This window comes from Pseudomonas marginalis (genome assembly GCF_024169655.1).
GTDB lineage: Bacteria > Pseudomonadota > Gammaproteobacteria > Pseudomonadales > Pseudomonadaceae > Aquipseudomonas > Aquipseudomonas paraveronii.
Window position 1 is genome coordinate 2,731,291 of sequence record NZ_JALJWV010000001.1, and the last position, 114,035, is coordinate 2,845,325.

Below are 114,035 nucleotides of genomic sequence, written 5' to 3' on the forward strand. Positions count from 1 at the left end.
TTTCCGAGTAGGGCGGAATCGAGACGGCCGCTTCGGAGAAGCTGATTTTCATCACCAGGAAGAACGGCAGCATGAAAAACAGGAACAGCCAGAGGAAGGGAATGCCGATCACCAGCTTGCGACCGCTGGGCAGCACACGGATCAACGCTTGATTGAAAGTGCTCATGGTCGATGTGCTCATGCCCGCAGTACCACGCCGCTGTCGTCTTCCCACCACACATACACGGTGTCACCCCAGGACGGCCGGGAGCCACGGCGTTCGGCGTTGGCCATGAACGACTGGACGATCTTGCCGTTCGGCAGCTCCACGTAGAACACCGAGTGCCCGCCGAGGTAGGCGATGTCGTGGACCTTGCCGCTCGACCAGTTGTGCTCGCCGGTCGGCATTACGGTGGTGACCAGCAGTTTTTCCGGGCGGATCGCGTAGGTCACCGACTTGTCTTCCACCGAGGTGGCGATGCCGTAGCCGACATAGATGTCGCGGTCCAGGTCCGGGCACTGGAGCACCGCGTGACCTTCGGCGTCGTCGACCACCTGGGTCTCGAAGATATTGACGTTGCCGATGAACTCGCAGACCAGGCGGCTCACCGGGGTTTCGTAAATGTCCACCGGGCTACCGATCTGGGCGATCCAGCCCAAGTGCATGATCGCGATGCGCTGGGCCATGGTCATGGCCTCTTCCTGGTCATGGGTCACCATCACGCAGGTCACGCCCACGCGCTCGATGATCTCTACCAGCTCCAGTTGCATCTGCGAGCGCAGTTTTTTATCCAGGGCGCCCATGGGCTCATCGAGCAGCAGCAGTTTCGGGCGCTTGGCCAGGGAGCGGGCGAGGGCGACGCGCTGGCGCTGGCCGCCGGAGAGCTGGTGGGGTTTGCGCCGCGCGTACTGGGTCATGTGCACCAGCTTGAGCATTTCCTCGACCCGCGCCTCGATCTCGCTGGCCGGCAGGCGGTCCTGCTTGAGGCCGAAGGCGATGTTCTGCGCCACGGTCATGTGCGGGAACAGGGCATAGGACTGGAACATCATGTTGATCGGCCGCTCATAGGGCGGCATATCGGTAATGTCCACGCCGTCCAGCAGGATGCGGCCTTCGGTGGGCCGTTCGAAACCGGCGAGCATGCGCAGCAGGGTGGATTTGCCGGAACCGGAACCCCCCAGTAGGGCGAAGATCTCGCCCTGGTGGATTTCCAGGGACACATCGTCCACGGCCACGGTTTCATCGAACTTCTTGGTCACGCGGTCGATCTTCACCAGCACCTTTTGCGGTTGCTGATGACCTTCCAGAGCCTTGCGATAAATGCTGGAGGCGTTTGCCATGTGAAACTCCCAACAGGTCGTCGGGCCAATGCGGCCTGACTTAATAAGGTTGATTGCAAACCTGCGTCATCAATGCGGTGCAGGTTTATTCGGCGCCGCCATCCTGGCTGCCTGGGCTTGCTTGTTGTTGTTCGGGTGTTGCCGTTCACGCCGCACGGCGGGCGCACACAGGTGCGCGCGCCGCGTGGGCAGGGCGTGTCAATCGGTGAATCGAGTACTGGCGGCCCAGTGCGAGCCGCCTTGTGTTAACGGTGCTGACGCTGCGCGGCGCGTTGCCGGCAGGCATCGCCAAAGGCCTGGAAAATACTCAGGTAAGCCGGGTTCGACAGGACCTGCCATTCCGGGTGCCACTGCACGCCAAAGGCAAACGCCTGGCTGTGCTCCACGGAAACGGCTTCGATCAGGCCATCCGGGGCCACGGCTTCGATCCGCAGACCGTCACCCAGGCGGTCGATGCCCTGGCTGTGGATCGAGTTGACCTGGATCTCGCCGGCCAGGCCCATGGCCTCGAACACGCCGCCGGGCTGGATCGCCACCGGGTGCGCCGGGGCGTACTGGACGTCGAGGCGTGGGTCGTCGGCTTCGCGGTGGTCCATAAAGCCCGGCAGTTCATGCACCTTCTGGTGCAGGCTGCCGCCAAAGGCCACGTTCATTTCCTGGAAGCCGCGGCAGATACCGAGGACCGGCACTCCGGCCGCCACCGCTGCCCGCAACAGGGGCAGGGTGGTGGCGTCGCGCTGCGGGTCATGGGCGGTGCCCGGCGCGCTGGGAGCGCCTTGATAGTGGAAGGGTTCGACATTGGACGGCGAGCCGGTAAACAGCAGGCCGTCGACGTAGTGCAGCAGATCCTTGATCTCGCAGAGGTCCGCCAGGGAAGGGATGACCACCGGCAGCCCCAGGGCCGCGACGCTGACAGCACGCAAATACTTGTCGCCGCTGACATGGTAGGGGTGCAAGCCAATCTCTTTGACGCATGCAGTAACACCGATCAATGGCTTGAGTGCCATTTTTATCACCTCGAAATTCACGCTGGAACGAGTTTTTCCAGAGCTTATCCATGTTGATTTTAATTAACAACCTTCATGTAAAAAATTATAGACGCCACGCGGTGCTGATCCGCATGTTTGCTTGGTGTTCGTCCTGTGTTTGCCTCGCTGGTATCAATATAATTAACGAATAGCCCGCGCTTTTCGCTATTGACTTCACTTTATCTTTCGGATTGACTGCTGCTACGAAACAGCTTTGAACATAATAATTAACACATAGGTGCATCATGTCGGTCCCACTGCGTACCGTTCAGCTCAACGAAGCCAACGCCTTTCTGAAGAAACACCCTGAGGTCCTGTACGTCGATCTGCTGATTGCAGACATGAATGGCGTGGTGCGCGGCAAGCGCATCGAACGCACGGCGCTGCACAAGGTGTATGAAAAAGGCATCAACCTCCCGGCGTCGTTGTTCGCCCTGGACATCAATGGCTCGACCGTGGAAAGCACTGGCCTGGGCCTGGATATCGGCGACTCCGACCGCATCTGCTACCCGATCCCCGACACCCTGTGCATCGAGCCCTGGCAGAAGCGCCCCACCGCGCAACTGTTGATGACCATGCATGAACTCGAAGGCCAGCCGTTCTTCGCCGACCCTCGGGAAGTGCTGCGCCAGGTGGTGAGCAAGTTCGACGAACTGGGCCTGACCATTTGCGCCGCGTTCGAGCTGGAGTTCTACCTGATCGACCAGGACAACGTGAACGGCCGCCCGCAAGCACCGCGCTCGCCAATCTCGGGCAAGCGCCCGCATTCGACCCAGGTCTACCTGATCGATGACCTCGACGAATACGTCGATTGCCTGCAAGACATCCTTGAAGGCGCGAAAGAGCAGGGCATCCCCGCCGACGCCATCGTCAAGGAAAGTGCCCCGGCGCAGTTCGAGGTCAACCTGCACCACGTCAGCGACCCGATCAAAGCCTGCGACTACGCGGTGCTGCTCAAGCGCCTGGTGAAAAACATCGCCTACGACCACGAGATGGACACCACCTTTATGGCCAAGCCCTATCCGGGCCAGGCCGGTAATGGCTTGCACGTGCACATCTCGATCCTCGACAAAACGGGCACTAACATCTTCGCCAGCGACGACCCCGAGACCAACGACGCCCTGCGTCACGCCATCGGCGGCGTGCTCGAAACCCTGCCGGCGCAGATGGCGTTCCTCTGCCCGAACGTCAACTCCTACCGCCGCTTCGGCGCGCAGTTCTATGTGCCGAACTCGCCGAGCTGGGGCATCGACAACCGCACCGTCGCCGTGCGCGTGCCGACCGGTTCGGCGGATGCTGTGCGTATCGAGCACCGCGTGGCTGGCGCCGACGCCAACCCTTATCTGCTGATGGCCTCGGTACTGGCCGGTATCCACCACGGTCTGACCAACAAGATCGAGCCGGGGGCGCCGGTCGAGGGCAACTCCTACGAGCAGAACGAACAGAGCCTGCCCAACAACCTGCGCGACGCCCTGCGTGAGCTGGACGACAGCGACGTCATGGCCCGGTACATCGACCCGCTGTACATCGACGTGTTTGTGGCGTGCAAGGAAAGCGAGCTGGCCGAGTTCGAGAATTCGATCTCCGACCTTGAGTACAACTGGTACCTGCACACGGTCTGACGGCCTTCCCACTTTTTGCGTTGAGCACACCCTATGACCAAGCATCGCAATGACTGGGAGCAGTACTTCCAGTCCCTGAACCTTGAAGGCCGGGCCTTTATCGACGGCGCGTACCGTTGGGCCGCCAGCGGCGAGACCTTTGACAGCATCAGCCCGGTGGACGGGCGTTTTCTGGCCAAGGTCGCCAGCACCGATGAGGCCGACGCCGACGCGGCGGTGCTCGCCGCGCGCCGGGCGTTCGAGTCCGGGACCTGGCGACTGCAAGCCCCGGCGGTGCGCAAGCGCGTGCTGATCCGCTTCGCCGATCTGATCCTCGAGCACCAGGAAGAGCTGGCACTTCTGGAAACCCTGGACATGGGCAAGCCGATCGGCGACTCCATGGCCATCGACGTGCCTGCCACGGCCAACGCGATCCGCTGGAGCGCCGAGGCCATCGACAAGCTCTACGACGAAGTGGCGCCCACGCCCCACGACCAGTTGGGCCTGATCACCCGCGAACCCTGCGGCGTGGTCGCGGCCATCGTGCCGTGGAACTTCCCGATGATCATGGCCAGTTGGAAGTTCGCGCCGGCCCTGGCGGCGGGTAACTCGTTCATCCTCAAACCTTCGGAAAAGTCGCCGCTGACCGCCATTCGCCTGGCCCAGTTGGCACTCGAAGCCGGCATTCCTGCAGGCGTGTTCAACGTGCTGCCGGGCTACGGCCACACCGTCGGCAAGGCGCTGGCGCTGCACATGGATGTGGACGTGCTGGCCTTTACCGGTTCCACCGGGGTGGCCAAGCAACTGCTGGTGTATTCCGGCCAGAGCAATATGAAACGGGTGTGGCTGGAGGCGGGTGGCAAGAGCCCCAACGTGGTATTCGCCGATGCCCCGGACCTGCGCGCTGCGGCCGTAGCGGCAGCGGCCGGGATTGCCTTCAACCAGGGCGAAGTCTGCGTGGCCGGTTCGCGGCTGCTGGTGCAGCGTTCGATCCGCGAGCCCTTCATTGCGCTGCTGCTGGAGGCGCTCCAGGCCTGGAAACCGGGGCACCCCCTGGACCCGGCGACCAAGGTCGGCGCGGTGGTCGATCAGCGGCAACTGGACAATGTGCTGCGCTACATCGAGATCGGCAAGGAGCAGGGCGCCCAACTCTTGGTTGGCGGCCAGCGCGCCCTGCAAGACACGGGTGGCCAGTACGTGGAGCCGACGATTTTCGACGGCGTGACCAATGCCATGACCATCGCCCGCGAAGAAATCTTCGGCCCGGTGTTGTCGCTGATCAGCTTCGACACCGAAGAAGAAGCGCTGGCGATCGCCAATGACAGCATCTTCGGCCTGGCGGCTGCGGTGTGGACCGCCAACCTCAGCCGCGCCCACCGCTTTGCCCGGGGCCTGCGCGCCGGCAGCGTGTGGGTCAACCAGTACGACGGTGGCGACATGACCGCGCCGTTCGGCGGGTTTAAACAGTCGGGCAATGGTCGCGACAAGTCGCTGCACGCCTTTGACAAGTACACCGAGCTCAAAGCCACCTGGATCAAGCTCTAAGCCCAAATAACAACGGCGATTGCCGGCCCGCGCCGGCCAATCGCCAGGGAGTCCTAACCATGCAACCCCATGTAAACAGCTACTACGCCGCAACCCGCAACCACACCGGCGACTTCCCTGTGCTTGAAGAGTTGGTCGAGTGCGATGTCTGTGTCATAGGCGCCGGCTACACCGGCCTGTCGTCGGCGCTGTTCCTGGCTGAAGCCGGCTACAGCGTCACCGTGCTCGAAGCGGCCAAGGTCGGCTTTGGTGCCAGCGGGCGCAACGGCGGGCAACTGGTCAACTCCTACAGCCGTGACGTGGATGTCATCGAGCAGCGCTACGGCGAAAAGAGCGCTGAAATCCTCGGCAGCATGATGTTCGAAGGCGCCGAGATCATTCGCCAGCGCATCCAGCACTATGACATCCAATGCGACTACCGCCCGGGCGGGATCTTCGCCGCGCTGAACAAAAAGCAACTTAAAGGCCTGGTCGAACAGAAAAGCAGTTGGGAGCGCTACGGCAACCGCAATCTGCAACTGCTCGACGCCAAGGACATGGCCAGCGAAGTGGGCTGTGAAAATTACATCGGCGGCCTGCTGGACAAGCAGGGTGGTCACGTCCATCCGCTGAACCTGGCCCTGGGCGAAGCCAGCGCGATTATTGGCCTGGGCGGCAAGATCTTCGAACAATCGGCGGCCGAGGAAATCACCTACGGCGAACCCAATGTGGTGCGCACGGCCAAGGGTGTGGTTCGCGCCAAGTACCTGCTGATCGCCGGCAACGCCTACCTGCAGCAAGATCTCGACCCCAGGGTGACCCGCAAAAGCATGCCCTGCGGCTCGCAGATCGTGGTCACTGAGCCGCTGTCGGAGAAACTCGCGCGCAGCCTGATTACCCACAATTACTGCGTCGAAGACTGCAACTACCTGCTCGACTATTACCGCCTGACCGCTGACAACCGCCTGCTATACGGCGGTGGCGTGGTCTATGGCGCCCGCGAGCCGGATGACATCGAACAACTGATCCGACCGAAGATCCTCAAGACCTTCCCGCAGTTGAAAGACGTCAAGATCGACTACCGCTGGACCGGCAACTTCCTACTGACCATGTCGCGTATGCCGCAATTTGGCCGTATCGAAAAGAACGCTTACTACATGCAGGGTTATAGCGGCCACGGCGTCACCTGTTCGCATTTGGCGGGCAAGCTGATCAGCGAAGTGATCCGCGGTGACGCCGAACGCTTCGACGCCTTTGCCTCCCTGCCACACATGCCGATGTTCGGCGGCCGCACCTTCCAGGCCCCGCTGACCGCGATGGGCGCCGCCTACTACGCCCTGCGCGACCGATTCGGTATTTGACCGGTCAGGTACTTAAGCGCCGCGAGCCCCAGTCCACGCCGTCTTAGGCAGTGGCTGCGGGCTTGCTTTTTTTCTTGCGCGCGGGCGTATTCAGCGCGGCTACAGCTCTACCCACAAACGTGATTTAATAGCCGCCTTTCAGGTATCCGGGCCAGGCAGTCGGCGAACTTCGCAACATTGCCTGCCCGCACCCGCCTCGGCTCCTGCAGAGCTATCGCAACCGATAAACGCCGCTTCAGTCACCCTTACATAAGGCAGCTATGGACACGGGCACCCGACTCAAACTCGTTCGCGAAAGCTACAAACTCTCCCAGCGCGAGCTGGCCCGGCGTAGCGGCGTGACCAACGCCACCATTTCCCTGATCGAACAGAATCGCGTCAGTCCCTCCGTCAGCTCCCTGAAAAAGCTGCTGGAAAGCATCCCTATGTCCCTGGCGGACTTCTTCACCTTTGACCAGCCGCCACGGGAACACCAATACGTCTTCCGCGCCAACGAACAGCCCGATCTAGGCCGCGACGGCCTGCGCCTGCTGCTGGTTGGCGCACCGATCCCCAGCCGGCAGATGCGCTTTCTGCGCGAGCAATACGCCCCCGGCGCCAGCTCGGGCGAAGAGCCGATCGTGCATGTCGAAGGGGAGGAGTGCGGCCTCGTCACCCGTGGCACCGTCGAACTCACTGTCGACGGCCAGGTCAGCATCTTGAACCCAGGGGATGGGTATTACTTCCCCACCACCTTGCCCCACAGGTTTCGCAATATCGGGCAGGATGAGGCCGAAATCATCAGCGCGAATACGCCAGCGAACTTTTAGGCCGCTGCCTGGACGCCTGAGCCGCGCGCAAATAGCGCGAACAATCCGGAAACCGAAATCCCCTGGCCGAGGCGATTTCGAAGGGTTGATCAAAACCTTGGGATAGGCCGCTCCACGACGCTCCAGTATGACGATGTGTCGATAAGGCTCAGGACGCGACCCTGTTCGTTGTCTTGGCTGAGGCTGCCTCGGATCAAGTCACCCGCAAGCCAACTCGGTGTGTTAGCCGCCAGCACTCGACCTTCGGCGTTGAGTAACAACGCCTCGTTGCTCACCCGCATAAGGCTGCGCACGAGCAAGGGTTCCAAGGAATGCAGAGAAATATCGGCAGCCGCTACACCAATGAAACGATCTGCGAAAAAAATAGGCACCGAGAAGGCAACGATGTACTGCTCTGTGCCGTACAAATCCACAAACGGGCCGTCTATGGAAGGCTGTCGGGTTTGCCGGGGGCGGGTGTACCAAGGCATGTGCGGGTAATCGTAAAAGCGGTCACTGCGGCTATTAAAATTCAGTCTCAGAGGCTGGATTTCTTCTTTTTGGGTGCGGCACCACCACTCCAGATGCATCTCGCGATCTTCCAGCTCACCAGGCGCGAAGACAACACCGGCACCATGAAGCTTGAGGCTCTCCGAATGCAGGATTTGCCGGACTATCGGCAGCAATGGCTCGAGGTCGCCTTGGCTGGGGCGCTTCGTTTCGCAGCACAGACGTTCCCAAATGCTCAATACTTGGGCGCTCATATCGTTGAGCCCCTTGAATACGTTACGAACGGAAGCGTTGATCAACGTGGCGCATTGGGACAACTCGTTTGCTGACATTTCGTTAGCCATGGCTCTACCTCATGACTCAGAGAAGACAATACGGTGCTTGCAGTCGACGGGGTGTAGGCCTTGAACTGCATCGCAAGCGAGTAGTTCAGCAAGTTTCGTTCCATTCATGCGCCGTCTTCTGCCATTTGTTGCAGGCGTAGGCTGCTTAGGCGGCGAAGCCCTCGTGTTACATGTGCTTCTGCCAGTGCGCCGGCCAGATTGGCGTCGTTCGCGATGATGGCTTCCAGGATGGCTCGATGCTCCCGTTCGATGGTCTGTGGATCCGGTTGACCGGCAAACGGCAGCCATAACAGCTCTCCAAGTTCAGCCTGCAAGCGCGCTTCGCTGTGAGTCAGACGCACAGACTGCGCTGCCACGGCTATTTCGATATGGAACCTGGCGTCGGCTCGTCGGCGCTCTCGTCGCTCTTGAGCGTTGGTCAGCGCGTCGATAAAGCTGCTCAGTCTTGCATGTTGCTCAGGCCCGGCGCGCTGAGCGGCCAGTCGGGCGGCCGCGCCTGAAATGGCCGCGTGTTCGTCGGCGAGGTCGCGCAGTTCAAGCGTGCTGATTTCACCAAGCTGATCGAACAGGGACTGATCTGAGGTTTGCGGCGCAGCGCAGATGAAGCTCCCGCCGCTGCGTCCGCGCCGGGTTTCGATAACCCCGCGTGTTCGCAAGACCGCCAGCGCGTCCCGCAGTGTGACCGTGGCAACGCCGAGCTGTGTGGCCAGGACGCTTTCATTGGGGAGCTGTTCGCCTTCTGTGAACAAGCCCAGATCGATCATTTCGATCAGGCGACGGGTAACAGACTCCGTTTTACCTTCCTGGTTGAGGCGTATGAGGCTTGCAGTAGGGCTCATGGCTGATTCATTCATGGGCGGCGCCGTTTTACGCCTGTGGCAATAGTCCGAGGTGGCATCAAGCGCACCCGGAGGTGTGTTTCTTTAAAAATTCTATTTCATATTTAATATGTTTTTGTGCGCGTTTATGGCGTGAATCATAGAATTGAAACGCATAAAAAGTCAAAAAAATCCCGTTAAATTGGCTTTTCCGGGGTTCTCACGGATTAAAAGATATGGTTCCATATGTTTAAGCGAGTTGAGATCGCATCCATCCGAACCCAGGAGCACTTTTAACCATGAGTCAGTTGACCCGATCAGAGTGGGACGCCAGAGCCAGGGCGCTGAGCATCGAAGGGCGAGCCTTTATCAATGGCGAATATGTGTCAGCCCATTCAGGTGCGACCTTCGAGTGCATAAGCCCTATCGACGGGCGTGTGCTTGCCCTGGTGGCGAGTTGCGATGCGGTGGATGCCGATTTGGCGGTAGCCAGCGCCCGGTTGGCGTTTGAGTCCGGCGTCTGGTCACGCCAGGCGCCGGCCATGCGCAAGGCCGTGATGGTGCGTTTTTCCGAATTGCTGCAGGCCCATGCCGAAGAGCTGGCGCTGTTGGAAACGTTGGACATGGGCAAGCCGATTTCCGATGCGCTGTCCGTTGACCTGCCGGGGACGATTGACAGTATTCGCTGGTGTGGTGAGGCAATCGACAAGATCTACGATGAGGTGGCAGCGACCTCGGTCGATCAGCTCGGGCTGGTTACCCGCGAGCCGGTTGGAGTGGTCGTTACGATCGTGCCGTGGAATTTTCCCCTGATGATGGCGTCCTGGAAGTTGGGGCCGGCGCTGGCGAGCGGTAACTCGGTGATCCTCAAACCCTCGGAGCGTTCTCCGTTGACGGCTATCCGCATCGCACAGCTAGCGCTGGAGGCGGGTTTGCCGGCGGGTGTGCTCAATGTTCTGCCGGGCTATGGCAACACCGTGGGCAAGGCGTTGGCCTTGCACGGTGACGTTGATACCTTGGCGTTTACCGGGTCTACCCAAGTGGCCAAGCAATTACTGGTTTACGCGGGTGAGTCAAACATGAAGCGGGTCTGGCTCGAGGCTGGCGGCAAGAGTCCCAACATTGTATTTGCCGATGCCCCCGATCTGCAGGTGGCGGCCGAAGCTGCAGCGGCCGCCATCGCCTTCAACCAGGGCGAGGTGTGCACCGCCGGTTCACGTTTGCTGGTGCAGGCGTCAATCAAGGAGCGTTTTGTGCCAATGGTGGTCGAGGCCATGAAGGGCTGGAAGCCAGGACACCCACTCGACCCTGATACCAACGTTGGTGCGCTGGTGGACGGCCGTCATCTGGACGGGGTGTTGCGGTACATCCACGAGGGTCAGGTAGAGGGGGCGCGGCTACTGCTGGGAGGGCGCGCGGCAAGGGTAGAAAGCGGCGGCAGTTATGTCGAGCCAACCGTGTTCGACAACGTCAGCAACTCGATGAAAATCGCCCGCGAAGAGATCTTCGGTCCCGTACTGTCCGTCATCGAATTCGACGACGCCGAGGATGCGATACGCATCGCCAACGACACCCCTTACGGGCTGGCAGCAGCCGTCTGGACGGCTGACCTGTCTCGAGCCCACAACATGGCCCGCGCACTTCGTGCCGGGAGTGTTTGGGTCAATCTCTACGATGGCGGCGACATGATGGCGCCGTTCGGCGGCTATAAACAGTCCGGTAATGGCCGTGACAAATCCCTGCATGCCTTTGATAAGTACACCGAGATCAAGGCCACCTGGATACAACTCTGAAGCAACGCTCGTTAACTGCGCTGCGGGCGGGATTGCGCCGTCCGCTAAGCGCCGACTAAAACAAATTCCTTTTTGAAGGATGCTGGAATGAACAGCTCAATCAGTCCTAATGTGGCTGTGGACCAGGATGCGGAGCAACTCCGTGCGCTTGGGTACACCTCGAATTTCGAACGTAGTATGAGTCTGTGGCAGAACTTTGCCCTTGGGTTCACCTATCTGTCCCCGGTGGTCGGGGTCTACACCTTGTTCGGCTTGTGCTTGGCCGCCGGCGGGCCACCGATGTTTTGGTCCTACCTGCTGGTGGGGTTCGGCCAGATGCTGGTGTGTCTGATTTTTTGCGAAGTGGTCTCTCAATACCCGATTTCCGGTGGCGTCTATCCTTGGGCCCGTCGCCTGGTCGGCAAGAAGTGGGCGTGGATGGTCGGGTGGATCTATGCCATCTCTCTTTGCGTCACCATTGCCGCGGTCGCGCTGGGTGCTGGCCCCTACATCGCCAATCTCCTGGGTTTTGAGTCATCGCCGGTGACTAACACGTTGGTCGCGCTATTTCTGACGGCCACGGCGACGGTCCTGAATCTCAGTGGCACCAAGCTGTTGGCTCGGGTGGCGATGTTTGGTTTTCTTTGCGAATTGGTCGGGGCTTTGTTGATCGGTGGATACCTACTGATCTTCGAGCGCCATCAGCCCTTGAGCGTATTGTTCGACACGTTTGACATTTCCATCGATGGGGCCTATTGGCCAGCCTTCCTTGCAGCCTCGTTGGCGGGGATGTTCCTCTACTACGGCTTTGAAGCCTGCGGCGATGTCGCCGAGGAAACCCCAAATCCTAGCCGCCAGGTTCCAAAAGCCATGCGGATGACTATCTGGATCGGCGGCGCTGCCTCGATCTTTGCGGCGTTGGCATTGATCCTGGCGGTGCCTGACATGGCCGCAGTTATTTCCGGACAAGACAAGGACCCTATGTCGACGATATTCGGCGCGGCGTTCGGTCCTGTTGGCTCTCGGGTAGTCATGGCGGTGATTACGGTCTCGTTCGTTTCCTGCGTGCTGAGTTTGCAGGCATCCGCCAGCCGTCTGCTCTATGCCTATGCTCGGGACGAAATGCTGATGGGCAGTCATGTGTTGAAAAAGCTCTCGCCTACGACGCACGTCCCGACCGCAGCCCTGATTGTCTGTGGCGTGCTGCCGGCGATCATTGTCTGTGTCGGCTTCTACCTTCAGAACGCGATTGCGCTGGTGGTGAGCTTTGCCGCCATCGGTATCTACCTGGCGTTCCAGATGATAGTCGGCGGTGCGCTGTACGCTCGTATCCGTGGCTGGAGGCCCCAGGGCCAGTTCACCATGGGGCATTGGGGTTGGGTCGTTAACATCGCGGCCCTCTGCTACGGCATGTTCGCGATCGTTAATATGTCCTGGCCACGTACCCCGGATGCGCCTTGGTACGTGAACTACGGCATCGTACTGGTCGGTGCCATCGTCATCCTCGTCGGTGCCCTCTACATGACCCTGTTTCGTCCCTATGAAAAGGGCAGGGCCCCAGCTTCTGATGCCTGGAAAAAGCGCTGATTGACAGCAAGGCCTGCCGTTGCCGCTTGCTGAATCTCATCATTCTGCCGCGTCAGGCCGCGTGAGCTTTCCTCCGTGACAGCGTTCAGCTCTTCAGATGCAGAGGCCAATTGGTCAGCAGCACTGCCAATCTCTGTTACCGTGGTCCGCAGGTTTTGCTGCATTTTATCCAGCGCACTCAGCAGCACACTGCCCGCCGTCGCCAATGCGATTACTTTATTTGACACCTGCAGGTAGGCTGGCCAGTCTTTTTCGAACTGATCACCCGCCACGCGCTCGTCATTGGCAAGAGGCGTTTGGCGATATTCCTTGAAGAGTCGCTCAACTTCCTTCTGGCTCTCGGACATGGATTGCACTGCAGCTTCAAATTTAGCCGAATCTGCGTTAGCGTACTTATATAGCAGGGCAGCATGCAGGCTTCTGGAATACGCCAACGCATTCGCGCGGGTATTAGCCGTGTTGTAAATAGAGACAATGTTGTTGCTAACAATTCCGTAACGTCGTCCCGACGGTACTCGCGTAGTCCGTGAACGCGTGGATGCATCTATTTGATCCAGTGACGCCCCTCTAGCCACGGCGCCCAAAAAAGCTCCCGCAGCGGCCTCCCAAATAGGAAAAGCCTCGTGGCTTTTTGGCACCGTGCTACCATCGACGCCCTGACTCACTGCAACAAAATGTTGCAGTGAACACCAATAATCTGCCTTTCGCTGACTCAATGACCTCCCCATTCGACTCGCAATCCGACTTGCCCATGATCCTGGTAGTGGACGATGAGCTGCGTTCGCGCGAATCGTTGCGCCGGGTACTCGATCAGGAATTCCAGGTGCTGCTGGCCGAGTCGGCCGCGCAAGCACGTGAACTTCTTGAACAGCATGTGGTGGCGGTGATCCTCTGCGACCAGCGCATGCCCCATGTCAGCGGTATCGAATTTCTCAAGGAGGTGCGCGAGCGCTGGCCGGGGGTGGTGCGCATCGTGCTGTCGGGCTACACCGACTCGGAAGACATCATCGCGGGCGTCAATCAGGCCGGTATCTATCAGTACCTGCTCAAGCCCTGGCTGCCTGAAAACCTGCTCAACACCGTGCGCAATGCGGTCGAGAGCCAATCGTTGCAAAACCATATGCAGCGACTGGACCTGGAACTGCGCGCCGGCACGCCAGCGCTGCGCCGCCGCAGCCGGGAAACGCTGGAGCGGGTGCGCGACACCTTCGATTTCTCGCGCATCGTGCGCAGCCCCGGTGGTCCGCTGGATGCCGTCTGTGAGTTGGCCGCACGGGTCGCTCGCTATGATTTGTCGGTGCTGCTGTTGGGCGAATCGGGCACGGGCAAAGAGTTGCTGGCCCGCGCCATCCATTACGCCAGCCCGCGCGCGAGCAATGCCTTTGTCATGGAGAACTGCGCGGCGCTGCCGGATACCTTGCTGGAGTCCGAGCTGTTCGGGCACAAGCGCGGTGCCTTCACCGGCGCGCATCAGGATCACATCGGGCTGTTCCAGCGTGCCAATGGCGGCACTTTGCTGCTCGACGAAATCGGCGACACCTCGCCGGCCTTTCAGGTCAAGTTGTTGCGCGTCTTGCAAGAAGGCGAGCTGCGCCCGGTCGGCGCCTCCAGCACGGTACGGGTCGATGTGCGGGTGATCGCGGCGACTCATCGCGATCTGGAACAGGATGTCGCCACCGGACGTTTTCGCAGCGACCTGTATTACCGGCTGTCCACGGTCAGCCTGGGCTTGCCGCCGTTGCGCGAGCGCACCGCCGACCTGATGCCCATCGCCAAAAAGCTGCTCGACGATGCCCGCCTGGAGCTGGACCTGCCAGACCTGCACTTTGCCGACGACGCCTTGGCGAGCCTGATCGGTTACCCGTGGCCCGGTAATATTCGCGAGTTGCGCAACGAAATCTACCGCGCCGCCGCGTTGTCGGAAGGCGCGCAAATCGGTGCGCATTCGTTTTCCTGGCGCGTCATGCAAGGCCAGGGCCAGGGGCGCAACACCAACGACATACGTCTCTCGCCACCCACGGGCACGTTGCAAGAACAACTGGACGCTATCGAAGCGACCATACTCAAGGAATCGCTGCTGCGTCACCGCTGGAACAAAACCCACGCTGCCCGTGAACTGGGCTTGTCGCGCGTGGGCCTGCGCCAGAAATTGCGCCGTCTTGGCCTGGAGGAGGCCCGATGAATACCCCATTCAGAGTGCTGTGGTTGCAATCGGGCGGTTGCGGCGGCTGCAACATGTCCTTGCTGTGCGCCGACACCCAGGACTTTTCCGCGATGTGGCGCAGTGCGGGGATCGAGTTGCTCTGGCATCCATCGCTGTCCCTTGAAAGCGGTGATCAGGTGCTGGATATCCTGAATGACTGCCTGCAAGGTCGCACCCGGCTCGATGCCTTGTGCATAGAAGGCTCATTGCTGCGCGGCCCGAACGGCACCGGGCGCTTTCACATGCTGGCCGGGACCGATGCGCCGATGATCGACTGGGTGCGCAAACTCGCGGCGGTGGCCCAATACACCTTGGGTATCGGCACCTGTGCTGCCTACGGCGGCATCACCGCTGCGGGCAGCAACCCGACCGATGCCTGCGGCCTGCAATTTGACGGTGAGCATCGCGGCGGTCTGCTGGGCGCCGACTATCGTTCGTTGCGCGGCTTGCCGGTGATCAACGTGGCCGGTTGCCCCACGCACCCTGGCTGGGTGACCGACACCTTGATGGCGCTGGCCGCCGGGTTGTTCGAGGAGGCCGATCTGGACATCCTCGGGCGTCCGCGTTTCTATGCCGATCAACTGGTGCATCAGGGCTGCACGCGCAATGAGTTCTACGAATACAAAGCCAGTGCGGAAAAACCCTCGGACCTGGGCTGCATGATGGAAAACCTCGGCTGCAAAGGCACCCAGGCTCACGGCGACTGCAATACCCGCCTATGGAATGGCGAAGGCTCTTGCACCCGTGGTGGATTTGCCTGCATCAACTGCACCGCCCCGGGCTTCGAAGAACCGGGTCACGCCTTTCAGCGCACGCCGAAACTGGCGGGCATTCCCATCGGGCTGCCCATCGACATGCCCAAGGCATGGTTCGTCGCCCTGTCGGCGCTGTCCAAATCAGCCACCCCCAAGCGCGTCAAGCAGAATGCGACTTCCGATCACCCGCTGATCGCGCCGTCGGTACGCACCCCACGCCGTTAGGAGTTTGCATGTCACGTTTGGTGGTCGGCCCGTTCAATCGGGTTGAAGGCGATCTGGAAGTACAACTGGAAGTGGAAGAGGGCCGCGTGCGTTCGGCGCGGGTCAACGCCACCATGTACCGTGGCTTCGAGCAAATTCTGCTGCAACACGCACCGCTCGATGCCCTGACCTACGCGCCACGCATCTGCGGCATCTGCTCGGTGTCGCAATCGATCGCCGCCGCCCGCGCCTTGGCCGGGCTGGCCGGCGTACAGCCGCCGGACAACGGTCTGTTGGCACTCAACCTGATGGCCGCCACCGAAAACCTCGCCGATCACTTGAGCCATTTCTACTTGTTTTTCATGCCGGATTTCGTGCGCCCGGTGTACGCCGACCGACCTTGGTATCCAGACGCGGTGGCGCGCTTTACCCCGCTGCAGGGCAGCCAGCAGCGCCTGGCGATTTCCGCGCGCAAACGCTGGCTGGATTTGATCGGCACACTGGGCGGCAAGTGGCCGCACACCGGCTCGATCCAACCGGGTGGCTCGACTCGCGCCATTGATGCCGCCGAGCGCCTGCGCCTGCTGACCCGCGTTCGCGAGTTTCGGCAGTTTCTTGAAACCGAGCTGTTCGCCGCGCCGCTGGAGCGCATCAATGGTTTCACCAGCGAAAACCAGCTCTGGGCCTGGCACGCCGAAGCGCCGGGGCAGGGCGATTTCCGCCAATTTCTGCACATCGCCCTGGATACCGGGCTTGAGCATCTGGGGCCGGGACCAGGGCTGTATCTGTCCTACGGGGCGTATCCGCGGGCCGATGGCTCGAGCGTGTTCCCGCGCGGCCTGTGGAATGGTGTCACCCAGTGTGCGCAGCCGCTGAACCTGGACGATATCCGCGAAGACAGCGCGCATGCCTGGCTCGATGACGCTGGCGGCCCGCGCCACCCGGCCGATGGGCAAACCCAGCCGCTGATGGAAAAAGCCGACGCGTATACCTGGAACAAAGCCCCGCGCCTGGCCGGCGCGGTGCTGGAAACCGGCGCCATTGCGCGTCAGTTGATCGCCGGCCAACCGCTGCTGCGCGATGCCGTGGCACGTTGCTCGGCAACGGTTTATACGCGCCTGCTCGCGCGTTTGCTGGAACTGGCGCAAGTGGTGCCGCTGATGGAAAGCTGGTTGATCGCCCTGCGCCCCGGCGAGCCGTATTACCGTGCCGCCGCATTGCCCGACAAAGGCCGTGCAGTCGGCCTGACCGAGGCGGCCCGTGGGGCGCTGGGGCATTGGCTGGAGGTGGAACACGGGAAAATCTCGCGCTACCAGATCATCGCCCCGACCACCTGGAACTTCTCGCCACGCGATACCCAAGGCCAACCCGGTGCATTGGAACAAGCCTTGCAGGGTGCTCCCGTGTTGCCCGGCGAAAAAAGCCCGGTAGCGGTGCAACATATTGTTCGCTCTTTTGACCCGTGCATGGTTTGCACGGTGCATTGAAAAGGAAATCCCATGGAACGCCTGACCATTTCCCTGGACCGTGGCCTCGCTGAGGAGCTGGACGCACTGATTCGCGACCAGGGTTACCACAACCGTTCCGAGGCCATGCGCGACATTTTGCGGCGGCATATCGAACAGGCGCGCCTGGAACAAGGCCAGGCGCCGCATTGCGTGGCCAACCTGAGCTTCGTTTACGATCACCATTCACGCACCCTGACCGAACGGGTGATGGACCTGCAGCACGCGCATCATCACCTGACCATTGCCAGTCAGCATGTGCATCTGGATCACGACAACTGCCTGGAAAGCCTGATGCTCAAGGGCTCGTCCGATGAAGTGCGCGAGTTCGCCCATCGCGTGTGCGCCGAACGCGGCGTGCGCCATGGCTCGCTGAACCTGATCCCGGTGGAGCCGCATGCGACCCACGAGCAGGCCCACAGTCACCTGCATCTGCACCCTAAAAGCTGACGACCATGGCCCGTAAACCGCCACCCGGCAGCCTCGACGAAGACGCCTGGATCGAAGTCATCGCGAGGATGGACGAGGTCTATTCCAAGCTGGTGCAAGACGAAATCGCCCTGGAAGAGAAGAACGTCGAGCTGGAGCAGTCGCAACAGTTCATCGCCGGGCTGCTGTCGTCGATGTCCGACGTGTTGCTGGCCTGCGACCCCGAAGGGCGCATTGAAGAGAGCAACAGCGCGCTGCGCACGCTGGTTGGCTGTGATGAGCAGTCATTGTCCGGCAGCCCGGCCTATGCATTGTTGGCCGACTCGCAGAGTGAAACCCAATTGCGCCAGGCCCTCGCCAGCCTGCGCCATCCCAACGCCAGCGCCTCGCTGGAGGTCAACTTCAGGGACGCCAGCGGCGCGCCGGTGCCCGTGGATGTCAGTTGCACCGTGCGCAGCGCTGGCAACGGGCGCTTTATCGGGCATGTGCTGGTGGGGCGACCGTTGGGCGAACTCAAGCACGCGTATCGCCAATTGCACGAGGCCCACGAAGCGCTCAAGCGCACCCAACAACAACTGTTGCACGCGGAAAAAATGGCCTCGCTGGGGCGCCTGGTGGCCGGTGTCGCCCACGAACTGAACAACCCGATCAGCTTTGTGCTGGCCAACGCGCATGTGCTCGACAGCTATGGCAAGCGCCTGCAGCAGTACCTGCAAGCGGTCCACGACGGCGAGTCGCAAGCCAGCCTTCAAGCCTTGCGCCGACAGCTGCGCATCGATCCTCTGCTGAGCGATTTGCCGTCGTTGATCGAGGGCAGTATGGAAGGCGCGCAACGCACCGCCGACATCGTCAGCGCCCTGAAGCGCTTCTCGGCCGTGGACCGTGAAGCGCTGGGCGAGGTCGACCTCAATGACGTCATTGAGCGCGCCATCCACTGGGTTTGTCGCGGCGTCGCGCCTGATCTGCAGGTGCATTGGCAGGCCGTTGATACACCGCCGGTGCGCGGTAATGCCGGGCAACTGCTGCAAGTGCTGATGAACCTGATGCAGAACGCCTACGATGCCGCGCAAGCGGCCAACCAGGCCTTGCCGACAGTCTGGATCGATGTGACCCAGGAGCCGGGGTGGGTAACGCTGCGTTTACGCGACAATGGGGCGGGCATCGCAGAAAAGCACCTGAGCCAGGTGTTCGATCCGTTCTTCAGCACCAAGCCCGTGGGTAAGGGCACGGGCCTGGGGCTATCGATCAGCTACGGCATCATCGAGCGCTGCGGCGGTCGGATGTCGGCTGCCAATCACCCCGAGGGCGGTGCGCAGTTCACCGTGACGCTGCCCGAAGCCGGGCTTGCCTGAGCCGATAAGCCAGCACCGGTGCTGGAAGTTCATTGTCCACTTATCGGCTCGGCTGGACAGTCACTGTCCAGCCGCCATGTTCTGCGAGCACCAGACCGTCGCCCGACCACGCCTGAATGGCACTCGGCACGTAAACTGGCACAGGGTTTGTATGAAGTTTTTAAGTTTCTTCATACTTGAACCCATCTTTCTGGAGTTCGCATGCCCTTGCATCCTGTTTCACCGGCTCTTGCGCCTATGACGTTCAAGCGTCGCGTCCTGGCGATTTTCGCCGGCCTGATCGCTGCCAACCTGCTGGCCTGGGCCTGGGCTTTCACGGCCTTCCATGACTATCCGCTGCTGCTGGGCACCGCTTTTCTGGCCTACAGCTTCGGCCTGCGTCATGCCGTGGATGCCGATCACATCGCCGCCATCGACAACGCCACCCGCAAGCTGATCCAGGAAGGCCGACAAACCGCGAGTGTCGGCCTGTTCTTCTCGCTTGGGCACAGCACCGTGGTGATCCTTGCCTCGCTTGGCATCGCCCTCACGGCCACGGCGTTCAAAAGCGAAATCGAAGCCTTTCACGGCATCGGCGGGCTGATTGGCACCTCGGTGTCTGCCGCGTTCCTGTTGCTGGTGGCACTGATCAACCTGCTCATTCTGCGCTCGGTGTACCAGGCGTTTAACCGAGTACGGCGCGGCGAACGGATCGGCGAACAAGAAATGAGCGCGATACTCACCGGCGGCGGCCCGATTGCCCGACTGTTGCGCCCGCTGTTCCGGCTGATCAGCCGTCCCTGGCACCTGTATCCGCTGGGCCTGCTGTTCGGCCTGGGTTTTGACACCGCCACGGAAATCGGCCTGCTGGGGATTGCGGCGGTGCAAGCCTCGCAGAGCCTGCCGATCTGGTCGATTCTGGTGTTCCCGGCGCTCTTCACGGCCGGCATGGCGCTGGTCGATACCGCCGACAGCGTGATGATGACCGGGGCTTATCACTGGGCACTGGTCAACCCGGCACGCAAGCTCTATTACAACCTGACCATCACCTCCATGTCGGTGTTGGTGGCCTTGCTGGTGGGCGGGGTGGAAGTGCTCGGGCTGATTGCTGCGCGTTGGGATCTGCACGGCGGCGTGTGGGATTTCATCACCGAGATGACCGACAACTTCGGCATGATCGGCTACCTGATCGTCGGGATATTCATCCTGACCTGGGCCGTTTCCGTGTTGTTCTACCGCTTCAAAGGCTACGACCGCCTGGACGTGACGCCTGCCTGAGCCTTCTCTTCCTTTCAGTGGCTGGCGAGGTTCTCTCGCCAGCCACTTGCCAAGCCGGACACATGGTTTCCAGGCTGCATAAATAGTGGAAACAAATATTCCATCTCGGGTTTGTTGCAAGGTGTATCAGTGTGCTCGGTGAAAAAGTAAAAATCCTTTAAAAACATATAGATAAGTTAATTATTGAACAATTAACCCATGCCGCGGCGAAATGGCACAGGTCTTGTACTTACCAGATGACTGAACGTCATGGGTTATCCGCATGTTTCCAGCCGCCGTCGCAATCATGACCAAGGCTGCAGCCTCAACACCCCATAGAACTGATGGCCTTTGTAGCCGACGGCATGGCGCCTGACTCACCTGGTCAGGCACAGATTTCCAACACACCGAGTGCAGCCCCCGTTGAAGAACATTCGCGGGGAGGAGAAATAAAGTAATGGAAACGTTTTACGAGGTGATGCGCAGACAAGGCATCTCGCGCCGCAGCTTTCTCAAATTTTGTTCCTTGACCGCAACCTCGCTGGGCCTGGGCCCGGCATTCATGCCCAAAATCGCCTGGGCCATGGAGAACAAGCCGCGCACCCCCGTCCTCTGGCTGCACGGCCTGGAATGCACCTGCTGCTCGGAGTCATTCATCCGCTCCGCGCATCCGCTGGCCAAGGACGTGGTGCTGTCGATGATCTCCCTGGATTACGACGACACCTTGATGGCCGCCGCCGGGCATCAGGCCGAGGCGATCCTTGACGAGGTCATGACCAAGTACAAGGGCAACTACATCCTCGCTGTCGAAGGCAACCCGCCCCTGAACCAGGACGGCATGAGTTGCATCATTGGTGGCAAGCCCTTCGTCGAGCAGTTGAAGCGTGTTTCACGCGATGCCAAGGCGATCATTTCCTGGGGCTCCTGCGCCAGTTGGGGCTGCGTACAGGCCGCCAAGCCCAACCCGACCCAGGCCGTGCCGATTCACAAGGTCATCACCGACAAGCCGATCATCAAAGTGCCGGGCTGCCCGCCCATCGCCGAAGTCATGACCGGGGTGATCACCTACATGCTGACCTTCGACCGCATTCCCGAGCTGGACCGTCAGGGCCGGCCGAAAATGTTCTACAGCCAGCGCATTCACGACAAGTGCTACCGCCGTCCGAACTTCGACGCCGGTCAGTTCGTCGAGTCCTGGGACGACGACGCCGCACGCAAGGGCTATTGCCTTTACAAAGTCGGCTGCAAAGGCCCGACCACCTACAACGCCTGCTCGACCGTGCGTTGGAACGGCGGCACCAGCTTCCCGATCCAGTCCGGCCATGGCTGCATCGGTTGCTCGGAGGAGGGGTTCTGGGACAAGGGCTCGTTCTATCAGCACCTGACCGGTATCAACCAGTTTGGCGTTGAAGCGAACGCCGATGAAATCGGCCTGGCTGCTGGCGTCACCGTAGGCGCAGCGATCACTGCCCACGCCGCCGTCACCGCCCTCAAACGCGCCAGTAACGGCAAGGCGCCCACCACCTCGCCCGACGCCCCAGCGACAAAACAGGAATAAGCACCAATGAGCACCTATTCGACTCAGGGTTTCGACCTCAACAACACAGGCCGACGTATCGTTGTCGACCCTGTGACCCGTATCGAAGGCCACATGCGCGTCGAGGTTAACCTCGATGCCAACAATGTCATCCGCAACGCCGTTTCCACCGGCACCATGTGGCGCGGCCTCGAAGTCATCCTCAAGGGCCGCGACCCACGTGACGCCTGGGCATTCGTGGAGCGTATCTGCGGTGTCTGCACCGGTTGCCACGCGCTGGCCTCGGTGCGCTCGGTAGAGGATGCGCTGGGCATTCGCATCCCGCCGAACGCGCACTTGATTCGCGAGATGATGGCCAAGACGCTGCAAGTCCATGACCACGCCGTGCATTTCTATCACTTGCATGCACTGGACTGGGTGGACGTGGTGTCGGCGCTCAAGGCTGACCCCAAGCGCACCTCGGAACTGCAGCAGACCGTTTCGCCGGCTCACCCCTTGTCGTCGCCTGGCTACTTTCGCGACGTACAAAACCGCCTGAAGAAGTTCGTCGAAAGCGGGCAGCTCGGGCCGTTCATGAATGGCTATTGGGGCAACCCGGCGTACCAACTGCCGCCTGAAGCCAACCTGATGGCCGTGACCCATTACCTTGAAGCCCTCGACTTGCAGAAAGAGTGGGTGAAAATCCACACCATCTTCGGTGGCAAGAACCCGCACCCTAACTACCTGGTCGGCGGCGTGCCCTGCGCGATCAATATCGATGGCGACCTGGCCGCCGGTGCGCCGTTGAATATGGAACGCCTGAACTTCGTGCGGGCGCGCATCGATGAAGCGCTGACCTTTTGCCGCAACGTGTATGTGCCGGACGTGCTGGCCATCGGCACTATCTACAAGCAAAAAGGCTGGCTGCACGGCGGCGGGTTGTCGGCGACCAACGTGATGGACTACGGCACCTACGCCAAGGTCAATTACGACGACAGCACCAACCAATTGCCGGGCGGCGCAATCCTCAATGGCAACTGGGACGAAATCCTCCCCGTGGACCCTCGCGACCCCGAGCAAGTGCAAGAGTTCGTGACCCACTCCTGGTACAACTACCCGGACAACGACAAGGGCCTGCACCCGTGGGACGGCATCACCGAGCCGAACTACGAGCTGGGCGCGAAAACCAAGGGCACCCGCACCAACATCGAAGAAGTCGACGAAAGCGCCAAGTATTCGTGGGTCAAATCGCCGCGCTGGCGCGGCCATGCCATGGAAGTCGGGCCTTTGGCGCGTTACATCCTGGGCTATGCCCATGCCCTTAAAGGCAACCCGCATTGCCAACGCGTCAAGGAGCAACTGGAAGGTTCGCTGCGAGCCGTCAACCACGACTTGCCAAAAGCCCTGGGCCTGGCGGAAACCAACCTGAGTGCCAAGCAACTGTTGCCAAGCACGATTGGCCGAACCCTGACCCGCGCCCTGGAAGCCGAGTACTGCGCAGAAATGATGGTCGACGACTGGAACGAGTTGATGACCAACATCCGCAACGGCGACCGCGCCACCGCCAACGTTGAAAAGTGGGACCCGTCCACCTGGCCGGCTGAAGCCAAAGGGGTCGGCATCGTTGCCGCGCCACGCGGCGCATTGGGCCACTGGATCCGGATCAAGGACGGCAAGATCGAGAACTACCAGTGCGTCGTGCCCAGCACCTGGAATGGCAGCCCGCGTGACGCCAAAGGCCAGATCGGGGCTTTCGAAGCCGCGCTGATGAACACACCGGTGGCGATCCCCGATCAGCCTGTGGAAATCCTGCGCACGTTGCACTCCTTCGACCCGTGCATGGCCTGCGCCACCCACGTGATGAGCGAGGACGGCGCGGAGTTGAGCACAGTCAAGGTCAGTTGATCGATTGTTCAACGCTGCAATTGGCAGGCGCTACGGCGCCTGCCCATCCAAAGGTGACGCTATGACCCAACCTACTCAAAGCCCCATCGACCAGTCGGAATACGTGTACGAGGCGCCCGTGCGCCTGTGGCACTGGATCAATGCCGCCTGCATTGTGGTGCTGGCCATCACCGGCTACCTGATTGGCGCGCCGCTGGCGACCCAGCCGGGCGAAGCCAGCGAGCATTTCGTGATGGGCTACATCCGCTTTGCGCATTTCAGCGCGGCCTACATTTTCACCATCGCCATGATCGGGCGCGCCTATTGGGCGCTGGTGGGCAATCACCACGCCCGCGAACTGTTCTCGGTGCCGCTGACCAGCAAGGCGTACTGGGCCGACATGAGCGCTTGGATGCGCTACTACCTGTTCATCGGGCCTACTCCAACACCGATGTTCGGCCACAACCCGCTGTCGCGTTTCGCGATGTTTTTCATCTTCCTGCTGACCTCACTGTTCATGATCCTGACCGGCTTTGCACTGTATGGCGAAGGCGCGCAAATGGGCTCGTGGCAGGAACGCACCTTCGGTTGGGTGCTGCCGCTGCTGGGGCAATCCAACAATGTGCATGTCCTGCATCACTTGGGCATGTGGGTGATTGTGCTATTCGTCATGTCCCACATCTATGCCGCCGTGCGCGAAGAAATCAACGGGCGCCTGAGCTTGGTCGGGTCAATGATTTCCGGCTACAAGACCTTCAAAAAATGACCACATTGGTAGAAACCGCCATGAGTCCTCTCCAACCGACACTGCCGCAGATCACTGTGCTGGGCATCGGCAATCTTTTGTGGGCCGACGAAGGCTTCGGCGTGCGTTGCGTCGAAGCCTTGCAACAGCGTTATGAGTTCGCCGACAACGTGGCGCTGATCGATGGCGGCACGCAAGGCCTGTACTTGATCCAACATGTTCAGCAAGCCGATTACCTGCTGATTTTCGACGCCGTGGACTACAACCTCACGCCTGGCGAGCTGAAGTTCATCGCCGACGACGATGTCCCCAAATTCCTCGGCATCAAAAAGCTCAGCCTGCACCAGACCGGCTTTCAGGAAGTGCTGATGCTCGCGCAATTGACCGGTCACTACCCAACACGGGTGTTGCTGATCGGTTGCCAGCCGGAAAACATGATGGACTACGGCGGCAGCCTGCGCGCCAGCGTCAGGGCCGCCATGGAAGGCGCGCTGGATGAGGCGCTGCGCGTGCTCGACAGTTGGGGCGCGGCGCCGCAAAAACGCGCTACGCCGCTCACCGGTGAGGAGGCCGTGACACTGCCGCACCTTGAGCTGCAACGCTACGAAAACGAACGTCCGTCCGAACAGCAAGCCTGCCGGATCGGCGACGAACGCATCCTCGCCAGGCGCGCCTGATATGTGCATCGGACTGCCCATGCAAGTGATCGAGGCCGAGTTGGGCTTTGCCCGCTGCCGCGACCGCAACGGCGAAGAACGGCGCATCGACCTCTCACTCGTCGGCCCGTGTGCGGTCGGCGACTGGCTGTTGATCTTTCTCGACGCCGCCCGTGAACGCCTCGACGCCCAACGCGCCGGTGAAATCGACGCAACCCTGCGCCTGCTCGAAGCGGCTTTGTTCGGCACGGCCCCGCAGCCAGACAGCGCGCCGGGTTTCAGCTTGCCCTCGGCAATGAGCGCCGGGCAACTGGCCGCCTTGCTCGGCCACGCATCGCCAACCCTTGAGCCTGCTGCGCTCACCCCACCTCAACCGTCAGTCAAGGACCCCACATGAGCGACTCCGCTGTTTTTATGGCGCCCATTCCCGCGACGCCCGCCATCCCGGCCTTGATCAGCCGGCTGGTGGAGCAATTCGACGCGACCTGGATCGACGCCGATAACCTCGACGCCTGGCTTGCCGAAGGCGGCGACTGCCTGTTGCTGCTGTGCGGTGACCCGGTACGCCATCCCGAATGCCTGGACGTGGCCGTGGTGTTGCCGGAACTGCGCATGGAAATTGCGCGCCGCCACCACGTGACCCTGCGCCTGGGCGTGGTCAGTCGCGCCGATGAAGACGCCGTCGCCGCGCGCTTTGCCGTGCGCCGCTGGCCGTCGCTGGTTTGGCTGCGCGATGCAGGTTACGTCACCACCTTCAGCGGCATGCTTGACTGGGACGAATACCTGCGCCTGGCGGACAGTGCCGTGAGCCAAAGCAATGCGCGCATTCCATTGCTTGCCGGTGCCCCGGTCAGCGCCCCCGGAGGTTGCCAATGAACCACGATTTGAATGACCGCGATGCGCAAAGCCACGCCGTGGAGTTCGATCCGCTGAACTACATCCCTGTGGTGGATATCGGCCCCGGCTCGCAACCTGACGACGAGGACGTGCTCGAATACATCAGCATGCCTCAGGGCATGTATACCCATAGCATTCCGGTGCTGCCCGAACCTGAAGAGCTGGAGGCGCTGCCCGGCGCCCGGCAAGCATTGCAACAGTTGCTGCAATGCCTGCGCGACTGCAATAACGGCCTGCCCACGCAAAGCGTCGACCTCAGCGGCCTGGAAATCGGCGACCGCAAGCTGCTCGACCAATTGCTGGGCGAGGGTGAAGTCAGCGCGATCATTGCCGCGCAGCCGTCGTTGCGTATCCAGGAATCGATCTTCGCCGGCGTATGGCGCATCTACGGCCAGGGCTACGATCACGTCGAAGTGGGCGCCGCGCCCTCGCAACTGCGCGGCAATGCTCGCGCTGCGGCTCGGCCCGCGGATTTCGACTTGTCGTCCCCGTTGCCGCTCGGCGTCATGAACGCCCCGGCGATCCTGACCGAGGTACAAGACCGCAGCCAACACTGGCAACCCGGCGATCAGGTGCATGTCATCAACCTGACCTTACTGCCGTTGTCCGAACAAGACATCGCCTTCCTCGACACCTATTTGCCCGCCGGCCCTGTGCGCGCATTGGCCCGTGGCTATGGCAATTGCCTGATCAGCGCCACCCGGATCCAGAACTGCTGGCGCATCACGTACTTCAACTCGCAGGATGCGCAAATCCTCGACACCATCGAGATCACCGACCTGCCGGAAGTGATCTGCGCCGCCCCCGAAGACCTGGCCGACTCACTGGAGCGCTTCGAAGACGTTATCCAGTGGTTCGAAGGGCAGTGAGGTCACGATGAACGAAAAAACCGGCTTCGAAGGCAGCTACGGCGGCGACAACGCCCGGATCAGCGACGCCACCCGCCTGGAATGCAAAATCTGTTGGTGGGTATATGACCCGCGCGAAGGTGACCCGGTCTGGCAGATCGAGCCCGGCACGCCGTTCTCGGCATTGCCGGAGCATTGGCGTTGCCCGAACTGCGATGGCGATGCGGAGCAGTTCATGGTGATCGATGAACCTGTCTGAGTGGCAAGACTGCCCGGCGCAACAGGCACAAACGCTGTGCGCGCATTTCCAGGGCATCGCTGACACACGCATGCGCGGGTTGCCGTTTCTCAATCAGCAACTGGTGGTCGAGGCGGTGGGCTTTAGCGCGCAAATCGCCGGGGAAAACGCGGCCACCGGAGTGCTCGGCATTCTGATCACGCCTTGGTTCATGAACCTGATCTGGCTGCCGGAGAACACCGGCACAATCCTGGCCCAGGGTGCATCAGGGGAGCATCAATTTGGCGGCCAGTGCCTGAGCTTTATTGGCGCAGAGGGCGAGGGCATCGGTGGTTACGAGAGCTGCTCGCTGTTTTCACCGATGTTTGAATTCGCCGATCAGGACGCGGCCCGGCAAACCGCCGAACAGGTGTTGGCGTTGTTGCGCGACGCGCCCGAACGCCCACCCGAACGCCCGGCCATCAGCCGCCGTGGCTTGTTGTTCGGACGCGCGTCCGGGGGCGGGCAATGACCTCCACGGCAACCCTGGCGCGGCTCAGCGGCTCGTTGCGGGTGCGTCCCGGTCAGCAGCCCGCCATTGTCGGCAGCCGCCCGGCGTTGGCCGCCACTTTGTTGCGCGGCCAGCCGCCACAGACCGCCGCGCACCACTTGCCGTTGCTCTATAGCCTGTGCGGGCAAGCGCATCGCTTGACCGCCGAGTTGGCCGTCAACACCGCACTGCACGGCGAAACACCCATCGACCCAAACGCCCAGCGCATGCTGGAGACCGAAACCCGCCGCGAGCATCTGCGGCGTATGCTGCTCGAATGGCCGCAGTCGCTGGGTAACCCGCCGGTGCGCCCCGATCTGAGCCAACTGCATGCCTGGGAACACGCCCCGCAACAGGCGATGCAGGCCTGGCTGGGCGAATCGGCGGCGCAATGGCTTGAACAATGGGACGCCGAGCCGTTCAGCGCGCTCGATGACTGGAGCCAACGCAGCGCTCATTGGCTGGCGCAAGCCCTGGCCGATTGCCGCGACGAGGCCCACGCCTTGCAACTGCCGGTGCATGCCCTGTCACTGGCCGGCAACACCCAAGCGCTGCGCGCGGTGGCCGAACAACTGCGGCAGGCGAGCGATTTCGCGTTGCATCCGGTGGTCTTAGGGCTACCCTGTGAGACGGGCAGTTGGACCCGCGAGCGCGAGGTGGAGCCACAACGCTACGCCAGCGTCTGGTTGCGCCTGGGGGCGCGCTTGGCCGAACTGGCGCGGCTCTCGCTGCCACAGCCCAGTGGCTTGGCATTCGGCGCATTGGCGCTGGGGCCAAACGAGGCGTTGGCCTGGAGCGAAACCTCGCGTGGTCTGCTGCTGCACCGGGTCTGTCTGGAGCGAATGAATGCCGGTGTGTTGATCAGCGACTATCAGGTCATCGCGCCGACCGAATGGAACCTTCATCCTCAAGGCGCGCTGGCCCAGGGGGTGGCGAAGCTGTCCGCCAGCGATCCGCGCACCCGACGTCGCGCTGAACTGTTGATCGCGGCTTTCGACCCGTGCATCGGCTTCACCCTCGAGCTTGAAGCCGCACCGAGCGAGGAGATTATTCATGCATGAAGTGAGTCTGGCGGGCGGCATTCTCAGCGCCGTCGAGGCGGCGGCCAGGCGCGATCCGTTCGTGCGGGTCAGCCGCTTGCGCCTGGAAGCCGGCAAGCTGGCTGGCGTTGAAATCGAGGCGCTGCGTTTTGCCCTTGAAGCACTGGCGCCAGGCACCTTGCTGGCCGGTGCGCAAATCGATATTGAACAACCCCCGGGCCAGGCCTGGTGCCTGGATTGCGCCATCAGCGTGCCGCTGACCGAGCGCGGCGCTGGCTGCCCGCAGTGCGGCGGCTTCTGGCTGCAACCTACCGGCGGTACTGAACTGCGCATCCTCGACCTGCAGGTCGAGGATCATTAATCGTTTGATTTTGGAGGTACACCATGTGCGTCGTCTGCGGTTGCGGAACCGGACATTCACACGACAAGACCGAAGCGCCAGCCACCGATAGCGATGTGCGGGTCGACGCTACCGGCGACCTGCATTATGGCGCGGGCGAGGCGCGGGTTTCAGTGCCCGGCATGAGCCAGGCCCGCACCATCCGCCTGGAGCAAGACATACTCGGCGAAAACGACCGGCACGCCGCACGCAACCGGGAAAACTTCACCGCCCACGGCGTACTGGCCCTCAATTTGGTGTCCAGCCCTGGTTCCGGCAAGACCACGCTGTTGTGCAGCACCCTCATGGCCCTGCGCCAGCGCCGCGCCGACTTGCCGCTGGCGGTGATCGAGGGCGATCAGCAAACCCGTCACGACGCCGAGCGCATCCGCGAAACCGGCGTACCTGCGATCCAGATCAACACCGGCAAAGGCTGCCACCTCGACGCCCGGATGATCACCGAAGCCTACAGCCGCCTGCCGCTGCATGACGCGCTGCACGCCGCCGGTCACACGCATCAGTCGCCTGTGCATAGCCACGTTGATCCGCAGCCGCACGCCCACGTTCATACTCAACAGCATCAACACAGCCACCGCGCCCATGACGCCAGCGAGCCGGCCGGCATGCTGTTCATCGAGAACGTCGGCAATCTGGTCTGCCCCGCGCTCTGGGATCTGGGCGAGGCGGGCAAAGTGGCGATCCTGTCGGTGACCGAGGGCGAAGACAAACCCCTCAAGTACCCGGACATGTTCGCCGCCGCGCGCCTGATGATCCTCAACAAGATCGACCTGTTGCCGCACCTGGATTTCGACGTGCAGCGCTGCCTGGACTACGCGCGACAGGTCAACCCGCAGATCCAGATCATCCAGCTCAGCGCCCGCGACGGCACCGGGCTGGATGCCTGGCTCGACTGGTTGCTGGCCGGCGCCCCCGAGGGTGACCGACGCGCCGCGCGCATCGCCGAACTGGAAGCTGAACTGGCCCGCCTCAAAGGTCAGACGGAGGCCCCGCATGCGTAGCGAAAAACTGCCCGGCGCGCAGGTCTGGCCGCCGGTGCTGGCCTGTGGCGCGTGGCTGAAGAACACCGCCTGCCTGGTGCAAGGCGATCAAGTGCTGTGGTCGCCGCTGCACGGTGACTTGGGCGACCCGCAAAGCTGCCTGGACCTGGCGGCGTCGCTGGACGCGCTGTTGGCGTGCGCTGACGTCACGCCGCAGGCCATCGCCCACGACCTGCACCCGGATTTCTATAGCTCGCAACTGGCGGTGACGCTGGCGGAACAACTCAACGTGCCCGCCGTAGCCGTGCAGCATCACCACGCGCACATTGCCGCGTTGATGGCCGAACATGGCCTCGACGGCCCGGTACTCGGCCTGGCGCTGGACGGCGTCGGCCTTGGCAGCGATGGCGCGGCCTGGGGCGGCGAGTTGCTCTGGGTGGCCAGCGATGCCTGGCGCCGACTCGGCTATCTATTGCCACTGCCGCTGCCCGGTGGCGATGTGGCCGCCCGCGAACCCTGGCGCTTGGCCGCTGCGGCGTTGCATCTGCTGGGGCGCGACGCTGAAATCCTCAGGCGGCTCGGGCCGCTGGTCGGTCAACAAAGCGCCAACACTGTTGCGCAGATGCTCGCGCGCGCTCTCAACTGCCCGCCGAGCAGCGGCGCTGGACGCTGGTTCGATGCCGCTGCCGGGATTCTCGGCATCAGCGTGCGTCAACAATTCGAAGCCGAAGCGGCCATTGCCCTGGAGCGTCTGGCCGCGGAATACCTGGCAGCCCACGCCGAGCCCGCCATCGACGGCCTGTGGCAGATCCGCGCTGACGGCGTGCTCGATCTGCTACCGCTGCTGACCCGTCTGTTCGAGCTCGCCGACGGCGCACGCAGCGCGGAGGGCGCGGCGCTGTTTCACCTGACGCTGGCCGCCGCGCTCGCCGACTGGATCGAGCGCCAATCCACCACGCTGCCGGTGCTGCTCGGGGGCGGTTGCTTTGCCAATCGCCTGCTCAGTGCCCGGCTCACGCAACGATTGACCGCCAAGGGCTTAGCGGTTTTCAGCGCGCAGGCCGTGTCTTGCGGCGATGCCGGGCTGGCCCTGGGTCAAGCCTGGGTTGCCGCGCACTGGCGCGACCCGCAGCGCCAACCCGCTCTGCCATTGAAGGAATCCCAAGCATGTGCCTAGCCATTCCCGCCCGCGTGATTGAACTGCGCGACGGCGATAACGCGCTCGTCGACTTGGGCGGTATCCGCAAGGAAATCTCCCTGGCGCTGGTGCCGCAAGCCCAGGTCGACGACTACGTGATCGTCCACGTCGGTTACGCCCTCGGCCTGATCGACCCCGAAGAAGCCCAGCGGACCCTGGCCATGTTCGAAGAGCTGGACCGCCTGCAACCGGAAGCCCTATGAAGTACATCGATGAATACCGCGACGGCGAACTGGCGCAACGCATTGCCGAGCGCATCCGCAACGAAGTCGAGCCTGAACGCCAATACCGCTTTATGGAGTTCTGTGGCGGCCACACCCATGCGATATCGCGTTACGGCGTGAGCGATTTGCTGCCCGCCAATGTGCGCATGATCCACGGCCCCGGCTGCCCGGTGTGCGTCTTGCCGATTGGGCGTATCGACCTGGCGGTGAAGCTGGCGCTGGAGGACGGAGCGATCCTCTGCAGCTATGGCGATACCCTGCGCGTGCCGGCGTCCGGTGGCCTCTCGCTGCTGCGCGCCAAGGCCCAAGGCGCGGATATCCGCATGATCTACTCGCCCAGCGATGCGCTGAAAATCGCCGAGGCCAACCCCGAGCGTGAGGTGGTGTTCCTGGCCATCGGTTTCGAAACCACCACGCCGCCGACCGCTTTGGTGATCCGCGACGCCGCCGCTCGCGGCCTGAAAAACTTCAGCGTCTTGTGCTGCCATGTCCTGACCCCGGCGGCCATCGAGCATATCCTTGCCGCCCCCGGGCAAGATGCGGCGGCGGTGGAACTGGACGGCTTTGTCGGCCCGGCGCATGTGAGCATCATCATTGGCTCGGAACCCTACGCCGAGTTTGCCCGCCAATACCGCAAGCCGGTGGTGATTGCCGGTTTCGAGCCGCTGGACGTCATACAGGCGATTTTGATGTTGGTGCGTCAGGTCAACGACGGGCGCGCCGAGGTCGAAAACGAATTCGTCCGCGCCGTGGGCCGCAATGGCAACAGCGCCGCGCTGACATTGATGGACGAAATCTTCGAACTGCGTGAGAGCTTCGAATGGCGCGGGCTTGGTGAGGTGCCGTTCAGCGCCTTGCGCATTCGTGCGGAATTCGCCGCCTTCGATGCAGAAAAACGCTTCGATCTGCATTACCGCGCCGTGGCCGATAACAAAGCCTGCGAATGCGGGCCGATCCTGCGCGGCCAGAAAAAGCCCACCGACTGCCGCCTGTTCGGCAGCGTATGCACCCCGGAAAACCCCATGGGTTCGTGCATGGTCTCCAACGAAGGCGCCTGCGCCGCTCACTATGCCTACGGGCGCTATAAAGACATCGAGGTTGTTGCAGTATGACCGGCCGCTCTCCCGTAAAACGCGGTTATGTACGCCCCCTCAATTTTCGCGACGGCGTGGTCGATATGGGCCACGGTGCTGGCGGTCGTGCTTCGGCGCAACTGATTGAAGAGCTGTTCGTTGCTGCGTTCGACAACCCGTGGTTGCGCCAGGGCAACGACGGCGCCGCCTTCAGCGTCGAACTCAAACCCGGCGAACGCATGGTCATGGCCACCGACGCACACGTGGTGTCGCCGCTGTTTTTCCCCGGTGGCGACATTGGCAGCTTGTCTGTGCATGGCACCCTCAACGACGTCGCCATGGGCGGCGCACGGCCGCTTTATCTCTCAGCCAGCTTCATCATCGAGGAAGGCTTTGCCCTGGCCGAGCTCAAGCGCATCGTCGAATCGATGGGCCGCGCCTCCCGTGACGCCGGGGTGCCGATCATTACAGGCGACACCAAAGTCGTGGAACGCGGCAGTGGCGACGGCGTGTTCATCAGCACCACCGGCATCGGCATTATCGCCAACGGGGTCGACACCGGCGGGCATCGTGCACGTCCCGGCGATGCGATCCTGGTGTCCGGCAGCATCGGCGAACACGGCGTGGCGATCATGTCCAAGCGAGAAGGGCTGGCGTTCGAAACCGAAATTCTCTCCGACAGTGCGGCACTGCATGGTTTGGTGGCGCAGATGCTTGCGGTCGCTCCCGGCCTGCGCGTACTGCGCGACCCGACCCGAGGCGGTTTGGCGACCACGCTGAACGAAATCGCGGGCCAATCCGGCGTCGGCATGCTGTTGGACGAAGCGGCGATTCTTGTGCAGCCGCAGGTCGAAGCCGCCTGCGAACTGTTGGGCCTGGACCCGCTCTACATCGCCAACGAGGGCAAGCTGATCGCAATCTGCGCCGAAGAAGACGCCCAGCCGCTGCTCGACTGCATGCGCCGCAACCCTTTGGGCGAACATGCGGTGCGTATCGGCACGGTGCTTGAAGACGCGCACGGTTTTGTGCAGATGCAGACCCGATTCGGCGGGCGCAGGGTGGTGGACTGGTTGTCGGGTGAACAATTGCCGAGAATCTGCTGAGCCCTTGAGACCTTGAATCAGCAACGCATGGCGGCAACTGGAGGATGCTGCCATGCGTTGCAAGGTGTCCTGGCTAAAGAACCTCGGGTTGACCTCGAGGACGATGCCTACGACTCTCTTGCGAGAGAAGGCGAGGAGTGGGTGTCTCGTGTTGCCAGCCGCCACCCAGGGCTTTGAATGTAGCCACTGCTGCTCGAGCCGATTCCGTTTGTGCCTGTGCTCTACCATCGGACGCGGCTAACACATTCTCATCGGCATTGAGTACTTCGATCAGGCTCACCACGCCTTTTTCATAAGCGGTGAGCGATCTGTCTCGAGCTTTTGTAAACGCAGCCTCGCCCTGTGCAAGATGTTTAAACTGCTGTTCGCGGTTGATCAGTACGGAAAACGCGGTTTCTACATCTTCAGACGCCCGCAGTACCGATTGGCGATAGGCAGCTAGTGCTTCAGCTTCTTGCCCCTTGGCCAAGTCAATCTGAGCGTTAATGCGGCCAAAGTCGAACAGCCTCCAACGTAACCCCAATACCGCCGATGCCTGGCTGGCATCGTTGGAGAACAGATTTGTGCTCGAGACCGACGTGGCGCTGCCTAACAGAGCCCCTACGGAAAACTTGGGGTAGTACTCGGAAATGGCTTCGCCAATACGAGCGCTCGATGCCGCAAGTCGGCGCTCTGCGACGATCAAGTCTGGACGCCGGCGCAGTAGATCGGCTGGAGAGCCCAGGCTGGCGAGGTGTGGTACATCCGGGATGGGTGTCGATTGCGCCAACTGCGCAGTGTAAGTCCCTGGCGGTTTACCCAACATGACATCCAGAGCGTTCATTGCCGAGTCAAGACCAGCCTGCAGTACCGGCACCGTTGCTTGCGCCTGGTTCAATGAACCTTGAGTCTGATTCAACTGCAGTTCAGCAGCCAGTCCCTTGGCGTAGAGATATTCGATGGTAGAGAGCAGCTGTTGTCGTGTCTCTACCTGCTTTCGGGCAATCTCCAGGCGTGCTTGCAGTCCGCGGATGCTGATGTAAAGGTCAGCGGTTTGCGCGACCACTGCTAGTCGTGTGGCAACTGCCGCAGCTTGGGCCGCCTGATAATCGGCGACGGCTGCTTCTTTGCCTCGGCGTAACCCTCCAAATACATCAAGTTCCCAGCCAGCATTGAGATTAGCCTCATAAGCACTCCCGTAGCGGTTATAGGATGGATCTGAATTCAGCGCTTGGCCCAACGGTGTTTCCAAGGATTGTCGTGCTCTAGCCGCTTGGCCACTGACGGTGGCCGACGGCAAAAGCGCGGCGTTAGCGGCTCCCAAGCCGGCGTGAGCTTGTTCGATCCTGGCTGTTGCCTGGGCTAAATCGAGATTTTGTTCAAGAGCTCGATTGATTAACTGGCTGAGAACGGGGTCATTGAACGTCTTCCACCAGACGGTGAGATCACTGGGGGTTGCGTCAACCGTTGGTGTTGCAGGTGCAATCGCTGAAAAGCGCTCGGGCAGCTCTACTTTGGGCTCGGAATAGTCAGGACCCACCGAGCACCCAGCGACCACACCGAAACTCAGCAATACGGCAAAACGGAGAGGGTGCATGTGACACCTTGGGAATGATCGATTAGTGACCATATTACGATTTGGTCATGAGTTGTCAACCGTCCTGCGGGTGCGTAAGCTGATCGCATGAACCCATTACCCATTTCCTCGTCCAGCACCCGTGGTCCCGCCGAACATGACATCCGCGACCAGATCGTCGCGGCGGCCAACGACCATTTCAGTCAATACGGTTACAGCAAGACAACAGTCTCCGACCTCGCGAAAGCGATCGGTTTTTCCAAGGCTTATATCTACAAGTTCTTCGACTCCAAGCAGGCGATTGGTGAGGCCATTTGCAGCAATTGCCTGTCGCAAATCATTGCGGCGGTGGAGCACGCGATCAATGCCGAGGGTATCTCACCGACGGAGCGCTTTCGAAGACTGGTCAAAACCCTGATAACCAAAGGGGTTGACCTGTTTTTCAATGATCGGAAATTGTATGACATCGCGGCCTTCTCGGCGTTGGAGCGCTGGTCCAGCTCGCAGGTATATGACGCGCGAATCAAACATTTCGTACAGCAAATTGTACGAGAAGGGCGTGAGCTCGGAGAGTTTGAGCGCAAGACACCCTTGGATGATACGGTGGAGTCGATTCATCTCGCGCTACGTCCCTACATCAATCCTTTGTTGTTGCAGTACAACCTCGACGTCGTTGAAGAGGCCCCTGGGCTCATCTCCAACCTCATTCTGCGCAGCCTGATGCCTTAAAAAGGCCCTGGCTGGCAGGTCTGGCGTACCTCTACGTTTATCTTTTCACCCGTAACTCAAGGCCGACCCTGCTGATCTGACATTGGTCATCAGGCGGCTTTAATTTGTTTGTAGTGTGACCATTGACATAAATGGTCACTTGAATAAGCATGGCGTATCTGTTTCCAAGAGGTCTTTATGATCCCGCGCCGCTCGACTTCATTTATCTTCATCGGTTTATTGCCGTTGGCCTTGGCTGCATGCAGCGAAGCGCCGCCTCCTGATCCTCGTCTTCAGGCGGCCCTGGTGCGCGTCAGTCTGGTTCAGCCTTCTGCACCTGAAACTCGCGTATACACCGGCGTCGTTGCGGCACGGGTTCAGAGCGACCTTGGTTTTCGGGTGGCCGGAAAGGTGACGGAGCGCCTCGTGGACACCGGCCAGAGCGTCAAGCGTGGACAGCCACTGATGCACATTGATGCGAACGATCTGACGTTGACAGCACGAGCGCAGCAGGAAGCGGTGCTCGCAGCAATGGCTCGATCGCGGCAGGCCACTGATGACGAGCTGCGCTACCGAGATTTGGTGTCGGTCGGTGCTGTTTCTGCCTCTGCTTATGCAGGGATCAAGGCCGCTGCTGACTCGGCCAACGCTCAATTGAATGCAGCCAAAGCCCAGGCGGATATCGCGAAAAACTCCACCGGTTATTCAACCTTGTTGGCCGATTCCGACGGGGTTGTTGTGGAGACCTTGGCAGAACCGGGGCAGGTCGTCGGTGCGGGCCAGGTGGTGGTGCGTGTTGCCCATTCCGGGCAACGCGAGGCGGTCATTCAATTACCCGAAACGCTACGTCCGGCTCTGGGATCGTCGGCGACAGTTCAGCTTTATGGGGTGGACCAGCACGCAGGGCAGGCGCATCTGCGCCAGCTGTCCGATTCGGCTGACAGGTTGACCCGCACATTTGAGGCGCGTTACGTGCTGGAAAGCGCACTTGCCAATGCCACGCTGGGGTCGACCATTTCGGTCGCCATCGGCAGCACGCGAACGGCCATCGATGGTGAAGTCCAGGTGCCTGTCGCCTCTCTCTATGACGCCGGTAAAGGTCCGGGTGTATGGGTCGTGAGTCGGGAACCTGAGCAGGTGACCTGGCGCCCTGTAACGCTCCTCGGTTTGAATGATGCGGAAACTGCACGTGTGACAGGTGACCTCAATATCCACGATCGTATTGTCGCGCTGGGCGCTCACCTTCTGAGCGAGGGCGAGCAGGTCAGGCCCCAGATGGCGGGCAACGCAGAGGTGCGCCGATGACCGGATTCAACCTGTCCGCGCTGGCGGTGCGTGAGCGTTCGATCACGCTGTTTTTGATCCTGCTGATATCCATCGGTGGGCTGTACGCCTTCTTCAAGTTAGGGCGCGCGGAAGATCCTGCCTTCACCATCAAACAAATGACCGTGGTAACGGTATGGCCTGGAGCGACGGCTCAGGAGATGCAGGACCAAGTGGTTGAAAAGCTCGAAAAACGCATGCAGGAACTGCGTTGGTATGACCGGACTGAGACCTTCACGCGTCCGGGAGTGGCACTCACCACCGTTTATTTGCTCGATAGCACGCCACCTAATGCTGTTCCCGAGGAGTTTTACCAGGCGCGCAAGAAGCTCCGTGATGAAGAGGCGGGTTTGCCGCCTGGTGTCATCGGCCCGATCGTCAACGACGAATATGCCGATGTCACCTTTGCCCTTTATGCGCTCAAGGCAAAGGGCGAGCCGCAACGATTACTGGTTCGCGAGGCTGAGTCGTTGCGTCAACGCCTGCTGCACGTGGCGGGCGTGAAGAAGGTCAATATCATTGGCGAGCAGTCCGAGCGCATTTATGTCGAGCTGTCATATGAGCGTCTGGCGACGCTGGGTATTTCCGCTCGAGACATATTTAGCGCGTTGAATGCGCAAAACATGATGACGCCGGCCGGTTCAGTTGAGGCGAAGGGCCCCCAGGTGTTCATTCGACTTGATGGCGCGTTTGATGACCTGCGCAAGATTCGCGATACGCCACTGGTCGTGCAGGGTAGAACCCTCAAATTATCCGATGTGGCCGAGGTCAAGCGCGGTTACGAGGACCCCTCCACGTTCATGGTGCGCAACAATGGCGAGCCCGCGTTGCTGCTCGGTATCGTGATGCGCGACGGCTGGAACGGTCTTGATTTAGGTAAGGCGCTTGAAGCCGAGACGACGTCGATCAATGAGCAATTGCCGTTAGGCATGACCTTGAGCAAGGTCACCGACCAGGCGGTGAACATTGATGCATCCGTCACCGAATTCATGATCAAGTTCTTCGCGGCGCTGGGCGTGGTTCTGCTGGTGTGTTTTCTCAGCATGGGTTGGCGTGTCGGTATCGTCGTCGCTGCGGCGGTGCCGCTGACCCTGGCGGCAGTTTTCATTGTCATGGCCGCGACAGGCAAGGACTTTGACCGCATAACGCTTGGGTCGCTGATTCTGGCGCTGGGGCTACTGGTGGACGATGCGATCATTGCCATTGAAATGATGGTGGTGAAGATGGAGGAGGGTTATGACCGCATCAAAGCCTCTGCTTATGCTTGGAGTCACACCGCCGCGCCTATGTTGTCAGGCACGTTGGTCACTGCAATCGGCTTTATGCCCAACGGCTTCGCCAAATCAACGGCAGGAGAGTACACCGCCAACATGTTCTGGATCGTCGGCATTGCGCTGATCACATCCTGGGTGGTGGCAGTGGTGTTCACGCCTTACCTCGGGGCGAAACTGCTGCCGCAGGCCAAGGTGCCAGAAGGCGGGCATACCGCGATTTACGGGACGCCCAATTACGTGCGTTTCAGGCGCGTGCTGGGTGTGGTGATTCGCCGTAAAGGGCTTGTAGCGATCGCAGTCGTCGGCTTGTTCATTGTCGCAATTCTCGGCATGGGCGTGGTGAAGAAGCAATTTTTCCCAACGTCGGACCGTCCGGAGGTGCTCGTTGAGGTGCAGATGCCTTATGGCACGTCCATCGAGCAAACCGATGCCGCGGCGTCCGAAGTCGAGGCGTGGCTTGCAAAACAACCGCAAGCACGGACAGTCACCGCCTACATCGGTCAGGGTGCTCCACGGTTCTATTTGGCGATGGCGCCAGAGTTGCCCGATCCTTCTTTTGCAAAAATCGTTGTGCTAACGGCTAACCAGGAAGAGCGTGAGGCGCTCAAGATCCGGCTGAGGCAAGCCGTTGCTGATGGTCTGGCCCCTCAAGCACGTGTACGTGCGACCCAGTTGGTATTCGGTCCTTACTCGCCTTACCCGGTGGCCTTTCGCGTCATGGGGCCGGACCTGACAGTGCTACGCAATATCGCCGGGCAAGTGCGTGAGGTCATGAAAGCCAGCCCCCTGATGAGGACCGTCAATACGGACATGGGCGAGCGTGCTCCGGCACTTCACCTGGCACTGAATCAGGATCGTCTGCAGGCCTTCGGTCTGACCTCCGCAGAGGTTGCCCAGCAGCTTCAGTTTCTGCTGACGGGAGCGCCAGTGACTCAGGTGCGCGAGGACATTCGCTCCGTCCAGGTGATTGCCCGCTCTGCCGGTGATACTCGTTTGGACCCCTCTAAAATCAATGCCTTTACATTGACCGGAGCGCAGGGCCAACGGGTGTCGCTGTCTCAGATCGGAACTGTGGAAATTCGAATGGAAGAGCCCATTCTGCGGCGTCGTGACCGAACGCCGACCATTACCGTTCGGGGTGATGTGGCTGAAGGGCTTCAGCCGCCCGATGTTTCCAGCGCCGTGATGAAGCAACTGCAACCGCTGATTGAACAGTTGCCCAAAGGCTATCGAATTGAGCTGGCAGGGGCGATCGAGGAGTCGGGGAAAGCGAACAAAGCGTTACTGCCGCTGTTCCCCATCATGATCGCGCTGACGTTACTCACCATCATCATCCAGGTGCGCTCGATGTCGGCAATGATGATGGTGTTTGCCACAGCACCTCTGGGCCTGATTGGCGTGGTGCCGATCCTTCTGCTGTTCCAGCAACCCTTCGGGATCAACGCGTTGGTGGGATTGATTGCGCTGTCGGGGATTCTGATGCGTAACACGCTGATCCTCATTGGCCAGATTCACGCCAATGAGCAGGCTGGCCTGCGCCCTTATGACGCCGTGGTCGAAGCCACTGTGCAGCGTGCCAGGCCAGTCATTCTCACGGCACTGGCGGCGATGCTGGCGTTCATCCCGCTGACCCACTCGGTGTTCTGGGGGACGCTGGCCTACACTCTGATCGGAGGTACGTTTGCTGGCACTGTGCTGACATTGGTGTTCCTGCCGGCGATGTATGCCCTCTGGTTCAAGATCAAACCTGACACTTCACAGGAGCCCCTGGCGCCCGCACATCCAGCCTGATTGGGCAACAAACGCTCGTTCAGGCGAGCGTTACGTCTTCTCGGCGCAGGCCGAAAACAAAGCGAAATGATGGCCCTGATCCATCTGGCCAGGACGAAGAGAGCATGAGGTGAGTCAATGTCATTGGAAAGCAAACGTATCGTAGTCACGGGCATGGGGATCGTTTCCCCATTGGGCTGTGGTGTGGAGGACGTCTGGCGCCGTTTGTTGGACGGACAGTCCGGTATCAGGGCTTTGTCAGAAGAATTTAGCAACGGTGTGGGATGCGCGGTTGGAGGCCAGGTGCCTTCACTGGAGCAGGATCCGGTCGCTGGTTTCGATCCTGAGTTGGCCGTCTCGGCAAAGGATCGAAAAAAGATGGATCGGTTTATCGAGTTTGCTCTTTTAGCTGCACGTGAGGCGCTGACACAAGCCCGCTGGACACCTGAACAGAGCACTGAGCAGGAACGTACCGCGACGATAATTGGCACAGGTATTGGTGGCTTCACAGCGATAGCCAATGCCGTTCGCACTACCGATGAGCGAGGCCCTGGTCGCCTTTCGCCGTTCACCATACCGTCATTTCTCGCCAACCTTGCGGCGGGTCATGTGTCGATTAAATATAATTTCAAGGGGCCGCTGGGGGCACCGGTCACTGCGTGTGCCGCAGGAGTGCAGGCCATTGGCGACGCCGCCAGGTTAATCCGTTCGGGTGAAGCCGACATCGCGTTGTGCGGCGGCGCCGAGGCTGCAATTCATCGTGTCAGTCTGGCCGGGTTCGCCGCCGCTCGAGCCCTGTCCACGGGTTTTAACGATTGCCCAGAGAAAGCCTCGCGCCCCTTTGATCGGGACCGAGATGGTTTCGTCATGGGAGAGGGCGCCGGGATGCTGGTCATTGAATCACTTGAACATGCGCTGGCGCGGGGAGCGAAACCGATCGCAGAGCTGATCGGATATGGCACCAGTGCGGATGCTCACCACCTGACCGCAGGTCCCGAAGACGGCAACGGTGCGCGCCGTGCGATGCAGCAGGCGTTGGATCAGGCCAGGCTAAAACCTGAAGAGATTCAGCATATCAACGCCCATGCCACTTCAACGCCAGTCGGGGACAAAGGTGAACTGGCGGCAATTCGCGGGTTGTTCGGCGCTTCCTCACGGGTCGCGGTCACATCGACCAAATCCGCCACCGGCCATTTGCTGGGTGCGGCCGGCGGCCTCGAAGCCGTTTTCACCGTTCTGGCGCTACGAGACCAAATCGTCCCGCCGACGCTCAACTTGCTCAACCCGGATGAGGCTGCTGCAGGTTTGAATCTGGTCGCCCTTCAATCCAAGCCAATGGCAATCGAGCACGCCTTGTCCAATGGCTTCGGCTTTGGCGGGGTGAATGCCAGTGTCCTGTTTCGCCGATGGCTTGAGAATTAAGTAGAGGGCTGCATATCCGGTTTCTAAAGCAATATTGCACGCTTACAGCGCTCATTGGTTAAGTCGCCGTTTAGTCAAAGGGAGGGGCAGAGCCTGACGCAGATGGTATTCAGGCTCTGTGGTAATTACGTTCTGCCCTACAACCTTATGTCGATAAAAGGCTTTTTTGGGGCTTGGTGGTTTTTTTTTACCGACTATCCAGGCCCCCGAAAAACATTAGGAGGGGCGGCTGATCGAGGTTCTCGTGGACTGGCAGCCTGCGTCCGTGCCGGTCACTTTGCTTTATCCGCATCAACGTTTTCTCTCGCCAGCCGTGCGCGCATTTGCTGACTGGGTAGCCGAGCTTGTCCACGACGGTAATTCAAGTACGCCGAGGCTCGCCCGCGGCAATTTCGCGCATCAGACTCAGGTAACGACGCGCTCCCAGCCCCAGAGGTCGGTTCTTTACCCAGATGATGTCGACCCATAACCGCATCTGACTTGGCATGTTGTCAAACACCACCTCCGTCAATGCGCCCGAAGTGATTAGCGGTTGTACCAGCGGCTGTGGAAGATAAGCCCAGCCCAATCCTTGCTGCACCAGATCCAGCGTTGCCAGATAACTGTCGCTGAGCCAAATCCGCCGCGACAGCACAACGCGTGGGTCAGAGTCTGTAGGTCCTCCAGTCGCAACTATGATCTGCCGAACGTCCACCAGTTGCTCTTCACCTAAAGGGCTTTTCTTGCCGGCGGCCGCAGGATGATCTGGAGAGGCAACTGCGACTAACAACTGGCTCCCCGCTTCAAGAAACGTCTCCCGCTCGTCAAGCCCTGGTCGTTCAAATCCAAGTGCCAATTGCACACGTCCTTCATGGAGCATGCGCATCGCCTCCGGATGGGAAGCGGAGCGAATCTCGATTTCAAGCGTGGGAAACTCTTTGGCGATAATGGACAGCGGACGATTCCACACGCCTGTTTGCAGCTCCGGCGCCATCGCAAGGACCAAGCGCCCCTCCAACCCCTGATGAAGCTGGAGGGCATGCGCGTCCAGCAGGTTTAACTGGCTCGCGACCTGTCTTGCCTGGGGCTCAAGTGCTTTGGCGGCTGCGGTAGGAATGGCTTTGCGGGTCGATCGATCAAAAAGCAACAGATCCAGCTCTGCTTCAAGCTGTGACACCGCCATGTTGATCGCGGAGGGAACCCGGCCTAATTTTCGTGCTGCGGCTGAAAAGGAGCCGCTGTCCACGACCGAAAGGAAAATTTTAAGTGACTCGCTGGTAAATGCCATCGTGGTTGTCAATTTTCCTGATGATGATTGTCTTTATTTATCAGATTTATTAGCCTAATTTCCACTCCTAATACAAATTAAGTACGTGGAGAACACCATGTTAAATGCCGATTTGAGGGGGCATGTGGCACTGGTCAGTGGTGCTGGAAGTGAAGCTGGCATTGGTATGGCGATCGCTCGCAGGCTAGGTGCATCTGGGGCGAAGTTGATCGTTACCGCCAGCAGCAACCGCATCGCGGATCGGGTTAAAGAGCTACGCCTTGAAGGGTTTGAAGTTGAAGGCCGGCCAGCTGACCTCACCGATGAAAGCCAGGTACGTGAACTCGGCCTATGGGCAGAGTCCGTCTGGGGGCGGGTCGATATCCTGGTGAATAACGCTGGTATGGCCATGCAAGGAAGCCCGGAGGTTTTCTCGGAATTGGCAACTATGGAACTGCACGAATGGAATCTTTCACTGGCAAGAAACTTAACCACTGCGTTTCTTTTAACTCGGGCTATTTTGCCCGGTATGCGCGCGCGAAGTTACGGGCGCATTGTCAATATTAGTTCCACCACGGGCACCCGGGGGAGCAATCCGGGCGAAGCCGCTTATAGCGCCGCTAAGGCCGCGATGATTGGTATGAACATGGGACTTGCACTTGAAGTCGCCAAGCAGGGGGTTACTGTAAACAGCGTGGCTCCCGGATGGATCACCACCGGCTCAACCACGCCCGTTGAAGCAGAGGCGGGGCGCTTCACCCCAATAGGGCGGGCGGGCAGCCCCCGCGAAGTGGCGGCGGCGGTTGCATTTCTGGCGTCGCCTGACGCCAGTTACATCACGGGTGAAGTCCTTGTGGTGGATGGCGGGAACTGTCTGGTCGAGAACAAAGCACCTCCAGCCTGATCTCAAATCACTTCGGTTTATCCGCTAAATATGAGGTTGTTCCGCGGGATAAATTAATAATCCAAAGTAAGGTTTTCTGCGTTAACTGCAATATACCCAGGTATGAGTTAATCCGCGCTACAAATATTGATGGCGAACGCCCGAGCTGTACGTTGTGGGGGCGCGGTTTCTGGCTATTCGCGAATCGATAGGGGAATGAATGTGGCGATGGGTTGTTTTCTATCTGGCTGGCGACGTTGTTTAATCAATGTAATAGTTAATATAGGGTTTTGATCATGTCGAGAAGTGGAATTTCTGAATCAGCAGTTGCTGCTTTTACTGCCTCCGAGCGTGCCCGTTTTATAGAAAACAACCCAACGTCAATGGCGCTGGCCAAACGTGCCAAGGCAAATCTGTTCAACGGTGTTCCCATGCACTGGATGAGCGACTGGTCGATGCCGTCGCCGCTCTTCGTCAAGCGTGCCAAGGGGGCACGCTTCACCGATGTTGACGATCATGAGTACATTGACTTTTGCCTGGGCGATACCGGCACGATGTTTGGCCATTCACCCGAGCCTATCGCCCGTGCCATAGCCGAGCAGGCGAATAATGGCTTGACCACCATGCTGCCTGGCGAAGACGCGGTGGTTTGCGGCGAGTTGCTGGCTCAGCGATTTGGGCTGCCTTATTGGCAGGTCACCGCCAATGCGACTGACGCCAATCGTTATGTTCTGCGCTGGGCGCGAGCTATCACCAAACGCAATGTGTTGCTGGTATTCGACGGCTGTTATCACGGCACGGTGGATGACGTGATGGTGCGGTACCGCGACGGCAAGACAGTGCATCGTTCAGGTCTCGTGGGCCAAGCCTACGACTTGACCCAATACAGTCGATCTATCCCCTTCAACGATGTCGCCGCACTGGAAGCTGCATTAGCCCAGGGCGATGTGTGCGCGCTGATGTGTGAGCCGGCGATGACGAACATAGGCATGGTCCTGCCCGATCCGGGATTCATGCAAAAGTGCCGAGAGTTGACCCATAAATATGGCAGCCTGCTGATCATTGATGAGACCCACACTATTTCTACCGGCATCGGTGGATGCACTCGCCAATGGGATTTGAAACCCGACTTTTTCGTGGTGGGTAAACCCATCGCAGGTGGCGTGCCTTGCGCTGTGTTTGGCGTGACCGAGCACGTTGCCTTGGCCATGCGCGACGTGCAGAAGAGCGCAGAGGGCGGCGGCCATGGCCACAGCGGTATGGGAACGACGCTGTCCGCCAACGCACTGGCGATGCATTGCATGCGCGTCAGTCTTGAAGAGGTCATGACCGAGTCTGCCTACCAGCACATGTTGCCCCTGGCCTCAAGACTGGCACAGGGATTTCGAGCGTTGTTCAAGCGGCACCGACTGAACTGGTCTGTCACAGAGTTGGGGGCTCGTTGTGAGTTTCAATTCTGTGCCACCTCGCCCAGAACCGGCGCGCAAGCCGAGGCGGCTTTTCATGACAGCCTTCAAATGGCGCTGCACCTGTATCTAATCAATCGCGGCATCCTGATCACGCCTTTTCACAACATGACCCTGTGCTGTCCACAGACAAGTGATGCCGATATCGACAGGCTGATCGGTGAGTTGGATAGCGCGCTGACCACACTGCTTGCCATCCCTGGCGCGCGGGTTATCCCTTCATGACCGGATGTTTGACGCTCCCGTTTTTCTCGAATACTGCCAAGTCGCTTGAATGAGCGCTAAGAGGTTTGACATGCAATTTGCTGATAAAAAAGAGGCCGAAGATTATCTGGCCGCCCACCCTGAAGTACTGAGCATCGAGTTGTTCCTTATCGACGCAAATGGTGTTCCACGGGGCAAACTGTTGCATCGCGACGAGCTGCTGGCGATCTACGAAAATGGTCGGCCGCTGCCGAGTTCCATTCTCGCCTTGACCGTGCAGGGTGAAGACGTCGACGAGACAGGCTTGGTCTGGGATGTCGCTGACGCCGACTGCTGGACCTACCCTTTACCGGGAAGCCTGACCTTGCAACCTTGGCGCACCCATCCCACCGGCCAAGTGCAGGTGAGCATGCACCCGACCCAAGGTATTCCTGCCGCACCGGCCGACCCGCGACATGTACTGGTGAACACCATCGAGCGGCTGAAAGCCGATGGATTCCATCCGGTAATGGCCGTTGAGTTGGAGTTTTACCTGCTGGACCAACAGCGCGACGTCAACGGTCGGCCGCAGCCTGCATTGCAGACCAATGGTGTACGCCCTCATGCACCGCAGGTGTATGGCGTATACGAACTGGAGCAGCTTCAACCTTTTCTTGATGACCTCTACGCAGCTTGCGCGCTGCAAGGGCTGCCAGTGCGTACTGCGATCTCCGAGTACGCTCCGGGCCAGGTCGAGTTGACGCTGGAGCATCGTTTCGACGCACTCCAAGCCATCGATGAAGGCGTCCGTTACAAACGCTTGGTCAAAGGCGTGGCCAACAAACATGGGCTGCAAGCGTGCTTCATGGCCAAGCCCTTCAGCGATCAGGCCGGTAGCGGTCTGCATTTGCACGTCAGCCTGGCCGACGAGCAGGGTCACAACCTGTATGCGAGCGAAGACCCACAGGGCACGCCGCTGTTGCGTCACTCCATTGGCGGGATGATGGCGACCTTGTTTGACGCGCTGGCGATATTTTGCCCCCATGCCAATTCATATCGCAGGTTCCAGACCGGTAGTTACGCGCCGCTGGCCAAAAGCTGGGGCGTCAACAATCGTACTGTGTCGTTTCGCGTACCCGGCGGCCCTGCGATAAGCCGGCATATCGAACACCGCATTTGCGGTGCCGATGCCAACCCCTATCTCGCCGCTGCCGCATTACTTGCGGGCATTCACCACGGCATCACTCATCAAAGCGATCCTGGCGCAGCGATTGTGGGCAATGGCTATGAACAGGCGACCGATTTTCTACCCACCGACTGGCTGACAGCGTTGCAGGCACTGGAACGTTCCACCTGGGCACGCGAAGCGCTGGGCGCTGAATTCCTGAAGGTGTTCCTGGCGATCAAATGGCGCGAGTTCCGTCAATTCAATGCTGAAGTCGGAGAGCAGGACTGGCGCTGGTACCTCACCCACGCATGAGTGTTTGCCTGGTATTTGAACGCTGTCGAGCTGCTGGTCCACCGTTATTTGATGGGAGTGGCTCACCTGCTGGGCGAGCAGCCTTTTCCTGGAATTGATGATGATTAAGTCCAGCAAGCTGTGGCTAAACCCAGAAAAATAGCGATAAGACACAAAATCAGGGATTTACGCAGCTTGATAGGGCCTAGCGTTAATTCTATAATTTTGGGAATTAACTGGCGCAAAAATGGGCTGGGTACACATTATGTTGGATTTAAGCTTCAGTAAGCCGAGCGAGGTCGTCAAGCGCCTCTGCGATCGCTTGCGCACAGAGCGCTTGGCGATGGACATGACACAAGCCGAATTGGCCGGGCGTGCCGGCATCGGCACCAACACCGTGTCCAACCTTGAAGCTGGGCGCAATGTCGGGTTCGAGAACGTGGTCCGGGTGGCGATGGCCCTTGGCCGAACCAAGGAACTCGAAGGTCTGTTCCTGCCAAAGCTGGAAAGCATCGAGGATATTCGGCGCTACGAAAACAGCGCCAATCGTCTCCGTACAAAGAGGAAGTCCGGCAATGCTTGAGCAGGTGAACGTCTTCTATGAGGGCTGGGGTGAGCGATGGCAATGGGGCACGCTGGTCTCCACGACCGCCCTGACCGGTCGCCCGCTGATCGTGTTCGAGTACAGCAATGAAGCCAGGCAAAGAGGCTTGGAACTGTCCTCCTACACGTTGCCGTTGGCGGGGGCTCAGTTGCGCCGAGATTTTCCAGACCACCAACTGTACTTGCCAGGGCCAGTTTACGACTCGTTGCCGGATGGGTGGGGCATGTTGCTGATGGACCGTATGTTCAGGCGCCGCGGGCTCACCACGGCGCGCATTGGCTCACTGGAACGGCTGGCCTACATCGGTAGCAATGCGATGGGGGCCATGACGTTTGAGCCCGTGGCACCCGAAGGGCAGGAGTCCGAGGTCCACATTCCGCTGGAACAGCTTGCCGCCGAAGTGCAACAAGTGCTCCATGGCGACGGTGGCGAGTTCCTGCAGACGTTGCTGCTCGTGGGCGGCTCGCCTCAAGGTGCAAGGCCTAAGGCCCTCGTCTATCGCGATCCCAAAACTGGCGGGTTTACCACTGCCGTCACGCCGGGCTTTGAAGCATGGTTGATTAAGTTCCCGGCCAAAGACGAACATGCCGAGGTGTGCGCTATCGAAATGGTCTACGCCGAGTGCCTGCGCAGGTGCGGTATCGAGACCCCTGACACGCAGCACTTCAGTCTGCCTAATGGGTTGGCAGCGTTTGCCAGTAAGCGATTTGACCGCCGGGATGGTCTGCGCATCCCCATGCAAAGCCTCGCGGCCTTTACGGGGGCAAATTACCGGTCTCCGGGGGTGTTGGACTACGTCAACTTCTTGCGGGCAACACAGATGTGTACCAACGACGTGCGAGAGATGGCGGTGGCCTTCGAACGTGCCGTCTTCAACGTTGCGTTCAACAACAGGGACGATCATCCCAAGAACTTTGCCTACATCATGTCGCAGGACGGTCAGTGGAGACTCTCGCCGGCTTACGACGTGACGTTCTGCGAGGGGCCAGGTGGATACCACCAGATGGATGTGATGGGGGAGGCCCTGTCGATTTCCCGCACGCAAATGCTTCGGCTTGCGGAGGAAGCCGAGGTGCCCCTGGACGCTGCAGGCAGAGTGATTGACGGCATTTGTGATGTAGCGAGCCGGTTTGCAACCATCGCCGAGAACCTATGCCCACAGGTTATTACCCGAGACACCTTGCGCACGATCCAAGACCGTATTGATCAGAACGTAGCTCGGCTACAACAAGGTCATGCGGGTAGCGGTCGCCAAAAAACATTTTGACCGGGCTCTAGGACAACATGTTCAGGCAGAAAAATTTCAAATATGCCCCCAATGTTGCCCCCCAGGTCGCTCGTGATACACGAGCGAACGAAAAATGGCGCCTACCTCAGGAATGCTCTATCACCATCCTGATCATTATCGGCGTGGTCCATACCGGGCTCATGTCGACCCTGCTGTACAGTGCCATCCAGAAAATCCCCACGGCGTTGGTCGGCGCACTGTCTAACAGTCAGCCGATGGAAGTAGCTATGTAACGAAGTGAAAGAGTGTATTTCGGATAAGTTAATAATTTGCCGCAGTGCGTGTGTACGCTATCGCTGACTACAATTTAATATTGTAAAGCCAGACTTAATGATAAAGTGCGCTGAACACGGGGCGCCGGTTATTGGGCTTTATTGTTGCAGGATTTGAAATTACTATTTGCGTCGGGTGAAATAATGCGTCGCTATACCACAGTTTTAAGCAGCTTTATGTTGGCATTGATTATTCCGCAATTGACCCAGGCCGCCGTTTTCGGTTGGCAGGAAAAAGCGTTGATTCAACCTGAGCAAGGAAGTGTGGAGGTCGAACTTAATCCCACTTCGCCGAAGTCTTCCATTGAAGTTCATGACCTCGTCCTATTCCAGAAAAATGGCGAGAATTGGGCGCGTTTCAGTGTACCGGTGATGCACGCATTAACCGGTACGAGCGATTTGACGCTGGAGAGGAAAGTACTGCGCACCGAAAAATCCAAAACCGCCTTTGGCAGCAGTCAGCATCAGTTGGTGCGGATGTCGCTGTGCCTGGGTGACAAGGTATACGCCGAGGACCTTACGCTGAAAACCCGCGGCAAAGGTGGTTCGCCGGTCAAGCTGGGGCGTGATGTGCTTACACACGTGGGCTTGGTTGATGCGTCGCGATTCGACACCCTCAAGCCTGATTGCAAGCCGTGATACCGCGCCAATCAGGCGTCGGGGGAGCCCCGGAGCCTGATTGGCGATGATTTACTGGTTGAGGATCCCGCGATCCCAGTTCTGCTGATTCCTGCGCGCGTCCTGTATGAACGGTGACCACTGGATCAACTTGAGCACCACCCGGTTCAGCAACCGGCCTGGTAATGTCAGGGGCCGCTGCACATCCAGGAACAGCACCACGCGTCGCTCGTCAGTGTCGTTCCAGACCTGATGCTTGTAAGTGTCGTCGAATACCAGGCAACTGTCCTGCTGCCAATGGCGGACCTCATCGCCCACCTCTATACGACACTGTTCGGCCTGTTGCGGGATGATCAGCCCCAGGTGCACCCGCAGCAATCCGTTGTAAGGCCCACGGTGGGGGGGAATGTGCTTGCCGGGGCTGAGAATCGAAAAAAACGCGGTGTACATGCCCGGGATGGACTCGATGACCTGGGTCGTTTGTGGGCACTGCGCGCAATTGCCGTCGATCTTGTAGCCATAGCCGTAGAGGAAAAACGTCTTCCAGCGGTCGTCCTGGGTCAGTCTGGCCTGGTCCTTGGATATCTGCTGAAAGCTGGGAATGGCGTCGCTGTTGCGTAGCACGGCATCGAGCTCGGCGCGAATCACCGCCGACCTGGCTTCCAGGTCCCGGGCCCAGGCGAAGATGGCGGGATCAAAGAACGGCGTGTTACCCACCGTAGAGCTGCGCCGTATCAGATTCTCAAGGCGTTTGATGATCCACAGGCCGATGGCGACGCTGGGGCGATGTTTGCGTTTTTTCTTGGGGGTCAAAGCCGTCTTCCTAGCGGTCATGGAAAATATCCTGTTGGTTTCATGTACGTGGTCGTTGTTTCAATAGCTTCCACAGCAGCGGCCAGCAGAACACCAGCGGATAGCGGCGCAACCGCTCCGGTTGTTTGATCGGCTCGCCCCAATGGCGCTCAAGTTTCCAGATGGCGTAGTCCACTGCGCCCTTGACGGTAAACAGCGATTTGATCAGGCGCACCAGGTTCAATGCGCGGCCTTGCACGCGCCGGGTCCGCCAGTGCCGCGCCTGGCGTCGCTGCTGTTCCGCGGTGCTGTGGTTGATATACAGCTCATCGGTCGTCGACCCGACAAAGCCGGCGCCATCGACCTGGGCGGCCGCGGCCAGGAGGGCAGCGAGGTAGTCTTGATTCTGCTGGGTGATCAGTGCCGGGCGATCGCTGCTTTCGGGCCGCAGTTCGGTGCCGTAGGTAAAGCTCAAGGCACGGGTCCAGAACGTGTCGCTGTTGAAGAAGGGGGCTTGCAGGGGGGCCGTTTCGCTGATCATGCGCAAGGCCGCGCGGCACACTGCTCGCTCCACGCGCAGCTGGATGGAGGGCGTGCGGCTGAACACCAGGCGGCTAGGCTGGGCAAAACGCGCCCACAGGTAGCTTTGAAACCAGCTATGGGTGCCTTGTTCGAAATCGCTCACTGAGAGAATGGCGCACTTGGCGCGCAGGGTTTTGCCGGCGGTATCAGTGGCCGTGAACAGAAACACCGTGGGCGGCAGCAGGGCGTTGGCCCATTGACTGAGCCGGGAGGCGTGGATGTCCTGGTAGTGATCCACCAGGACGTACAGGTCGATCAACCCCTCATCGGTGGTGCGTGTGCGCAGGCAAGAGCCGTAGAACAGGATCGCCGAGATGCCTGCGCCGAACCGCGCCATCAGTGCCTCGGTCAGTGCGTGCAGGTCTTGGCCTACCGGCCGTGCCAGTTCACGGGTCACCAGCTCGAACAGGGGGCGTGTCGCCGGGTCGCGTTCAATCTCGATCATGGAGTGTCCTTACAAGGTGATGAAGCGCACGGGCGGGCTGGTCTTGATTTCAAGTGTTCCGGTTACCGGGAATATCTCGCCGTCCAGCAGGTATTCGCGCAGGTGGTCAATGCTGGCGTTTTGGGCGTTGTGACTCAGGTAGCCCGGGTCCCGGCGCATGGCAGCGCTGGGTCGCCCGCGCAGTACAGCGGGCAAGGCCCGGCACAGGCGGGCAGGGGCCTGGGCAATGGCGGTCAGGCGCATGGGCTGGCGTTCGGTGCCCCAAAATGGCGTGCTGCCCAGCAGCAATTTGTCCAGGGTGGTGGCCAATACCAGCAGCCATGGCGCCTCGCGCGTCGCGCCGTTCACCGTGATAGGGGCGTTAACGGTCGCAAGCAGATGGCTGGCCGTGCGGGAAAACAACGCCAGCAGCATGCGCACGAAGGCAGTCAATGGCCCCGCCAGCCCCTTGAGGCCGGTGGGGCGAACCCGCTCATGAAAATAGCGAACGCCGGTGACGATTGAACCGGCGCCAAAGAACAGGCCGCATTGTGTTCGCCGGTTGTGTGAGTCCGACACTTGCAGCACGGCCGTGGGCCTCTCGAGCGCGGTGTGGTTGTCATGGGTCAGCCAGCGCGTCAGTGCCTTGATTGCCTTGAGTGGGTTGCCACGCAACCCGATGGCATTGGCACTCATGTTGGTGGTGCCCGCGGGGACGATGAACACCTTGGGAACTTGCGCCCCAGGGGTTTGCAGCAGGCTGGTCAGCGCCGCCTGCAGCGTGCCGTCCCCGCCCACTACCACCAACAAGTCGTTTTCCATCAGCGCCCAGTTGGCGATGGCAGTCTCGATCTCGGCAGGGGTGCGCACCTGCGCGAACTGGGCGCGAGGCAATCTATAGATCAGGCGGCACAGGCGTACCAGTTGGCGACGAACGCGTCCGCTGAGGGGGTTGATCAAAACGCCGATGCGCCGCGGCTGAGCAATTGAAGGTGGGTTGATGTTCATGACGTTGCCTAGGCGTTTCGGTCGAAGCGATAGACCAGCATCAATGCCGCGCCCAGGATAAACAGCGGTGGCAACAAGGTGGTCAACAGCGGATTCAGGGCAAACAGCAGCCCCAGGTTGACGATGATCTGATTACCCACATAGGTCAGCAGACCGACGACAGCGCCCACCGCCAGGCGGCTGCCCATCCCGGGGTCGCGCTGTTGCACGAAGGTGAAGGGTACCGCCAGCAGGATCATCGCCAGCGTCAGGATCGGCCGGCCGAACTTCTGCCACAGGGCGATGCTGTACTGATCGACGGGTTGATCGGTGGCCTTGAGAAAGTGGATGTAGCGGCTCAGCTGCTTGATGGAAAAACTGTCGCTGGGCAGGGTCAGCTCCTTGAGATGAATACTGGAAAAGATCGACGTCCATTGCAGGCTATCCAACTCGCGGACCGTTTCTTCGCCCTCGCTCCATTGCTTGAAGTTGACTTGGTTGAGCGTCCAGCTGCCGTCCTGGGAGACGCTGGCATTGTCGGCGTGAATGTAACTGGCCAGGGTGTTGTCCGGGTTGTAGCGGAATATCTCGATGCCCATGGGCCGGTTGTGCGTGGCCACGCTGTCGATCCTGGCGACTTCATTGCCGCGCCTGGCCCACAGCGTCCCCTTGGCATTGACTGCCTCATCGGAACTGGTGATGGCGGCGTTGCGCATCTGCAGGCCGCGCTGCTGCAGCGGTGAGGCCACCCATTCATCCAGTGCTGCCAGGCTGGCGGTCAGCAACACGCCTGCGGTGACGGCCGCCAGGGCAATACGCACGATGGACACGCCGGCGGCGCGCAGGGCCGTGAGCTCCTGGCTGACCGCCAATTGGCCCAGGCCGACGATGCCGCCCAACAGGGCGATGAAGGGCCCCAGGTCGATCAGGCGACGGGGCAGCGTCATCAGCACCACCGCCACCGCCTGGGTCCAGCGGTAGCCGCCAGCGCTGACATTGTCGAGTTCGCTGATCAGATCAAAAGTTGTGAACAACGGAATCAGCAGCGCAGCGGCAGCACCGAAACCCACGAACACGTTCCTGACCAGGTAGCGACCCCAAAGGCTCATCGCGAAAACCTCGGCAGCAGCCGCAGGTCACGGGCCATCAAGGCCCCCAGGCCAACCAGCATCAGCAGGGGGACCAGCCACAGGCCCGGGATAAGGGGCAGGGCGGTATTGGCTACCAGGGTGCGGCACAGGTTGCCGGCATAGAAGATCACCGTAAACAGGATCGCGATCGGCAGCAGGGTCGAGAACCGGCCTTTGCGCGGTGCGGTCCGGCTCAGCGGCACGGCCAGCAGGGCCATGAGAATGGCATTCAGGCCGCGGCTTTCACGCCATTGCAGTTCGGCTTTGTCCTGGGGCATGGCCGACATGGCCAGCATCGCGCTGGGGGTGGATTTGCGCTTTGACTCTTCGGTCGGTCCCACCGGCTTGAGGTGTAGCAGCAACTCTTTGTAATTCAGTGTGCTGTCCTTGCTGCCGCGATGCACCAGCGTATAACTGGTGCCCTGTTGCAGGGTCAGCGCCGGCGCCGTGGGATCGGGATCGGTGATGGTCGCCACGTTGGCGCGCAGCACGCGGCTTTTGCCTTCGGTCGGGTCGTAGATCAGCGCGTCGGTGAGCTGGTTGGTGTCCGGGTCGATGTGCTGGGCCAGGATCATCCGGCCGTTGTCATCGTTGAGGTTGAAGCGTTGGGCCTGCAGGTGGCTGACGTCGAGGTCGGAGCGCGATTGCTGTTCCAATTGATAGGTTTGCGTATAGGCCCAGGGCCGGCCGTAGAACGACAGCGCAGCCACCGCCAGGGCCAGGGGCGTGGCGATGATCAGAATGGCCCGGTAGATACGCAACGGGCTGGCACCGGAAGCCATGATGGCGGTGATTTCCGAGTCGTTGTATAGCCGACCCAGCGCGATGGCCACCGAGGCATACAGCCCGACGGGCAGCAGCATCTCCAGCGCGATCAGCACTTTGTAGAAAACGATGTCGAAGACCACCCCCAGCGCCAGGGTGCCGTTGGCGGCCTCGGTCAGGTAGCGTTCGGCCGAGTAACTGGCGAAAACAAAGGTCAGGAAGCCGACCATCATCGTCACAGGACGGCGTACTTCGGAAATGATGTAGCGCTCGATCGTAAGCATGTACCGCAAGCCTTCAACGCGGCATCAGCCGTGCACAGTAAAAAGGGGAATGAAGCGGGTGAGTCGGTCAGGCCGCAGGGCGCCCGTGGTCCTTGGTCATCTCGCGCAGGGTGCGTTCCACCAGCGCGAAGTCGTTGGTTGAGTCCACATCCACCGCCGCTTCCGGGAAGGGCATGACCACAGCGCCCACGCGTGCGCCCAGCAACCGGGAAAGCTGGTTCAGCGCATGCTGGAGGGACAGTTCGCCCAGCAGGTAGCGCACGGTGGCCAGCGGGCCCAGCGCACGGGCCACCACTTGTCGGGGACGCTTGCGCGCTTCTTCCATGCCACGCCAGTACTGCGCCACCTTGGCGCCCTGTGGCGTGAGGAAGGCGAACAGGTTGCTGCCGCAATACGGGCCACCCTTGAGCCGGATCGCTGTTCTGGCCGTGCCGGGGAATCGTTGCAGGACGGTCGCCAGGGGCGTCACGGCAACCGCCACATCACAATCCAGGGCGGCTGCCTGGGTGAGGAAGTAATCGACCATGTCGCCGCGCAGCAAGGCATGGTCGGCGGTCGTCACCAGCAGTGGCCAGTGTTGTCGCATGGCCAGGCCATGGACGACGCTTGCAGCCGGGGTTGCCTGGGGTTGCAGAAAACTCACCTGCTCGCCGAGGATCAGCGACCGCATATGGGCGTCCCGCTCCAGCAGTGCCAACGAAGGCCCGATCAACGTGACCCGGTCAACCTGGGCGCTGTCGTGCAAAGCGCCCAGCACACGGTGCAGCATCGGCACCCCGGCGATTGGCGTCAGCGCCTTGCAGCCTGCCGAGCCCAGCGCAGCCACCGGGTCATGGCCATGGCGATCCGCGCCAAGCACCAGTGCGTCGAAACGCGGCCGTTCAGATTGCTTTTTCATACAGACGGTACCGTTTGTAGGGGGCGGCACCGATGCGATCCAGAATAGCCCGCATGCCGGTGTTGGTTTCTAGGATCCAGGACATTTCCAGTGCTTCGATGTCACGTTTTTCGAACGGCGCCTTCAAGGCTTCGATCAGCAGCAGTGCGATGATCGGCCCCAGTCGGCTGAACTGGTACTGCTGTCGCACGCCCATCAGCGGTACCCGCGCGGTGCGCACGCCACTGACTTTCAGGCGCCACAATAATTTGGCCCAGCCCAATGGCAGCAGGCGCCCATCCAGGTCGGCGATGGCTTCGTTGATGTTGGGCAGGGCAACGATGAAGGCGCAGGGCTCACCGTCGACCTCGGCGATGTAGATCATGTCTTCGGGCACCAGGAATTTCAGTTGCGCGCCCATCTCATCGAACTCACGTTCGGTGAACGGTACAAACCCCCAGTTTTTCTGCCAGGCATCGTTGAACACGGCGCGTAGTACCTGCATTTCCTGTGCGAAACGCTTGCGATCAAGCTGCCGGATCTTGATTCTGTTGCGCATGGAGCCCATCAGTGATGTCAGCGCCGGGGTGAAGGACAGGTCGGTGCGGCGCATCCAGTAAGCCAGCAGGTCCATGCCCTTGGCGTAGCCTTGCTGCTCCAGGCGTGCGGCGTAGTAGGGCTTGCCATGTTCCATCAGCGCCGACGGCGGTGTATCGAACCCGTCGACCAGCAGGCCGCTTTCCTGATTGATGTTCAAGCCAAACGGGCCGGTGATCCGGTGGGCGCCCTGTTTGCGCAGCCAGGTTTCCGCCGTATGAGTCAGCAGGCTGAACACGGCCTCGTCATCGATGGCGTCGAGCATGCCGAAATGGCCAGTGTCCATGCCGTGCAGATCACGATGCAGCGAATCAACCTGAGCGGTAATACGGCCCACCACTTCATTGCCACGTCGCGCAATCCAGGCCTGCCAGTGAATGTGGTCCGATGCCGGGTTCTTCGCCGACAGATGCTCGATACGTTCCACATGCAGGGGGGGGACCCAGTGGGGATCGTCTGCGTACAAGTGGGAGGGCAGGGAGATGAAGGCTTTCAAACCAGCCTTGTCGCTGACCTGTTCTATGGAAATCATGGCTGATCTAAATCCAACTAACTTCGAGGGGGCATTAACTCAATTAACGCAATGCACGGCTGATCACCGCTACGGCGGCGTAAATGAAACCGTTATTAACTAAGTTTGTATATAAAATCTTCATCGCTGTTTCAGATGGCGGGTATCTGATAAATGAATAGTCGTTCAGAAATCAACTCCTGTTAACCTTCGCGCCGAATTAAATTCAATCAGAACATGAACACTGCGCAGGCAACTATCGCTTGCTGGCTGCGGCGCAAATGCGCTGTTTCCTATCTTATTTTCGCCTGATAAATGCATCGTCCAAATGAAACATTGCGGGTGGATTTGCCGTCATGCGATCAGGCCGAAGGTTCACATCTAATGGCTGTGTTGTATATGTCAGAAACAAGCTCAAATCATTCCATACCCATGCGTCACGCAAACTTTGAAAGTTTGGTAGAAGCATTGGATTATGCTGCCACCGGTCAGACTGGCATGAACTTCTATGACCGACGCAGTCAGTTGGTCAGTTCATTCGAGTACCGCATGCTGAAACGGCGCGCCCTGATGGGCGCACGTCGTCTGCTCGGCCTGGGGCTGGTGCGGGGCGACCGGGTGGCGCTGATCGCCGACACCAATGCAACGTTCGTCGAAGTGTTCTTCGCCTGCCAATACGCAGGGCTGATCCCCGTGCCGTTGCCCATTCCCATGGGGGTTGGTCAGCATTCATCCTACGTGGACAAGCTGCGTGGGTTGCTGAGCAGTTGCAGCCCGGCTGCGGTGTGCGGTGGCGAGGAATGGCTCCCCCTGGTGCGGGAGGCCGCCGCCGATCTGCCGCCGATGCCCTTGCTCAGTGGCGTCGACATCGACGCGCTGCCAGAGGCCGAGGTCGAACTGCAGGCGCCTGGCGCGGACGATGTCGCGTACCTTCAGTACACCTCGGGCAGCACCCGCTTTCCTCGTGGCGTGGTGATTACCCAGCGCGCGGTCATGGCCAACTTGCAGGTGATCAGTCGTGACGGCATCAAGCTGCGCGAAGGCGACCGCTGCGTTTCATGGCTGCCTTTCTATCACGACATGGGGCTGGTGGGGTTCGTCCTCACGCCCGTTGCCACTCAACTGTCGGTCGACTACCTGCGCACGCAGGACTTCGCCATGCGCCCCTTGCAATGGTTGAAGCTGATCAGCCGCAATCGTGGCACGGTGTCCGTGGCGCCACCGTTCGGTTACAACCTGTGCCTGCGGCGTTGCAGTGACAAGGACCTGGCCGAGCTTGACCTGAGCAGTTGGCGGGTTGCTGGCGTGGGCGCCGAGCCGGTACCGTTCGAGGCCCTGACGCAATTTGCCGAACGTTTCGCGGCAACCGGTTTCGCGAAAGGGACGTTGATGCCGTGCTTCGGTCTGGCGGAAAGCACCCTGGCGGTCAGCTTTGCCGACACCACCAAAGGCCTGCGGGCCGATGTGATCGATCGCGATGTACTGGAGCACAGCGCCAAGGCCGTACCGCCCACGCCACGCACACGTGCCGTCAGCACGTTCGTGAACTGCGGGGCGGCCCTGCCCGGGCACCGCCTGGAAATTCGCAACGCTCAGGGTGAGGTCCTCGGCGAGCGCGAGGTGGGGCAGATCTTCATTGCCGGCCCCAGCCTGATGAGTGGCTATTTCCGCGACGCTGACTCGCAACTGCAGGCCTCCCAATGGCTGGGTACCGGCGACCTGGGTTACTTGTTCGAGGGCGATCTGCATGTCACCGGCCGCAAGAAAGACCTCATCATCATTCGCGGGCGCAACATCTGGCCTCAGGATATCGAGCACGTGGCCGAGGGCGAGCCCGGCGTGCGCCCGGGCGATGCAATCGCCTTCGTGACGGCGCGCGGTGACGAGCCAGTGGTGGTGATGCAGATCCAGTGCCGGGTGGCCTCGCCCGCATCGCGCGAGCACATGGTCCGCTCGCTGTCGGGGCGCATCCAGAGTGAGTTCGGCGTCAGCGTCGACATTCAGCTGGTGCCGCCGCAAAGCATCCCGCGTACCTCGTCCGGCAAACCGGCACGTGCCGAGGCCAAACGTCGCTACCTGAGCATGCTCGACGGTCTCGCGTTGCCTGCCGCGGCCATCGCCTGATGAGCCAGACCGTGGCAATTACGGGCGCCACCGGCTTTATCGGCCGGCGCATTCTGCACGCCCTGTTGGCGCGCGGTATCGCCGTGCGTGCGTTGACCCGCCGAGCGGTGGCGAGCCTGGACGCCGTGACATGGGTGCGCGGGTCGCTGGAAGATGAGGCATCGCTGGCCAGGCTGGTCAGCGGCGCCAGTGCAGTCATCCATTGCGCTGGCCAGGTGCGTGGTCGCAGCCGCGTAGTGTTTCAGCGCTGTAACGTCGAGGGCACCCGGCGCCTGGTGCAGGCAGCCAAGGCCGCCGGTTGCGAGCGTTTCCTGTTGTTTTCTTCGCTGGCTGCCAGGTACCCGCACCTGTCGTGGTACGCCGAGTCCAAGTTCGATGCCGAAGTCGCCGCCCTCCAGGCGGCCGCCGACATGCCCATCAGCGTTTTCCGGCCTACGGCCGTCTATGGCCCAGGCGACAGCGAATTGCAGCCGGTGCTGTCGGCACTGCTGCGTGGCTGGCTGCCCCGACTTGGCCATGCCAATGCACGGTTGTCGTTTCTGCATGTGGAAGACCTGGTCCAGGCCACCCTGCACTGGCTGGACGCGGAGGCCATTCATGCCGTGCGCTACGAAATCAATGACGGTGCCAAAGATGGCTACGGTTGGAAGCAACTGGCAGCCATGGGGGCGCTGATACGCGGCGGGCCGGTGCGTCTGATCGGTGTTCCCACCGCCTTACTCTTGCAGCTGTCACGCCTGAACCTGGCCTGGCATCGCCTGGCAGGTGGCGAGCCCATGCTGACGCCGAGCAAGGTCAACGAGCTTATCCATCCCGACTGGTCATCCAGCAACCGCCTTATCTCGAAGGACCTGGACTGGTACCCGGCCATCGAGCTTGAACACGCGTTGCGTGAACGGTTGTTTTGATCCCACTTTCATACAGATATCAGACTCTTTTTATGTTGAAGCGCGAAGTCGTCACCGACTACATCCTGGAATGCCTGAGCGGCTTGACCGCCGACAAGCAACGGCCAGTAGGCCTGCACAGCAACCTGATCGAAGACCTGGGCCTTGAGTCCATCAAGATCATGGACTTGCTGATGATGCTGGAAGACCAGTTCGACCTGTCTATCCCAATCAATATCCTGATCGATGTCAGCACGCCCGCCGACCTCACCGATGCACTGATGATCTACCTGGAGGAGCATCATGGGGTTGTATGACGGTTTCTCCCGCCTGGCACAGGAGCGCGAAGCGTTCCAGGACGGCGGCCTCAACCCTTTTGGCACCTGCATCGATGAGGTCCATTCCGCCACCCAGGGGAGCATCGGCAATCGTCGCGTCATTTTGGCCGGTACCAACAACTACCTGGGCTTGACGTTTGACCCTCAGGCCATTGCCGCCGCCCAGGCTGCCCTGGTCGAGCAGGGCACTGGCACCACCGGTTCGCGCATGGCCAACGGCAGTTACGGCGGGCACGTGGCGCTGGAGCAAGAGTTGGCGGCGTTCTTCGAGCGGCCATCCGCCATTGTCTTCTCCACCGGTTACGTCGCTAACCTGGGCGTCATCAGCGCCCTGGCGACTCCCAAGGCGGTGGTGCTGCTCGATGCCGATTGCCACGCCAGTATCTACGATGCGTGCGCCCTGGGCGGGGCGCAGATCATCCGCTTTCGTCACAACGACGCTGCGGACCTTGAGCGACGCATGATGCGCCTCGGCGAACAGGCCAAGGATGCGCTGATCATCGTCGAAGGCATCTACAGCATGCTCGGTGACGTGGCGCCGCTGCAGGACATCGTCGAGATCAAGCGCCGCCTGGGTGGCTACCTGCTGGTGGACGAGGCGCACTCCTTCGGCGTGATGGGGCAGACTGGCCGTGGCCTGGCCCAGGCGGTGGGCGTCGAGCAGGACGTCGATATCATCCTCGGGACGTTCAGCAAGAGCCTCGCGGCCATCGGCGGCTTCGCGGTGGGCAATGACCGCGGCATGGAAGTGCTGCGCTATGCCAGTCGCCCTTATATCTTCACCGCCTCGCCATCGCCATCGGCCATTGCCTCCGTGCGTTCGGCGCTGCAGACCATTGCGCAAGCCCCTGAGCTGCGCGACAAGCTGTGGCAAAACGCCCATCGTCTGTACAACGGCCTGGCAGCGTTGGGTTATCAGGTAGGCCCGCATGCCAGTCCGGTGGTGCCGGTGATGATCGGCACCAAGGAGCAGGGCATGCGCTTCTGGCGAGCGTTGATCGAGCACGGGGTCTACGTGAACCTGGTGCTGCCGCCGGCCGCGCCTGCGGGCATCACGCTGGTGCGGTGCAGTGTCAGCGCGGCCCATTCGGAACAGGAAATCGACGCCATGGTGGAGGCCTTCGCCGCCCTGCGCGACAGCGATATCCTGGAGTCGGTGGCATGAGAATCATCCTGGCGTTCGGTAAATCCTACCCCCTTCGCACAATTTTGATGCTGCTCAGCCTGGTGGTTGCCGGTGTGGTGGAGGGCGTGAGCCTGACTACCATGCTGCCTCTGGTGTCGGTCGTGCTGGGTGACAGCGGCCACTCAAGCATAGTGGCCAGCCATGTTGCCAGTGTGCTGAACAGCGTGGGACTGGAGCCCACCATCACCGTCCTGCTGATTATTATCGTGGCCGGTATGTCCTTGACCAGCCTGTTGATTCTGCTGGCCAACCGTCAGGTGGGCTACACCGTGGCACGCGTCGCCACGGACCTGCGTGTCGACCTGATCAATGCCACGCTGGGCAGCCGATGGGAGCATTACCTGCGTCAGCCGGGCGGTGCCCTGGCCAACGCCGTGGCCACCGAGGCGTACCGTGCCGCGACGGCCTACGAGCACGCCGCCAATATGATGGCCCTGACGATTCAGGCCATTGCCTACGCCATCATTGCCTTAGTGGTGTCCTGGCAGGCCGCCTTGGTGTGCATTGCCCTGGGCCTGGTCATTTTGCTGGCCTTGCGGGGCCTGGTGAAAACCTCGCGCAAGGCCGGCAAAAGCCAGACCGGGCTGATGCGCGAACTGCTGATCAACCTGAGCGACACCCTGGGTTCGGTCAAGCCGCTGAAGGCCATGGCCCGCGAGGACATCGCCGATTCGCTGCTGCGCAGCCAGGCGACTGAGCTCAACACCGCCATGGAAAAGGAAGTCAACAGCCGCGAGACCCTGCGCGCCCTGCAGGAGCCGCTGCTGGCGCTGCTGGCCGCAGGCGGTCTGTACGCCGGCCTGGTGATCTGGAAGCTGCCGATGTCCTCGGTGATGGTGCTGATCTTCATGGTCGTGCGCGTGCTTGGGCTGATGCACAAGGCCCAGCAGCGCTACCACCGCATGGTCGGGCAGGAGAGCGCATTCTGGGCCTTGCGCGAGGCGGTGGAAGAAGCCGAGGCCCAGCGTGAACCCGCCGGCGGCAGCCTCCAGCCAACGTTGGCGCGGAACATTGCGTTCGATCGGGTTTCGTTTACCTACGGCGGTCGACGCATCCTTGATGAGGCCAGCGTGAGTTTCGAGGTGGGGACGATGACAACCCTGGTCGGCCCGTCGGGCACCGGCAAAACCACGGTTCTTGACCTGCTGTGCGCTTTGCTGGTGGCTCAGGACGGCCGCATCAGCGTGGATGGTCAGGCGCTGGCCGATCTGCAACGGCGCAGCTGGCGCCGGATGATCGGCTACGTGACCCAGGAAACCCTGCTGCTGCACGACAGTGTGCTGGCCAACGTCACCCTGGGTGAACCGTCACTGACCGAGGCCGATGCCGAGCATGCGTTGCGTCAGGCCGGCGCCTGGGAATTCGTGCTGGGCCTGGATCGAGGTCTGTACACGCGGGTAGGGGAGCGGGGCGGCCAACTGTCCGGTGGTCAGCGCCAGCGGATCATTATCGCCCGCGCGCTGGCGCACCGGCCCAGCCTGCTGATTCTGGACGAGGCCACCAGTGCACTGGACGCCGAATCCGAAGCCGACATCTGCGCCACGCTCAAGGCGTTGACGCCAAGCATCACCATTATTGCCGTGTCGCACCGGCCGCGCCTGATCGAGGTGGCGGACAAGGTTGTCGAGCTGGTCGAGGGTAAATTCAAAGTTGTGACAGGTGGGCATGCGCAAGTGCCGCGTCCTGTTCTGAGCCACGGCAGGGGAGGTCGCTGAAATGTCGATGAACCATGAGAACGAATTGGCACCAGTTATCGCCTTTGTCGGTTGCGACGGAGCGGGCAAGACCACCGTTTCCGACGCTATCCTGGCGTGGATGCGCGAGTCCGGACAGGTTGAAAGCTGCCATCTGGGCATTCAATCCAAGGCTCTGGGCGAGAAGCTGGTGGGTTTGCCGATGGTGGGGGGCGTACTCAAGCGTCTGATTGCCAAAAACTCGCCGAAAACAGTGTCGCCAGGCGAAGCGTCGCCAAGCTCGATCGAGGCGCCGAGTACCCTGGCGGCGGCCGCGATTTTTCTGCTGTCCGTGCGGCGTTGGCGGCGCTATCAGAAGATGATGTCGCTGCGACGCCAGGGTGTTGCGGTGATCGCCGATCGCTTTCCACAAATTGCCGTGGCCAAAATGAAGATTGATGGCCCGGGCCTCAGTGGCCTACCGCATCGCAATGCGCTGGTGCGCTGCCTGGCACGTTGCGAACGCTTGTTGTACTGCTACATGGTGAGCTATCGCCCTGACGTGGTGATTCGGCTCAATGTCGATCTGGAAACGGCCTATAAACGCAAACCGGACCACCGCTACGCGTCGTTGGCCGCCAAGATCGCGTTGGTGCCGCAGCTGGAATACCAGGGCAGTCCGATCATTGATCTGGACAGTACCCAGCCCCTGGACACCGTCATCGACCAGGCCAAGCATGCCATCAGCGCATGCCTGTCCCGCCAGCGCGCCGTGTAATGGCTAGCCTTAGCGCCTTCCGGCGCCTGGCGCCCTTGGTCGCCATCATCGGCCCGGACGGTGCTGGCAAGACCACCACGGCGCACTACCTGTGCTCGGTTATTGCCAATAGCCAATATGCCTATCTGGGGCTGGGCTCCGGGGCGCTGGGGCTGAAGATCCGGCAGTTGCCATGGATAGGCGCGATGCTGGAGCGGCATCTGTCCGCCAAGGCCCGTCGGGCTCGAACGCCCGGCGAGCGTATTCCCGGGCCTGTCACGGCCGCGGTCATCTACCTGTTCGGCCGGCTGCGCTGGCGGCGTTTCCTGCGCATGCTGCGGGTGCGCGAGAGCGGGCGGTTGGTGATCTGTGACCGCTACCCCCAGGCGCAGATCGCCGGGCTCAACGATGGCCCAGGTTTGTCGGCCGCCCACGCCACGGGCTGGTTCAGCGCGTGGCTGGCTCGGCGTGAGCGCGACCTCTACATCGAGATGGCCCAGATACCGCCCACGCTGGTCATCCGGCTCAATGTGGACGCCCACACGGCCTGGGTGCGCAAGCCCGACCATGACCTGGCCCTGATCGAGCGCAAGGTGGCCGCCACTGCGGCCTTGACGTTCCCCGGGGCGCGAGTGGTCGAGGTGGATGCGCGCTTGCCGCAGGCCCAGGTGCACGCCATTTGCCGTCAGGTCATCGAAATACTGCTCAGTGAGACCCCGGACTTTTCCTCAATTCTTGAACCGCAGGTTACACGCGTTGAATAAGCCTATGCCCCATCTCGGCGCCCAGCCCCTTGCGAATGCCTCTGGCACACCGCTCCTGCGCCGTTCCAGTGCCAGCTCTCTGGCCGTCATGTACCTGTTTTTCTGGTATTTCTCCGGCCCCCTGCAATGGTTGATCTACCATGCCGGTGTCGCCGGCCTTGGCGGCTTCTGGCAAGCCAGCGCGGCAAGCCTGCTGTGGCTGATCCCGCCGTTGCTGTTTCCGCGCTGGACACGGCCCATCGTCGGGTTGACAGGGCTGGTGTTGTGGATGTGCTCGCTGACCGCGCTGGCCTACTTCCTGATCTATGGCCAGGAGTTTTCGCAAAGCGCGATCTTCATCATGTTCGAATCCAACTTGAGTGAGTCCAGGGAGTATATTTCCCAGTATTTTTCCTGGTCTAAATTGGCCGCGCTGCTTGCCTACACCGTCATCGCGCTGGGGTTATGGCTCAAGGTTCGCCCCGTTGCGTTCTCGGGGCGTGCCAAGGTGGTGGTGTGCCTGCTGATTGCCTTTGCATCGGTGGGCTACTCAGCCCTCCATGAGTACCGCAAGCGTGGCGACCTGGACATGCGCATCGGTAAGTTTCAGCAGAATCTGCAGTCGGCGTCGCCTTGGCAGATGGTCATTGGCTACACGCAGTACCGTCAGCAATTGGCCGATATGGCAAGTATGTTCGAGGACTGGAAAGCCATTGCGCCCTTGCAGCATCTGAGGGATGCCCATGCCGGGCAGCCAGCGACAATGGTGTTGGTTATCGGCGAGTCGACTGACCGCCAGCGCATGAGTCTGTACGGCTACACTCGCCAGACCACGCCACAACTGGATGCCTTGCTGCCCGAGCTCGACGTGTTTGATCAGGTAGTAGCGCCGCGACCGTATACCATCGAAGTGCTGCAGCAGGTGTTGACCTTTGCCGACCAGGAGCATCCGGACCTGTACCTGACGACGCCTTCGTTGATCAGCGTGATGAAGCAGGCCGGTTACAAAACGTTCTGGATCACCAATCAGCAGACCATGACCCAGCGCAACACCATGCTCACCACCTTCTCCAAGCAGGCGGACGAGCAGGTCTATCTGAATAACAACCGGGATCAGAACTCCACCAGCCAATACGACGAAGACGTGCTGGAGCCGTTTAGCCAGATCCTCAAGGACGAGGCACCGCGCAAGCTGATTGTCGTGCACCTGCTGGGCACCCACATGAACTACCGCTACCGGTTCCCCAAGAACTACGCGCGCTTCCAGGACCGCGCCGAGGTGCCGCGCTATATCACGGACAAGACGCTGCACAAATACAACGACTACGACAATGCCGTGTTCTATAACGATCACGTAGTCAGTTCGTTGATTGATCGCTTCAAGCGCACCAACCCCCATGGCTTTCTGGTGTATTTGTCAGATCATGGTGAGTCGGTGTACGACCCGGTGGCCCCGCATATGCTGGGGCGCAATGAAGAGGCGCCGACGTGGCCAATGTACACCGTACCTTTCCTGGTATGGCGCTCGCCGAGCTGGAAGGAGGACAGCCCCCTCGATCTGCACGATGCGCTGCACCGCGAGTGGACCACGTCGCACTTCATTCACACCTGGGCGGATCTGGCAGGGCTGCGCTTCGACACGTTCGAACCGTGGAAAAGTATCGTCAACCCGGCCTATCGCCGAGGCCGGCTGCTGATTGGTGACCCCCACCAGCCGGCCAAGCTGCGTGACTTCAACACGCTGGGCAGCGCGCCTTGAATTGCCGGCTAAGGGGCAGCAGTGGTCGCCAGGTTACCCATGTGCTGCTCCAGCCGGGTGCGCAACCAGCGCTCGGCCGGGTCGTTGTCCGTCAGGCTCAGCCAGACCATGGACAACTCCAGCGGCGGCACCTCGAACGGGCAGGGGTCGTCGCGCAAGTTGCCCCACCCCAGCAACGCCTTCGCCGCATAGTCGGGGCAGCTCGCCAGCAGATCGGTACCGTTGAGGGCCGCCGGCAGCGAGCTGAACTGCGGGATCGACAGTACCACCTTGCGGTCGCGGCCGATTTTAGCCAGGCATTCATCGACGATGCCGTGGACATTGGCCGTGTAGGAGACTTGAACATGGGGGAGGGTACAGAACTCGTCCAGGGTCAGAGGCGTGTCAGTGTTATTGGCGCGCAGGATGCGTGGTTCGATGCGTCGGAGCAATTTGCGCTTGGCGTTGGCGGGAAGTTCGCGGGTCTCGGTAATGCCGACGGTGATGTCGCCAGACGCCAACAGGTCGGGAATGCGCCAATAGTCGGCATGCTGGATGATCACGACCACGTTGGGGGCTTCATCGCGCAGCGCCGCCAGAAAGGGCGGCAGCAGGGCGAATTCGACGTCGTCGGAAAGGCCGATCTTGAAAGTCAGACGGCTTTCCAGCGGATCGAACTGGTGTGCGAGGCTGAGCGCTGTGGCCATGGCATCAAGGGCGGGCGATAGATGCCGGATGATTTCTTCGGCGCGGCGAGTGGGTTCCATGCGGTGACCTACTCGAACAAACAGGGGGTCATTGAACAGCGTTCGCAGCCGCCCCAGTGCTGTGCTGACGGTTGGTTGGCCCAAATACATTTTTTCGGCGACGCGGGTGACGTTTTGTTCCTGCATGAGCGCTTCGAAAATGACCATCAGGTTGATGTCGGATTTTCGCAGTTCATTTCGATTCATGGGCGCCTTTCAACTGCCGTGCAAGTCAGCGCATGGCAGTGCCTGGGAAGTTGAGCGAAGGAGTGTCTGATGGTTGAGCTAGACGCACTCAGGCCATTGAAAGTATTTCAAATTGTTACAGGGCGCGAAACTTAGCATGTGCTTTTGAGTGGCACCATGCTGCTTTCTGGAATGCCTAGTTACCGTTTTCGCAACAATAGTGAGCGATCGTTATTAGGGGGCAAAGACGTAACGGTGTTTTCCGTCTGGCGCAATAAAAGCAGTTGGCAGGCGCCGTAGAGCGTCCGTGCTTAACAGGGTGTGTCGTTGATTGAAAGTGTCTTGCTGTAGCACGCTGCCGTTGAACCGGTCTGTCAACTTTTGCTGCTCAAGCGTCGAGGATATAAACATGTTGCTGGTGGAGCGTATGTTCAGGATCCCGCTGGAACAGCTTGCCGCCGAAGTGCAGCAAGTGCTCCATGGAGACGCTGGCGAGTTGACGGCATTTGTGATGTAGCGAGCCGATTTGCAACCATCGCCGTATGCCCACAGGTGATTACCCGAGACACCTTGCGCACGATCCAAGACCGTATTGATCAGAACGTAGCTCGGCTACAACACGGTCATGCGGGCAGCGGTTGCCGTTGAAGATCGGGAGGAGAGGGCGTTATTCAGTAATCCTCCAGTCGATTACCTGGTAGTGAGTACTGCGCACACTGGTAAAAGGAGAGCGCGGTGGGGTAACGGCGAATACAGCACGCCCTCAAATATGCCCCCGCGTGTGACAATCCACTGGAAGTGAATGGGTCTCCATGGCGCGTGAAAACGCAGAAATGATCAGATGAACTCCTCATCGGATCTGGCGGGAGGGGGCAGGGCTCATCAAGGACCAACTAATCCGCTCTCGGTCGAGAACAGCAACTTCGATCGGCTGTGTTCGACCTAATATTTGCATCCGCGTGATTGATTTGCTGGGCTTGGAGGTGTCTACGAAACCAAGAGCGATTCACAATGCCTATTCGGGACTGGAAAGCGGCCTTGAATCGCTTCAGTATCCAGTTCGAAGATCGGCTGCTGTCGGTTTAACAGAAATCCCGTTTACACAAAATCTGGGACACCCTCATCCGCAGTTTTGTAAATGATCAAAAACTAGCGAAGCGGCGCTTGCCTGGCAGCATGCTGCCATCAGGATGTGAGCGGATTACTGGACTGTGTGTACGTTCAGTATCGGCGCTGAAAGCTCAGCGGCTTACTGTACGCTGCCTCCAAATCTGCCGCTCACGTTCTGCGATTTTCCAGGTGATTAACTTGTGCCTGCGGATGAAGACTAGTAATGGACGGCCCATGCACCGTACACACCTCCAGCCTATGCTTGACCTTTTTTATTTTTCTTGCTGCTTTTTGGCAAAAAGTACTGCGTGTGAAATATCGAGCGATATGGATGCGAAAGATTTTATAAGCAGCGTCTCTGGCAGCGCCCAATCCCATTTTTCGCGCAACATGTTCTCCACATCTGAGAGTATCGAGTTCAGATCACTTGGATCCAGACTTCCCACCTCCGTGAGTGCATTTTTTGTCTGATCAATGCTCGCGTCGATCTCTATAGCTAAGCCCGAATTATCACAAGACAAACCTACATGATTGAGCAGCAGGCGTAGTGCATCATTAGCGTAATCCCCCAACCAACTGATCAAATAACATTTCCCACCCGACTCGATAAGGTACCGCTCGCCAAGCCCCAATAAGGCAAAAGTTTTCCGGGCCTCGTCGAGTAAAGCTTTGGCACCATGATCGATAAAAGGGCAGGGGCTGGAGTCCGCCAAGACTGCTCGCATCTCCGCACGTACGGCGTCATGTACCATTGCGCCCAAGCCATCGAACTGTGGAGGAGCACCGCCGCGTGCCGCTGAGACGACGATGACCTTGGCCTGCAGGTCAACATCACGCACCTGCCATCGACGGCCACCGAAGATAATACGTTGGTCTTTGGTCAGCGGACGGCTAACGGGGACCGAGCCCAAGGCTTTACCGTCGCATACCAGGCGGAATTCTTCATCGCTGGTGAATGCGCTGTAGAACTCATAGTGATTGATCATGCGCTCGCCAACTGTTCCAGGCAGCAACAATCCTGAGCTGTCCTGGACAATCAATTCGTGCTCACCCAGAGATTTGAGTAGTTTCACAAAGTCCGGCTTTTCAATACCTTGAAATGCGCCGTCAGCAATCAAGTTTTTCCATAGGTCGGCAGCCGAAGCGCCGCCGCATTGAGCAATGATGGAAAGGCATTGCTGAACCAAGGTGGAGGCATGAATGCCCTGCGCTCTGGGAGGTTCAAACCAACCTCTGGTCAGCAGTCGAACCATGGCAATGGTTTGTACCAACCCTTGGCGTAATTGATCAGATAAGCCAGATTTATCCGTGAGCGGTGATTCTTTACAGTAAACGCGTAACGTTGCTTTCTCTCCTGGGCGTCTGCCGGAACGCCCTAAACGTTGACGCAGACTTGCCACGGAAGGTGGAGCACCAATTTGCACCACCGTTTTGATACTGCCGATGTCTATTCCGAGTTCAAGTGTTGTAGTGCAAATCGCAGATGCTGGCCGGTCGCCCGCTTTCAGTGCATGTTCAGCCTGCTCCCGCAGGTCTTTCGAGAGACTGCCGTGATGAGGCCAGAACTCGTTGGGCACGCCGTCTTTCTCGCATCGTCGGCGCAGTTGGTCTGCGTACCATTCAACCTGGGACCGACTATTCGGGAATATCAAGTTATTGCTGCCGCGTAGTACCAAGTAGAGATGCTCAGCAATCGCGAAGTCAGGGCTTGCCTCATTTTCCGTTTCGTCTTCATTCCCCTCCTGCTCATTGGGTTGACCAGGTTTCTTTTTAAGCTCGCTCATTGGCGGCTGAATGTAGCCGCGAACTTGCACCTGAAGTGTCTGGTTAGCGTTTTTCGATTCAATAACGGTAACGTTATCGGCATTGGCTGGGCGCAAAAACGCTGACGCCATCTTCATATCGCCGAGGGTGGCTGAAAGCCCAACCCTGGGGAGGCGCCTTCCCGCAGCAAGTTCAACCCTGTGCATCAATGACTGAAGTTGTTTGCCTCGCTCACTGCCGATGAAAGCGTGTAGCTCGTCCACGACAATATAGCGCAGGTGTTGGAATACGCCGCCGAGACTTGAGCCACGGTTGACGAACAATGCTTCAAGAGATTCGGGAGTGATTAGCAGCACGCCCTCAGATGATTTGAGAAAACGATGTTTTTTGCTGGATGAAACATCTCCGTGCCAAGCGACAACAGGGATCTCAAGCTGCTCACAGAGTCGGCTTAACCTGTCCCATTGATCGTTAATCAAGGCCTTGAGCGGACTGATATACAGCACTGCACCAGGCGGATCATCGTTATTGAGCAGATTCGTCAGGATGGGCAAGAAGGCGGCTTCGGTTTTGCCGGCGGCTGTGGCTGCGGCGATGATGACGTCCTGATCGGCGTGCACCAGAACAGGCACGGCCCACTCCTGGGCGTCGCGAAGGGAGGTCCAACCTTCAGCCCAAATCCAGCGCTGGATTCGGGGCTCTAGCTGTTCGAAGCCTGATGAATCAGAGTGTGAAGGTGGCAAGTTCATCGTCCGCATCGACCTTCATATCATCTACACCGCCGGAATCCTTGGCGACCTCGACTGCCCCTAACAGTGTTCGCCAGTCGGCCCCTGGGTTTTGCTCCAGGATGGCCATTAGATTGATGAACGCTGTGATCGTGGTACGCGGTGTGCGGAAGTAGGCTTCGCCTAGGCGTTGGTTGCAGTGAGCCATAAACAGAGGAAGCGCCTCGTCAGGCAGCAAGTACTTTTCAGCATCGCCGCCGGCATATACGTGGCGGAGTTTTTGAAGCAGTACGTAGAAGTCTTCAGGGGTAAGACTGGTAAGGCGAATGACCGGCCCCGAGAGATCCACCAGTCCGGTTTTGGCAAACGAGTTCTCAGCCAATCGCGACTGCAGGGCAGGGTAGCTGAATAACCCTCGACGAGTGTCCATCAAAAACTCGGGCGTGCCGCCCAGTACGAAACCCAACCCTTCGGATGACCCTTGCAATGAGTCGTTGAGGATGCGGAGGATCTGTTCGTAGTTGGCATTACGAGCCTGCGTATTCGCCAGCTTGTAGAGGTTAACCAGTTCGTCAAGGCAGATCATCAGGCCACCGAACCCTGCGAGCCTGACGAATCTGGAAAGCAACTTGAGCTGGTCGTAGACGGAGGCGTCATCAATGATAGTCCGCACGCCCAAGGCTGCGCGGGCATCGGTTTTGGTGGTGAATTCTCCGCGCAGCCAACGAATGGCGTCGGCCTTCAGTTGCTCATTGCCTTCCTCAAAACCGCGGCAATAGGCAGCGATCACCTCGGCAAAGTCGTACCCATTGACCATCTCGGTCAACTCGGCCAAGTGCTTACGAATAACTGTCTCGCTGTCGGTACCCGCTGCCTTAGCTTCTGTTTTGGCCTGGGAGATAAATTTCTCCACGATGCCTTGCATGGCACCACCGTCAGGCTTTGTGCGCGTTGACATGTTCTTGGCTAGTTCGGAGTAAAGCGAGCGAGCTTGCCCCCCAGTGGCGTGCAACCGGCGGTCAGGATTCAAGTCGGCATGCATGGTCACGAGTTTTCGTTCCATGGCGATAGCACGAACCAGGTTCAGAAAGAACGTTTTACCTGCGCCGTACTCGCCTATCACCACCCGAAACGCTGATCCGCTCTCCACCAGACGGTCGACATCCTTGATCAGAGCATCAAGCTCACCTACACGGCCAACCTGAATCAGGTGCTGACCAACACGTGGCACTACGCCCGCGCGTAACGATTGAATGACCGCATCGCGATCCTTGGCTCTGATAGTGCTCATAGGGCTAATTCTTCCAGGATGTCTGTGTTTATCTCGACCGGGTCGTCGCCTTCTGTGACGGGCATGTCGAATCGTTCAAAAGCCATCTCGTTGATTTGTTCCAGAGCGCCATCGAGCATCAGCTCCATGTCGCTGGCAGCGATTTCCAGTTCTGCGCGGCTCCATTCCGGGCGAGAGATCAACAGGCGGAGGAAGGCCGAGTGTTCCAGGTCAAGCCCAGGCACGTCCGCGCTCGACTCCGAATTCGGTTCAGCGTTTTCAGTCGGCCGCTCCGGCTCCTCAACCTGATCCTCAGTGAACACCTTGGCGAGGAGGGCGGAGACCTCCGCTGTCTCCCGCTGAAGCTGTGCAATCCGATCATGATCAAGGACGAAACCTTGTTTCGAAGATGAGGCAGGCTGCGCGCCGGGTTCGGCGGATGGGTAAGTGGTGGCAGGCGTCACGGCAATACCCACACCGGCTGCCGCCCCATGGAGGTCGCTGTAAAGCAACTGGCTATCCAATTGCAGTGCCTTATACACACGCTCCAGCAACTTCACTTCCGCAGGGCTGACGATGCCATCGGCCTGCGCCAGATGAGCGAGGAAGCCGGCAATGGTGCGTTTTGCATCGGCGGGCAAGGGATCGAGCTTTTTCTTAAGGCTAGCAAGCGTGGGTGGTTGCTGGAGTTGGATTTGCAGATGTGCTTTGAGGCGTTTGTGATGGGCACCGCTTAAGTGACTCCATGAATCGATATGCTGAGCAAGCAGTGTGATTTCTTCGTTGGAGGTATCACCGTCGGCCGAAGCCACCGCACTGGCCAAATCAAGGGTTACCGATGCAGCGTTGTATGCAGCAGACGCACGGAGTGATCCATCTTCAGGCTGGGTTACAAACAACGCGATCCGGTCCTGGGCTTTTGGCGTCTTGCTACCACCCAGTACGTCGGGTTCCATTCCAATATGCAGCGACTCCAATGCGCGGGCCAGCGCGAGTACTTTGTCTCGAGACAATGCGCCCGCGCTTTTAAAGCGCCCTGCGAGCTCTCCAAAACTCATGACGACCAGGTCGTTACCAATCCTAGACTGCAACTCATCCAATTCATCGTGGGCTGCCTTCGGCCAGAGCGCGACAGGAAGCTGCAGGAGCCCCTCAAGTGCCTCTGCGCTTTCAGGGTTTCTTCCCAAATAACGGCTGTAGGGCTCAACTTCGCTGGTGCATTGCTCGACCAGCAGTTGCAAAATTTTACGTGTGCCCGAGGTTGCCATGACGTCAGGTAGATCCCCCAGGGTAAGCGTGGGGGCCTTTATTACCGCAGAGGCAGGGCGATAGCTGGCCTTGAGCTTGGTTTTGTTCTGCGCCAATGTCAGGCCCGCAGGATAAGTGTTTTCGTACTTGAGCTTGAACAAGCGTGAAAACACGTCTTTGCAGCGTATGACTGGCGTGCGTTTACTGATGTTGGGGTCGGCCAACGCCCATGCCAGTGCCCAATCGGCATTCAGCGGATACTTATTGGCCGCGTGCTGACCTAAACCAATGCGCAGCGGCAGAGGCATTTCGTAGCTGTGATCGGCCACATTGGGTGGCAGGCCAAGGTAGAGATTCGCGTCAACAGCGCGGTTGCCTAGGTAGTCAAGGAAGCCTTCTGCATAGCCTCGGAATGACCCATTTCCTCTATAAATACTCAGTAGACGCCGGACCTCGTCGACTATTAGAGGAACCTCATTAATGACCTTTGAATCGTAAATGGGATCAATGAGGGCTCGACGTTCCAAACCGTAGAAAAACAAAAATACATAGCCGGTATCCGCCAACGGATCACTACGCCCACCTGCGAGCCATTGCAAGTATCCGCGTCGCGCTTGCGGTGTAATGGAGTGAAAGCTCGGCCAATAAGACATCAGGCGCTCATTGAGGTCGACGTAGTTCTTGGCGATCCGAAGCTTTGGGTTGATCAGTGAAGGCTCTTGAGCATCATGTCTGCTAACGAGTGTGTTCCCGATATAAAACATGCCGCCAGGCAGGGAGAAGCCGGCAACTTCGATGATTTCGCCAGCAGGCACCCAGCGGGCGTCGGCCTTCTGTGAGCTGATACTTGGAATTTTGAAGGTATTGGCAGGGGGAGAGCCGAGTTGCACCGTATAAAACTCGGGGCTTTCCTCATTGTCTCTATTGCTCGTCGAGACTTCACGCATGGAAAACGTTACGCCCAAGCTTTGTGGCTTTTGCGGGCGTACATTCTTTGCAGCCGATGCTTGAAGCTGATTGAGCCGGCGTTTTCCGCGTTCGGCCAGCAGCCACATAATGGTGCCGATACCCGCTATGACACCGATCGCTATCCAGGCATTTTTTGGGATAGCAGCGAGAGCACTGAATGCCAGAGCAAAAATAATAAGTATGCCGGTGCCACCGGAGTTTTTTGCTTTCTTCCTTGCCATGTGTCATTTCAACCTTGAAAGATGGGTGCTGGCGCAATGGCAGTATCCAATATTTCTAACGCTTGAGCCAATGGCTTGGCTGAGCAGATGATCGGAAAGTTGAACGATCTTGGATGTAGATGTCGTTTCAGCTCAAGATTTGATGCTTAGCGCATTTCATTTGAACGTCGCGACATTTACGTGAGCCATCCTCAGTAACTTCAAGCATTAGTAATGAGACCTGACTGACAACGACCTGAGCCTTCCGCCCCCATTAATAGATACGGCTGACATACCCAGGGGGATATTTCTGTGGGACTTTCGGTTAATCGCTGGTTCAACACGCCGTTAGAGCATCCGTGTTTGCCGGCAGTGGCGGACTATTTCCAGCGCTTGAGCGAGTGTGCCGGATCCCCCCTGCATCGGCGCTACGGGGTGGCGTAGGCAGTGTCCTGCCGTCCCTCGGCGTCGTTGTACACGATCACCTGCCGCCGCTTTGGCACGCGGGCTTTGTGAGGTGCAAGCGCAAGCTAACGGACACATCCATTGATAGTGCGCCACCATGATTGGCGATCACACGACTATCCCCACTTGTTTTCGTACGGAGGTTCAGCCATTAATTGAGGTCATCGACTAGCGCTCAACGGCGGTTGGGAACAGCGCAGGGGAGACTTTTCGAGAATGGAACTGTTGGGCCTCAGGCTTGGGGCATCCTTTTCAAACCATCCAAAGCACGCCCTCAAATATGCCCCCGCGTGTGACAATCCACTGGAAGTGAATGGGTCTCCATGGAGCGTGAAAACGCAGAAATGATCAGATGAACAGCCAGCCCGACGACGCCTAAAGACTCTCAGGATCGCCAAAAAACATTTTGACCGGGCTCTAGGACAACATTTTCAGGCAGAAAAATATTCAAATATGCCCCCAATGTTGCCCCCAGGTCGCTCGTGATACACGAGCGAACGAAAAATGGCGCCTACCTCAGGAATGCTCTATCACCATCACTGCAGTAGTGTCCGCCTCAAGTGCTTCGAACACGTGAGGCACATTCGCCAGGTAGCTGATGTAGTCGCCGGCATTCAGCAATACAGGCCCAGTCGCCGGGCCAATATGGGCGCTGCCGCTGCACAGCACTACGTGCTCTACGGTTCCCGGTGGGTGAGGCTGAGACAGCCGAACTTCGCCGGGCTGCACCTTGAGCCGGTAGATGTCGCGCTGTACTCCCGCCGGGCAATCGGCAAGCAGTGTCGCTGCGTAATCGGCAGTCTCGGCATAGGCGGTCATGCCCTCGTTGGCGCGAATCACCCGCAACGGCTGTTGGGGTTGCTCGAAGAACCGGGTGACTTGCAAACCCATTGCCATCGCCAGCGACCACAAGGTTTCGATGCTGGGGTTACCGATTCCCGACTCCAATTGAGACAAGGTCGACTTCGCCACCCCGGCGCGCTTCGCCAGCTCGGTCAAGGAAAGTCCTGCGGCCAAGCGTTCGCGTTTGATTGAAAGCGCCAGCAGATCGATTCGGCTCGGATTACTTCTCAGCAGGGTGTTCGTTATGTCGGTCATTTGTTTTATAGATCATCCTTAAGTGGGTTGACGCTCTGGGGTGCATTGTTCATTATAATGCTCATAAGTTCATTATAAAGTGCATTTTGCCGAACCAATCCCTGCCAACGGCGGCTTAGGTTACGGCAATGTCGACGGCAAGGAAGCAGTGAGTGATGAAGTCGCAAACCCGTGGGACGCTCGAAATGATTTCGGCCATGGTCATCTCCGGCACGGTGGGCTGGTTCGTCATCATGTCGGGGCAGAGCCCGGAGGCCGTGGTGTTCTGGCGTTGCTTGTTCGGCGCCGTGGCGATGCTGGTCACATGCCTGGTGCTTGGGGTGCTGCGCTGCTCCCTGATCACCGCCCGGCAGTTCATGCTGGTGTGCCTGGGCGGGGTGGCGCTGATCCTTAACTGGGTGCTGCTGTTCAGTGCCTACAAACATTCCTCTATCGCCATTGCCACGGTGGTCTACCACGTTCAGCCGTTCATGCTGGTCGGTCTGGGTGTGCTGTTTTTCGCTGAACGCCTCAGCGCCGCCAAGGTTGGCTGGCTGCTGTTGGCCTTCGCCGGGCTGATGCTGATCGTGTCCGCCAAGGGCAGTGGGCAGGCCACCGGCGTCGACTACGTGCTCGGCGTCTGCCTGGCCCTGGCTTCGGCCTTTTTCTACGCTGTGGCAGCGGCGATCACTAAGCGCCTCAAGGACTTGCCCGCACACTTGATCGTGCTGATCCAGATGGTGGTCGGCGTGCTGGTCCTGGCCCCGTTCGTGGATTTCAGCAGGGTCGATACGGTCGAGGGCGCCTGGACCTACCTGATCATTATCGGCGTGGTCCATACCGGGCTCATGTCGACCCTGCTGTACAGCGCCATCCAGAAAATCCCCACGGCGCTGGTCGGCGCACTGTCGTTCATCTATCCGATCGTCGCCATCCTGGTCGACTGGGTTGCCTTCGCCCATCCGCTCAGCGCCCTGCAAGTGCTTGGCGCGAGCGCGATCCTGTTGGCGGCGGCAGGCATGAATTTTGGTTGGTCGCTGGGCCGTGCCCCGCGTCAGGAAGTGAACTAGGGCCGGGGGCGACACCACACATCATCTGAACCATCGTTAAATCAAGGGCGTTGATCGTGACTGTGATCTTGTGTGGCCTGGGAGGAACGCTGGCCAGGGTTCCTCCTTGGGGCGGATCACATCTTGCTTAGTTGTCTCTGCGAAACGCTCGAACAGTGTCCAAGAATGACTTGAGTAGCGGCGAGGGGTCATCGAATCGATAGATACAGTTCAGGTCGACGCCCGCGTTTTCCGGGAGGTCAGTCAATGGGCGATACACGACCCCGGACAGCGCCAGCACGGTGGCGGATTCCGGCACCAGGCAGACGCCGAAATCACTCGCTACCAGTGCCACCCCCGTTACCGTGTCGCCCACCTCTTGGGCGACGTTTGGCGTGAAGCCCGCCTGCTGGCACAGGCTCATGACGTTGTCGACAAAACTGGGACGCGGCCCGGACGGAAAGACGATCAGCGGATAGTCAGCCAATACCCGAAGCGGGATCGATGCCTGGCGTGCGAGCGGCGATGTTTCGTTGACCGCCAGCAGCAGCCGTTCGGTCGTCACCACCTCATTGGCGATGTCGTTCAACGGTGAGATGAACCGGTTAAAGCCGGCGTCAATGCGCTTTTGCCGCAAGGCTTGAATCTGGGCCTCTTTGTTCATGTTGTGAAGCACCACCTTCACGTCCGGAAACGCGCGGCTGAAGGTCAGCAACAGCTTGGGAATCGCATCGAGAATGCCCGAGCCGAACACCGCAATGTCCAGCCGCCCGAGCTTGCCCTGGCCCGCCCGCTGGGTGCGTTCGGTGGCCTGTTCGACCACCGAACGAATGTTGCGCGCCTCTTCGAGCAGCAGCTCGCCCGCGGGGGTCAACTCCATCCCGCGTGGCGTGCGGTTGAACAGTTGCACCCCCAGGTCTTCTTCCAGTTGCTGAATCTGGCGGGTCAGCGGTGGCTGGGAAATGTGCAGGCGAACGGCGGCGCGGCCGATATTTTTTTCCTCGGCGACGGCGACGAAATAGCGAAGGTGACGAAGGTCCATCGGGCAGGCCTTTTCTGGGGGAATCGGGCGCGCTGCAAGCAATCGCGCGAGCCGTTTCGAGCAGACTACGCGAACCAGCCAGCGCCGTGAACGGCCGTCTTGGTCTATCTATCTAGATACCTAAAAGGTATCGAGCCGTTGGTTTTATGGTATTGGACGGTAATCCTCGGCGGTAATAATTTGTGCTGTGAGAGCACAGACCAGCAGGCGCGCCACGCGTCTTCTAGGTGTGTGACCCCCCACATAAAAATAACAAGTCGAGGATCTCAACATGCTGCATGGAGCCCGTCTGCCCAAATTCCCCCTCAAGACGACCGTTCTCGCCCTTGCCAGCGCCTGTGCCACGGGACCGGCCCTTGCTTTCCAGATAGATGCTGGCAACCCTGACCTGCGTATGTCGTTGGACAACACCGTTAAATACAGTGCGGCCTGGCGCGTCGAAGGCGCCAAGGGCAGCGTGGCGAACAATTCAGTTGGCGTGCAGGCCAACACCAACGATGGTGACCAGAACTTTGGCAAGGGGCTGATCTCCAACCGCTTCGACCTGCTCTCCGAGTTCGACCTGCGCTACAAGCGTAACTATGGGCTGCGCTTGAGTGGCGCAGCCTGGTACGACGATGTCTATAACAAGTCGAACGACAACCCCGGCGCGCTGGACGGCGCGCTGGTCAATTCCAAGTCGGTCAATTACAACCAATTCACCGACGCCACCCAGAAACTGCACGGTCGCAAGGCCGAGTTTCTGGATGCGTTTCTCTATGGCAGTTTTGCCCCCGGCGACATGGGCCTCAATCTCAAAGCAGGGCGTTTTACCCAGTTGTATGGGGAAAGCCTGTTCTTTGGCAGCAACGGAATCGCAGCGGCGCAGACTTCCCTGGATCTGATCAAGGCCCTGTCGGTGCCCAACTCCCAATTCAAGGAAATCCTGCGTCCGGTGGGGCAGCTTTCCGGCCAGTTGCAGATCACGCCCGATGTGTCGATCGGCGCCTACTACCAGCTTGAATGGCGCAAGAGCCGGCTGCCTGGCGCGGGCAGTTATTTCAGCTTTGCCGACTTTGTCGATGAGGGCGGCGAGACGCTGATTCTCGGGCCGGGCGTCAGCGCGCGGCGCGGTGATGACATCGATGCCAAAAACTCGGGGCAGGGCGGCCTGCAGTTGAAGGTCAAGTCGGGTGACTTCGAATACGGCCTTTACGCCGCGCAGTTCCACGACAAGATGCCGCAGTTCTATCTGCACCCGGATACCGGTGTGTACGAGCAGGTCTACGGCGAGGACATTCGCACCGTCGGCTTCAGCGTGAGCACACTGGTGGGCGAAACCAACGTGGCGGCGGAGATGTCCTTTCGCGACAACATGCCGCTGGTTGCGTCCGGCAACACCGTCATCGTGCCCGAGAGCGCGGGGGCTGATGGCTACAGGCACGCCGCGTTTCCGGTGGGTCGCACTCTGCATATGAACCTCTCGGCCGTTTCCGTGTTGAGCGAAAGTCCGATGTGGGACGCCGCCTCCTTTCTCGGTGAGATCGCCTTCAACCGGCGCCTCAGCATCACGGACAACAAAGACCAACTCGACCCGCTAGCCACCCGTGACGCCACGGCCCTGCAATTCATCTTTTCGCCGGAGTACTTCCAGGTGCTCCCGGGCCTCGACGTGCAACTCCCTGTTGGCGTGAGTTACGGGCTGTCCGGGCGTTCGTCGGTCAACGGGGTGCTGTTTCCTTCCGAGCATGGCGGCAATGTCAGCTTCGGCATCAAAGGCGAGTACCAGAAGACCGTCCAGGCCAGCCTGAACTTCACTCACTACTACGGTCCGGCTGGCTCGATCATCCGCTACGACACCCCCGCGCCCGAGCTCTCCTACAAGAACTTCCACGGTGACCGCGATTTCGTTTCGCTGTCGATTCAACGCACGTTTTGAGTTGGGCCTTCCCAGGTTTAAGGATAATAACAATGCCTAAGACAACAGCGATTTATCTGGCCCTCGCGGCCCTGATCTGCACTGCCAACGGTGCGCAGGCGGCGGTCAGCGCCCAAGAGGCTGCGACCTTGAAAACCACCCTGACGCCCATGGGGGCCGAGCGTGCCGGCAACAAGGACGGCAGCATCCCGGCGTGGAGCCCGACCCCGACGATAGCGGCGGCCAGCGCCAAGGTCGGCGATATTCCCACCCAGGTGTTCGGCAACGAAAAAGTGCTGCTGCAAATCAATGCGCAGAACATGGCGCAATACGCCGACAAGCTCTCGGAAGGCACCCAGGCGCTGCTGAAGAAGTATGCGCAGAGCTTTCGTCTTGACGTGTACCCGACCCACCGTACCGGCCTCGCCCCGCAGTTCGTGTACGACAACACCGCGAAAAACGCCACCCAGTGCCAGATCAAGGATGGCGGCAAGTCGATGCAGGGCTGTTACGGCGGCGTGCCGTTTCCGACTCCCAAGGAAGGCGTAGAAGTCATCTGGAACCACTTGCTGCGCGTGGAGAACGAAGCCACTGACGTCGCCAGTTTCAAGAACGTCATTCTGACCGCCGACGGCTCGCGCACCATCGCCACGGAAAACGACCAGTCCAACCAATACCCGTATTACTACAAAGACGGTTCGCCGGAAAAATGGAACGGCGAGTACTTCCTCCAGCGCTTCAGCACCATCGCGCCGCCCTTCAAGTCGGGTGAATCCCTGGTGTTTCGCGACAGCATCGACGTCAAGCAGTCGCGCCAGGCCTGGCAGTATCTGGTCGGGCAGCGTCGGGTCCGTCGCGCGCCGACCGTGGCCTATGACACACCGGACTTCGTCGCTTCCGGCGCCAACTACTTTGACGAGGTGCTGGGCTTCCTCGGCCATGTGGATCGTTTCGACTGGAAACTGATCGGCAAGCGCGAGATGTATGTGCCGTACAACGACAACGCACTGGTCACCGCTTCGGTGGATGAAGCCTACGGCTCCCATCACCTGAACCCGGACAAGCTGCGTTGGGAACTGCATCGGGTCTGGGAAGTGGAAGCCACGGTGGCCAGCGGCAAGCGCCACGCGGTGCCCAAGCGCAAGTTCTACATCGACGAAGACTCGTGGATGGTGCTGCTGGTCGATGGCTACGACAGCGAAGGCAAGCTCTGGCGCACCAGCCAGGTGACGCCGTTCGTATTGCCGCAAGTGCCGATGCTGGCGATGAAACCGGCGAATATTTTCAACTTGCAGGCCAACACCATGAGCTCGACGCAGTCGCTCAATGGCGCGACCTACACGCTTGTCCCGCGCCATCCCGAGGCCCATTTCACCGGGGACGCGGTCGCCGCCGAAGGCGTGCGCTAAGGCCGTTATTACCTGCGGTTCCGGCATCCTGCGCGTGTCCGGTTGCCGGTTCCATTGCCATGACTCGCCCCGCCGGCGCCGCGCACAGCGGTGACGTCGCGGGGACGTTTTGAAGTCGAGTACGTACCATGCTTACCCAGAATCCGCTTTTGCGGCGCTCGCTGTCCGCTGCCGTTGCCCTTTTCATCGCCGCCGTGTCGAGCGTTGCCCAGTCTGCCAACACCCCATCCGTTCCCGATCTGCTGGAGCTTCCCGCGTTGGAAAGCCAGCGCGCCCAACAGGCACTGCACCTGGCCGTCACCGCTGCCGGTGAGCGCCTGGTGGCGGTGGGCGAGCGCGGTATCGTGCGGCTTTCCGACGATCGCGGGCGCACCTGGCGCCAGGCCAGGCATGTGCCAGTGAGTGTGGCGCTGACCGCGGTGGCGTTTGTCTCTGCCAGCGAAGGCTGGGCGGTGGGCCACAGCGGCGTGGTGCTGCACAGCACGGACGGCGGCGAGAGCTGGACGCGCCAGCTGGAAGGCAATCAGGTCGCGCAGATCGTTGTGCAGGACGCCCGTGAGCGCGCTGCGGCAGGCGAGGCGGGGGCGGATCAGCGGCTGCGCAGCGCTGAAGCGTTGGTCGAGGATGGCCCGGATAAACCCTTTCTCGATGTGGCGTTCGTGAGCGCCACCCAGGGCTATGTGGTGGGCGCCTATGGGTTGGCCCTGCAAACGCACGACGGCGGCGCCACTTGGCAGTCGCTGATGGGGCAGGTGCCGAATCCGCGTGGCCGGCACTTGTATCAGGTGCGGTTGCGCGACCAACAAGTGCTCCTGTGTGGCGAGCAGGGCGCGCTGTTCCGTTCCACCGATGGCGGGCGCGGCTTTGCCGAAATCCGTAGCCCCTACAGCGGAACGTTCTTCGGTGCGCTGATACTCGACGACCACGCTGTGCTCGCCTATGGCCTGCGCGGCAACGCCTGGCGCAGCCTGGACGATGGCCTGACGTGGCAGCAGGCACAGATCGGTCAGCCGGTGACGCTGAGCGCCGGCCTGCGCCTGCGCGACGGTTCGCTGTTGCTGGCGGACGAGAGCGGTCGCCTGCTGCGCAGCACCGACTACGCCGCCCATTTTGCAACGTTGCCCCTGCACCCAGGCACCGGGATCACCGGTCTGGTGCAAGCGCGCGATGGTGCGTTGATCCTCTCCAGTTCGCGGGGAATGTCGCGAATCGAGTCCGAGGCGATTGAAGCCGGAGCCAAGCCATGAGCCATATGCCGTCCCTACCTGCCGATGCAGTGATTGCCGATTTGAACAAGTTCGATCAGCGCTCGGGCACCTTCGCCGAACGGCTGCTGTTCAACAACCGCCTGGCGATTACGCTGATCTGCCTGCTGATCACCCTGGTGCTGGGGTACCAGGCCCTGGGGCTTTCGCTGAATGCCGCCTACGAAAAGATGATCCCCTCCGGCCATCCGTACATCGCCAATTTCCTCGAAAACCGTAAACAACTGGCGGGGATGGGCAACACCTTGCGCATTGCCGTGGAGGCCAAGAAGGGCACGATTTTCGACGCCGACTACCTGAACACCGTGCGCCAGCTCAGCGATGAGGTGTTCCTGATTCCCGGCGTCGATCGGCCTTACATGAAATCGCTGTGGGCCCCGGCGGTGCGCTGGACCGGCGTGACCGAAGACGGCCTGGACGGCGGCCCGGTGATTCCCGACGACTTCGACGGCTCGCCCCAAAGCCTCGAACAGGTACGTATCAACGTCGAGCGCTCCGGGGAAATCGGGCAGTTGGTGGCGGCCAACTACAAGTCGAGCATCATCCTGGTGCCGCTGCAGGAGAAGATCGCCGAAACCGGCGAACGCATCGATTATCACCGGTTGTCCCAGTCTATCGAGCAACTGCGCGCCAAGTATGAGTCGGACAAAATCGCTATCCACGTCACTGGCTTTGCCAAGGTCGTGGGGGATCTGATCGACGGTCTGAAGCAGGTGCTGGTGTTTTTTGCCGCCGCCATCGCGATCTGCACTGCGGTGCTGTTCTGGTACACCCGCTGCCTGCGCAGCACCTTGCTGGTGGTGTTGTGTTCGATGGTGGCGGTGGTGTGGCTGCTGGGGCTGTTGCCGACGCTGGGTTATGAATTGGACCCGTACTCGGTATTGGTGCCGTTTCTGGTATTCGCCATCGGCATGAGCCACGGTGCGCAGAAAATGAACGGCATCATGCAGGACATCGGACGTGGCACCCACCGGCTGGTGGCGGCACGCTATACGTTTCGCCGCTTGTTCCTCGCCGGCATGACCGCGTTGCTGGCCGATGCGGTGGGCTTTGCGGTGCTGATGGTGATCGACATCCAGGTCATCCAGGACCTGGCCATCACCGCGAGCATGGGGGTGGCGGTGCTGATTTTCACCAATCTGGTGTTGCTGCCGATCCTGCTGTCGTACACCGGCGTCAGCCCGGCGGCGGCCCAACGCAGCCTGCGAGACGAGCTGCAGGAATGTGACGACAGGGCGCACAAAAAGCACCCGTTCTGGGCGTTCCTCGACCTGTTTACCCGCCGCCCCTGGGCCACGGTTGCCGTGACGCTCGGGCTGGTCCTGGGCGGTGTGGGTCTGGCCGTGAGCACGCAGCTGAAAATCGGCGACACCGACCCGGGTGCGCCGGAGTTACGGCCGGACTCGCGCTACAACCGCGACAATGCCTTCATTGTTGCCAACTACGCCGCCAGCAGCGACGTGTACATCGTGATGGTCAAGACCCCGCAATATGCCTGCGCCCACTACAGCACCCTGCACACGCTGGATGCGCTGGAGCGCGAGTTGCAGCAACTGCCAGGGGTCGAGACCACCAGTTCCCTCGCCGGGTTGGCCAAGACCGCCAATGCGGGCATGAACGAGGGCAGCCTCAAATGGTTCGAGATGCCGCGCTCCCAGGACATGCTCAATTCGATCATCACCCGAGCGCCCCGGGAAATGTTCAACCAGAACTGCGACCTGCTGACCCTCTACGCCTACCTCAAGGACCACAAGGCCGACACGCTCACCAGCGTGGTCAATACCGTGGAAGCCTTCGCGGCGAAGTACGGCACCGACGACATCCGTATCCTCAATGCCGCCGGGAATGCCGGGGTCGAGGCCGCGACCAACATTGTGGTGAAGAAAGCCAACACGCAGATGTTGTTCCTGGTCTACGCCGCCGTGATCGTGCTCGCCTTCATCACGTTCCGCTCATGGCGTGCGGTGGTGTGCGCGGTGGTGCCGCTGATGGTCACCTCCGTGCTGTGCGAGGCGTTGATGGTGGGGCTGAACATCGGCGTCAAAGTCGCCACGCTGCCGGTGATCGCACTGGGCGTGGGCATCGGCGTGGACTACGCGTTGTATGTGATGACGGTGACCCTGACGCACTTGAAAGCCGGCATGACGCTGTCGCAGGCGTATTACAAGGCACTGATTTTCACCGGCAAGGTGGTGGTGCTCACCGGTATCACCCTGGGCATTGCGGTGGCCACCTGGGCGTGGTCGCCGATCAAGTTCCAGGCCGATATGGGCATCCTGCTGGCCTTCATGTTCGTCTGGAACATGCTCGGCGCGCTGATTCTGCTGCCGGCCCTGGCGCACTTTTTGTTGCGCCCCAAGGCCGGGGTTGCGCACGTCTGAGGCGAATGCTCGCCAACGCCGGCGCGGTGCCGCTGCGCAGCGCCCGGTGAACGTCACGTCGGTGAAAAGGACGGAGTTACGATGCTGAGTAAATTGAGCCTGCATCCACGGGATCTGCTCGCGCTGCTGTCGCTCGCGGCTGCCGCGTTCGTCAGCGGAGTCGATGCCCTCGGCTGGCAGGCCGGCTGGCTGCTGATGATGATGGTGGTGTCGGGGCTGTGCCTGCTGCACGGGATTGGCCAGCGCGAGCAACGGGTGGTGGCGGCGCTGGCGCATACCCGCGCGCTGCTCGACGACCGGCAACCGCTGGCGGGTGACGCCCTGGCATCGATCGAGCGCCTGCAGGCGGTGCTGCACGACAAGGTGACCGCGGTCAAACGCATGCGCACGTTGGCCTGCGATCTCACCGTGGCGACCGGCACGCTGGTGTCGGGATTCACCGAAGCGGTGGCCACGGCGGACCGTCAGTCCGCGATGGCCCGCGACGCCATGGTGGACGTTGAAACCATGGCCGAGCAGGCCCGCGTGACCGCGACGGAAGCGACGGTCCTGGCAGAGGCGAGCAGCGGCGCGCGCGACCAGGTCAGCGCCGGCGGCGAACAGGTGCAACGGGTCGCCGGCGATATGCTGGATCTGTCCAACGTCGTGGCCTCGGTGGCCGAAGAGTTCGACTGCGTGCGCGAGCAGGTGGCGCGTGTCGGTGAAATCGTTGCAATCATCCAGAGCATTGCCGGGCAAACCAATCTGTTGGCGCTCAATGCCGCCATCGAGGCGGCGCGTGCCGGCGAGCAGGGGCGCGGTTTCAGTGTGGTCGCCGACGAAGTGCGCAAGCTCGCCGAAAGCACCGGCAGCGCGACCCTCAGCGTGGGCGAGATCATTTCCCTGATTGGCCAGAGCATCGACCGCCTAGACCAGCGCCTGGCCCAGACCCGCCAAGGGGCCGCGCAAGGCGTGACGCGTGCCAGCCAGGCCACGGCGGTGTTGAACGGTATTGCCGCCACCTCCCACAGCATGCAGCGGGCGGTGCATGGCATTGCCGAACGCGCCGGCAGCGAGATGCAAAAGGCGCACAAGGTGCTGGCCGACTCCAGCGGCGTGGCGCGCCTGGCCGTCGAACTCGATAACCACGTCAACGGCTGCAACGCCGGCCTGCGCGGGCTGATGCTGGGCCTGGTCGACCTCAAAAGCCTGGCGGGTGAAATTGATGTCAGCCGCGATGCGCATGCCGCCATGCTGGAAGCTATCGAAGAAATCCGCGCCCATAACATCATGGTGCTGAATGCCCGCGAACCAGCGCAGATGGTCGCGCATATCCAGCGTATTCACGCGCTGGACCGGGAGATAGATGCCTGGCTTGCGCAGGCGATAAGCGCTTGTGAACCGGTCGATGCACGGCGCAGTGACAGTCTGTCGGGCGTGCGCAAAGCGCTGGACGCCTACCGCCACGTGCGTAACGAGTTGCTGGAGGCCGCGCAAAGTGGGAGGCTTGAGCACGCGCTTGAGCGCGGTACGCCCTTGGTTCGACAGGCCTACCGCGTGGTAAAGGAGGCATGCGCTGCCTTAGCGGCTTAGACTCGGGCCCACGGCGAAGGCACTGGATCGCTTGTAGAACAATAAACGCCAGCGGCGTGGCAAGGGCTCGAGCCCGCCAGTCGACTGGTCCGCGATGGGCTGGGCTTTAGGTGCTTACATGGCAGAGCAACCCCTGATTGAGCGCTTCAATCTTCGTTCACGACTGCGCTTCAATGTCGAAACCGGGCAAATCTGGCTCGACGAGAACCGCATGCTGTTGATGCATGCCAAGGCGTTCGGCGCCTTCCGCCAGGAACTGATGGAATCCCTCGGGCCCAGTCGCGCCAAGGGGCTGTTGTTTCGCATGGGCTTCGCCGCCGGCCAGCACGATGCCGATCTCGCCCAGAAACTGTTCGGCGAAGGCGACAACTACGACGTGTTCAAGATCGGCCCCGAGTTGCACGCGTTCGAGGGCTTGGTGCGCTCGACCATTATCGAGGCCAAGATCGACTGGGAAGACGGCAGCTTTTTTGGCACGGTCAATTGCGATAACTCCTGGGAAGCCGAGTCCCATTTGCAGTTGTTCGGGGTCAGTCCCGAGCCGAGCTGCTGGAACCTGGCCGGCTACGCGTCGGGCTATGTCACCCGCTTCTTCAAGCGTGTGGTGATCTTCCGCGAAACCCAGTGTGTCTGTTGTGGCGCCTCCAGCTGCATGTTGGAGGGACGGCCAATCGAGGCCTGGGGGGATGCGGACTTCTTGCGACACTGTCTGCCCACCGAAGATGCGCAAACCACCTTCGAGCAGTTGCAAGAGGAGCTCTGGCAACTGCGCGGCTGGCAGCATGAACAGCGCCCACCGGGCAAGTTGGTGGGCAGCTCGCCGGCCTTTACCGCCGCCTTCAGCCTGCTGAGCCAAGCCGCCAACAGCCCCATCACCGTGTTGCTGCTCGGCGAAACCGGGGTGGGCAAGGAAGTGTTCGCGCGCTGGCTGCATGAAAACAGCGGGCGCGGTGAAAAGCCCTTTGTGGCGGTCAACTGCGCCGCCATTCCCAATGATTTGATCGAGTCCGAGCTGTTCGGCGTGCAGAAGGGCGCCTACACGGGCGCCCAGGCTTCGCGCCCCGGTAAGTTCGAACGCGCTGATGGCGGCACACTGTTTCTCGATGAGTTGGGCGAGCTGTCGCCGGCGGCTCAGGTCAAGTTGCTGCGCGTCCTCCAGACCGGCGAGGTCGAGCGCCTGGGCGATGACAAAGTGCGCAAGGTCAACGTGCGCCTGGTGGCGGCGACCAACGTCAATTTGCAGCAGGCGATTGCCGACGGTCGTTTTCGCGCCGACCTCTACTACCGCCTGGCCACGTACCCCCTGGAGATTCCACCGCTGCGCAAGCGCAAGTCGGATATTCCCGTGCTGGTTGCCGTGCTGCTGGAAAAATATGCGCCGCTGTACCACAAGACCATTCAAGGCGTCAGCGACCTGGCCATGCAGGGCTTGATGGCCTACGACTGGCCGGGAAACGTGCGTGAGCTGGAAAACCTGGTGGAGCGTGCGGTATTGCTGGTGCCGTCCGGCGGGCACATTGAATTGCAGCATCTCTTCCCAGGCGTGGCACCGGTGACCGCACACGGCGCGGTGATCGACCGCGAAGGCAAAGTCGGCAACGCCGACGAGGCCAGGACCGACCAGTTGTATGAAACCTTGCTGGTCGACGGTTTCGACCTGCAGGCCCATGAAGCGCGTTTGCTGCAGCTTGCCGTCACACGGGCGCATGGCAACCTGACCCATGCGGCGCGCCTGCTGGGTATCACCCGCCGGCAGTTGGCGTACCGGGTGAAACAGACTTTGGGGGATGACAGCCCGGCCGCGAGCGCCTGACAAAAACGTACAGCCGCCGCCCCCTTCGGCGCGCCGCCACTGTGCCTTCGCGCTTGCAGTTGTTTTGGCACGCGAGTGGGGGATGGCGGATGCGCCGTTTTCGTCTTAAAGCACCCTGTGGTGCTTTTTTTTCGCCTGTTTTACTGACCGTCGCGGCCGTTCATTGGTCGGTGCCCCGGCCTTTGCGCAAGCGCACTGACGTTTTTGTAAGGCTGGAAGGGGGGATGGACATAAACGTCAGTCCGGGGGCTGGGCACAGTGTCCGGCTTTTCATGGTAAGTTGTTTTAAATCAATTATTTACCTTTATTGGCATCATCTCTGCAATGCAGGGTTGAGTGTGTGAACCCGGCTCCTGCCCGCCTGCCCAGGCGGTACGGAGCCAACCTCATCCAGCCAATAAAGGAGACAATAAATGGCGATGACAGGTGTATTGCGTCCGGGCCATGCCCAGGTGCGCGTGTTGAACCTTGAAGAAAGCGTTCATTTCTATCGCAATGTGCTGGGGCTGGTCGAGACCGGGCGTGACGATCAGGGGCGGGTGTACTTCAAGTGCTGGGATGAGCGCGATCACAACTGCTATGTGATCCGTGAAGCGGACACTGCCGGTATCGACTTCTTCGGCTTCAAGGTACTGGACAAGGCCACCCTGGAGAAGCTCGATGCCGACCTGCAGGCCTACGGGCTGGCCACCACCCGCATCCCCGCCGGTGAGTTGCTGGAAACCGGCGAGCGTGTGCGCTTTGAATTGCCCTCGGGCCATCTGATTGAGCTGTACGCCGAAAAGAGCTGTGTCGGCAACGGCATTCCTGAGGTCAACCCAGCCCCGTGGAATGCGCTGCGCGAGCACGGTATTGCGCCGATTCAGTTGGACCACTGCCTGCTGTACGGTCCCAACATTGCGCAAGTGCAGAAAATCTTCACCGAGGTCCTGGGCTTCTACCTGGTCGAACGCGTCCTCAACCCGGAGGGCGACGGTGACGTCGGCATCTGGCTGTCGTGTTCGCACAAGGTCCATGACATCGCCTTCGTTGAATATCCAGAGAAGGGCAAGCTGCACCACTGTTCGTTCCTGCTCGAGTCCTGGGAGCAGGTGCTGCGTGCCGGCGACATCATGTCCATGAACGAAGTGAACGTCGATATCGGCCCCACCCGCCATGGCGTGACCCGCGGTTGCACCATCTATGCCTGGGACCCCTCCGGTAACCGCTTCGAGACCTTCATGGGCGGCTACCACCCCTATCCGGACTACCAGCCGCTGTCCTGGACCTACGACAACTTCGCCCAGGGCCTGGACTACCCGCAACGCAAGTTGCACGAATCGTTCCTGACTGTCGTGACTTGAGGGCGCTCCCATGAGTTTCCCTGATCAGTCACTCGAGATGCAGCCGGCCGACATGGACACGCGCAAGCGTTACGTGCGTGTCACCGGCAGTCGTGGCAGCCAGTTTGTCGAATTCGACTTTGCCATCGGTGAGCCCGAATTATTCGTGGAAATGATCCTGACGCACGAGGCCTTTGCCGAGTTCTGCCGCGCCAACCAGGCACGCCCCATGGCGGCGTTGCCTGAGGTCGCAGATGAGGATGAGGACGACGCCCGGCAATGGGACTGGCGTCTGGCGGATGCCACTCAGGTTCGTTTCAAAAACTAATCGTTGTTGACGCTTCACCCTGAGTGAGGCGTTCGTGGGAGTCAGCTATGCACATCGATCTTCGTACGGTCAGCATCCAGCCCTTGCGGCAGACGTTCGACCATTTGGCCCGTCGTTTTGGCGACAAACCTTCCTCGCGGTACCAGGAAGGCAGCTACGACATTCAACCGGTGGAAAACCTGCATTACCGGCCGACCTGGGACCCGGATCAAACCCTGTACGACACCAGCGTCACCCAAATCGTGATGAGCGACTGGTACGTGTTGAAAGACCCGCGCCAGTTCTACTACAGCACCTACACCCTGGCACGCGCCCGGCAGCAGGAAACCACCGAAGCCAACTTCAACTTCGTGGAAACCCGCGGTCTGGTGGACCTGTTGCCGGACGCACTGCGCCAACGCGTCCTCAACCTGCTGGTGCCGCTGCGCCATGCCGCCTGGGGCGCCAACCTCAACAACACGTTCATCTGCAGCTATGGCTACGGAACGGTGTTCACCCAGCCGTGCATGTACCACGCGATGGATAACCTCGGCATCGCCCAGTACCTGTCGCGCATCGGCCTGCTGCTGGGCGCAACCGAAGCCCTGGACGCCGGCAAGGCGGCCTGGATGGAGGGCGATGCCTGGCAAGGGCTGCGTCGTTACACCGAGGACTGCCTGGTGGTGCGCGATCCGTTCGAGCTGTTTGTCGCGCAGAACGTGGCTTTGGACGGCTTGCTGTACCCGCTGGTGTACCAGGGCATCGTCGACGATCAGTTCGCCGCCGATGGCGGATCGCTGGTGGCCATGCTCAGCCAGTTCATGAGCGACTGGTTCGATGAAACGCGCAAGTGGGTGGACGCGGTGATGAAGGTGGCGGCTGCCGAATCCGAACATAACCGCGCGTTGTTGCAGGCCTGGACAATCCAGTGGCGCGACCGTGCTGCCGCGGCCCTGCTGCCGGTGATCGAGCAAGAGTTTGCCGGCAACGCGGATGAAGTGATGAGCGAGCAACTGGCTGCCTTCCGGGTACGCCTGGATAAAACCGGTGTTGGGGTCTGAGGAGCGGCTATGTCGACTGTATTTATTGCACTGCAAACCAATGAAGAAACCCGCCCGATCATCGAAGCGATCGAGCTGGATAACCCCGAGGCCGTGGTCAACCGCGAGCCAGCCATGGTCAAGATCAACGCCCCGGGCCGCCTGGTCATTCGCCGCGAAAGCATCGAAGCGCAACTGGGCCGCAGCTTCGACATGCAGGAGCTGAACATCAATCTGATCACGCTCTCCGGCAATGTCGACGAAGACGAAGACGCCTTGACCCTGACCTGGGGCAACTAAGCGAGGATATTTGGCATGGACATGAAAACCGTTCACAAAAAGCTCAATGCAAAAGACAAATACCGCCTGCTCACGCGCGACCTCGCCTGGGAGCCGTCGTACCGCACCGAGGAGGAGATTTTCCCGTACATCGCCTATGAAGGCTTGAAGATCCATGACTGGAACAAGTGGGAAGATCCGTTCCGCCTGACCATGGACGCCTACTGGAAATACCAGGCCGAAAAGGAACGCAAGTTCTACGCCATTATCGACGCCCACGCGCAGAACAATGGCCACCTCAACATCACCGATGCGCGCTACCTGTCGGCGCTGAAAATCTTCCTGCAGGCCATCAGCCCCGGTGAGTATGCCGCGCACAAAGGCTTTGCGCGCGCGGGTCGAGAGTTTCGCGGCGTCGGTACGCAAGTGGCCTGCCAGATGCAGGCCATCGACGAGCTGCGCCATGCGCAGACGCAAATCCACGCCTTGTCCAACTACAACAAGTTCTACAACGGCTTCCATGCCTTTGCCGATCAGCGCGACCGTATCTGGTACACCTCGGTGGCCCGCTCGTTCTTTGACGATGCGATGTCTGCCGGTCCGTTCGAGTTCATGATCGCCATCGGTTTTTCGTTCGAGTACGTGCTCACCAACCTGTTGTTTGTGCCGTTCATGTCCGGCGCCGCTTATAACGGTGATATGGCCACGGTCACCTTTGGCTTCTCCGCGCAGTCGGACGAAGCGCGGCACATGACGCTCGGCCTGGAGTGCATCAAGTTCATGCTCGAGCAAGACCCGGCCAACCTGCCGATCGTTCAAGGCTGGATCGACAAGTGGTTCTGGCGCGGCTTCCGCGTGCTGGGCCTGGTTAGCACCATGATGGATTACATGCTGCCCAAGCGCGTGATGTCGTGGCGGGAGGCCTGGGAGATCTACGGCGCCGAGAATGGCGGCGCGCTGTTCAAGGATCTGGCGCGTTACGGTATCCGCCCACCCAAGAGCTGGGACGATGCCGAGGCCAGCATCGACCACATGTCCCACCAGTTCATGCTGGGTCTGTACCAGTGGAGTTTCGGGACCGCGTTCCACGCCTGGATTCCGTCGGATGACGACATGCAGTGGCTGTCCGCCAAGTACCCGACCACGTTCGACAAGTACTACCGCCCGCGCTGGGAGCACATCAAGAAAATGGCGGCGGCCGGCACCCCGTTCAAGAACTACGGCCTGGCCAAATTATGCCAGTGCTGCCAGTTGCCCACGGTGTTTACCGAGCCGGATGACCCGACCCTGATCTGCCATCGGCAGGTGCAGTACAAGGGCGACAAGTACCACTTCTGCTCCGATCACTGCATGGGCATCTTCAATAACGAGCCGGAGAAATACATCCAGGCCTGGCTGCCGATGCCGGCGCTGTTCCAGGCGCCCACCGATGGCGACCTGGCCGCCTGGATGGACTGGGTGTCGCTCAAGGACGGTCAGGACAACGGTGACTTCGCCGACTCCGAGGACCGCCGCAACTTCGCGATGTGGCGCGGCATGGCGACGTCCAACCAGTAACCACGTGACAACCCGACGGGCGTGGCCGGCGCATTCGGCGGCCACGCCCCGCTAACAAGAATAAGGAGAGCACCATGCCTGTAGTCGCCCGTAAAGAATACGTGGGCGTTGCCCGTGATCGCGTTGAAAACTTCAATGGCAAGCAGTTGGTGTACGCCAGCTGGGATCACCACTTGCTGTTCGCAGCCCCGTTCCTGCTGTGTCTGACGCCGCAAACCACGTTTGCCCAGTTGCTGGAAACGGCCCTTGCACCTTTGCTGCAGGCCGACCCGGATGCCGCGCTGATCGACTGGCAGCACGTGCAATGGCTCAAGGACAACCAACCCTGGGTGCCCGACCTGGACGCCAGCCTGGTTGCCAACGGCATCGGCCACAAAGACCAGTTGCGCTTCAAGACGCCAGGTCTCAACACCCTGTGTGCGACCCACTGAGGGGGCGAGTCATGAGCTATGAATTAACGATTGAGCCGCTGGGTCAGACCATTGCAATCGAAGAAGGCCAAACCATTCTCGACGCCGCGTTGCGCGCGGGTATCTACCTGCCGCATGCCTGCTGCCACGGGCTGTGTGCCACCTGCAAAATCCAGGTGGTCGATGGCGAGATCGAGCATGGCGAAGCCTCCAGCTTTGCCCTGATGGATTTCGAGCGCGAAGAGAAAAAGTGCCTGGCCTGCTGCGCCACCGCCGAAAGTGATTTGGTGATCGAGGCGCAAATCGACGAAGACGACGACGCACAAAACCTGCCGGTGCGTGATTTTGCAGGCACCGTCAGCCGCATTGAAACCCTGACGCCGACCATCAAAGGCGTGTGGATCAAGCTCGACGCGCCCGAAGGCATGCACTTCCAGGCCGGTCAGTACATCAACCTGCAGTTACCCGACGGCATTGGCAGTCGGGCCTTTTCGGTGGCCAACGCACCGGCGCCCGGCAGCGAGATTGAGTTGAACATCCGCATCGTGCCCGGCGGCCGTGGCACCGCGTATGTACACGAGCAATTGCAGGTCGGCGAGCGGGTGGGCATCACCGGTCCGTACGGGCGCTTTTTCGTGAAAAAGTCGGCGCGCCTGCCCGTGATCTTCATGGGCGGCGGCTCGGGGTTGTCGAGCCCGCGCTCGATGATTCTCGATCTGTTGGCGCAAGGTTTCGAGCGGCCGATCACCCTGGTCTACGGTCAACGTAACCGTGACGAGCTGTACTACCACGACGAGTTTCTCGCCATGGCCGAGCAACACCCGAACTTCACCTACGTGCCGGCGCTGTCCCATGAACCTGAAGGCTCATCTTGGTCGGGCTTTCGTGGCTTTGTGCATGAGGCCGCCAAAGCCCACTTCGACAACGACTTCCGCGGGCACAAGGCCTACTTGTGCGGCCCGCCGCTGATGATCGACGCCTGCATCAGTACGTTGATGCAGGGACGCTTGTTCGAGCGCGATATCTACATCGAGAAGTTCATCTCGGCGGCGGATGCGCAGCAGGTTCGCAGCCCCCTGTTCAAAGCGATTTGATCCACTGGCCCCGCCCCTCGAACGATGCCAGAGGGGCGGGCGAGGCCTGCCGCGCAGCCGTTTTCGACATACCTTAAGGGTATCAAGTTAGGCCAAATAAAGTATTAGTCGGTATCTGCTGGCTTTTCTAGACTCGCACTCAGGGACTCATGCCGGACTGGCCGTGGCAGGTACAGGCGGTCGTCATACGAACAATAACTACGGAGCTCTCATGCGCCAGATCAAACACTTCATTGCCGGTGAGTTTACCGACGCTGCCAGTGGTGTACGGTTCAATAAACACTCCCCGCTGGACAACAGCGTCATCTGCTCGGTCAGCGAAGCCGGGCGTGGCGAGGTGGATGCGGCCGTCAGCGCCGCGCGCAATGCCCTGCAGGGCGAATGGGGCCGCCTGAGCACCGACCAGCGCGTCGAGCTGCTGTACGACGTGGCCAACGAGATCACGCGCCGCTTCGATGACTTCGTCGAAGCGGAGATGTCCGACACCGGCCAGCCCGAGCACGTGATGAAGCATGTGTTCATCCCGCGCGGCGCGGCCAACTTCAAAGTGTTCGCCGACGTGATCAAGAACGTCGCCAGCGAGTCGTTCCCAATGGACACTCCCGACGGCCGTGGCGCGTTGAACTACACGCTGCGCCGGCCCAAGGGCGTGATCGGGGTGGTCTGCCCGTGGAACGCGCCCTTCATGTTGATGACCTGGAAGGTCGGCCCGGCCCTGGCCTGCGGCAATACCGTGGTGGTCAAGCCATCGGAGGCGTCACCGCAGACGGCCACCTTGCTGGGCGAAGTGATGAACACGGTCGGCATTCCCAAGGGGGTGTACAACGTGGTGCATGGCTTCGGTCCCGATTCGGCCGGGGAGTTTGTCACCCGGCATCCGCAGATCGATGCCATTACCTTTACCGGCGAGACGCGTACCGGAACGGCCATCATGAAAGCAGCTGCCGAAGGCATGCGTGATGTGTCGTTCGAGCTGGGCGGCAAGAACGCCGGCATTGTGTTCGCCGATGCCGACTTCGAGGCGGCAGTGGAAAGCTTTTCGCGTTCGGTGTTCCTCAATACCGGGCAGGTGTGCCTGGGCACTGAGCGGGTGTATGTCGAGCGGCCGATCTTCGAGCGTTTTGTGCAGGCGCTGAAGGCCAAGGCCGAGGCGGTGAAGTACGGCCGCCCCGATGATCGTCACGCCAATTACGGGCCGCTGATCAGCCAGGAACACCGGGAAAAAGTCCTGTCGTACTACCGCAAGGCGGTCGAGGAGGGCGCCACCGTCGTGACCGGCGGCGGTGTGCCGCAGATGCCGTCCGACCTGGCGGCTGGCGCCTGGGTGCAACCGACCATCTGGACCGGTCTGCCGGAGAGCGCGGCGGTCGTGCAACAGGAAATCTTCGGCCCGTGCTGCCACATCTCGCCCTTCGATAGCGAAGATGAGGTGGTCGCCAAGGCCAACGCTACCGAGTACGGCCTGTCGACCACCCTCTGGACCCGCGACCTGGCGCGTGCGCACCGCATGGCGGCGCGCATCGACGTGGGCATCACCTGGATCAACAGCTGGTTCCTGCGCGACTTGCGTACGCCGTTCGGCGGTTCCAAACAGTCCGGGATCGGCCGTGAAGGCGGCGTGCATTCGCTGGAGTTCTACACCGAAACCCGCAACGTCTGCGTGAAACTCTGAGGCTTCCCCATGAACCAGCAAATCATTGAGCTGTACGGCGACGAGCTGTATCAGGCGTTCGTGTCCCGTCGCGCCATCGCGCCGCTGATCAGTCGTGAACCGCAGATCCGCATCGAGGATGCCTACCGCATCCAGGAGCGGTTCATTGCCCGTCGCCTGGCCGCTGGGGAAACCATCGTCGGCAAGAAAATCGGCGCCACCAGCAAGCCCGTGCAGGACTTTCTCGGCGTGTACCAGCCGGACTTCGGCATGCTCACCTCGGGCATGGTGTTTGCCGACGGCGACACCCTTGACCTGGGCCAGATGATCCAGCCCAAGGCCGAGGCGGAACTGGCCTTTGTGCTCAAGTACGACCTCAAGGGGCCGGGCATCACCGCCATGGACGTGATTCGCGCCACGGACTATGTGGTGCCGTGTTTTGAAGTGGTCGATTCGCGCATCCGCGACTGGCAAATCAAGATCCAGGACACCGTCGCGGACAACGCCTCCTGTGGCGTGTTTGTGCTGGGCACCACCCGCGGCGATCCGCGCCGGTTGGATATCACCCTGGCCGGCATGGTGCTGGAGAAGAACGGTGAAGTGTTCTCCACCGGCGTCGGCGCCGCCGTGCAAGGCTCGCCCGCCAATGCTGTGGCCTGGCTGGCCAATACGCTGGGTGAACTGGGCATTCCGTTCAAAGCGGGGGAGGTGATTCTCTCCGGCTCGCAGTCGGCGCTGGTGCCGGTGGTGGAGGGTGACGAGTTGGTCTGCCGGATCGGCGGCCTGGGCAGTTGCCGGGTGAAGTTTTCTGGAAGGAGTGCCGTATGAGCCGCGAACTGACGCTGTCCCGCGAAGATATCGTGCGCCTGTGCGAACGGGTCGAAGGCGCACAGACCCGCGCTTATGCCATTCCCAAACTGACCGACGACTACCCGCAGATGACCATCGCCGATGGCTACGCGGTGCAGAACGAACTGCGTCGCCGCTATATCGCCCAGGGGCACAGGCAAGTCGGCTGGAAAGCCGGGCTGACCTCCAAGGCGAAGATGCAGCAAATGGGCGTCAGCGTGCCCTCGATCGGCTTTCTGACCGACCGCATGGCGCGCCCCGAAAACTCGGCGATCAGCACCGCCGACCTCGTGCATCCACGGGTCGAGTGCGAAGTCGCCTTCGTCATGAAGGCGGACCTGCGCGGCCCGGGTTGCACCGCCGCCGATGTGTTGGCCGCGACCGACTATGTGCTCCCGGCGGTGGAAATCATCGACTCGCGGTTTTCCGGCTTCAAGTTCGACCTGGCCAGCGTGATTGCGGACAACGGTTCGTCGGCGCGCTTCGTGGGCGGCGGGCGTAGCCGCTATGTCGCGGATCTGGACCTGCCGACCCTGGGTGTGGTGATGGAAAAGAATGGCGAGATCGTGACCATGGGCGCCGCCGCCGCGGTGATGGGGCATCCGGCTGAGGCCATCGCCATGTTGGTGAATATCCTCGCCGAGATGGACGAGTCATTGCCCGCCGGCAGCTTTGTGATGAGCGGCGGCATTACCGAAGCGATCGCGGTGAAGCCCGGCGACAGCATTGTGGCGCGCTTCCAAGAGTTGGGCAGCGTATCGATGCGCTTCGTTGAATAACCACAAGCACCCAGGAGGCAGTCATGCCCATTATTGAAATGCATTTGGCCGAGGGCCGTACTGCCGAGCAAAAGAGCCGTATGGCTGTCGCGGTCACTGAAGCGGTGTGCCTCAGCCTGCAATGCCCTGCGGAAACCGTAAGGATTCTGATCACCGAGCACGCGCGCGACGGGTTTTACGTGGCCGGCCTGGACATGGCCCAGCGCGCCGTCAAGCAGCGGGAGCAGGGCCAATGAAAAAGATCAAATGTGCGTTAATCGGTTCCGGCAACATCGGCACCGACCTGATCTACAAGATCCTGCGCAGCCCGGTGCTTGAACCGGTATGGATGGTGGGCATCGACCCGAACTCCGAAGGGCTGTTGCGGGCCCGCGAAATGGGCTTGAAAACCACCCACGAAGGCGTCGATGGCTTGCTCCCGCACGTGTTGGAGGATGGTATTCAGATCGCTTTCGATGCCACCAGTGCCTATGTGCATGCGGAAAACAGCCGCAAGCTCAATGCCCTGGGCGTGTTGATGATCGACCTGACCCCGGCGGCCATCGGCCCGCTCTGCGTACCGCCGGTGAACCTGCGCGAACACGCCAAGACGCAGCAGATGAACGTCAACATGATCTCCTGCGCGGGGCAGGCCACCATTCCCATTGTTAATGCTGTCTCGCGCATTCAAAGCGTGGCATATGCCGAAATCGTTGCCAGTTTGGCGTCCAAATCGATTGGCCCGGGCACCCGCGCCAACCTGGATGAATTCACCAACACCACTTCGAGCGCCATCGAGAAAATCGGTGGTGCGCGCAAGGGCAAGGCGTTGGCCATCATCAACCCGGCCGAGCCGCCCATGATGATGCGCAACACCATTTATTGCCTGACCGATGAAGAGCCCGATCGTGTGCGCATCCGAGAATCGATCCTGCAAATGATCACCGAAGTGACGAAGTACGTGCCCGGTTATCGCCTGGTCAACGGTCCCATTTTCGACGGCAAGAAAGTCTCGATATTCATGGAGGTGGCTGGCCTGGGTGACTACCTGCCCACCTACGCGGGCAACCTGGACATCATGACCGCGGCCGCCACCCGCACTGCCGAAATGTTTGCCGAGCAAATTCTCGCCGGCACGCTTCACCTTAAAGCCCCGGAGGTCGCGTAATGAGCCAGTCCAACCCTACGAGCCTGCAGGGCCGCAAAGTGATCCTGCATGACATGTGCCTGCGCGATGGCATGCACGCCAAGCGCGAGCAGATCAGCGTGGCGCAAATGGTCAAGGTCGCCACTGCGCTGGACGATGCCGGGGTGCCTTACATTCAGGTCACCCATGGCGGTGGTTTGGGTGGCAATTCGCTGCAGCACGGCTTTGCTCCGCACAGCAACGAGGAATACATCAGCGCGGTAGCTCCGCTGATGAGGCAGGCGAAGATTTCCGTGCTGCTGATTCCGGGGCTGGGCACCATGAAAGAGCTGCAGTCGGCTTACGATTGCGGCGCGCGCAGCGTACACGTCGCCACCCATTGCACTGAGGCGGACACATCGCCGCAGCACATTGCCTACGCGCGAAAGCTGGGTATGGATACGTCCGGGTTCCTGATGATGGCGCACCTCAATGATGCGGCCGGCATCGCCCGGCAGGGCAAGCTGATGGAGTCCTACGGCGCGCAGACGGTGTACGTCACCGACTCGGCCGGCTACATGTTGCCGGAAGACGTGAAGGCCCGCGTTGGGGCGCTGCGCGAGGTGCTGAACCCGGAAACCGAGATCGGCTTCCATGGCCACCACAACCTGGGCATGGGCGTGGCCAACTCGATTGCCGCCATCGAGGCCGGCGCGAGCCGGATCGACGGATCGGTCGCGGGGCTGGGGGCCGGGGCGGGCAATACACCGTTGGAGGTGTTCGCCGCCGTGTGCGAGCGCATGGGGATCGAAACCGGCACCGACCTGTTCAAGCTGATGGACGTGGCCGAGGACATCATTGTTCCGATGATGGAGCACATCGTGCGGGTGGACCGTGAGTCGCTGACCCTTGGCTATGCCGGTGTCTACTCCACCTTCCTGCTGCACGCCAAACGTGCCGGCCTGCAGTTCGGCGTTCCGGCGCGCGACATCCTGGTGGAGCTGGGACGCAAAAAAATGATCGGTGGCCAGGAAGACATGATTCAGGACACCGCCCTCACCATGGCTAAAGAGCGTGGTGTTCTGTTGCCGACGTGATGGCTCGCAGGGGTGTGCGCTGCATGCCCCTGACTCGATGCGAGGGTTGAACATGAATACGCAAAAACAACTGGCCGTGGTGGTCGGAGCGACGGGCGCGTTCGGCCGGCAGATTGTGGCGCGGTTAAGCGCCAGTGACCTGGACGTGGTCGCCGTGGCACGCAGTGCTGACGCACTCGACGAACTGGTGGATTGCCATCCCGGGCTGATCGCCTGTGTGGCCGACATCGCCAGCGATAGCGCGGTGGCGAGCCTGCGCGCTGCGCTGGACCGGCCGGTGCGCATGATTGTGCACGGGCCTGGCGTGGCGGTCGTCGGCGGTATTCTCGATGCGCCCACCGCCGCGCTGGTGGAGGCGGTGAATATCAAGGTCGGCGGGCTGTTGCGCCTGGTGCGTGCTGTGGATGAGCGCCTGGTGAAAGGCTCGCGGTTGGTGGCCATCGGCGGTCACTACGGCTTTGAACCCACCGCCTATGCCGCCGCTGCCGGGGTGGCCAATGCGGCGCTGATGAACGCCGTGCGCCAACTGAGCCTGGCCTATGGCGAACGCGGTATTACCGCGCACCTGATCGCCCCAGGGCCGGCAGACACCGAGCGCTTGCACCGGGTAGCGGCAGACCGTGCCCGGCAGCGCGGTATCAGTGCCGAAGCGGTGCTGCGCGAGATGTACGCAGAGTCGTCCCTCGGCGCCTTGACCACGCCAGCCCAAGTGGCCTGGGCCGTGAACCTGTTGCTCGCGCCCGAGGCCGATGCCATGACCGGCTCCAGCCTGATGCTCGATTCCGGGCGGCGTCGCGGCCTGCCTTGAGCGAGCTGCACATCGACCTGCCAGCGCATAAAACCAACAATAATTCAGCGAGATCGCCCCTATGCCTGTCGTGAACTTTCACCTGGTGGACGGCCATTGCAGCACCGAGCAAAAAGCCTGCTTGCTCAAGGACGCCTCACAGCTCTACAGCCTGGTGCTGCGCTCACCCATCGACCGCGTCAGGGCCTTTATCACCCTGCACGCAGCGACCGAGTGTGCGGTGGCCGGCGAAGTGGTCGAGGCCGGTGGGCGGCATGCACCGTTCTTTGAGTTCTTCGTGCTCGAAGGTCGCCCGCTGGATGAACGCCAGGCGCTGATGCGCGGCTTCACCGACCTGCTCAGCGCGACTCTCGCGGTGGAGCGGTGCCTGATACGCGGTCGCTGCATCCGTGTCGATCCGCAGGATTGGTGCATTGGCGGGCGCGATGCCGCTGAGTTACGCAAACAGGAAATCCTTGACCGTGCAGCGCAAGCGGGCGGTGCCGAATGAACACAGGCGCGCTAGCGGTCGAAGCTGCGCTGGGACGTGAGCGTGTGTGATGAAGTACCAGATCGTAATTGCAGATACCGGCGAGCAGTATCCCTGTGATGAACGTGAGTCCGTTTTGGAAGGTATGGCGCGACTGGGGCGGCGGGGCATTCCGCTCGGTTGCCGGGGTGGCGGTTGCGGGGTATGTAAGGTACGCATTCTCAGCGGCGAGTATGTCGCCAAGGTGATGAGCCGCGCCCATGTCAGTGCGGCCGACCTGTCCGATGGCATCGTGCTGGCCTGCCGTGTTTTACCCGGCAGTGACTTATCGGTCGAGGTCACCGGCAAGATGAAAAAGACCATTGGTAATCCGAAATGAACAGTACATTTTTCCTGGCGCTCAATGAACTAATCGAACAGGCCCGTCGCGTCATTATTATCTGGGGGCATCGGTGGGGGCATCCTTTTTAAGGACCCGAAATTTGCCCCCAATTATGCCCCCATGAGTCGTGGAATCCATTGGATTTAGACAGGGCTGCAGTGGACTGAAATTACCAAAAGCAGTTGTTATAGAACAGTTTTATGGAATCTACCGGAACTTCATTACAAACTATCGGGATCCCCAAAAAACATCTGAATCCGCGACCGCAACCAACGCTCACCCGGATCATTGTCCTGCGAGCCCCGCCATGCCATGTGCAACTCGAACGAGCGCACCGGCAGTGGCGGATCCTCGGCGCGCAAGCCGCCCGCTGCGGTCAGGGCCTCGGCGGCGTAGTCCGGCACGATGGCGACGATGTCGGTCCCCGCAAGCAGGGTGCCCAGGCCGTTAAACTGTGGCACGGCCAACACTACGTGGCGTTTGCGGTCGAGCTTTTCGAGTTCTTCATCGATAAACCCGCTCAAGTCCCCGGCGAACGACACCAGCGCGTGAGGGCGGGCGCAGAAGTCGTCCAGGCTGAGGGCGCCGGGCACGCTGTCGGCGCGTAGCAGTTTTGGCAGGCTGCGACGCAGCACCTTGCGCTTGGCGTTGGCCGGCAGGTCGGCGGTGTAGCTGACGCCGATGGAAATTTCGCCGGAGGCCAGCAGGCCCGGCATCAGGATGTAATTGACACGGCGTACTACGAGCACGATGCCGGGGGCTTCGGCGCGCAGGCGTTTGAGCAATTGGGGGAGCAGGGCGAACTCGACGTCGTCCGACAGGCCGATGCGGAACACGGCGGTGCTGGTGGCCGGGTCGAATTCGGCGGCGCGGCTGACGGCGGTGGAAATCGAGTCCAGGGCCGGGGACAGCAGGGCGAAAATTTCCACGGCGCGGGCCGATGGCTCCATGCTGCGCCCGGTGCGCACAAACAGCGGGTCATCGAAAAGACCGCGCAGGCGCGATAACGCCGCGCTGATGGCCGGCTGGCCGAGGAACAATTTCTCGGCGGCACGGGTCACGCTGCGCTCATGCATCAAGGTTTCGAATACGATCAAGAGGTTAAGGTCGACACGACGCAGGTCGTTACGGTTCATCTTGTGTCCTGGATGAGTCTGTAAACTAGACGAGAGCGGCCATACGTGATCCCTATGATCTCCATGCTCGGAGCATGACCGGCATGAATCTTACGGGGAAAGGCTGGTACTCTGCACCGGCTAATTGAGTTTTCCTACGATAGTTGAGGTCTATTCCTCGGTCGCGGAATCAATGACAGACATGTCGACTATTAATGGCGACCGGTAGTCTTACCGGGAAAGCCCAGATAGAGTTCAGGGCAATAGAGGTTACTTTGACGAGGTTTGCGATGTCCCGCACGATCCGTTTTCACAAGTTTGGTCCGGCTGAGGTGCTCAAGTGCGAAGAGCATGCAGCCGCGCAGCCCGCACCGGGCGAAGTGCAGGTGCGTGTCGAGGCAATTGGCATCAGTTGGTACGACATTTTGTGGCGTCAGAACCTGGCGTCTTCCCACGCACGTTTGCCGTCCGGCCTTGGCCATGAGATGGCGGGGGTCGTTGTGGCCCTGGGCGATGGCGTGGATGACTTGGCAGTGGGCGATAAAGTCGCCAGTTTCCCTGCCGAGAGCCCCAATGATTACCCGGTGTATGGCGAACAGATCGTCTTGCCCCGTTCGGCGTTGACCCGTTATCCGGATGTCTTGAGCCCGATCGAAGCCAGCGTGCATTACACGCCGCTGTTGATTGCGTATTTTGCGTATGTGGACTTGGCGCGGGTCAAACCCGGCCAGTTTGCCTTGGTGACCGACGCCAGCCACTGCGCCGGTCCATCCTTTGTGCAACTGGGCAAGGCCTTGGGCGTGCGGGTGATCGCGGCGACCAAGGACAGCGCGGAGCGCGAGTATCTGCTGTCCCTCGGGGCGGAAAAGGTCATCGTCACCGAAGAGCAGGACCTGCTCATGCAAATCAACAAGTTCACCGACAGCCGCGGCGTCGACGTGGTGTTCGATGGCTTGGGCGGCCCGCAGATGTCGTTACTCGGCGATGTGTTGGCTCCGCGTGGCAGCCTGGTGCTGTATGGCTTGCAAGGTGGCAACCAGACCCCATTCCCGGCCTGTGCGGCGTTCCAGAAGAATATTCAGTTTTTTGTGCATTGCATCGGCAACTTCACCGGCAAACCGGAACTGGGCATCGTCCAGGACCAAGTGGCATTGCAACGCGCATTGCGCGATATCAACCAACTGACCGCCGATGGTGTGCTGGTCCCGCTGAAAACCAGAGTGTTTCCATTCAGCCAGTTCGTCGAAGCGCACCGTTACATGGACGAATGCCCGTGCCGCGAGCGCGTCGCATTGCAGGTTGAGGCTGTTTGAGCTGTAGGAGTATTCGCAAATGAATACTCAGGCGTCTGAACGGGTGGGGCAAATGCGCCATTTGTCAGGGCTTAACCCACGCAGGGTTTAAGCCGCCGTTAGGGCGCCAGGCCCCGCAAAATACGAGGTTTGCCCCCGATGCCGCGCTGAATTCCAGCGCGGCATCTCTGTGTGTGCGTAATCAACGGCTCGCTCAATTGCCATCTGAACTGGTTTCTTGCGGCGTTCTGTATCTGTTAATCATTATGCCAGTGCCGATAATCGAGCCTTCACTGTCATCTCAAGGATTGAGCAATGATTGAATGTCTGATTTTTCGGCCTGATACATATGAAATTAAATTATCGCGATGCATACCTGGACGACAGGGTGATGGCGCAGGGAAAGATAATTCCAATTTATTGAAGTTTAATTCCTTAAATTGGATCTTTCCTTTATGTCGGATGCATCCTTAGTTTCCCGCTCAAATCGGTGTAGGACGTTGTCGGAACGTTCCTAGGGTTGCCTGGGTGCCCTGGCGCAAGGGTCTCGAGGAGAGACGGCGCGAAGGGTACACAATTGGCGTTCCCTGTCGATTTGTTACAGCGTGCTAAGGTTTATTTATCGTCACCCTTGAGCGGTGAACGACATTCCTACGCATCTAATGGGTCGAGCAAATAATCTCGGCAGTTACTTGGAACTGATATTTCAACTCAGGTAGTAGAACTATGAGCGCAACTCACGAACAAGCCATGAACTATGTTTATCAGCAAGTTCTGCAACGTTTGGTCGGGCACTTTACGCGCGCCGAACGTACCGCACTTCAACTATTGATCCAGCGAATTGTCGTCGCTGCCGGCGGCATGGAACAAATAGGTAATTACAAAGTGTTGGTTGCCCATGGGGGCGGCGAGGTCAGCAGCTACACCCTGGCGCTGCTGCGTGCGGCGCAACTGACCATCGCCGGCCGTGCGCCCAGGACCTTTCACCTGCGCGTGGCGACTTTACGGCATGTCGGCATGACCCAGGCCACGCTGGACAGCCTCCAGCGCGGCTATAGCACACTGTTTTTCCATGACGATCCGCGGGTTGAGTTGCTGATGGTGGAAAACCAGGAAGTGCAGCCGTTCAACCACCTGCGCGCGGCCTCAAGCGCAGGCAGAGAGGTCAGCCAGCGCAATATGTTGATGGTGGGGCACCTCACCTCCGGGGATATTCGTGCGACGCTGTGTACCGATACCTACCTGTCCCTGGGGGATTTCTACCAGCGTGTCACCTCCTGGAACGGTGGTGTGCATGCGTTGGTCAGCGGTGACTCGCCACGCAAGCAGAGCCAGTACCTGGCGTGGTTGAAAAGCGCGGCCCAAGCGGCCGGCATCAACACTCCGCCCGGTAAGCCGGCGTCGCTCACCGGGTTGTTCGCACGTATGGAGGAATGGAGTAACGGCTGTTATCAAAGCCTCTATGGCGAGCAATACGTTGCACATGAGAGTCCTGGCCGGGGTGGGCATCGCCATTTGTCCTATATAGGCATCGCCGACCTGCTTAACAACGTAGATGTTGCTTCGACCCCTCTGCTCACTGACTTCCTGGGCTATGTACCCGACCCATTTGGTTTTCAGTTCAGCCATCCTGCTTACCCCAACCCGTTACTGATGGCTCACCTGCGGGGGTTGCAGGCCGAGTGCCTGCGCGAACTGTCCTACGAGGACGGCGTGGCGGGTTTTGTAAGGCAAGCAATGGACTACATGTGCCGCCAGCAAATTCCTGAACATCTGATCGCAGGGGCGGGCAGTGAGGACGGGCGCGCGCTGTCGACTACCTACGCCCAAGCGTTCTTTGGCCTGGAGGAGGGCCCGTTGACCTGTCTGCTGTTTTCGCCCTTTATCCATCATGGTGAGCGGTTGGAGGGTTACCTGCGTCAATGCCATCCCGGCATGCTGGTGGTGCTCCCCGAGCTGCACAAGGCGCTCCAGGGCAAGCCGGCTACCGAGATGCTGCACCAGTGGGCAATCGACGCCAGCGGCTTGCCGCTGTCATTGCTCCAGCACCTCTACCGCAAGCGCCCGCTGGAGGTTGAGCGTGGCGCCGACGCGCGCAAGCGCCGCGCCGCACGCCTGCTGACCAACGCCGAGGCGCGTGCGTTTCAGTTGTTCGGGCGCTAGTCGGGTGCGCCAGGATGTGTGTCCAGGTGGGCAGCCATGAACCTGCGAGGTGAACGGCAGACGGATTTCGCCTATCAGGCGGTGTACCGCTACATGATCAACTTGATCAACGAAGTCAGCCTGGACATGCCCGTCAAACTGCCCTCTTTGCGCCAGTTATCGACGCGCTTGAACGTGTCGATCTCGACGATTCAATACGCGTACTCGCTGCTGGAAAAGGAAGGACGGGTGTATTCGGTAGCCAAATCGGGCTATTTCGCCTGGCCCGTGGCCGCCAATCCGCAGATGGCGGCAGGTGCCGATCTGCTGGAGCGCTTGTACACGGCGGCGCGGCGGCCCGGAATGGTCGTACTCAGCGGTGATGAACCGGCGCTGCTGGGTGCGCTGGACGGCGCCTTGCTGATGCTCGAACGCCAACTGGTGCGCCGGCACCCACGTCAGTTGCAACCCTGGTCGCAGCCTTGCGGCGTGTGGGAGCTGCGCACGGCGTTGGCGGCGCGTTACACCTCATCGCCGACCCGCTGCTGGCAGGCCGATGACGTCTATATCGGTGCTGATCTGCGCGGCGTATTGGAAATTCTCATTGATGTGCTGGGGCTCCGGGGCGCCACGGTGATGGTCGAGTCTCCCTGCGACTGGTTAATACTGCGCCTATTGCAGGCTGTCGGCGTGCGCGTCATTGAGTTGCCCTGGCAGGTCGACGGCCGTCTGGATCTGGCGAGGTTCGAGCACCTGCTGCGCCATGAAGCCGTCCACCTGGTGCTGCTGTCATCGCTGGTAGGCATGCCTTCGGGCAGCGCCATGCTCAACCATGAGCGCCTGCGGGTGGCACAGTTGCTGGAAGAATATGGCTGCTGGCTGCTGGAGAATGACACCTTTGGCGAGTTGGGCTTTGCGCAGAACCATACGGCGCTGCGCAACCTGGTCAGCCCGGAACGGCTGATCGTGTTCTCGTCGTTCGAAAAAGTACTCGGCCCGGAAGCGCCGTTCGGTTACGTGCTGTCACGCCACCTGAGCAGTGAACTGCAGCGACAGTTTCTGCTGCGTTCATTTCGACTGTCGTCGATCCGCCAGCGCGCGATTGCCCACCTGTATCAAAGCGGGCGGCTGGATCAGCACCTGCAGACGCTGCGCCAGCGCCTGCGCGAGCAGGCCGAAGCCATGAGCCAGCGCCTGGATCAGCGCCTGGCAGGGCGGGTGACTTACCGTATGCCGCTGGCCGGGGCGAGTTTCTGGTTGCACTCGTCGGCACCGGTGGACATGCGCCAGGTGTTCCAGCGCATGCTGGCGCAGCAGGTGGTGATTGCTCCGGGGGAGTTATTCAGCCTCAGTGGCCTGCATCATCAGCAGCTACGGCTGAGCCACGCGTTCAACGGGCACCCGAACCTGGACGCGGCATTGGATGCGCTGGCGCAAGCCTTGCTGCAGGCGCAGACCGCCTAGCGTGTGAAAAATCTCTTGTTGGCGTGGGATCGATAACATCGCGCGGTAGTCCAACTCTCAGTAAACTGTCATTTTTTCCGAATCCTTCTTTCCGAGGTTTATGCATGACAATCAGTCCTTTTGCGGGCAAACCGGCGCCAGCCCAGTTGCTGGTAGATATCCCGCGACTGGTCACGGCCTATTACACCGGCCAGCCTGATGCAGCGATCTCCACCCAGCGTGTCGCCTTTGGGACTTCCGGGCACCGTGGCAGCTCGTTCGAACTGAGCTTCAACGAATGGCATGTGCTCGCCATCAGCCAGGCCATCTGCCTGTACCGCGAAGCCCAAGGCATCGACGGGCCGTTGTTTGTCGGCCTCGACACCCATGCGTTGTCGACGCCCGCAGGAGCCAGCGCGCTGGAAGTGCTGGCGGCCAATGGTGTGCATGTGATGCTCGCCGAGGGCGATGAATACACGCCAACCCCGGCCATTTCCCACGCCATCATCTGCTATAACCGCGGTCGCACCAGCGGCCTGGCCGACGGCATTGTCATCACACCGTCGCATAACCCGCCACAAAGCGGTGGCTACAAGTACAACCCACCCAATGGCGGCCCGGCCGATACCCACGTCACCAAGTGGATCGAGGCCAAGGCCAACGAACTGCTGGCCAATCGACTGGCTGGGGTTAAACGCATCACTCACGCCCAGGCGCTCAAGGCCGATACCACCCATCGCCATGATTACCTCAACCGCTATGTGGCCGACCTGATCAATGTGATCGACATGGACGCGATTCGCAGCGCCGACCTGCGCCTGGGCGTCGATCCACTGGGCGGAGCAGGGGTGCGCTACTGGTCGGCGATTGCCGAGCACTATCGTTTGAACCTGGACGTGGTCAACACCGAGGTCGATCCTACTTTCCGTTTCATGAGCGTCGACTGGGATGGTCAGATTCGCATGGACCCATCGTCCAGCTACGCGATGCAAGGGTTGATCGGCCTCAAGGAACGTTTTGACGTGGCCTTCGCCTGCGACCCGGACCACGATCGCCACGGCATTGTCACCCCGTCCGGCGGCCTGTTGGCGCCGAACAATTACCTGGCGGTGTCCATCGACTACCTGTTCCAGAACCGTCCCGACTGGCGCGCCGATGCGGCCGTGGGCAAGACCGTGGTCAGCAGCGGCTTGATCGATCGCGTCGCGGCGCGTATTGGGCGGCGCCTGTACGAAGTGCCGGTCGGCTTCAAGTGGTTTGCCGACGGCCTGTTCGACGGTTCGCTGGGTTTTGGCGGTGAAGAAAGCGCTGGCGCCTCGTTCCTGCGCAAGGACGGCACCGTGTGGAGTACCGACAAGGACGGTTTGATCCCGGCGTTGCTCGCGGCAGAAATGACCTCGCGCAAAGGCCAGGACCCAAGCCAGATCTACCGTGGCCTGACCGACGCCTTGGGCGAACCGTTCGCCATTCGCGTCGACGCCAAGGCCACTCCGGCGCAGAAGGCCCTGTTGGGCAAGCTGTCGCCGGAACAGGTGACATCCACCGAACTGGCCGGGGAGCGCATCCAGCAGATCCTCAGCCATGCGCCGGGCAATAACCAGGCGATCGGCGGCTTGAAAGTCATGACTGAAAACGGCTGGTTCGCCGCGCGGCCATCGGGCACCGAGGATATCTACAAGATCTACGCCGAGAGCTTCATCGGTGAAGATCACCTCAAGCAGTTGGTAGAAGAAGCGCAGGTATTGGTAGACGGTGCAATCAGCGCTAACTGATACACCTGCGTCAATGTAGGAGCGGGTAAGCCCGCTCCTACATCTCGCCTCGACATCAGGCCAGGTCGACCAGCACGATCTCGCTGTCTTCTATCGCGGTCACGCGCAGCAGTTGTTCATCTTCCACCGCGACACCGTCTCGAGCGTGCGCGAGCAAGCCATTGACCTCAATCACTCCCGTCGCCGGCACCAGATAAGCACGACGCCCGCTGTCCAGGCGGTATTCGGCACTTTCCCCGGCTTTCAGGTTGGCGGCTACCAGGCGCGCATCCGCACGAATGCGCAGGCTCTCGCTGTCACCGGCCTTGCCACTGGCCAGTGTCACAAAGCCCTCGCGGTCACCTTTCGGAAACGGCTTGGCGCCCCACGACGGCGGCAGGCCGGCCTCGCTGGGGATGATCCAGATCTGGAAAATCTTGCTGGGGATGGCTTCCAGGTTGTATTCGCTGTGGGCAATCCCGGTGCCGGCGCTCATGACCTGCACGTCACCCGCCTCGGTGCGGCCCTTGTTACCGAGGTTGTCGGCGTGGCTGATGGCGCCTTCGCGCACATACGTGATGATTTCCATGTCGCGGTGCGGGTGCTGGGGAAACCCGGTGCCGGGCGCGATGATGTCATCGTTCCAGACCCGCAGGTTGCCCCAGTGCATGCGCTTGGGGTCGTGGTACTCGGCGAATGAAAAGTGATGATGGGCGTCAAGCCAGCCATGATGGGCGCCGCCCAGGGCGGTGAAAGGTCGTAATTCGAGCATGATCGTCTCCCGTTGATGGCACTCATCATCTAACAGCGCATGATCGATAAAAAGCGTAAAAATTGCCTTATTCCTATCGATTTATTGGATTTGTTTCGGGCGCTTTGACTTTCACTTCATCGCCTAACTGCATGACGGCAAAGCAATTGGCTGGAACTGCGCGGCGATTCCGGCGACCATGGCGCACTCGTCAACACCCAGCTCATCGCAGGAGTCCGCGTGCCGCAACAACAGCCTGATCTGCCCCCTGAATTGCGCCCCCTGGCCGAAATGCCGTGGTTGAAGCGGCTCGCCGCCCGATTGTTCGGGCATGGTCTGACCCGCTTGCGCGCGCAGCACCGGTTCTCCTGGCTGCATGGGCAGGCCGATGGTTTTCGCAGTGGGCACGAGGCGGGCGTTGAGTACGGCTATCGCGAGGGCAAGGCCGACGGCATCGAGGAAGGCCGGCAAGTCCTGCTGATTCGCGACTTTCGCCCGCAAGAGCACCGTGCGCCTGGGGTGGATGACAGCCTGTTCGATGATTGGCGGCTGCCGCTGACGGCCGATCTGAAAAAGCGTATCAAAGCCGATGTGGCGCGCTTGCTGCCGGCCCACGCCCAGCCCAGCGCCGCGCAATGGAAGATGATCTTCAGCGACACGCCGTCGACTTCAGTGATAGCCGGTGCTGGCGCGGGCAAATCCACCTCGCTGGTGTTGCGTATCCTGCTGCTTACCCATTACCTGGGCTTCGAGCTGAGCTCGATGACCGTGGTGACGTTCACCCGTGAGTCGCGCAAGGACTTCATCAACAAGCTAATGGAAATACTTAGCTTGTGGGGGCAACCCATTGATATCAAACAAGCCCAGACCGTAGTTCGGACCTTTCACTCGCGTATCCTGCCGATGGTGCGCAGCCTACCGGGCTTCGAGCGGTTGCAGGCGTTCGAGAACCTCGGCGCAGGTTTCGAGGATGCGGACAGCAACCCGTTCGACCTGCGCCTCAATGAGGCACAGCGCCAGCAGATGAACGCCTGCTACCACCGGCTGCACGGCCAGCATGCGCGCTTTCGCGAACTGATTGCACCGCTGGCGCGCCATGGCATGCAGCTCAAGGAGCTGGAGCGTGATCACCCGGACGTGCAGAAGCGCATGGCGGTGACGGAACTGGCCGCCAAGCGCGATGAAGAACTGTGTGACGTGCTTGAAGACCTGTGGTTTCGTGCGGGTGCCTGGCCCATCAAGGGGATTGAGCCGAGTCGCCAGACCGTGGAGATCAATGGCGCGCAGTTTCATTGCCATGGCTATATTCCCGAGCTGGATGCCTGGGTCGTGCTGGGCTTCGATTCACGGGAAAACGCCCAGGTCAGCCGCCCCAATGCCAAGCTGTCGGTACGTGCGGAATGGGCGGTAAAGCGCACCTTGTTTCAAGCATTCTGTCGTAAGCCTTTGATATGGTTGGATAGTTATGAGTCATCTAAGCGTCTTTTGAGCAGCCTGGCCGGTGACGCCAGCGCAGGGCCGGGGTTCGATTACAAGGTCAAAGGCGAGCTGGCGTCGGCGCCGTTGCTGGACTGCTTTGTCATGGCCGCGGGCTTCATCGAGAATCTCGGTCTGGATGTGCCCGGCGCCGTGGGCCAGATGAGCTTCGCCAAGGACGATCCGGACCGCTACTTCTTCGAGGCCCTGAGCATTTTCTGGAAAGCCCTGGAAGACCATCTGCTCGACCAGTCGCCGCCGATCATGACCTACAACCGCATGTTCTCGCTATTTGGCGAAAACACCCCGGAAAACCTCAAGTTGCTCAGCGACCCCCTGTTGCGGCCGTTGTCACACCTGATGATCGATGAGTTCCAGGACGTCTCGCCGCAGATTGTGTCCTGGCTGCGCGCCAGTCTGCGTGAAATCCGCAGCCGTGGGCCTGCGATGCATGTAGGGCGCGGCGCCCAGCATTCGTCACTGCTGTGCGTGGGGGATGACTGGCAGTCGATCTATGGCTGGCGCGGCAGTTCGCCGAAGTATTTCATGGAGTTCAACAAGGAATTTGCGTCACCGAGTACCACCCGCGTCATGCTCGGCGAGAACTACCGCAGCCATCAGCACATCATCGATGCCGCCGAACACATTGTGCGCGCAGCGCCGGCGATCCCCGGCAAGAAGGCCAAGGCCTGCGGCGCACCCAAGGCGTTGGTGCCCGTTACGGTGTTGGAACGCGACGATGCGGCGCTGGGTCGTCGACTGCAGGAACACTATGAAAAGGGCGATTCGGTGTTAATGCTTTATCGAAAAAGTAGCGATAAGTTATTGATTAAAGAGCATATTCAATCAGTTATTAATGTTGATTCTAGCTTGCCGCCGGCAGTGCGCAGGCTGAAACAACTGACCTATCACAGCGCCAAAGGCCTGCAGGCGGATGCGGTTTTCCTGCTTGGGGATTGCCAGCATGTCACCCGTTCGCCTTACAAGAACCAGGTGTACCGGATGGCGGGCCTGGGCAAGGCTGGCGACACTGAACCGTATGACAACGCGCAAAAAGACGAAGTGCTGCGCCTGGCCTATGTCGGCATTACCCGCGCCATAAGCCATTGCTACTGGTATGTGGAAAAGCCCGAGGGCCAGGCTGTGAATGTACCGAAGGCATCGGAACGGGTAGACGCCAAGAAAGCGTTTTTTGACGATCAGCGCTAAGCACTGCCTGGCACAGGCCCTATGAAGGGGCTTGCCCGCAATAGCGGTGCATCAGTCGATAGACCGCTCGACTGGCGCACCGCTGGTCGTGTTCAAGCCCTTAACAAATGCGGCGGCACAAAACACTCCAGCTCCGCTTCCACCGCTTCGATGATGCGCTCTACATCGGTAGCATTCATCACGGTGGCGCAGGGGATGCCAGCGATGGCGATCAGCGTCTCGCCGCTGGCGCGGTCGAACAGACGCGCGACCATACTGCCGGGAGCGTCCATGCTCCCTTCGAAGCCCATGGGATGGAAATGCCAGCGCATCAGCTGGCAGGCGTTGGGGAATGTCACTTTGTTCATGTTGCCCACCTTGTTCATTGAGCGCTTCCTTTAGCTCGCGGCAGGGGGCCATGACCGTCACCGGTCACAGCGAGTGAGAGTGTAAAAATAGCATTCGTTCATAAATGCAAGGGCAGTTTTTTCACCCCGTTCGGCGGTTCTTTTCCTATAGCTTGACGTGTGTCATGTCTTGCTAAAGGCTTGGCAAAAGGCCATTAGTCAGAAGTTGCCGTCGGCCATTGATGGCAGCGCTGAAATTCGGCAACCTCCACCTTTTACCCGTCGTAGAGCCATGCATGCCCCACACCGCCGCGGACGATGATTGCCAGCACACCCACGCCACGCGCGAGCTAGTGACGCGCCACCACCTGTGCTGGCGTCATCGCGACCTGGATGGCGTGATGTCTTACTACCATCCGCACATCCAGTACCACGACTTCTTCCAGAACCGCGTCGTCGGCTACGCCGAGCTGCGCGAGTACCTGCAAGCCAGCATGCCGCGCGGGCCCGACGAGGCCATCGAGCACATGGACCGCATTCGCGCCGATGGCGACACCGCGTTCATCCAGTACCGCATCACCCTGCGCGGCGGGCAGGGCCTGGTGTCGTTCCGTACCAGTGAGGCCATCACCGTGCGCGACGGGCTGATCTGGCGGGTCAACGAATATGCGTCACTGGTGCATGAGCACAGCCCCCAAACCACGCGCCCGAGCGTCAGCCGCCTGGGCCTGTCGCCCCAGCAACTGGGGCATATGGCCAACGACCTGCAGCACTACTTCCAGCAGCAACAACCCTACCTGGACCCGGAGTTGGACCTGCAACGGGTTGCCAAGGAGTGCGGTTACAGTCGCAATCAGATTTCCTACTTGCTCAATCAAGTCCTCGGGCAAACCTTCTATCGCTATGTCAATCAGGCTCGGCTCGTGCATTTGCTGGCTGCGCTGGATAAAGCCAGGCCGCCCATACGCGTGGACGACTTGGCCTATGCGGCGGGGTTCAATTCGTTATCGGCGTTTTATAGCGCTTTTCGCCAGCACACCGGCCTGACGCCGAAGGCTT

At 60.4% G+C, this 114,035-nt stretch carries 98 protein-coding genes and 4 pseudogenes (2 of these 102 only partly in view); 78 read left to right on the forward strand and 24 right to left on the reverse strand.

Features of this window, described 5'->3' with window-relative positions:
• From J2Y83_RS12325 to J2Y83_RS12335, 3 genes are all read right to left on the reverse strand, one after another.
• Positions 1-133, reverse strand: partial view of an ABC transporter permease subunit gene (locus tag J2Y83_RS12325; RefSeq protein ID WP_247398319.1) — the beginning only. 749 nt of this gene lie to the left of the window's left edge; 133 of the gene's 882 nt are visible here — the first part of the coding sequence; its start codon is at positions 131-133; its stop codon lies beyond the left edge, outside the window.
• A gap of 44 nt (positions 134-177) precedes the next feature.
• Positions 178-1,320: an ABC transporter ATP-binding protein gene (locus J2Y83_RS12330; RefSeq protein WP_253395531.1), complete on the reverse strand. Its 1,143-nt coding sequence runs from the start codon at positions 1,318-1,320 to the stop codon at positions 178-180.
• A gap of 245 nt (positions 1,321-1,565) precedes the next feature.
• A complete protein-coding gene (locus J2Y83_RS12335) occupies positions 1,566-2,327 on the reverse strand; it encodes a gamma-glutamyl-gamma-aminobutyrate hydrolase family protein (protein ID WP_253395533.1) in 762 nt (253 codons plus the stop codon).
• A 266-nt stretch (positions 2,328-2,593) separates the two neighbouring features.
• Between J2Y83_RS12335 and J2Y83_RS12340 the strand changes: the two genes are divergently transcribed.
• The 4 genes from J2Y83_RS12340 to J2Y83_RS12355 all read left to right on the forward strand — a co-directional run bounded on the left by J2Y83_RS12340 (position 2,594) and on the right by J2Y83_RS12355 (position 7,643).
• Positions 2,594-3,970: a glutamine synthetase family protein gene (locus J2Y83_RS12340; RefSeq protein ID WP_253395535.1), complete on the forward strand. Its 1,377-nt coding sequence runs from the start codon at positions 2,594-2,596 to the stop codon at positions 3,968-3,970.
• Between the two features lie 33 nt (positions 3,971-4,003).
• Positions 4,004-5,494, forward strand: coding sequence for an aldehyde dehydrogenase (locus tag J2Y83_RS12345; protein WP_253395537.1), 1,491 nt, complete (start codon positions 4,004-4,006; stop codon positions 5,492-5,494).
• 59 nt (positions 5,495-5,553) lie between these two features.
• The gene (locus tag J2Y83_RS12350) at positions 5,554-6,834 is read left to right on the forward strand and encodes an NAD(P)/FAD-dependent oxidoreductase (RefSeq protein ID WP_253395539.1); all 1,281 of its coding nucleotides are present in this window, start codon (positions 5,554-5,556) and stop codon (positions 6,832-6,834) included.
• Between the two features lie 260 nt (positions 6,835-7,094).
• Positions 7,095-7,643 (forward strand): cupin domain-containing protein, encoded by a 549-nt coding sequence (locus J2Y83_RS12355; protein WP_010563061.1) that lies wholly within the window; start codon positions 7,095-7,097, stop codon positions 7,641-7,643.
• An 89-nt stretch (positions 7,644-7,732) separates the two neighbouring features.
• Here J2Y83_RS12355 and J2Y83_RS12360 read toward each other — a convergent pair whose 3' ends face one another.
• Together J2Y83_RS12360 and J2Y83_RS12365 are read right to left on the reverse strand one after the other, a co-directional pair.
• Positions 7,733-8,476 (reverse strand): PDC sensor domain-containing protein, encoded by a 744-nt coding sequence (locus J2Y83_RS12360; RefSeq protein WP_253395541.1) that lies wholly within the window; start codon positions 8,474-8,476, stop codon positions 7,733-7,735.
• 104 nt (positions 8,477-8,580) lie between these two features.
• On the reverse strand, positions 8,581-9,315 hold the full coding sequence (locus J2Y83_RS12365; RefSeq protein ID WP_253400386.1) for a FadR/GntR family transcriptional regulator: 735 nt from the start codon (positions 9,313-9,315) through the stop codon (positions 8,581-8,583).
• Positions 9,316-9,593: 278 nt separating this feature from the next.
• Between J2Y83_RS12365 and J2Y83_RS12370 the strand changes: the two genes are divergently transcribed.
• Together J2Y83_RS12370 and J2Y83_RS12375 are read left to right on the forward strand one after the other, a co-directional pair.
• Positions 9,594-11,087: an aldehyde dehydrogenase gene (locus tag J2Y83_RS12370; RefSeq protein WP_253395544.1), complete on the forward strand. Its 1,494-nt coding sequence runs from the start codon at positions 9,594-9,596 to the stop codon at positions 11,085-11,087.
• 87 nt (positions 11,088-11,174) lie between these two features.
• The gene (locus J2Y83_RS12375; protein ID WP_253395546.1) at positions 11,175-12,653 is read left to right on the forward strand and encodes an APC family permease; all 1,479 of its coding nucleotides are present in this window, start codon (positions 11,175-11,177) and stop codon (positions 12,651-12,653) included.
• 14 nt (positions 12,654-12,667) lie between these two features.
• Here the strand turns inward: J2Y83_RS12375 and J2Y83_RS29855 are convergent.
• Positions 12,668-13,144, reverse strand: a pseudogene (locus J2Y83_RS29855) (MCP four helix bundle domain-containing protein); the annotation flags it as partial.
• A 224-nt stretch (positions 13,145-13,368) separates the two neighbouring features.
• Between J2Y83_RS29855 and J2Y83_RS12385 the strand changes: the two are divergent.
• From J2Y83_RS12385 to hypE, 22 genes are all read left to right on the forward strand, one after another.
• Positions 13,369-14,835, forward strand: coding sequence for a sigma-54-dependent transcriptional regulator (locus J2Y83_RS12385; protein WP_253395550.1), 1,467 nt, complete (start codon positions 13,369-13,371; stop codon positions 14,833-14,835).
• On the forward strand, positions 14,832-15,836 hold the full coding sequence (locus J2Y83_RS12390) for a HupU protein (RefSeq protein ID WP_253395552.1): 1,005 nt from the start codon (positions 14,832-14,834) through the stop codon (positions 15,834-15,836). Before J2Y83_RS12385 ends, J2Y83_RS12390 begins: the two co-directional genes overlap by 4 nt.
• A gap of 8 nt (positions 15,837-15,844) precedes the next feature.
• The gene (locus J2Y83_RS12395) at positions 15,845-17,302 is read left to right on the forward strand and encodes a nickel-dependent hydrogenase large subunit (protein ID WP_253395554.1); all 1,458 of its coding nucleotides are present in this window, start codon (positions 15,845-15,847) and stop codon (positions 17,300-17,302) included.
• A 12-nt stretch (positions 17,303-17,314) separates the two neighbouring features.
• Complete coding sequence (gene nikR, locus J2Y83_RS12400; protein WP_253395556.1) at positions 17,315-17,770, forward strand: nickel-responsive transcriptional regulator NikR; 456 nt, start codon at positions 17,315-17,317, stop codon at positions 17,768-17,770.
• A gap of 5 nt (positions 17,771-17,775) precedes the next feature.
• The gene (locus J2Y83_RS12405; RefSeq protein WP_253395558.1) at positions 17,776-19,101 is read left to right on the forward strand and encodes a PAS domain-containing sensor histidine kinase; all 1,326 of its coding nucleotides are present in this window, start codon (positions 17,776-17,778) and stop codon (positions 19,099-19,101) included.
• A 201-nt stretch (positions 19,102-19,302) separates the two neighbouring features.
• A complete protein-coding gene (locus tag J2Y83_RS12410) occupies positions 19,303-20,358 on the forward strand; it encodes a HoxN/HupN/NixA family nickel/cobalt transporter (RefSeq protein WP_253395560.1) in 1,056 nt (351 codons plus the stop codon).
• Positions 20,359-20,794: 436 nt separating this feature from the next.
• Positions 20,795-21,895, forward strand: coding sequence for a hydrogenase small subunit (locus tag J2Y83_RS12415; protein WP_253395562.1), 1,101 nt, complete (start codon positions 20,795-20,797; stop codon positions 21,893-21,895).
• A gap of 6 nt (positions 21,896-21,901) precedes the next feature.
• On the forward strand, positions 21,902-23,758 hold the full coding sequence (locus tag J2Y83_RS12420) for a nickel-dependent hydrogenase large subunit (protein ID WP_253395564.1): 1,857 nt from the start codon (positions 21,902-21,904) through the stop codon (positions 23,756-23,758).
• A 61-nt stretch (positions 23,759-23,819) separates the two neighbouring features.
• Entirely contained in the window at positions 23,820-24,503 is a 684-nt protein-coding gene (gene cybH, locus J2Y83_RS12425) for a Ni/Fe-hydrogenase, b-type cytochrome subunit (protein ID WP_253395566.1), read from the forward strand.
• A 20-nt stretch (positions 24,504-24,523) separates the two neighbouring features.
• On the forward strand, positions 24,524-25,159 hold the full coding sequence (locus J2Y83_RS12430) for a HyaD/HybD family hydrogenase maturation endopeptidase (RefSeq protein WP_253395568.1): 636 nt from the start codon (positions 24,524-24,526) through the stop codon (positions 25,157-25,159).
• Position 25,160: 1 nt separating this feature from the next.
• Positions 25,161-25,535: a HypC/HybG/HupF family hydrogenase formation chaperone gene (locus tag J2Y83_RS12435; protein WP_253395570.1), complete on the forward strand. Its 375-nt coding sequence runs from the start codon at positions 25,161-25,163 to the stop codon at positions 25,533-25,535.
• The gene (locus tag J2Y83_RS12440) at positions 25,532-26,014 is read left to right on the forward strand and encodes a hydrogenase (RefSeq protein WP_253395571.1); all 483 of its coding nucleotides are present in this window, start codon (positions 25,532-25,534) and stop codon (positions 26,012-26,014) included. The genes J2Y83_RS12435 and J2Y83_RS12440 overlap by 4 nt, the downstream gene beginning before the upstream one ends.
• Positions 26,011-26,904, forward strand: a complete 894-nt coding sequence (locus J2Y83_RS12445) for a hydrogenase expression/formation protein (protein ID WP_253395573.1) — start codon at positions 26,011-26,013, stop codon at positions 26,902-26,904. Before J2Y83_RS12440 ends, J2Y83_RS12445 begins: the two co-directional genes overlap by 4 nt.
• A gap of 7 nt (positions 26,905-26,911) precedes the next feature.
• Positions 26,912-27,142, forward strand: a complete 231-nt coding sequence (locus J2Y83_RS12450) for a rubredoxin (RefSeq protein WP_219806718.1) — start codon at positions 26,912-26,914, stop codon at positions 27,140-27,142.
• Positions 27,129-27,632, forward strand: a complete 504-nt coding sequence (gene hybE / locus J2Y83_RS12455) for a [NiFe]-hydrogenase assembly chaperone HybE (protein ID WP_253395575.1) — start codon at positions 27,129-27,131, stop codon at positions 27,630-27,632. Before J2Y83_RS12450 ends, hybE begins: the two co-directional genes overlap by 14 nt.
• Positions 27,629-28,711, forward strand: coding sequence for a HoxV (locus J2Y83_RS12460; RefSeq protein WP_253395576.1), 1,083 nt, complete (start codon positions 27,629-27,631; stop codon positions 28,709-28,711). The genes hybE and J2Y83_RS12460 overlap by 4 nt, the downstream gene beginning before the upstream one ends.
• Positions 28,704-29,051, forward strand: coding sequence for a hydrogenase maturation nickel metallochaperone HypA/HybF (locus J2Y83_RS12465; RefSeq protein ID WP_253395577.1), 348 nt, complete (start codon positions 28,704-28,706; stop codon positions 29,049-29,051). Before J2Y83_RS12460 ends, J2Y83_RS12465 begins: the two co-directional genes overlap by 8 nt.
• A 23-nt stretch (positions 29,052-29,074) precedes the next feature.
• On the forward strand, positions 29,075-30,088 hold the full coding sequence (hypB, locus tag J2Y83_RS12470) for a hydrogenase nickel incorporation protein HypB (RefSeq protein WP_373423748.1): 1,014 nt from the start codon (positions 29,075-29,077) through the stop codon (positions 30,086-30,088).
• Complete coding sequence (locus J2Y83_RS12475) at positions 30,081-31,244, forward strand: Kae1-like domain-containing protein (RefSeq protein WP_253395578.1); 1,164 nt, start codon at positions 30,081-30,083, stop codon at positions 31,242-31,244. Before hypB ends, J2Y83_RS12475 begins: the two co-directional genes overlap by 8 nt.
• Positions 31,235-31,468: a HypC/HybG/HupF family hydrogenase formation chaperone gene (locus J2Y83_RS12480; RefSeq protein ID WP_046383288.1), complete on the forward strand. Its 234-nt coding sequence runs from the start codon at positions 31,235-31,237 to the stop codon at positions 31,466-31,468. The genes J2Y83_RS12475 and J2Y83_RS12480 overlap by 10 nt, the downstream gene beginning before the upstream one ends.
• Positions 31,465-32,601: a hydrogenase formation protein HypD gene (hypD, locus tag J2Y83_RS12485; RefSeq protein ID WP_253395579.1), complete on the forward strand. Its 1,137-nt coding sequence runs from the start codon at positions 31,465-31,467 to the stop codon at positions 32,599-32,601. The genes J2Y83_RS12480 and hypD overlap by 4 nt, the downstream gene beginning before the upstream one ends.
• Complete coding sequence (hypE, locus tag J2Y83_RS12490) at positions 32,598-33,665, forward strand: hydrogenase expression/formation protein HypE (protein ID WP_253395580.1); 1,068 nt, start codon at positions 32,598-32,600, stop codon at positions 33,663-33,665. Before hypD ends, hypE begins: the two co-directional genes overlap by 4 nt.
• A 73-nt stretch (positions 33,666-33,738) precedes the next feature.
• On the opposite strand, the gene J2Y83_RS12495 is transcribed toward hypE, so the two are convergent.
• Positions 33,739-35,241: an efflux transporter outer membrane subunit gene (locus J2Y83_RS12495; protein ID WP_253395582.1), complete on the reverse strand. Its 1,503-nt coding sequence runs from the start codon at positions 35,239-35,241 to the stop codon at positions 33,739-33,741.
• Positions 35,242-35,328: 87 nt separating this feature from the next.
• Between J2Y83_RS12495 and J2Y83_RS12500 the strand changes: the two genes are divergently transcribed.
• From J2Y83_RS12500 to fabF, 4 genes are all read left to right on the forward strand, one after another.
• Positions 35,329-35,949, forward strand: a complete 621-nt coding sequence (locus J2Y83_RS12500) for a TetR/AcrR family transcriptional regulator (RefSeq protein WP_253395584.1) — start codon at positions 35,329-35,331, stop codon at positions 35,947-35,949.
• A 177-nt stretch (positions 35,950-36,126) separates the two neighbouring features.
• Positions 36,127-37,233 (forward strand): efflux RND transporter periplasmic adaptor subunit, encoded by a 1,107-nt coding sequence (locus tag J2Y83_RS12505; protein ID WP_253395586.1) that lies wholly within the window; start codon positions 36,127-36,129, stop codon positions 37,231-37,233.
• Positions 37,230-40,316, forward strand: coding sequence for an efflux RND transporter permease subunit (locus J2Y83_RS12510; protein ID WP_253395588.1), 3,087 nt, complete (start codon positions 37,230-37,232; stop codon positions 40,314-40,316). The genes J2Y83_RS12505 and J2Y83_RS12510 overlap by 4 nt, the downstream gene beginning before the upstream one ends.
• 117 nt (positions 40,317-40,433) lie before the next feature.
• Positions 40,434-41,717, forward strand: a complete 1,284-nt coding sequence (fabF, locus tag J2Y83_RS12515) for a beta-ketoacyl-ACP synthase II (protein WP_253395590.1) — start codon at positions 40,434-40,436, stop codon at positions 41,715-41,717.
• A 361-nt stretch (positions 41,718-42,078) separates the two neighbouring features.
• Here the strand turns inward: fabF and J2Y83_RS12525 are convergent, their stop codons facing one another.
• Positions 42,079-42,984, reverse strand: coding sequence for a LysR family transcriptional regulator (locus J2Y83_RS12525; RefSeq protein ID WP_253395592.1), 906 nt, complete (start codon positions 42,982-42,984; stop codon positions 42,079-42,081).
• 97 nt (positions 42,985-43,081) lie between these two features.
• Here J2Y83_RS12525 and J2Y83_RS12530 point away from each other — a divergent pair, with 97 nt between their 5' ends.
• The 7 genes and pseudogenes from J2Y83_RS12530 (at position 43,082) to J2Y83_RS12560 (ending at position 49,757) form a co-directional block, all read left to right on the forward strand.
• The gene (locus tag J2Y83_RS12530; protein WP_253395594.1) at positions 43,082-43,867 is read left to right on the forward strand and encodes an SDR family NAD(P)-dependent oxidoreductase; all 786 of its coding nucleotides are present in this window, start codon (positions 43,082-43,084) and stop codon (positions 43,865-43,867) included.
• Between the two features lie 275 nt (positions 43,868-44,142).
• Entirely contained in the window at positions 44,143-45,537 is a 1,395-nt protein-coding gene (locus J2Y83_RS12535) for an aspartate aminotransferase family protein (protein WP_253395596.1), read from the forward strand.
• A gap of 70 nt (positions 45,538-45,607) precedes the next feature.
• Positions 45,608-46,975, forward strand: a complete 1,368-nt coding sequence (locus J2Y83_RS12540) for a glutamine synthetase family protein (protein ID WP_253395598.1) — start codon at positions 45,608-45,610, stop codon at positions 46,973-46,975.
• 244 nt (positions 46,976-47,219) lie between these two features.
• A complete protein-coding gene (locus J2Y83_RS12545) occupies positions 47,220-47,537 on the forward strand; it encodes a helix-turn-helix domain-containing protein (protein WP_253395600.1) in 318 nt (105 codons plus the stop codon).
• Positions 47,530-48,825 carry a type II toxin-antitoxin system HipA family toxin gene (locus J2Y83_RS12550; protein WP_253395603.1) on the forward strand — a complete coding sequence of 432 codons (1,296 nt, stop codon included), beginning with the start codon at positions 47,530-47,532 and terminating at the stop codon, positions 48,823-48,825. The genes J2Y83_RS12545 and J2Y83_RS12550 overlap by 8 nt, the downstream gene beginning before the upstream one ends.
• A gap of 122 nt (positions 48,826-48,947) precedes the next feature.
• Positions 48,948-49,064: pseudogene (locus tag J2Y83_RS12555) on the forward strand (EamA/RhaT family transporter); the annotation flags it as partial.
• 198 nt (positions 49,065-49,262) lie between these two features.
• Positions 49,263-49,757: a RimK/LysX family protein gene (locus tag J2Y83_RS12560; protein ID WP_253395605.1), complete on the forward strand. Its 495-nt coding sequence runs from the start codon at positions 49,263-49,265 to the stop codon at positions 49,755-49,757.
• Positions 49,758-49,808: 51 nt separating this feature from the next.
• On the opposite strand, the gene J2Y83_RS12565 is transcribed toward J2Y83_RS12560, so the two are convergent.
• From J2Y83_RS12565 to J2Y83_RS12595, 7 genes are all read right to left on the reverse strand, one after another.
• Positions 49,809-50,570: an aspartyl/asparaginyl beta-hydroxylase domain-containing protein gene (locus J2Y83_RS12565; protein WP_247403471.1), complete on the reverse strand. Its 762-nt coding sequence runs from the start codon at positions 50,568-50,570 to the stop codon at positions 49,809-49,811.
• Positions 50,571-50,589: 19 nt separating this feature from the next.
• The gene (locus J2Y83_RS12570) at positions 50,590-51,555 is read right to left on the reverse strand and encodes a hypothetical protein (RefSeq protein ID WP_253395607.1); all 966 of its coding nucleotides are present in this window, start codon (positions 51,553-51,555) and stop codon (positions 50,590-50,592) included.
• A 9-nt stretch (positions 51,556-51,564) separates the two neighbouring features.
• Complete coding sequence (locus J2Y83_RS12575) at positions 51,565-52,542, reverse strand: diacylglycerol/lipid kinase family protein (RefSeq protein WP_253395609.1); 978 nt, start codon at positions 52,540-52,542, stop codon at positions 51,565-51,567.
• Between the two features lie 8 nt (positions 52,543-52,550).
• Positions 52,551-53,630, reverse strand: coding sequence for an LPS export ABC transporter permease LptG (gene lptG, locus J2Y83_RS12580; RefSeq protein WP_253395611.1), 1,080 nt, complete (start codon positions 53,628-53,630; stop codon positions 52,551-52,553).
• Positions 53,627-54,700, reverse strand: a complete 1,074-nt coding sequence (lptF, locus tag J2Y83_RS12585) for an LPS export ABC transporter permease LptF (RefSeq protein WP_253395613.1) — start codon at positions 54,698-54,700, stop codon at positions 53,627-53,629. The genes lptG and lptF overlap by 4 nt, the downstream gene beginning before the upstream one ends.
• A gap of 67 nt (positions 54,701-54,767) precedes the next feature.
• On the reverse strand, positions 54,768-55,598 hold the full coding sequence (locus tag J2Y83_RS12590; RefSeq protein WP_253395615.1) for a nucleotidyltransferase family protein: 831 nt from the start codon (positions 55,596-55,598) through the stop codon (positions 54,768-54,770).
• Entirely contained in the window at positions 55,582-56,706 is a 1,125-nt protein-coding gene (locus J2Y83_RS12595) for an N-acetyltransferase (protein ID WP_253395639.1), read from the reverse strand. The genes J2Y83_RS12590 and J2Y83_RS12595 overlap by 17 nt, the downstream gene beginning before the upstream one ends.
• 378 nt (positions 56,707-57,084) lie before the next feature.
• On the opposite strand from J2Y83_RS12595, the gene J2Y83_RS12600 reads away from it, so the two are divergent.
• Genes J2Y83_RS12600 through cptA form a run of 8 tightly spaced genes read left to right on the forward strand, consistent with a single transcriptional unit; the run spans position 57,085 to position 66,152 of the window.
• A complete protein-coding gene (locus J2Y83_RS12600; RefSeq protein ID WP_301294982.1) occupies positions 57,085-58,809 on the forward strand; it encodes a fatty acyl-AMP ligase in 1,725 nt (574 codons plus the stop codon).
• Complete coding sequence (locus J2Y83_RS12605) at positions 58,809-59,717, forward strand: NAD-dependent epimerase/dehydratase family protein (RefSeq protein WP_253395643.1); 909 nt, start codon at positions 58,809-58,811, stop codon at positions 59,715-59,717. Before J2Y83_RS12600 ends, J2Y83_RS12605 begins: the two co-directional genes overlap by 1 nt.
• Before the next feature lie 32 nt (positions 59,718-59,749).
• Positions 59,750-60,013 (forward strand): acyl carrier protein, encoded by a 264-nt coding sequence (locus tag J2Y83_RS12610; RefSeq protein ID WP_017845645.1) that lies wholly within the window; start codon positions 59,750-59,752, stop codon positions 60,011-60,013.
• Positions 60,000-61,199, forward strand: a complete 1,200-nt coding sequence (gene spt, locus J2Y83_RS12615; RefSeq protein WP_253395645.1) for a serine palmitoyltransferase — start codon at positions 60,000-60,002, stop codon at positions 61,197-61,199. Before J2Y83_RS12610 ends, spt begins: the two co-directional genes overlap by 14 nt.
• Positions 61,196-62,935 (forward strand): ABC transporter ATP-binding protein, encoded by a 1,740-nt coding sequence (locus J2Y83_RS12620; RefSeq protein WP_253395648.1) that lies wholly within the window; start codon positions 61,196-61,198, stop codon positions 62,933-62,935. The genes spt and J2Y83_RS12620 overlap by 4 nt, the downstream gene beginning before the upstream one ends.
• 1 nt (position 62,936) lies before the next feature.
• On the forward strand, positions 62,937-63,671 hold the full coding sequence (locus J2Y83_RS12625; protein ID WP_247404166.1) for a nucleoside triphosphate hydrolase: 735 nt from the start codon (positions 62,937-62,939) through the stop codon (positions 63,669-63,671).
• Positions 63,671-64,414 carry a hypothetical protein gene (locus J2Y83_RS12630; protein WP_253395649.1) on the forward strand — a complete coding sequence of 248 codons (744 nt, stop codon included), beginning with the start codon at positions 63,671-63,673 and terminating at the stop codon, positions 64,412-64,414. Before J2Y83_RS12625 ends, J2Y83_RS12630 begins: the two co-directional genes overlap by 1 nt.
• Before the next feature lie 4 nt (positions 64,415-64,418).
• Positions 64,419-66,152: a phosphoethanolamine transferase CptA gene (gene cptA / locus J2Y83_RS12635; protein WP_253395651.1), complete on the forward strand. Its 1,734-nt coding sequence runs from the start codon at positions 64,419-64,421 to the stop codon at positions 66,150-66,152.
• Positions 66,153-66,160: 8 nt separating this feature from the next.
• On the opposite strand, the gene J2Y83_RS12640 is transcribed toward cptA, so the two are convergent.
• On the reverse strand, positions 66,161-67,084 hold the full coding sequence (locus J2Y83_RS12640; RefSeq protein WP_253395654.1) for a LysR family transcriptional regulator: 924 nt from the start codon (positions 67,082-67,084) through the stop codon (positions 66,161-66,163).
• A gap of 474 nt (positions 67,085-67,558) precedes the next feature.
• On the opposite strand from J2Y83_RS12640, the pseudogene J2Y83_RS12645 reads away from it, so the two are divergent.
• A pseudogene (locus tag J2Y83_RS12645) lies at positions 67,559-67,711 on the forward strand (type II toxin-antitoxin system HipA family toxin); the annotation flags it as partial.
• Between the two features lie 734 nt (positions 67,712-68,445).
• Here the strand turns inward: J2Y83_RS12645 and J2Y83_RS12650 are convergent.
• Genes J2Y83_RS12650 through J2Y83_RS12660 form a run of 3 tightly spaced genes read right to left on the reverse strand, consistent with a single transcriptional unit; the run spans position 68,446 to position 74,373 of the window.
• Positions 68,446-70,686: a DEAD/DEAH box helicase gene (locus tag J2Y83_RS12650; RefSeq protein ID WP_253395656.1), complete on the reverse strand. Its 2,241-nt coding sequence runs from the start codon at positions 70,684-70,686 to the stop codon at positions 68,446-68,448.
• Positions 70,661-71,956, reverse strand: a complete 1,296-nt coding sequence (locus J2Y83_RS12655) for an ATP-binding protein (RefSeq protein WP_253395658.1) — start codon at positions 71,954-71,956, stop codon at positions 70,661-70,663. The genes J2Y83_RS12650 and J2Y83_RS12655 overlap by 26 nt, the downstream gene beginning before the upstream one ends.
• Positions 71,953-74,373 (reverse strand): TerB N-terminal domain-containing protein, encoded by a 2,421-nt coding sequence (locus J2Y83_RS12660; protein ID WP_253395660.1) that lies wholly within the window; start codon positions 74,371-74,373, stop codon positions 71,953-71,955. Before J2Y83_RS12660 ends, J2Y83_RS12655 begins: the two co-directional genes overlap by 4 nt.
• Before the next feature lie 273 nt (positions 74,374-74,646).
• Here J2Y83_RS12660 and J2Y83_RS12665 point away from each other — a divergent pair.
• Positions 74,647-74,796 (forward strand): annotated as a pseudogene (locus J2Y83_RS12665) (glutathione S-transferase); the annotation flags it as partial.
• Between the two features lie 537 nt (positions 74,797-75,333).
• On the opposite strand, the gene J2Y83_RS12670 reads toward J2Y83_RS12665, so the two are convergent.
• Entirely contained in the window at positions 75,334-75,915 is a 582-nt protein-coding gene (locus J2Y83_RS12670; protein ID WP_253395662.1) for a helix-turn-helix domain-containing protein, read from the reverse strand.
• Positions 75,916-76,070: 155 nt separating this feature from the next.
• Between J2Y83_RS12670 and J2Y83_RS12675 the strand changes: the two genes are divergently transcribed.
• A complete protein-coding gene (locus tag J2Y83_RS12675) occupies positions 76,071-76,964 on the forward strand; it encodes a DMT family transporter (protein WP_253395663.1) in 894 nt (297 codons plus the stop codon).
• A gap of 127 nt (positions 76,965-77,091) precedes the next feature.
• Here J2Y83_RS12675 and J2Y83_RS12680 read toward each other — a convergent pair whose 3' ends face one another.
• A complete protein-coding gene (locus J2Y83_RS12680) occupies positions 77,092-77,985 on the reverse strand; it encodes a LysR substrate-binding domain-containing protein (RefSeq protein ID WP_253395665.1) in 894 nt (297 codons plus the stop codon).
• Positions 77,986-78,256: 271 nt separating this feature from the next.
• Here J2Y83_RS12680 and J2Y83_RS12685 point away from each other — a divergent pair, with 271 nt between their 5' ends.
• The 22 genes from J2Y83_RS12685 (at position 78,257) to J2Y83_RS12790 (ending at position 101,468) form a co-directional block, all read left to right on the forward strand.
• Entirely contained in the window at positions 78,257-79,903 is a 1,647-nt protein-coding gene (locus J2Y83_RS12685) for a DUF1302 domain-containing protein (RefSeq protein WP_253395667.1), read from the forward strand.
• Positions 79,904-79,935: 32 nt separating this feature from the next.
• A complete protein-coding gene (locus tag J2Y83_RS12690) occupies positions 79,936-81,291 on the forward strand; it encodes a DUF1329 domain-containing protein (protein ID WP_253395669.1) in 1,356 nt (451 codons plus the stop codon).
• A 128-nt stretch (positions 81,292-81,419) separates the two neighbouring features.
• Positions 81,420-82,538 carry a WD40/YVTN/BNR-like repeat-containing protein gene (locus J2Y83_RS12695; protein WP_253395671.1) on the forward strand — a complete coding sequence of 373 codons (1,119 nt, stop codon included), beginning with the start codon at positions 81,420-81,422 and terminating at the stop codon, positions 82,536-82,538.
• On the forward strand, positions 82,535-84,937 hold the full coding sequence (locus J2Y83_RS12700) for an efflux RND transporter permease subunit (protein WP_253395672.1): 2,403 nt from the start codon (positions 82,535-82,537) through the stop codon (positions 84,935-84,937). Before J2Y83_RS12695 ends, J2Y83_RS12700 begins: the two co-directional genes overlap by 4 nt.
• 624 nt (positions 84,938-85,561) lie before the next feature.
• Positions 85,562-86,509, forward strand: coding sequence for a methyl-accepting chemotaxis protein (locus tag J2Y83_RS29860; protein WP_373423755.1), 948 nt, complete (start codon positions 85,562-85,564; stop codon positions 86,507-86,509).
• Between the two features lie 118 nt (positions 86,510-86,627).
• Positions 86,628-88,322 carry a sigma-54-dependent Fis family transcriptional regulator gene (locus J2Y83_RS12710; RefSeq protein WP_253395674.1) on the forward strand — a complete coding sequence of 565 codons (1,695 nt, stop codon included), beginning with the start codon at positions 86,628-86,630 and terminating at the stop codon, positions 88,320-88,322.
• Between the two features lie 413 nt (positions 88,323-88,735).
• The gene (locus J2Y83_RS12715; protein WP_017845618.1) at positions 88,736-89,665 is read left to right on the forward strand and encodes a catechol 2,3-dioxygenase; all 930 of its coding nucleotides are present in this window, start codon (positions 88,736-88,738) and stop codon (positions 89,663-89,665) included.
• Positions 89,666-89,675: 10 nt separating this feature from the next.
• Positions 89,676-89,972 (forward strand): phenol hydroxylase subunit, encoded by a 297-nt coding sequence (locus J2Y83_RS12720; RefSeq protein WP_017845619.1) that lies wholly within the window; start codon positions 89,676-89,678, stop codon positions 89,970-89,972.
• A gap of 47 nt (positions 89,973-90,019) precedes the next feature.
• Positions 90,020-91,012: an aromatic/alkene monooxygenase hydroxylase subunit beta gene (locus J2Y83_RS12725; protein ID WP_253395675.1), complete on the forward strand. Its 993-nt coding sequence runs from the start codon at positions 90,020-90,022 to the stop codon at positions 91,010-91,012.
• Positions 91,013-91,021: 9 nt separating this feature from the next.
• Positions 91,022-91,291, forward strand: coding sequence for an MmoB/DmpM family protein (locus J2Y83_RS12730; RefSeq protein WP_017845621.1), 270 nt, complete (start codon positions 91,022-91,024; stop codon positions 91,289-91,291).
• Between the two features lie 15 nt (positions 91,292-91,306).
• Positions 91,307-92,827 carry a YHS domain-containing protein gene (locus tag J2Y83_RS12735; RefSeq protein WP_253395676.1) on the forward strand — a complete coding sequence of 507 codons (1,521 nt, stop codon included), beginning with the start codon at positions 91,307-91,309 and terminating at the stop codon, positions 92,825-92,827.
• A gap of 74 nt (positions 92,828-92,901) precedes the next feature.
• Positions 92,902-93,258: a phenol hydroxylase subunit P4 gene (locus tag J2Y83_RS12740; protein WP_046484115.1), complete on the forward strand. Its 357-nt coding sequence runs from the start codon at positions 92,902-92,904 to the stop codon at positions 93,256-93,258.
• A gap of 11 nt (positions 93,259-93,269) precedes the next feature.
• Complete coding sequence (locus J2Y83_RS12745) at positions 93,270-94,331, forward strand: NADH:ubiquinone reductase (Na(+)-transporting) subunit F (RefSeq protein ID WP_253395678.1); 1,062 nt, start codon at positions 93,270-93,272, stop codon at positions 94,329-94,331.
• A 211-nt stretch (positions 94,332-94,542) separates the two neighbouring features.
• Positions 94,543-96,003 carry a 2-hydroxymuconic semialdehyde dehydrogenase gene (locus tag J2Y83_RS12750; protein ID WP_253395680.1) on the forward strand — a complete coding sequence of 487 codons (1,461 nt, stop codon included), beginning with the start codon at positions 94,543-94,545 and terminating at the stop codon, positions 96,001-96,003.
• A 9-nt stretch (positions 96,004-96,012) separates the two neighbouring features.
• Positions 96,013-96,810, forward strand: a complete 798-nt coding sequence (gene dmpE, locus J2Y83_RS12755; RefSeq protein ID WP_253395681.1) for a 2-oxopent-4-enoate hydratase — start codon at positions 96,013-96,015, stop codon at positions 96,808-96,810.
• On the forward strand, positions 96,807-97,610 hold the full coding sequence (gene dmpH / locus J2Y83_RS12760; RefSeq protein ID WP_253395683.1) for a 2-oxo-3-hexenedioate decarboxylase: 804 nt from the start codon (positions 96,807-96,809) through the stop codon (positions 97,608-97,610). Before dmpE ends, dmpH begins: the two co-directional genes overlap by 4 nt.
• A 23-nt stretch (positions 97,611-97,633) precedes the next feature.
• Positions 97,634-97,846 carry a tautomerase family protein gene (locus J2Y83_RS12765; protein ID WP_253395685.1) on the forward strand — a complete coding sequence of 71 codons (213 nt, stop codon included), beginning with the start codon at positions 97,634-97,636 and terminating at the stop codon, positions 97,844-97,846.
• Complete coding sequence (locus J2Y83_RS12770) at positions 97,843-98,757, forward strand: acetaldehyde dehydrogenase (acetylating) (protein WP_253395687.1); 915 nt, start codon at positions 97,843-97,845, stop codon at positions 98,755-98,757. Before J2Y83_RS12765 ends, J2Y83_RS12770 begins: the two co-directional genes overlap by 4 nt.
• Positions 98,757-99,812, forward strand: coding sequence for a 4-hydroxy-2-oxovalerate aldolase (gene dmpG / locus J2Y83_RS12775; protein WP_017845629.1), 1,056 nt, complete (start codon positions 98,757-98,759; stop codon positions 99,810-99,812). The genes J2Y83_RS12770 and dmpG overlap by 1 nt, the downstream gene beginning before the upstream one ends.
• Before the next feature lie 52 nt (positions 99,813-99,864).
• Complete coding sequence (locus J2Y83_RS12780; protein WP_253395689.1) at positions 99,865-100,620, forward strand: SDR family oxidoreductase; 756 nt, start codon at positions 99,865-99,867, stop codon at positions 100,618-100,620.
• A gap of 61 nt (positions 100,621-100,681) precedes the next feature.
• Complete coding sequence (locus tag J2Y83_RS12785; RefSeq protein ID WP_253395690.1) at positions 100,682-101,110, forward strand: tautomerase family protein; 429 nt, start codon at positions 100,682-100,684, stop codon at positions 101,108-101,110.
• A gap of 49 nt (positions 101,111-101,159) precedes the next feature.
• A complete protein-coding gene (locus J2Y83_RS12790) occupies positions 101,160-101,468 on the forward strand; it encodes a 2Fe-2S iron-sulfur cluster-binding protein (RefSeq protein WP_253395691.1) in 309 nt (102 codons plus the stop codon).
• Positions 101,469-101,692: 224 nt separating this feature from the next.
• Here J2Y83_RS12790 and J2Y83_RS12795 read toward each other — a convergent pair whose 3' ends face one another.
• On the reverse strand, positions 101,693-102,607 hold the full coding sequence (locus J2Y83_RS12795) for a LysR substrate-binding domain-containing protein (protein WP_253395692.1): 915 nt from the start codon (positions 102,605-102,607) through the stop codon (positions 101,693-101,695).
• Between the two features lie 269 nt (positions 102,608-102,876).
• Between J2Y83_RS12795 and J2Y83_RS12800 the strand changes: the two genes are divergently transcribed.
• The 4 genes from J2Y83_RS12800 to pgm all read left to right on the forward strand — a co-directional run bounded on the left by J2Y83_RS12800 (position 102,877) and on the right by pgm (position 109,235).
• Positions 102,877-103,899 (forward strand): zinc-dependent alcohol dehydrogenase family protein, encoded by a 1,023-nt coding sequence (locus J2Y83_RS12800; RefSeq protein WP_253395693.1) that lies wholly within the window; start codon positions 102,877-102,879, stop codon positions 103,897-103,899.
• A 705-nt stretch (positions 103,900-104,604) separates the two neighbouring features.
• Positions 104,605-106,041, forward strand: coding sequence for a hypothetical protein (locus J2Y83_RS12805; RefSeq protein WP_253395694.1), 1,437 nt, complete (start codon positions 104,605-104,607; stop codon positions 106,039-106,041).
• 36 nt (positions 106,042-106,077) lie between these two features.
• Positions 106,078-107,484, forward strand: a complete 1,407-nt coding sequence (locus J2Y83_RS12810) for a PLP-dependent aminotransferase family protein (protein ID WP_253395695.1) — start codon at positions 106,078-106,080, stop codon at positions 107,482-107,484.
• A 104-nt stretch (positions 107,485-107,588) separates the two neighbouring features.
• A complete protein-coding gene (gene pgm / locus J2Y83_RS12815; RefSeq protein WP_253395697.1) occupies positions 107,589-109,235 on the forward strand; it encodes a phosphoglucomutase (alpha-D-glucose-1,6-bisphosphate-dependent) in 1,647 nt (548 codons plus the stop codon).
• A gap of 55 nt (positions 109,236-109,290) precedes the next feature.
• Here the strand turns inward: pgm and J2Y83_RS12820 are convergent, their stop codons facing one another.
• Positions 109,291-109,986, reverse strand: a complete 696-nt coding sequence (locus J2Y83_RS12820) for a pirin family protein (RefSeq protein ID WP_253395699.1) — start codon at positions 109,984-109,986, stop codon at positions 109,291-109,293.
• Between the two features lie 219 nt (positions 109,987-110,205).
• Here J2Y83_RS12820 and J2Y83_RS12825 point away from each other — a divergent pair, with 219 nt between their 5' ends.
• Positions 110,206-112,650 carry a UvrD-helicase domain-containing protein gene (locus tag J2Y83_RS12825; protein WP_253395701.1) on the forward strand — a complete coding sequence of 815 codons (2,445 nt, stop codon included), beginning with the start codon at positions 110,206-110,208 and terminating at the stop codon, positions 112,648-112,650.
• Between the two features lie 92 nt (positions 112,651-112,742).
• On the opposite strand, the gene J2Y83_RS12830 is transcribed toward J2Y83_RS12825, so the two are convergent.
• A complete protein-coding gene (locus J2Y83_RS12830; protein WP_017845703.1) occupies positions 112,743-113,015 on the reverse strand; it encodes a DUF1652 domain-containing protein in 273 nt (90 codons plus the stop codon).
• A 257-nt stretch (positions 113,016-113,272) separates the two neighbouring features.
• On the opposite strand from J2Y83_RS12830, the gene J2Y83_RS12835 reads away from it, so the two are divergent.
• A protein-coding gene (locus J2Y83_RS12835; protein WP_253395702.1) for a helix-turn-helix transcriptional regulator crosses the window boundary here: on the forward strand, positions 113,273-114,035 show its 5' portion. 65 nt of this gene lie beyond the right edge of the window; the window shows 763 of its 828 coding nt (coding positions 1-763); the start codon lies at positions 113,273-113,275; its stop codon lies beyond the right edge, outside the window.

Excerpts from the sequence above, each read along its gene's own strand:
- J2Y83_RS12800 (WP_253395693.1), top strand. The coding sequence starts at position 102,877 with ATGTCCCGCACGATCCGTTTTCACAAGTTTGGTCCGGCTGAGGTGCTC.
- cybH (WP_253395566.1), top strand. The coding sequence starts at position 23,820 with ATGACCCAACCTACTCAAAGCCCCATCGACCAGTCGGAATACGTGTAC.
- J2Y83_RS12595 (WP_253395639.1), bottom strand. The coding sequence starts at position 56,706 with ATGATTTCCATAGAACAGGTCAGCGACAAGGCTGGTTTGAAAGCCTTC.
- J2Y83_RS12570 (WP_253395607.1), bottom strand. The coding sequence starts at position 51,555 with ATGATCGAGATTGAACGCGACCCGGCGACACGCCCCCTGTTCGAGCTG.
- nikR (WP_253395556.1), top strand. The coding sequence starts at position 17,315 with ATGGAACGCCTGACCATTTCCCTGGACCGTGGCCTCGCTGAGGAGCTG.
- J2Y83_RS12810 (WP_253395695.1), top strand. The coding sequence starts at position 106,078 with ATGAACCTGCGAGGTGAACGGCAGACGGATTTCGCCTATCAGGCGGTG.
- J2Y83_RS12710 (WP_253395674.1), top strand. The coding sequence starts at position 86,628 with ATGGCAGAGCAACCCCTGATTGAGCGCTTCAATCTTCGTTCACGACTG.
- J2Y83_RS12670 (WP_253395662.1), bottom strand. The coding sequence starts at position 75,915 with ATGACCGACATAACGAACACCCTGCTGAGAAGTAATCCGAGCCGAATC.
- J2Y83_RS12450 (WP_219806718.1), top strand. The coding sequence starts at position 26,912 with ATGAACGAAAAAACCGGCTTCGAAGGCAGCTACGGCGGCGACAACGCC.
- J2Y83_RS12605 (WP_253395643.1), top strand. The coding sequence starts at position 58,809 with ATGAGCCAGACCGTGGCAATTACGGGCGCCACCGGCTTTATCGGCCGG.
- J2Y83_RS12725 (WP_253395675.1), top strand. The coding sequence starts at position 90,020 with ATGCACATCGATCTTCGTACGGTCAGCATCCAGCCCTTGCGGCAGACG.
- J2Y83_RS12730 (WP_017845621.1), top strand. The coding sequence starts at position 91,022 with ATGTCGACTGTATTTATTGCACTGCAAACCAATGAAGAAACCCGCCCG.
- J2Y83_RS12780 (WP_253395689.1), top strand. The coding sequence starts at position 99,865 with ATGAATACGCAAAAACAACTGGCCGTGGTGGTCGGAGCGACGGGCGCG.
- J2Y83_RS12330 (WP_253395531.1), bottom strand. The coding sequence starts at position 1,320 with ATGGCAAACGCCTCCAGCATTTATCGCAAGGCTCTGGAAGGTCATCAG.
- J2Y83_RS12795 (WP_253395692.1), bottom strand. The coding sequence starts at position 102,607 with ATGAACCGTAACGACCTGCGTCGTGTCGACCTTAACCTCTTGATCGTA.
- J2Y83_RS12655 (WP_253395658.1), bottom strand. The coding sequence starts at position 71,956 with ATGAGCACTATCAGAGCCAAGGATCGCGATGCGGTCATTCAATCGTTA.
- J2Y83_RS12415 (WP_253395562.1), top strand. The coding sequence starts at position 20,795 with ATGGAAACGTTTTACGAGGTGATGCGCAGACAAGGCATCTCGCGCCGC.
- J2Y83_RS12475 (WP_253395578.1), top strand. The coding sequence starts at position 30,081 with ATGCGTAGCGAAAAACTGCCCGGCGCGCAGGTCTGGCCGCCGGTGCTG.
- lptG (WP_253395611.1), bottom strand. The coding sequence starts at position 53,630 with ATGAGCCTTTGGGGTCGCTACCTGGTCAGGAACGTGTTCGTGGGTTTC.
- J2Y83_RS12830 (WP_017845703.1), bottom strand. The coding sequence starts at position 113,015 with ATGAACAAGGTGGGCAACATGAACAAAGTGACATTCCCCAACGCCTGC.
- J2Y83_RS12675 (WP_253395663.1), top strand. The coding sequence starts at position 76,071 with ATGAAGTCGCAAACCCGTGGGACGCTCGAAATGATTTCGGCCATGGTC.
- J2Y83_RS12575 (WP_253395609.1), bottom strand. The coding sequence starts at position 52,542 with ATGAACATCAACCCACCTTCAATTGCTCAGCCGCGGCGCATCGGCGTT.
- J2Y83_RS12430 (WP_253395568.1), top strand. The coding sequence starts at position 24,524 with ATGAGTCCTCTCCAACCGACACTGCCGCAGATCACTGTGCTGGGCATC.
- J2Y83_RS12785 (WP_253395690.1), top strand. The coding sequence starts at position 100,682 with ATGCCTGTCGTGAACTTTCACCTGGTGGACGGCCATTGCAGCACCGAG.
- hypB (WP_373423748.1), top strand. The coding sequence starts at position 29,075 with ATGTGCGTCGTCTGCGGTTGCGGAACCGGACATTCACACGACAAGACC.
- cptA (WP_253395651.1), top strand. The coding sequence starts at position 64,419 with ATGCCCCATCTCGGCGCCCAGCCCCTTGCGAATGCCTCTGGCACACCG.
- J2Y83_RS12765 (WP_253395685.1), top strand. The coding sequence starts at position 97,634 with ATGCCCATTATTGAAATGCATTTGGCCGAGGGCCGTACTGCCGAGCAA.
- J2Y83_RS12590 (WP_253395615.1), bottom strand. The coding sequence starts at position 55,598 with ATGAAAAAGCAATCTGAACGGCCGCGTTTCGACGCACTGGTGCTTGGC.
- J2Y83_RS12385 (WP_253395550.1), top strand. The coding sequence starts at position 13,369 with ATGACCTCCCCATTCGACTCGCAATCCGACTTGCCCATGATCCTGGTA.
- J2Y83_RS12625 (WP_247404166.1), top strand. The coding sequence starts at position 62,937 with ATGTCGATGAACCATGAGAACGAATTGGCACCAGTTATCGCCTTTGTC.
- J2Y83_RS12750 (WP_253395680.1), top strand. The coding sequence starts at position 94,543 with ATGCGCCAGATCAAACACTTCATTGCCGGTGAGTTTACCGACGCTGCC.
- J2Y83_RS12740 (WP_046484115.1), top strand. The coding sequence starts at position 92,902 with ATGCCTGTAGTCGCCCGTAAAGAATACGTGGGCGTTGCCCGTGATCGC.
- J2Y83_RS12565 (WP_247403471.1), bottom strand. The coding sequence starts at position 50,570 with ATGACCGCTAGGAAGACGGCTTTGACCCCCAAGAAAAAACGCAAACAT.
- J2Y83_RS12770 (WP_253395687.1), top strand. The coding sequence starts at position 97,843 with ATGAAAAAGATCAAATGTGCGTTAATCGGTTCCGGCAACATCGGCACC.
- J2Y83_RS12560 (WP_253395605.1), top strand. The coding sequence starts at position 49,263 with ATGCGTCGCTATACCACAGTTTTAAGCAGCTTTATGTTGGCATTGATT.
- J2Y83_RS12630 (WP_253395649.1), top strand. The coding sequence starts at position 63,671 with ATGGCTAGCCTTAGCGCCTTCCGGCGCCTGGCGCCCTTGGTCGCCATC.
- J2Y83_RS12720 (WP_017845619.1), top strand. The coding sequence starts at position 89,676 with ATGAGTTTCCCTGATCAGTCACTCGAGATGCAGCCGGCCGACATGGAC.
- J2Y83_RS12460 (WP_253395576.1), top strand. The coding sequence starts at position 27,629 with ATGACCTCCACGGCAACCCTGGCGCGGCTCAGCGGCTCGTTGCGGGTG.
- J2Y83_RS12805 (WP_253395694.1), top strand. The coding sequence starts at position 104,605 with ATGAGCGCAACTCACGAACAAGCCATGAACTATGTTTATCAGCAAGTT.
- J2Y83_RS12500 (WP_253395584.1), top strand. The coding sequence starts at position 35,329 with ATGAACCCATTACCCATTTCCTCGTCCAGCACCCGTGGTCCCGCCGAA.
- J2Y83_RS12375 (WP_253395546.1), top strand. The coding sequence starts at position 11,175 with ATGAACAGCTCAATCAGTCCTAATGTGGCTGTGGACCAGGATGCGGAG.
- J2Y83_RS12820 (WP_253395699.1), bottom strand. The coding sequence starts at position 109,986 with ATGCTCGAATTACGACCTTTCACCGCCCTGGGCGGCGCCCATCATGGC.
- J2Y83_RS12530 (WP_253395594.1), top strand. The coding sequence starts at position 43,082 with ATGTTAAATGCCGATTTGAGGGGGCATGTGGCACTGGTCAGTGGTGCT.
- J2Y83_RS12395 (WP_253395554.1), top strand. The coding sequence starts at position 15,845 with ATGTCACGTTTGGTGGTCGGCCCGTTCAATCGGGTTGAAGGCGATCTG.
- J2Y83_RS12360 (WP_253395541.1), bottom strand. The coding sequence starts at position 8,476 with ATGGCTAACGAAATGTCAGCAAACGAGTTGTCCCAATGCGCCACGTTG.
- J2Y83_RS12525 (WP_253395592.1), bottom strand. The coding sequence starts at position 42,984 with ATGGCATTTACCAGCGAGTCACTTAAAATTTTCCTTTCGGTCGTGGAC.
- J2Y83_RS12480 (WP_046383288.1), top strand. The coding sequence starts at position 31,235 with ATGTGCCTAGCCATTCCCGCCCGCGTGATTGAACTGCGCGACGGCGAT.
- J2Y83_RS12715 (WP_017845618.1), top strand. The coding sequence starts at position 88,736 with ATGGCGATGACAGGTGTATTGCGTCCGGGCCATGCCCAGGTGCGCGTG.
- hypD (WP_253395579.1), top strand. The coding sequence starts at position 31,465 with ATGAAGTACATCGATGAATACCGCGACGGCGAACTGGCGCAACGCATT.
- spt (WP_253395645.1), top strand. The coding sequence starts at position 60,000 with ATGGGGTTGTATGACGGTTTCTCCCGCCTGGCACAGGAGCGCGAAGCG.
- J2Y83_RS12610 (WP_017845645.1), top strand. The coding sequence starts at position 59,750 with ATGTTGAAGCGCGAAGTCGTCACCGACTACATCCTGGAATGCCTGAGC.
- J2Y83_RS12690 (WP_253395669.1), top strand. The coding sequence starts at position 79,936 with ATGCCTAAGACAACAGCGATTTATCTGGCCCTCGCGGCCCTGATCTGC.
- J2Y83_RS12735 (WP_253395676.1), top strand. The coding sequence starts at position 91,307 with ATGGACATGAAAACCGTTCACAAAAAGCTCAATGCAAAAGACAAATAC.
- J2Y83_RS12390 (WP_253395552.1), top strand. The coding sequence starts at position 14,832 with ATGAATACCCCATTCAGAGTGCTGTGGTTGCAATCGGGCGGTTGCGGC.
- J2Y83_RS12445 (WP_253395573.1), top strand. The coding sequence starts at position 26,011 with ATGAACCACGATTTGAATGACCGCGATGCGCAAAGCCACGCCGTGGAG.
- J2Y83_RS12535 (WP_253395596.1), top strand. The coding sequence starts at position 44,143 with ATGTCGAGAAGTGGAATTTCTGAATCAGCAGTTGCTGCTTTTACTGCC.
- J2Y83_RS12700 (WP_253395672.1), top strand. The coding sequence starts at position 82,535 with ATGAGCCATATGCCGTCCCTACCTGCCGATGCAGTGATTGCCGATTTG.
- J2Y83_RS12465 (WP_253395577.1), top strand. The coding sequence starts at position 28,704 with ATGCATGAAGTGAGTCTGGCGGGCGGCATTCTCAGCGCCGTCGAGGCG.
- J2Y83_RS12505 (WP_253395586.1), top strand. The coding sequence starts at position 36,127 with ATGATCCCGCGCCGCTCGACTTCATTTATCTTCATCGGTTTATTGCCG.
- dmpG (WP_017845629.1), top strand. The coding sequence starts at position 98,757 with ATGAGCCAGTCCAACCCTACGAGCCTGCAGGGCCGCAAAGTGATCCTG.
- dmpH (WP_253395683.1), top strand. The coding sequence starts at position 96,807 with ATGAGCCGCGAACTGACGCTGTCCCGCGAAGATATCGTGCGCCTGTGC.
- lptF (WP_253395613.1), bottom strand. The coding sequence starts at position 54,700 with ATGCTTACGATCGAGCGCTACATCATTTCCGAAGTACGCCGTCCTGTG.
- J2Y83_RS12540 (WP_253395598.1), top strand. The coding sequence starts at position 45,608 with ATGCAATTTGCTGATAAAAAAGAGGCCGAAGATTATCTGGCCGCCCAC.
- J2Y83_RS12350 (WP_253395539.1), top strand. The coding sequence starts at position 5,554 with ATGCAACCCCATGTAAACAGCTACTACGCCGCAACCCGCAACCACACC.
- fabF (WP_253395590.1), top strand. The coding sequence starts at position 40,434 with ATGTCATTGGAAAGCAAACGTATCGTAGTCACGGGCATGGGGATCGTT.
- J2Y83_RS12510 (WP_253395588.1), top strand. The coding sequence starts at position 37,230 with ATGACCGGATTCAACCTGTCCGCGCTGGCGGTGCGTGAGCGTTCGATC.
- J2Y83_RS12640 (WP_253395654.1), bottom strand. The coding sequence starts at position 67,084 with ATGAATCGAAATGAACTGCGAAAATCCGACATCAACCTGATGGTCATT.
- J2Y83_RS12420 (WP_253395564.1), top strand. The coding sequence starts at position 21,902 with ATGAGCACCTATTCGACTCAGGGTTTCGACCTCAACAACACAGGCCGA.
- J2Y83_RS12440 (WP_253395571.1), top strand. The coding sequence starts at position 25,532 with ATGAGCGACTCCGCTGTTTTTATGGCGCCCATTCCCGCGACGCCCGCC.
- J2Y83_RS12545 (WP_253395600.1), top strand. The coding sequence starts at position 47,220 with ATGTTGGATTTAAGCTTCAGTAAGCCGAGCGAGGTCGTCAAGCGCCTC.
- pgm (WP_253395697.1), top strand. The coding sequence starts at position 107,589 with ATGACAATCAGTCCTTTTGCGGGCAAACCGGCGCCAGCCCAGTTGCTG.
- J2Y83_RS12650 (WP_253395656.1), bottom strand. The coding sequence starts at position 70,686 with ATGAACTTGCCACCTTCACACTCTGATTCATCAGGCTTCGAACAGCTA.
- hybE (WP_253395575.1), top strand. The coding sequence starts at position 27,129 with ATGAACCTGTCTGAGTGGCAAGACTGCCCGGCGCAACAGGCACAAACG.
- J2Y83_RS12550 (WP_253395603.1), top strand. The coding sequence starts at position 47,530 with ATGCTTGAGCAGGTGAACGTCTTCTATGAGGGCTGGGGTGAGCGATGG.
- dmpE (WP_253395681.1), top strand. The coding sequence starts at position 96,013 with ATGAACCAGCAAATCATTGAGCTGTACGGCGACGAGCTGTATCAGGCG.
- J2Y83_RS12660 (WP_253395660.1), bottom strand. The coding sequence starts at position 74,373 with ATGGCAAGGAAGAAAGCAAAAAACTCCGGTGGCACCGGCATACTTATT.
- J2Y83_RS12340 (WP_253395535.1), top strand. The coding sequence starts at position 2,594 with ATGTCGGTCCCACTGCGTACCGTTCAGCTCAACGAAGCCAACGCCTTT.
- J2Y83_RS12745 (WP_253395678.1), top strand. The coding sequence starts at position 93,270 with ATGAGCTATGAATTAACGATTGAGCCGCTGGGTCAGACCATTGCAATC.
- J2Y83_RS12345 (WP_253395537.1), top strand. The coding sequence starts at position 4,004 with ATGACCAAGCATCGCAATGACTGGGAGCAGTACTTCCAGTCCCTGAAC.
- J2Y83_RS12405 (WP_253395558.1), top strand. The coding sequence starts at position 17,776 with ATGGCCCGTAAACCGCCACCCGGCAGCCTCGACGAAGACGCCTGGATC.
- J2Y83_RS12435 (WP_253395570.1), top strand. The coding sequence starts at position 25,161 with ATGTGCATCGGACTGCCCATGCAAGTGATCGAGGCCGAGTTGGGCTTT.
- J2Y83_RS12695 (WP_253395671.1), top strand. The coding sequence starts at position 81,420 with ATGCTTACCCAGAATCCGCTTTTGCGGCGCTCGCTGTCCGCTGCCGTT.
- J2Y83_RS12620 (WP_253395648.1), top strand. The coding sequence starts at position 61,196 with ATGAGAATCATCCTGGCGTTCGGTAAATCCTACCCCCTTCGCACAATT.
- J2Y83_RS12410 (WP_253395560.1), top strand. The coding sequence starts at position 19,303 with ATGCCCTTGCATCCTGTTTCACCGGCTCTTGCGCCTATGACGTTCAAG.
- J2Y83_RS12495 (WP_253395582.1), bottom strand. The coding sequence starts at position 35,241 with ATGCACCCTCTCCGTTTTGCCGTATTGCTGAGTTTCGGTGTGGTCGCT.
- J2Y83_RS12680 (WP_253395665.1), bottom strand. The coding sequence starts at position 77,985 with ATGGACCTTCGTCACCTTCGCTATTTCGTCGCCGTCGCCGAGGAAAAA.
- J2Y83_RS12600 (WP_301294982.1), top strand. The coding sequence starts at position 57,085 with ATGTCAGAAACAAGCTCAAATCATTCCATACCCATGCGTCACGCAAAC.
- J2Y83_RS12335 (WP_253395533.1), bottom strand. The coding sequence starts at position 2,327 with ATGGCACTCAAGCCATTGATCGGTGTTACTGCATGCGTCAAAGAGATT.
- hypE (WP_253395580.1), top strand. The coding sequence starts at position 32,598 with ATGACCGGCCGCTCTCCCGTAAAACGCGGTTATGTACGCCCCCTCAAT.
- J2Y83_RS12355 (WP_010563061.1), top strand. The coding sequence starts at position 7,095 with ATGGACACGGGCACCCGACTCAAACTCGTTCGCGAAAGCTACAAACTC.
- J2Y83_RS12365 (WP_253400386.1), bottom strand. The coding sequence starts at position 9,315 with ATGAGCCCTACTGCAAGCCTCATACGCCTCAACCAGGAAGGTAAAACG.
- J2Y83_RS29860 (WP_373423755.1), top strand. The coding sequence starts at position 85,562 with ATGCTGGATCTGTCCAACGTCGTGGCCTCGGTGGCCGAAGAGTTCGAC.
- J2Y83_RS12790 (WP_253395691.1), top strand. The coding sequence starts at position 101,160 with ATGAAGTACCAGATCGTAATTGCAGATACCGGCGAGCAGTATCCCTGT.
- J2Y83_RS12685 (WP_253395667.1), top strand. The coding sequence starts at position 78,257 with ATGCTGCATGGAGCCCGTCTGCCCAAATTCCCCCTCAAGACGACCGTT.
- J2Y83_RS12370 (WP_253395544.1), top strand. The coding sequence starts at position 9,594 with ATGAGTCAGTTGACCCGATCAGAGTGGGACGCCAGAGCCAGGGCGCTG.